The 115,343-nt window shown below is 59.6% G+C and carries 99 protein-coding genes, 1 tRNA gene and 3 pseudogenes (2 of these 103 running past the window's edge); 44 read left to right on the top strand and 59 right to left on the bottom strand.

The window, feature by feature from the left end:
* The 4 genes from pcaD to BLR16_RS03260 all read left to right on the top strand — a co-directional run.
* A protein-coding gene (gene pcaD, locus BLR16_RS03275; RefSeq protein WP_003364505.1) for a 3-oxoadipate enol-lactonase crosses the window boundary here: on the top strand, window positions 1-196 show its 3' portion. 596 nt of this gene lie to the left of the window's left edge; 196 of the gene's 792 nt are visible here — the last part of the coding sequence; its start codon lies off the left edge, out of view; it ends in the stop codon at window positions 194-196.
* An 80-nt stretch (window positions 197-276) separates the two neighbouring features.
* Entirely contained in the window at window positions 277-1,236 is a 960-nt protein-coding gene (locus BLR16_RS03270) for a LysR family transcriptional regulator (protein ID WP_003364502.1), read from the top strand.
* 74 nt (window positions 1,237-1,310) lie between these two features.
* Complete coding sequence (locus BLR16_RS03265; protein ID WP_003364501.1) at window positions 1,311-1,919, top strand: FMN-dependent NADH-azoreductase; 609 nt, start codon at window positions 1,311-1,313, stop codon at window positions 1,917-1,919.
* A gap of 548 nt (window positions 1,920-2,467) precedes the next feature.
* Window positions 2,468-3,508, top strand: coding sequence for an alpha/beta hydrolase family protein (locus BLR16_RS03260; protein ID WP_004413784.1), 1,041 nt, complete (start codon window positions 2,468-2,470; stop codon window positions 3,506-3,508).
* 9 nt (window positions 3,509-3,517) lie between these two features.
* Here the strand turns inward: BLR16_RS03260 and BLR16_RS03255 are convergent, their stop codons facing one another.
* From BLR16_RS03255 to glgA, 10 genes are all read right to left on the bottom strand, one after another.
* Window positions 3,518-4,171: a glycosyltransferase family 2 protein gene (locus tag BLR16_RS03255; protein ID WP_003364497.1), complete on the bottom strand. Its 654-nt coding sequence runs from the start codon at window positions 4,169-4,171 to the stop codon at window positions 3,518-3,520.
* Complete coding sequence (locus BLR16_RS03250) at window positions 4,140-4,766, bottom strand: class I SAM-dependent methyltransferase (protein ID WP_074806152.1); 627 nt, start codon at window positions 4,764-4,766, stop codon at window positions 4,140-4,142. The genes BLR16_RS03255 and BLR16_RS03250 overlap by 32 nt, the downstream gene beginning before the upstream one ends.
* Complete coding sequence (locus BLR16_RS03245) at window positions 4,763-5,536, bottom strand: PIG-L deacetylase family protein (RefSeq protein ID WP_003364494.1); 774 nt, start codon at window positions 5,534-5,536, stop codon at window positions 4,763-4,765. The genes BLR16_RS03250 and BLR16_RS03245 overlap by 4 nt, the downstream gene beginning before the upstream one ends.
* 13 nt (window positions 5,537-5,549) lie before the next feature.
* Entirely contained in the window at window positions 5,550-6,563 is a 1,014-nt protein-coding gene (locus tag BLR16_RS03240) for an acyl-CoA dehydrogenase family protein (protein ID WP_054081015.1), read from the bottom strand.
* Window positions 6,560-8,743, bottom strand: coding sequence for a glycogen debranching protein GlgX (gene glgX / locus BLR16_RS03235; protein ID WP_004413777.1), 2,184 nt, complete (start codon window positions 8,741-8,743; stop codon window positions 6,560-6,562). The genes BLR16_RS03240 and glgX overlap by 4 nt, the downstream gene beginning before the upstream one ends.
* A gap of 156 nt (window positions 8,744-8,899) precedes the next feature.
* Window positions 8,900-9,301 (bottom strand): DUF2934 domain-containing protein, encoded by a 402-nt coding sequence (locus BLR16_RS03230; protein WP_058417352.1) that lies wholly within the window; start codon window positions 9,299-9,301, stop codon window positions 8,900-8,902.
* Window positions 9,302-9,318: 17 nt separating this feature from the next.
* The gene (locus BLR16_RS03225) at window positions 9,319-12,102 is read right to left on the bottom strand and encodes a malto-oligosyltrehalose synthase (protein ID WP_092194091.1); all 2,784 of its coding nucleotides are present in this window, start codon (window positions 12,100-12,102) and stop codon (window positions 9,319-9,321) included.
* Entirely contained in the window at window positions 12,099-14,177 is a 2,079-nt protein-coding gene (gene malQ / locus BLR16_RS03220; protein ID WP_058417354.1) for a 4-alpha-glucanotransferase, read from the bottom strand. The genes BLR16_RS03225 and malQ overlap by 4 nt, the downstream gene beginning before the upstream one ends.
* Complete coding sequence (treZ, locus tag BLR16_RS03215) at window positions 14,167-15,981, bottom strand: malto-oligosyltrehalose trehalohydrolase (RefSeq protein ID WP_004413771.1); 1,815 nt, start codon at window positions 15,979-15,981, stop codon at window positions 14,167-14,169. The genes malQ and treZ overlap by 11 nt, the downstream gene beginning before the upstream one ends.
* Window positions 15,982-15,997: 16 nt before the next feature.
* Window positions 15,998-17,596: a glycogen synthase GlgA gene (gene glgA, locus BLR16_RS03210; RefSeq protein ID WP_004413769.1), complete on the bottom strand. Its 1,599-nt coding sequence runs from the start codon at window positions 17,594-17,596 to the stop codon at window positions 15,998-16,000.
* 616 nt (window positions 17,597-18,212) lie between these two features.
* Between glgA and BLR16_RS03205 the strand changes: the two genes are divergently transcribed.
* Window positions 18,213-18,704, top strand: coding sequence for a GNAT family N-acetyltransferase (locus BLR16_RS03205; protein WP_003364477.1), 492 nt, complete (start codon window positions 18,213-18,215; stop codon window positions 18,702-18,704).
* Between the two features lie 161 nt (window positions 18,705-18,865).
* Here the strand turns inward: BLR16_RS03205 and BLR16_RS03200 are convergent, their stop codons facing one another.
* Window positions 18,866-19,039, bottom strand: coding sequence for a DUF6026 family protein (locus BLR16_RS03200; RefSeq protein ID WP_074806158.1), 174 nt, complete (start codon window positions 19,037-19,039; stop codon window positions 18,866-18,868).
* Window positions 19,040-19,302: 263 nt separating this feature from the next.
* On the opposite strand from BLR16_RS03200, the gene gnd reads away from it, so the two are divergent.
* The 4 genes from gnd to BLR16_RS03180 are packed head-to-tail and all read left to right on the top strand — an operon-like array spanning window position 19,303 to window position 24,530.
* Window positions 19,303-20,328: a phosphogluconate dehydrogenase (NAD(+)-dependent, decarboxylating) gene (gene gnd / locus BLR16_RS03195; RefSeq protein ID WP_072366055.1), complete on the top strand. Its 1,026-nt coding sequence runs from the start codon at window positions 19,303-19,305 to the stop codon at window positions 20,326-20,328.
* Complete coding sequence (gene zwf, locus BLR16_RS03190; protein WP_004413763.1) at window positions 20,328-21,860, top strand: glucose-6-phosphate dehydrogenase; 1,533 nt, start codon at window positions 20,328-20,330, stop codon at window positions 21,858-21,860. Before gnd ends, zwf begins: the two co-directional genes overlap by 1 nt.
* A complete protein-coding gene (locus BLR16_RS03185; protein ID WP_054081012.1) occupies window positions 21,853-22,662 on the top strand; it encodes a Cof-type HAD-IIB family hydrolase in 810 nt (269 codons plus the stop codon). The genes zwf and BLR16_RS03185 overlap by 8 nt, the downstream gene beginning before the upstream one ends.
* Before the next feature lie 50 nt (window positions 22,663-22,712).
* Window positions 22,713-24,530 (top strand): glycoside hydrolase family 15 protein, encoded by a 1,818-nt coding sequence (locus BLR16_RS03180; RefSeq protein WP_044309394.1) that lies wholly within the window; start codon window positions 22,713-22,715, stop codon window positions 24,528-24,530.
* On the opposite strand, the gene alkB is transcribed toward BLR16_RS03180, so the two are convergent.
* The 3 genes from alkB to BLR16_RS03165 are packed head-to-tail and all read right to left on the bottom strand — an operon-like array spanning window position 24,531 to window position 25,744.
* Window positions 24,531-25,217 carry a DNA oxidative demethylase AlkB gene (alkB, locus tag BLR16_RS03175; protein WP_004413757.1) on the bottom strand — a complete coding sequence of 229 codons (687 nt, stop codon included), beginning with the start codon at window positions 25,215-25,217 and terminating at the stop codon, window positions 24,531-24,533.
* A 24-nt stretch (window positions 25,218-25,241) separates the two neighbouring features.
* Window positions 25,242-25,424, bottom strand: a complete 183-nt coding sequence (locus tag BLR16_RS03170; RefSeq protein ID WP_003364465.1) for a hypothetical protein — start codon at window positions 25,422-25,424, stop codon at window positions 25,242-25,244.
* Between the two features lie 14 nt (window positions 25,425-25,438).
* Window positions 25,439-25,744: a DUF1883 domain-containing protein gene (locus tag BLR16_RS03165; protein WP_003364463.1), complete on the bottom strand. Its 306-nt coding sequence runs from the start codon at window positions 25,742-25,744 to the stop codon at window positions 25,439-25,441.
* 167 nt (window positions 25,745-25,911) lie between these two features.
* Here BLR16_RS03165 and BLR16_RS03160 point away from each other — a divergent pair, with 167 nt between their 5' ends.
* A complete protein-coding gene (locus tag BLR16_RS03160; RefSeq protein ID WP_003411257.1) occupies window positions 25,912-26,265 on the top strand; it encodes a hypothetical protein in 354 nt (117 codons plus the stop codon).
* 55 nt (window positions 26,266-26,320) lie between these two features.
* Here the strand turns inward: BLR16_RS03160 and BLR16_RS03155 are convergent, their stop codons facing one another.
* Window positions 26,321-26,602: a hypothetical protein gene (locus BLR16_RS03155; RefSeq protein ID WP_042930286.1), complete on the bottom strand. Its 282-nt coding sequence runs from the start codon at window positions 26,600-26,602 to the stop codon at window positions 26,321-26,323.
* Window positions 26,603-26,976: 374 nt separating this feature from the next.
* On the opposite strand from BLR16_RS03155, the gene galU reads away from it, so the two are divergent.
* The 3 genes from galU to BLR16_RS03140 all read left to right on the top strand — a co-directional run bounded on the left by galU (window position 26,977) and on the right by BLR16_RS03140 (window position 30,644).
* Window positions 26,977-27,816, top strand: coding sequence for a UTP--glucose-1-phosphate uridylyltransferase GalU (gene galU, locus BLR16_RS03150; protein ID WP_003364457.1), 840 nt, complete (start codon window positions 26,977-26,979; stop codon window positions 27,814-27,816).
* A gap of 102 nt (window positions 27,817-27,918) precedes the next feature.
* The gene (gene gorA, locus BLR16_RS03145; protein WP_003364454.1) at window positions 27,919-29,277 is read left to right on the top strand and encodes a glutathione-disulfide reductase; all 1,359 of its coding nucleotides are present in this window, start codon (window positions 27,919-27,921) and stop codon (window positions 29,275-29,277) included.
* A 92-nt stretch (window positions 29,278-29,369) separates the two neighbouring features.
* On the top strand, window positions 29,370-30,644 hold the full coding sequence (locus BLR16_RS03140; protein ID WP_074806161.1) for a hybrid sensor histidine kinase/response regulator: 1,275 nt from the start codon (window positions 29,370-29,372) through the stop codon (window positions 30,642-30,644).
* 10 nt (window positions 30,645-30,654) lie between these two features.
* Here BLR16_RS03140 and BLR16_RS03135 read toward each other — a convergent pair whose 3' ends face one another.
* Window positions 30,655-31,665, bottom strand: a complete 1,011-nt coding sequence (locus tag BLR16_RS03135) for a DNA-binding protein (protein WP_054081008.1) — start codon at window positions 31,663-31,665, stop codon at window positions 30,655-30,657.
* Between the two features lie 177 nt (window positions 31,666-31,842).
* On the opposite strand from BLR16_RS03135, the gene BLR16_RS03130 reads away from it, so the two are divergent.
* The 3 genes from BLR16_RS03130 to ahpF all read left to right on the top strand — a co-directional run bounded on the left by BLR16_RS03130 (window position 31,843) and on the right by ahpF (window position 35,163).
* Window positions 31,843-32,802, top strand: coding sequence for a site-specific integrase (locus BLR16_RS03130; protein WP_058417359.1), 960 nt, complete (start codon window positions 31,843-31,845; stop codon window positions 32,800-32,802).
* A 110-nt stretch (window positions 32,803-32,912) separates the two neighbouring features.
* Window positions 32,913-33,476: an alkyl hydroperoxide reductase subunit C gene (gene ahpC / locus BLR16_RS03125; RefSeq protein ID WP_002553298.1), complete on the top strand. Its 564-nt coding sequence runs from the start codon at window positions 32,913-32,915 to the stop codon at window positions 33,474-33,476.
* Window positions 33,477-33,600: 124 nt separating this feature from the next.
* Window positions 33,601-35,163, top strand: coding sequence for an alkyl hydroperoxide reductase subunit F (ahpF, locus tag BLR16_RS03120; protein WP_004413744.1), 1,563 nt, complete (start codon window positions 33,601-33,603; stop codon window positions 35,161-35,163).
* A gap of 93 nt (window positions 35,164-35,256) precedes the next feature.
* Here ahpF and gloA read toward each other — a convergent pair whose 3' ends face one another.
* Window positions 35,257-35,778, bottom strand: a complete 522-nt coding sequence (gene gloA / locus BLR16_RS03115; RefSeq protein ID WP_003364444.1) for a lactoylglutathione lyase — start codon at window positions 35,776-35,778, stop codon at window positions 35,257-35,259.
* Between the two features lie 100 nt (window positions 35,779-35,878).
* Here gloA and BLR16_RS03110 point away from each other — a divergent pair, with 100 nt between their 5' ends.
* Entirely contained in the window at window positions 35,879-36,487 is a 609-nt protein-coding gene (locus BLR16_RS03110) for a DUF4946 domain-containing protein (RefSeq protein ID WP_161437854.1), read from the top strand.
* A 471-nt stretch (window positions 36,488-36,958) separates the two neighbouring features.
* Here the strand turns inward: BLR16_RS03110 and BLR16_RS03105 are convergent, their stop codons facing one another.
* From BLR16_RS03105 to mexE, 5 genes are all read right to left on the bottom strand, one after another.
* Window positions 36,959-37,321: a histone-like nucleoid-structuring protein, MvaT/MvaU family gene (locus tag BLR16_RS03105; RefSeq protein WP_003364441.1), complete on the bottom strand. Its 363-nt coding sequence runs from the start codon at window positions 37,319-37,321 to the stop codon at window positions 36,959-36,961.
* Window positions 37,322-37,806: 485 nt separating this feature from the next.
* Window positions 37,807-38,901, bottom strand: a complete 1,095-nt coding sequence (locus BLR16_RS03100; protein WP_024663677.1) for a HEAT repeat domain-containing protein — start codon at window positions 38,899-38,901, stop codon at window positions 37,807-37,809.
* Between the two features lie 142 nt (window positions 38,902-39,043).
* Window positions 39,044-40,441, bottom strand: coding sequence for an efflux transporter outer membrane subunit (locus tag BLR16_RS03095; protein ID WP_003364436.1), 1,398 nt, complete (start codon window positions 40,439-40,441; stop codon window positions 39,044-39,046).
* On the bottom strand, window positions 40,441-43,632 hold the full coding sequence (locus BLR16_RS03090; RefSeq protein WP_024663676.1) for an efflux RND transporter permease subunit: 3,192 nt from the start codon (window positions 43,630-43,632) through the stop codon (window positions 40,441-40,443). Before BLR16_RS03090 ends, BLR16_RS03095 begins: the two co-directional genes overlap by 1 nt.
* Before the next feature lie 12 nt (window positions 43,633-43,644).
* Entirely contained in the window at window positions 43,645-44,886 is a 1,242-nt protein-coding gene (mexE, locus tag BLR16_RS03085; protein WP_004413738.1) for a multidrug efflux RND transporter periplasmic adaptor subunit MexE, read from the bottom strand.
* Between the two features lie 317 nt (window positions 44,887-45,203).
* Between mexE and BLR16_RS29185 the strand changes: the two are divergent.
* Together BLR16_RS29185 and BLR16_RS29180 are read left to right on the top strand one after the other, a co-directional pair.
* Window positions 45,204-46,226, top strand: a pseudogene (locus tag BLR16_RS29185) (methyl-accepting chemotaxis protein); the annotation flags it as partial.
* A gap of 33 nt (window positions 46,227-46,259) precedes the next feature.
* A complete protein-coding gene (locus BLR16_RS29180; protein WP_241698199.1) occupies window positions 46,260-47,132 on the top strand; it encodes a methyl-accepting chemotaxis protein in 873 nt (290 codons plus the stop codon).
* Between the two features lie 67 nt (window positions 47,133-47,199).
* On the opposite strand, the gene BLR16_RS03070 is transcribed toward BLR16_RS29180, so the two are convergent.
* From BLR16_RS03070 to BLR16_RS03035, 8 genes are all read right to left on the bottom strand, one after another.
* Window positions 47,200-47,997, bottom strand: a complete 798-nt coding sequence (locus tag BLR16_RS03070) for an amino acid ABC transporter ATP-binding protein (RefSeq protein WP_004413734.1) — start codon at window positions 47,995-47,997, stop codon at window positions 47,200-47,202.
* The gene (gene ehuD / locus BLR16_RS03065) at window positions 47,990-48,640 is read right to left on the bottom strand and encodes an ectoine/hydroxyectoine ABC transporter permease subunit EhuD (RefSeq protein ID WP_004413732.1); all 651 of its coding nucleotides are present in this window, start codon (window positions 48,638-48,640) and stop codon (window positions 47,990-47,992) included. Before ehuD ends, BLR16_RS03070 begins: the two co-directional genes overlap by 8 nt.
* 3 nt (window positions 48,641-48,643) lie before the next feature.
* Complete coding sequence (ehuC, locus tag BLR16_RS03060) at window positions 48,644-49,321, bottom strand: ectoine/hydroxyectoine ABC transporter permease subunit EhuC (protein ID WP_003383635.1); 678 nt, start codon at window positions 49,319-49,321, stop codon at window positions 48,644-48,646.
* A gap of 57 nt (window positions 49,322-49,378) precedes the next feature.
* The gene (ehuB, locus tag BLR16_RS03055; RefSeq protein WP_074806165.1) at window positions 49,379-50,251 is read right to left on the bottom strand and encodes an ectoine/hydroxyectoine ABC transporter substrate-binding protein EhuB; all 873 of its coding nucleotides are present in this window, start codon (window positions 50,249-50,251) and stop codon (window positions 49,379-49,381) included.
* 243 nt (window positions 50,252-50,494) lie between these two features.
* Window positions 50,495-52,138, bottom strand: coding sequence for a dipeptide ABC transporter ATP-binding protein (locus BLR16_RS03050; protein ID WP_074806169.1), 1,644 nt, complete (start codon window positions 52,136-52,138; stop codon window positions 50,495-50,497).
* On the bottom strand, window positions 52,135-53,067 hold the full coding sequence (locus BLR16_RS03045; RefSeq protein WP_072366039.1) for an ABC transporter permease: 933 nt from the start codon (window positions 53,065-53,067) through the stop codon (window positions 52,135-52,137). The genes BLR16_RS03050 and BLR16_RS03045 overlap by 4 nt, the downstream gene beginning before the upstream one ends.
* A 4-nt stretch (window positions 53,068-53,071) precedes the next feature.
* The gene (locus BLR16_RS03040) at window positions 53,072-54,022 is read right to left on the bottom strand and encodes an ABC transporter permease (RefSeq protein ID WP_058417363.1); all 951 of its coding nucleotides are present in this window, start codon (window positions 54,020-54,022) and stop codon (window positions 53,072-53,074) included.
* Window positions 54,019-55,650 carry an ABC transporter substrate-binding protein gene (locus tag BLR16_RS03035; protein ID WP_058417364.1) on the bottom strand — a complete coding sequence of 544 codons (1,632 nt, stop codon included), beginning with the start codon at window positions 55,648-55,650 and terminating at the stop codon, window positions 54,019-54,021. Before BLR16_RS03035 ends, BLR16_RS03040 begins: the two co-directional genes overlap by 4 nt.
* Window positions 55,651-56,164: 514 nt before the next feature.
* Between BLR16_RS03035 and BLR16_RS03030 the strand changes: the two genes are divergently transcribed.
* Together BLR16_RS03030 and BLR16_RS03025 are read left to right on the top strand one after the other, a co-directional pair.
* Window positions 56,165-60,217: a CHASE domain-containing hybrid sensor histidine kinase/response regulator gene (locus tag BLR16_RS03030; protein WP_074806172.1), complete on the top strand. Its 4,053-nt coding sequence runs from the start codon at window positions 56,165-56,167 to the stop codon at window positions 60,215-60,217.
* A gap of 18 nt (window positions 60,218-60,235) precedes the next feature.
* A complete protein-coding gene (locus tag BLR16_RS03025; RefSeq protein ID WP_074806174.1) occupies window positions 60,236-61,198 on the top strand; it encodes a GGDEF domain-containing response regulator in 963 nt (320 codons plus the stop codon).
* A 9-nt stretch (window positions 61,199-61,207) separates the two neighbouring features.
* On the opposite strand, the gene BLR16_RS03020 is transcribed toward BLR16_RS03025, so the two are convergent.
* Window positions 61,208-62,092 (bottom strand): LysR family transcriptional regulator, encoded by an 885-nt coding sequence (locus tag BLR16_RS03020; protein ID WP_004413719.1) that lies wholly within the window; start codon window positions 62,090-62,092, stop codon window positions 61,208-61,210.
* 139 nt (window positions 62,093-62,231) lie between these two features.
* Here BLR16_RS03020 and BLR16_RS03015 point away from each other — a divergent pair, with 139 nt between their 5' ends.
* The 4 genes from BLR16_RS03015 (at window position 62,232) to BLR16_RS03000 (ending at window position 65,237) form a co-directional block, all read left to right on the top strand.
* Window positions 62,232-63,344: an NADH:flavin oxidoreductase gene (locus tag BLR16_RS03015; RefSeq protein ID WP_003364407.1), complete on the top strand. Its 1,113-nt coding sequence runs from the start codon at window positions 62,232-62,234 to the stop codon at window positions 63,342-63,344.
* A gap of 113 nt (window positions 63,345-63,457) precedes the next feature.
* Window positions 63,458-63,751 (top strand): metal-sensing transcriptional repressor, encoded by a 294-nt coding sequence (locus BLR16_RS03010; RefSeq protein ID WP_004413716.1) that lies wholly within the window; start codon window positions 63,458-63,460, stop codon window positions 63,749-63,751.
* A 7-nt stretch (window positions 63,752-63,758) separates the two neighbouring features.
* A complete protein-coding gene (locus tag BLR16_RS03005) occupies window positions 63,759-64,634 on the top strand; it encodes a nickel/cobalt efflux protein RcnA (protein ID WP_003364402.1) in 876 nt (291 codons plus the stop codon).
* Between the two features lie 177 nt (window positions 64,635-64,811).
* Window positions 64,812-65,237: a VOC family protein gene (locus BLR16_RS03000; protein WP_003364399.1), complete on the top strand. Its 426-nt coding sequence runs from the start codon at window positions 64,812-64,814 to the stop codon at window positions 65,235-65,237.
* A gap of 54 nt (window positions 65,238-65,291) precedes the next feature.
* Here BLR16_RS03000 and BLR16_RS02995 read toward each other — a convergent pair whose 3' ends face one another.
* Together BLR16_RS02995 and BLR16_RS02990 are read right to left on the bottom strand one after the other, a co-directional pair.
* Window positions 65,292-66,164, bottom strand: coding sequence for a LysR family transcriptional regulator (locus BLR16_RS02995; RefSeq protein WP_003364397.1), 873 nt, complete (start codon window positions 66,162-66,164; stop codon window positions 65,292-65,294).
* A gap of 98 nt (window positions 66,165-66,262) precedes the next feature.
* On the bottom strand, window positions 66,263-67,171 hold the full coding sequence (locus BLR16_RS02990) for a LysR family transcriptional regulator (RefSeq protein WP_003364395.1): 909 nt from the start codon (window positions 67,169-67,171) through the stop codon (window positions 66,263-66,265).
* A gap of 107 nt (window positions 67,172-67,278) precedes the next feature.
* On the opposite strand from BLR16_RS02990, the gene BLR16_RS02985 reads away from it, so the two are divergent.
* Window positions 67,279-68,097, top strand: a complete 819-nt coding sequence (locus BLR16_RS02985; protein ID WP_003364393.1) for a phytanoyl-CoA dioxygenase family protein — start codon at window positions 67,279-67,281, stop codon at window positions 68,095-68,097.
* An 87-nt stretch (window positions 68,098-68,184) separates the two neighbouring features.
* Entirely contained in the window at window positions 68,185-69,153 is a 969-nt protein-coding gene (locus BLR16_RS02980; protein WP_074806515.1) for an ABC transporter substrate-binding protein, read from the top strand.
* A 92-nt stretch (window positions 69,154-69,245) separates the two neighbouring features.
* Here the strand turns inward: BLR16_RS02980 and BLR16_RS02975 are convergent, their stop codons facing one another.
* Entirely contained in the window at window positions 69,246-71,099 is a 1,854-nt protein-coding gene (locus BLR16_RS02975) for an ABC transporter ATP-binding protein (protein WP_092194089.1), read from the bottom strand.
* A 79-nt stretch (window positions 71,100-71,178) separates the two neighbouring features.
* Window positions 71,179-71,805: a TetR/AcrR family transcriptional regulator gene (locus tag BLR16_RS02970; protein ID WP_004413707.1), complete on the bottom strand. Its 627-nt coding sequence runs from the start codon at window positions 71,803-71,805 to the stop codon at window positions 71,179-71,181.
* Between the two features lie 110 nt (window positions 71,806-71,915).
* On the opposite strand from BLR16_RS02970, the gene BLR16_RS02965 reads away from it, so the two are divergent.
* The gene (locus BLR16_RS02965) at window positions 71,916-73,121 is read left to right on the top strand and encodes an MFS transporter (protein ID WP_024663665.1); all 1,206 of its coding nucleotides are present in this window, start codon (window positions 71,916-71,918) and stop codon (window positions 73,119-73,121) included.
* Window positions 73,122-73,142: 21 nt separating this feature from the next.
* Here BLR16_RS02965 and BLR16_RS02960 read toward each other — a convergent pair whose 3' ends face one another.
* The 8 genes and pseudogenes from BLR16_RS02960 to BLR16_RS02925 form a co-directional block, all read right to left on the bottom strand.
* Window positions 73,143-74,069, bottom strand: coding sequence for a PfkB family carbohydrate kinase (locus BLR16_RS02960; protein ID WP_074806180.1), 927 nt, complete (start codon window positions 74,067-74,069; stop codon window positions 73,143-73,145).
* Window positions 74,059-75,528, bottom strand: coding sequence for a purine-cytosine permease family protein (locus BLR16_RS02955; RefSeq protein ID WP_004413701.1), 1,470 nt, complete (start codon window positions 75,526-75,528; stop codon window positions 74,059-74,061). The genes BLR16_RS02960 and BLR16_RS02955 overlap by 11 nt, the downstream gene beginning before the upstream one ends.
* A gap of 160 nt (window positions 75,529-75,688) precedes the next feature.
* Window positions 75,689-76,702 carry an ADP-ribosylglycohydrolase family protein gene (locus tag BLR16_RS02950; protein WP_074806183.1) on the bottom strand — a complete coding sequence of 338 codons (1,014 nt, stop codon included), beginning with the start codon at window positions 76,700-76,702 and terminating at the stop codon, window positions 75,689-75,691.
* On the bottom strand, window positions 76,699-77,418 hold the full coding sequence (locus BLR16_RS02945) for a GntR family transcriptional regulator (RefSeq protein WP_003364375.1): 720 nt from the start codon (window positions 77,416-77,418) through the stop codon (window positions 76,699-76,701). Before BLR16_RS02945 ends, BLR16_RS02950 begins: the two co-directional genes overlap by 4 nt.
* A gap of 188 nt (window positions 77,419-77,606) precedes the next feature.
* Entirely contained in the window at window positions 77,607-78,083 is a 477-nt protein-coding gene (locus BLR16_RS02940; protein ID WP_074806186.1) for a thioesterase family protein, read from the bottom strand.
* Between the two features lie 107 nt (window positions 78,084-78,190).
* A complete protein-coding gene (locus BLR16_RS02935; protein ID WP_074806189.1) occupies window positions 78,191-79,156 on the bottom strand; it encodes an L-carnitine dehydrogenase in 966 nt (321 codons plus the stop codon).
* Window positions 79,157-79,213: 57 nt separating this feature from the next.
* Window positions 79,214-80,101 (bottom strand): 3-dehydrocarnitine:acetyl-CoA trimethylamine transferase CdhC, encoded by an 888-nt coding sequence (locus BLR16_RS02930; protein WP_003435538.1) that lies wholly within the window; start codon window positions 80,099-80,101, stop codon window positions 79,214-79,216.
* 74 nt (window positions 80,102-80,175) lie between these two features.
* Window positions 80,176-81,120, bottom strand: a pseudogene (locus BLR16_RS02925) (choline ABC transporter substrate-binding protein).
* Window positions 81,121-81,313: 193 nt separating this feature from the next.
* Here BLR16_RS02925 and BLR16_RS02920 point away from each other — a divergent pair.
* Window positions 81,314-82,258 (top strand): GlxA family transcriptional regulator, encoded by a 945-nt coding sequence (locus BLR16_RS02920; RefSeq protein WP_024663660.1) that lies wholly within the window; start codon window positions 81,314-81,316, stop codon window positions 82,256-82,258.
* A 174-nt stretch (window positions 82,259-82,432) separates the two neighbouring features.
* On the opposite strand, the gene BLR16_RS02915 is transcribed toward BLR16_RS02920, so the two are convergent.
* Window positions 82,433-83,347: a LysR family transcriptional regulator gene (locus BLR16_RS02915; RefSeq protein WP_003347707.1), complete on the bottom strand. Its 915-nt coding sequence runs from the start codon at window positions 83,345-83,347 to the stop codon at window positions 82,433-82,435.
* A 310-nt stretch (window positions 83,348-83,657) separates the two neighbouring features.
* Between BLR16_RS02915 and BLR16_RS02910 the strand changes: the two genes are divergently transcribed.
* The 5 genes from BLR16_RS02910 to pgm all read left to right on the top strand — a co-directional run bounded on the left by BLR16_RS02910 (window position 83,658) and on the right by pgm (window position 92,512).
* Entirely contained in the window at window positions 83,658-84,680 is a 1,023-nt protein-coding gene (locus BLR16_RS02910) for a zinc-dependent alcohol dehydrogenase family protein (protein WP_074806192.1), read from the top strand.
* 588 nt (window positions 84,681-85,268) lie between these two features.
* Window positions 85,269-86,771: a hypothetical protein gene (locus BLR16_RS02905; protein WP_003435527.1), complete on the top strand. Its 1,503-nt coding sequence runs from the start codon at window positions 85,269-85,271 to the stop codon at window positions 86,769-86,771.
* Window positions 86,772-86,862: 91 nt separating this feature from the next.
* Window positions 86,863-88,269, top strand: a complete 1,407-nt coding sequence (locus BLR16_RS02900; RefSeq protein WP_054080991.1) for an aminotransferase-like domain-containing protein — start codon at window positions 86,863-86,865, stop codon at window positions 88,267-88,269.
* A 105-nt stretch (window positions 88,270-88,374) separates the two neighbouring features.
* A complete protein-coding gene (locus BLR16_RS02895; protein WP_092194087.1) occupies window positions 88,375-90,702 on the top strand; it encodes an ATP-dependent DNA helicase in 2,328 nt (775 codons plus the stop codon).
* 163 nt (window positions 90,703-90,865) lie between these two features.
* On the top strand, window positions 90,866-92,512 hold the full coding sequence (pgm, locus tag BLR16_RS02890) for a phosphoglucomutase (alpha-D-glucose-1,6-bisphosphate-dependent) (protein WP_024663649.1): 1,647 nt from the start codon (window positions 90,866-90,868) through the stop codon (window positions 92,510-92,512).
* Window positions 92,513-92,586: 74 nt separating this feature from the next.
* Here pgm and BLR16_RS02885 read toward each other — a convergent pair whose 3' ends face one another.
* Window positions 92,587-92,862, bottom strand: coding sequence for a peptidylprolyl isomerase (locus BLR16_RS02885; RefSeq protein WP_002553334.1), 276 nt, complete (start codon window positions 92,860-92,862; stop codon window positions 92,587-92,589).
* Between the two features lie 123 nt (window positions 92,863-92,985).
* Here BLR16_RS02885 and BLR16_RS02880 point away from each other — a divergent pair, with 123 nt between their 5' ends.
* On the top strand, window positions 92,986-94,155 hold the full coding sequence (locus BLR16_RS02880) for a PilT/PilU family type 4a pilus ATPase (RefSeq protein WP_074806199.1): 1,170 nt from the start codon (window positions 92,986-92,988) through the stop codon (window positions 94,153-94,155).
* Window positions 94,156-94,205: 50 nt separating this feature from the next.
* On the opposite strand, the gene BLR16_RS02875 is transcribed toward BLR16_RS02880, so the two are convergent.
* From BLR16_RS02875 to BLR16_RS02845, 8 genes are all read right to left on the bottom strand, one after another.
* Entirely contained in the window at window positions 94,206-95,783 is a 1,578-nt protein-coding gene (locus BLR16_RS02875; protein WP_003435513.1) for an ABC transporter ATP-binding protein, read from the bottom strand.
* A gap of 1 nt (window position 95,784) precedes the next feature.
* The gene (locus BLR16_RS02870) at window positions 95,785-96,807 is read right to left on the bottom strand and encodes an ABC transporter permease (RefSeq protein WP_003435512.1); all 1,023 of its coding nucleotides are present in this window, start codon (window positions 96,805-96,807) and stop codon (window positions 95,785-95,787) included.
* Window positions 96,807-97,871 (bottom strand): microcin C ABC transporter permease YejB, encoded by a 1,065-nt coding sequence (locus tag BLR16_RS02865; RefSeq protein ID WP_003364338.1) that lies wholly within the window; start codon window positions 97,869-97,871, stop codon window positions 96,807-96,809. Before BLR16_RS02865 ends, BLR16_RS02870 begins: the two co-directional genes overlap by 1 nt.
* Window positions 97,872-99,740 carry an extracellular solute-binding protein gene (locus BLR16_RS02860; RefSeq protein WP_003435511.1) on the bottom strand — a complete coding sequence of 623 codons (1,869 nt, stop codon included), beginning with the start codon at window positions 99,738-99,740 and terminating at the stop codon, window positions 97,872-97,874. It abuts the gene before it with no gap.
* A gap of 216 nt (window positions 99,741-99,956) precedes the next feature.
* Window positions 99,957-100,238, bottom strand: a complete 282-nt coding sequence (locus BLR16_RS02855; protein WP_002553340.1) for a peptidylprolyl isomerase — start codon at window positions 100,236-100,238, stop codon at window positions 99,957-99,959.
* A gap of 81 nt (window positions 100,239-100,319) precedes the next feature.
* Window positions 100,320-101,402: a 3-deoxy-7-phosphoheptulonate synthase gene (locus tag BLR16_RS02850; RefSeq protein WP_003435510.1), complete on the bottom strand. Its 1,083-nt coding sequence runs from the start codon at window positions 101,400-101,402 to the stop codon at window positions 100,320-100,322.
* A 572-nt stretch (window positions 101,403-101,974) separates the two neighbouring features.
* The gene (locus BLR16_RS27825) at window positions 101,975-102,172 is read right to left on the bottom strand and encodes a hypothetical protein (protein WP_129402407.1); all 198 of its coding nucleotides are present in this window, start codon (window positions 102,170-102,172) and stop codon (window positions 101,975-101,977) included.
* Window positions 102,150-102,383, bottom strand: a complete 234-nt coding sequence (locus BLR16_RS02845) for a DNA-binding protein (RefSeq protein WP_003435509.1) — start codon at window positions 102,381-102,383, stop codon at window positions 102,150-102,152. The genes BLR16_RS27825 and BLR16_RS02845 overlap by 23 nt, the downstream gene beginning before the upstream one ends.
* A gap of 129 nt (window positions 102,384-102,512) precedes the next feature.
* Between BLR16_RS02845 and BLR16_RS02840 the strand changes: the two genes are divergently transcribed.
* The 5 genes from BLR16_RS02840 to BLR16_RS02820 all read left to right on the top strand — a co-directional run bounded on the left by BLR16_RS02840 (window position 102,513) and on the right by BLR16_RS02820 (window position 106,202).
* The gene (locus tag BLR16_RS02840) at window positions 102,513-102,827 is read left to right on the top strand and encodes a helix-turn-helix domain-containing protein (RefSeq protein WP_003364326.1); all 315 of its coding nucleotides are present in this window, start codon (window positions 102,513-102,515) and stop codon (window positions 102,825-102,827) included.
* 169 nt (window positions 102,828-102,996) lie between these two features.
* Window positions 102,997-103,641 (top strand): response regulator transcription factor GacA, encoded by a 645-nt coding sequence (gene uvrY / locus BLR16_RS02835; protein ID WP_002553344.1) that lies wholly within the window; start codon window positions 102,997-102,999, stop codon window positions 103,639-103,641.
* Between the two features lie 2 nt (window positions 103,642-103,643).
* Complete coding sequence (gene uvrC, locus BLR16_RS02830) at window positions 103,644-105,467, top strand: excinuclease ABC subunit UvrC (protein WP_003393963.1); 1,824 nt, start codon at window positions 103,644-103,646, stop codon at window positions 105,465-105,467.
* Window positions 105,468-105,499: 32 nt separating this feature from the next.
* On the top strand, window positions 105,500-106,060 hold the full coding sequence (pgsA, locus tag BLR16_RS02825) for a CDP-diacylglycerol--glycerol-3-phosphate 3-phosphatidyltransferase (RefSeq protein WP_003400851.1): 561 nt from the start codon (window positions 105,500-105,502) through the stop codon (window positions 106,058-106,060).
* A 66-nt stretch (window positions 106,061-106,126) separates the two neighbouring features.
* Window positions 106,127-106,202: transfer RNA gene (locus BLR16_RS02820), tRNA-Gly, on the top strand.
* A gap of 92 nt (window positions 106,203-106,294) precedes the next feature.
* On the opposite strand, the gene BLR16_RS02815 is transcribed toward BLR16_RS02820, so the two are convergent.
* Complete coding sequence (locus tag BLR16_RS02815; protein WP_003364316.1) at window positions 106,295-106,753, bottom strand: thiol-disulfide oxidoreductase DCC family protein; 459 nt, start codon at window positions 106,751-106,753, stop codon at window positions 106,295-106,297.
* 142 nt (window positions 106,754-106,895) lie between these two features.
* On the opposite strand from BLR16_RS02815, the gene BLR16_RS28520 reads away from it, so the two are divergent.
* Window positions 106,896-107,144, top strand: a complete 249-nt coding sequence (locus BLR16_RS28520; RefSeq protein WP_003364314.1) for a hypothetical protein — start codon at window positions 106,896-106,898, stop codon at window positions 107,142-107,144.
* 88 nt (window positions 107,145-107,232) lie between these two features.
* Here BLR16_RS28520 and BLR16_RS02805 read toward each other — a convergent pair whose 3' ends face one another.
* From BLR16_RS02805 to xylA, 4 genes are all read right to left on the bottom strand, one after another.
* On the bottom strand, window positions 107,233-108,369 hold the full coding sequence (locus BLR16_RS02805; protein ID WP_003435507.1) for a sugar ABC transporter permease: 1,137 nt from the start codon (window positions 108,367-108,369) through the stop codon (window positions 107,233-107,235).
* Window positions 108,370-109,926: a D-xylose ABC transporter ATP-binding protein gene (gene xylG, locus BLR16_RS02800; RefSeq protein WP_003435506.1), complete on the bottom strand. Its 1,557-nt coding sequence runs from the start codon at window positions 109,924-109,926 to the stop codon at window positions 108,370-108,372.
* A gap of 102 nt (window positions 109,927-110,028) precedes the next feature.
* Entirely contained in the window at window positions 110,029-111,033 is a 1,005-nt protein-coding gene (xylF, locus tag BLR16_RS02795) for a D-xylose ABC transporter substrate-binding protein (protein WP_003364306.1), read from the bottom strand.
* Between the two features lie 133 nt (window positions 111,034-111,166).
* Window positions 111,167-112,483 (bottom strand): xylose isomerase, encoded by a 1,317-nt coding sequence (xylA, locus tag BLR16_RS02790; RefSeq protein ID WP_074806202.1) that lies wholly within the window; start codon window positions 112,481-112,483, stop codon window positions 111,167-111,169.
* Window positions 112,484-112,652: 169 nt separating this feature from the next.
* On the opposite strand from xylA, the gene BLR16_RS02785 reads away from it, so the two are divergent.
* Both BLR16_RS02785 and BLR16_RS02780 read left to right on the top strand, forming a co-directional pair.
* Window positions 112,653-113,840, top strand: a complete 1,188-nt coding sequence (locus BLR16_RS02785) for a XylR family transcriptional regulator (RefSeq protein ID WP_003364299.1) — start codon at window positions 112,653-112,655, stop codon at window positions 113,838-113,840.
* A gap of 177 nt (window positions 113,841-114,017) precedes the next feature.
* On the top strand, window positions 114,018-114,488 hold the full coding sequence (locus tag BLR16_RS02780; RefSeq protein ID WP_074806205.1) for a DUF3237 family protein: 471 nt from the start codon (window positions 114,018-114,020) through the stop codon (window positions 114,486-114,488).
* A 98-nt stretch (window positions 114,489-114,586) separates the two neighbouring features.
* Here the strand turns inward: BLR16_RS02780 and BLR16_RS02775 are convergent, their stop codons facing one another.
* Complete coding sequence (locus tag BLR16_RS02775) at window positions 114,587-115,015, bottom strand: VirK family protein (protein ID WP_074806208.1); 429 nt, start codon at window positions 115,013-115,015, stop codon at window positions 114,587-114,589.
* Between the two features lie 163 nt (window positions 115,016-115,178).
* Here BLR16_RS02775 and BLR16_RS29175 point away from each other — a divergent pair.
* Window positions 115,179-115,343 (top strand): annotated as a pseudogene (locus BLR16_RS29175) (MCP four helix bundle domain-containing protein); its annotated part runs 357 nt beyond the window's last position; the annotation flags it as partial.

The raw sequence follows: 115,343 nt of genomic DNA, 5'->3' as shown, positions 1-115,343 counted from the left end.
GATCGCTTCCATCGAGCTGCCGGTGCTGGTGGTCTGTGGCACGGAGGATGCTGTAACGACCCCGGCGGACGGGCGTTTCATGGTCGAACGGATTCAGGGCTCGCAGACCATCGAGCTGCACGCGGCCCACCTGTCCAGTGTCGAGGCGGGTGAGGCATTCACTGTGCCGGTACTGGCATTTCTGACTGCCGAATAGCCGGGCGCGGTCCTAAGTCCCGGTCTTGAGACACGGGGCACGGCGTTGCATACTCCCGGCTCTGAAAACGAGGTGGCCGGGTGTTTGATCTCAACGATCTGTTTTATTTCGTCCAGGTGGTCGAGTGCCTGGGCTTTGCGCCGGCAAGCCGCAAGCTGGGGATCCCCAAGTCCAAACTCAGCCGGCGCATTGCCGGGCTTGAGGAGCGCCTGGGTGTTCGGCTGATTCACCGCTCGACCCGCACCTTCGCGGTGACCGAAAGCGGGCGTGACTATTACGCGCATTGCGTGGCCATGCTGGTCGAGGCCGAGGCTGCCGAAGAGGCCATCCTGCGCTCCAAATCCGAACCGCAGGGCAGGGTGGTGATCAGTTGTCCTCCGGCGTTGGCAGCGATGGGCTTCAACGAGACCATCGCCCGCTTCGCGGCCGAGCACCCCAAGGTTCAGATCCAGGTCGAAAGTACCAACCGACGCGTCGACCCGCTGACCGAGAACATCGACATTGCGCTGCGTGTGCGTTTTCCACCACTGGAGGACGACGGCCTGGTGGTCAAGAAGCTCGGGCACAGCGCTCAGCGTCTGGTGGCACGCGCGGACCTGGCGGCCAGGCTGTCGGCAACGCCTTCTCTAGAGGCGCTGTCGACACTGCCCAGCCTCGATATGCCCTCTTCGAATCACGAGCATCGCTGGTTGCTGGAGACGCAGCCCGGCCACTATGCCGAAATTCGCCACACGCCGCGGCTCATCAGCTCGGACCTGGACATGATGCTGCAGGCCGCCTTGCAGGGAGTCGGCGTGGCACAGCTTCCCGAGCTGATTGTCAGGGAAGCTTTGCAGGACGGACGCCTGGTAGAGCTGTTCAGCGAGCATCGACCCAAGTGCGGCATCGTGCATGCTGTGTTCGCCTCGCGCCGTGGCCTGCTTCCCGCCGTCAGGGGCCTGCTGGATGCGTTCGAGACCTCGTTCAAAGAACTGAGCCTCAGTCCGGACTCACTCTATTGTTCTCTTAATAGAACGAACAGTCGCATTCAAGACCACTAATCATCTATTGCGATCAAGGATAGGATGCTCGCCACTTCATCGCTCAGTGGCGATTTTCTTAAGGGAGCTACGTTATGAAACTATTGCACCTCGACTCCAGCATCCTCGGCGATCACTCCGCTTCGCGTCAGCTGACCCATGAGGTTGTCCAGGCCTACCTGAATGCGCACGCCGACAGCCAGGTCACCTATCGCGATCTTGCCAGTGACGCGCTTGGGCATTTCTCTGCTGCCAGCCTCGCTGCGGCGGGCACGCCGGTAGAAGTCCGTGACGCCGCCCAGCAGCAGGAAGTGGCAGGCAACGAAGCCACTTTGCAGCAGTTTCTCGATTCGGACGTGCTGGTCATCGGCGCACCCATGTACAACTTCACCATTCCGACCCAGCTGAAAGCCTGGTTTGACCGGATTCTGATCGCGGGTCGCACGTTCCGTTATTCCGAAGCCGGCCCTGAAGGCCTGTGTGGCGGCAAGAAAGTCATTATCGTTTCCACCTCGGGCGGTCTGCACGCCGGACAACCCACTGGCACCGGTCACGAAGAGCTGCTCAAGACGCTGTTCGCCTTCATCGGCATCACCGACCTGCAATTCGTCCGCGCCCACGGCCTGGCGTATGGCGAAGAGCCGCGTGCCAGCGCCATGAGTGCTGCCCAGCACTACATTCAGAACGAGCTGTTCGCGGCCTGATCAAAAGCCGTCTTCACGAAACTCTACAACCTGCGCGGGGTTTTCCTGCCGGGTTGTGGAGTTTTTTTGTTTCTGATGCATGGCGATGGGCTGCGCTGAACGGCGCGTTAACGGGATACAACCTTGACAGCTTTCTTACAGGTAACGGGGTTCTTACGGGACTAGACTGGGTTTGTACGAAAAGTCGGCGAGCGAAGGTCAGGCAAGGCAAAAACAGGCGAGGAACGGCCGGGGTCGCGTTCAACTCTACGTGTTGTAAATGAGCATTCAGATTGGACTCGCATCCGAGCCTGTTTTTAACGCAGCATCACCGAGCGCAGCCACTTTACGTACAGAGCCTAGGGTTTTCGAGCATCGCCTTGTCAGGCTGGCGGGAGTATTCGCCCTCGAGAAAAAACAACGGGCAGTTTATGGCCCGGCTTGTGCACTATTTCTGTTTTCAACACTCATATCTGGGTGGGAACGGCGCGCTGGAGCATGATGCTCGACACAAGCGCTTGATGGATTGTCCGGGCGAAGTTCCGGATTTGCAAAGGTTGGGCCTTGCCATGGTACGTCTTTGTGCAGTGATGCTGGTTTTCCTGCTCGATAGCCTTGTTTCGGTGCACGCTCAGGCGGATGAAGCCTGGAGCGCGGGGTACCACCAGTTGAGTTTCCCTGATCCGCTGGATTCCCAGCCGGTGCAGGCCATCGCGTTTTACCCGTCCACCGCCGCCGAGCAAGTGAGTACCCTTCACGGCTATCGTGTCGAAGCCGGTGAAGAGGCGCCTATCGCAATGGGCCGCTTCCCCCTGTTGTTGCTGTCACACGGCAACACAGGCACTCCGCTTGCGCTGCATGACCTGGCCACTTCGCTGGCGCGCCAGGGGTTTGTGGTGGTTGCCGTGGTTCATCCTGGCGACAATGATCGCGATCACAGCCGTCTTGGCAGCCTGAGCAACCTGTACGGCCGCCCGCTGCAGATTTCCGAAGCGATCAGCACGGCCTTGCTTGACCCCTTGCTGGCCCCCTATCTCAATGCCCGGCAAGTGGGCGTGATCGGTTATTCGGCCGGTGGCGAAACCGCGCTGATTCTTGCTGGCGCGCAACCTGATCTGCAGCGTCTGCGTCAGTACTGCGCCGAGCGCCCGACAGACCGCGATGCGTGCAAGACGCAGGGCGAGCTTGTCGCAGACCGTGATGACCTTCACGCTCAGGCTGATCCACGGGTTGGCGCGCTGATGTTAATGGCCCCGCTGAGCCTGATGTTCGGCCGCCACACGCTGGGTGATGTGCACGTGCCGGTGCTGATGTACGCGGGGGATGACGATCAGTTGCTGGCGATCGACCGAAACGCAGAAGCACTGGCGCGCAAGCTGCCGCAGCCGCCCGACTACAAGTTGCTGGCCGGGGCAGGGCATTTTGTCTTCATGGCACCGTGCAGTGACGAGCAACGCGCGACTGCTCCGTTGCTGTGCAATGACCCTGATGGCGTGGACCGCGAGGATATCCATCGTAACCTGAGTGCCGAAGCGGTGCGTTTCTTCAGCGCCGCGCTCAATTCGGCCGACGATGACCGTTCAGGCATGCAGACAGCGCATCACCAGTAAGCACGCCCTTCAGGCGTTCAGCGAACTCAGAAAATCACCGAACCCGCCCCTGGCTTTCGAGTCGAGGCGGGTGCTGGTGGTGACCCTGGGGCGGCAGCTCCAGGCGATCCGTGCTCCGATCAATTCCAGTTGCCGGACCAGATGCACGTCTTCATGGCAGGTCAGGGCCGGAAATCCACCGGCGCTGATATAGGCAATCGAGCTGACACCCAGATTGGCACCATGAATGTGTCGGTGACCGTCACGGTGCTGGTAATGCTGCAGATAAGCAGCCTGCGCAGCAGCCGAGATGTCCTTGCTCCAGTCGCCGGGCGTCACCGTTCCGCACACTGCGTCGGCATCCAGCGCCAGCTGTTCGGCAAGCCAGTCACTGGCCACGGTACTGTCGCCATCGGTACACGCCAGCCAGCGTGCGCCTCGGTCGAGGAGAAACGCCGCGCCCTGTGCGCGTGCCTGCCCCACGTTGCGCGCCGAGACTTCAAGAATCATCACACCATGGGCTCGTGCGATCTCCGCCGAGCGGTCAGTGCAGCTGTCGAGCACCACCAGCACTTCCACGCATTCGCCCTTGAGGTCGGGGTGGGCAGCCGCCTGCTTTATCGTTTCGAGACACAAGTCGAGTAACTGCTCTTCATTGTGCACCGGGATCAGAATGCCGATCATCGGAGAATTCCTGTTCTGCTACGGAGGTTCCATCACGACTCCACAGGTCCAGCAGGAAATCCTGTTCGTGATGACTGAAAAGTCGGTGCATGGACAATCGTGCAGCAAGGACGTCGTGGACCGCCTGGGCGTTCAGCGGGCAGCCTTCGATATCGGGCCGCCAATGACAGGCGAGCAACTGGCCGTCCGGTGACAGGGCCGCCAGTGCGCGGTCGATCAGGCCGTGCAGGTCGTCGGCGTCCAGGTAATAACCCATCTCGCTGAAGACGATCAGGTCGAATTCGCCTTGCGGCCATTGCTGTGGCAAACGCGCCTGTAACACTCTGGCATGGGGCAAGTCGGCCAGACGCTTGCGTGCCAGGTCCACAGCCAGGTTAGAGGTGTCGCAGCACACCAGCGCGTCGCAGCGCCCGGCAAGATCGGCACTGAGTTCGCCATTGGCGCAGCCGGGTTCGAATATCGAGCGGTAGCGCTCGCGGGGCAGGGCGGCCAGGGTCAGTGCGCGCTTGCGCCGTTCGTACCAGCGTTGCTTGAATGCCCACGGGTCATCGTTGTTGAGAAACAGCTCATTGAAATAACTGTCCTCGACGCTCATGTGAACACCACTTCAAAGGGGCGCAGCAGTCTTTCCAACACTGCAGCCGGCAAAACCGGCGAAAGACCGATTGCCGGATCACCCTGCAGCTGGCTGGTGAACGCTTGGGCGGCGTTGCGTTTGTGGGCCAGGGTCACCGGATCGAGCAGCAGCTTGCGCGCTCTGTCCCATGGCAGACGTTCATCTTCGGGGTCGGCCCAGTGCCAGGCCCAGACCGGTACTTCGTAAAACTGTGCTCCGGTCGTCGCGCAGGCTTTTGCACTGGCTCTGCCGACCGCTTCATGGTCGCTGTGGCCATCTTCTGCCCAGGTGGCGAACACCACGTCCGCAGGGCCCAGATGCTGTTCGAGAAAGGCCACCAGCCGTTCCTCCGACTCGGCCACGGCGCCATCCTGAAAGCCGCAACGCAACCACTCGAGGCCCTCGGCAGGTATACCGAGGCGATTCAAGGCTTCGGCACTTTCCTCGGGCCGGGCTCTGGACAGACGATCGACAGGCCACAGCGTGGAGCCTGGATGGCTGGCTGTACCATCGGTGACCGAGATCAGTAACAGGCTGCGCTCCAGTTGTGCCAGTTGGCTCATCAGTCCGCCACAGGCCAGTACTTCATCATCCGGATGCGGGGCGATGATCACGGCTCGGCAATTGGTCGGCACCAGCAAGTCGGCAGTGATCGCTGGCAAGCCGTTCAGCCTGACCGAAGCATTCCAGGCAGCAAGGGATGTCCCCTGGCCGGACTCGTCATCACTCACTACGAACCCTTCGCTCATGCTCTATACGCTCTCATAGTGACCACGTCCGTGCAGCGGGCAACGCCTTGCCGACTGATTGGCCCAATGCTGCCAGGTCCTGTTCGGCGTGGCTCTGACGCAGGAAAACCGGCAGGTCGGTGATCAACCGGGCAAAGTGCGGATCTTTGCAATAAGGCCCGGCGCCGACGGCCCGGCCCACATGCTGGATGACCAGATCGGCAGCTTGTTCGACATAGGCGCGGCAACGTCTGGCAAGCATCTCTGCATCGTCGGCCGGCGCTTGATCCAGGTGCGCGGCAGCTGCGCGCAGCACCTCGATTGCGGCATGCAGCGCCACGTCCGCAGCGCCAAGGTGCGCGAGGGCGTGCGGCTCCTCGCGCTTGCCGACATGGGCCAGCAGGCGCTGCGCGATGGCGCGGGATGCGCCGTACCAGCAGGCCGCAATGCCGATGCCGCCCTGCCAGAAGCCAGCTCTGTCGAGATAGCCACCCGGCGCACCGATCGCTTGACCGACGGCATTGTCGAAAACCACATCGATGCTGCCGGTAGCACCCATGCCCACTGCGCGCCAGCCGTCGCCGGTCATGTGTACGCCGGGCTGGTCAAGGCGCACTGCAATCAGTTGCTGCCGATGCTCGGCGTCCCATGCCGTTATCAATGCATGGCTCAACGCCGAAGCGCCCGAGCACCATGCCTTGCGGCCGTGCAGGCGAAGTGCATCGCCAGCGCCGCTGATATTCACCCGTGCCTGTGGCGGCTCTGCCGCCCACATGCCCCAGGTGCTGAATTGTTCGGGGGGCGGGGCACCCAGTTCCGCCATGATCGCCAAGGCGTCCGTGTGCCCCTCGTACAACTTGCACAACCCCAGGTCGTGGCCTGCAACGCAGGCCAGCGCCCGCCAGCGCTCAAGTGTCTGACCGCGGGCAGGCAGGGGAAGCTGATCCAGACCTTCGTTGACCAATGCCTGCAAGCACTCGCCCAGCGCACGCGTATCGGCATAACCGTGCTTGCGCCAGTCGAGAAACTCACTCAAGGCATCGATCATTGCTGGTCTTCACGCTTCAGTTCGAACAGCAACAGCGAACGCGGCGTCACGGTGTATTCCGAACCGAACGCAAAGTGCTCCTTATTGCGTGCATCATCCTGATTGGTGTCGATCAGGCACTCGTAATGGGTACCTTCAGGCACTTCCGGCAGGGTGAAGTTGACACCGTCATGATGCGCGTTGACCACCAGCAACAGCGTCGCGTCGGCACCCGCGCGACGGATACCGGTTTCCTGTGCACGACCATCCATCAGCATGCCCAGGCACCGGCCATTGGCATCGTGCCACTGCTCGACGCTCATCTCGTTGCCATCCGGAGCGAGCCAAGTCACATCCTTGACGCCGATTTCCTCGTTGTAGTCGCCTACCAGAAAGCGGCTGCGACGCAGGATCGGGTAGGTCTGACGCAGCTTGATCACGCGGGTGACGAACTTGAGCAGCGCTTCGCCATCTTCGTCCAGATCCCAGTTGATCCAGCCAATCTCGCTGTCCTGGCAGTAGGCATTGTTGTTGCCGTGCTGGGTACGCGCGAATTCATCGCCCGCAACGATCATCGGCGTGCCTTGTGCCAGCAGCAGGGTGGCGAAGAAGTTGCGCATCTGACGCAGACGCAGGCTGTTGATTTCCGCATCTTCGGTCGGACCTTCGACGCCATGGTTCCAGGACAGGTTGTTGTTGCTGCCGTCCTGGTTGTTTTCGTCGTTGGCTTCGTTGTGCTTGTCGTTGTATGACACCAGGTCATGCAGCGTGAAACCATCGTGCGCGGTGATGAAGTTCACGGACGCCTGCGGACGACGGCCACGCTGATTGAACATGTTGCCGGAGGCGGTCATGCGCGCAGCGAAATCTGCCAGTTGGCCTTCGTCACCTTTCCAGAAGGCACGAACGGTGTCGCGGAACTTGTCGTTCCATTCCATCCAGCCTGGCGGGAAACCGCCCACCTGGTAACCGCCCGGACCGCAATCCCAAGGCTCGGCGACCAGTTTGACCTGACGCAGCACCGGGTCCTGACGACAGGCGACCAGGAAGCTGTGGCGCTCGTCGAAACCGTCGTGGTAGCGGCCCAGAATGGTCGCCAGGTCGAAGCGGAAACCGTCGACGTGCATTTCCGAAGCCCAGTAACGCAGGGAGTCGGTGACCATTTGCAATACGCAAGGGTGGCTCAGGTCGAGGGTGTTGCCGGTGCCCGAGTCGTTGATGTAATAGCGCTTGTCGTCAGGCATCAGCCGGTAGTACGAGGCGTTGTCGATACCGCGCATCGACAGGGTAGGACCCATCTCGTTGCCTTCTGCGGTGTGGTTGTAGACCACATCGAGGATGACCTCGAGGCCCGCGTGATGCAGGTGCGCAACCATCTCCTTGAACTCGGCAATCTTGCCGCTCGCCAGATAACGCGGGTCCGGGGCGAAAAACGCGATGCTGTTGTATCCCCAGTAGTTGGTCATGCCTTTCTGCAGCAAATGCTGATCGTTGACGAAGGCATGGATCGGCAGCAGCTCGACGGAGGTCACACCCAGCTTGCGAATGTGCTCGACGACCGGCGCTGATCCCAGACCGGCAAACGTGCCGCGCAGCTCTTCGGCCACCTCAGGGTGACGCATGGTGATGCCGCGTACGTGGGTTTCGTAGAAAATCGTCTTGTCCCAAGGCGTACCAACGCGCTGATCACGGCCCCAGGTGTAGGCCTCGTCGATCACTTTGCTTTTCGGTACGAAAGGGGCGCTGTCGCGTTCGTCGAAGCTCAGGTCGCCGTCAGGATGGCCGATGGTGTAACCGAACAGCGCTTCCGACCACTTCAGTTCGCCGACCAGTTGTTTGGCGTACGGGTCGATCAGCAGCTTGTTATGGTTGAAACGATGACCATTCTTCGGATCGTACGGACCGTACACGCGGTAACCGTAGATCAGGCCCGGGTGCGCGTCCGGCAGGTAGCCGTGGTAAATCTCGTCGGTGTATTCCGGAAGTTCGATGCGTTCCAGTTCGATTTCGCCGGTGGAGTCGAACAGGCACAGTTCTACCTTGGTGGCGTTGGCCGAGAACAGGGCGAAGTTGACGCCCAGGCCATCCCAGCTTGCACCGAGAGGAAAGGGAAGTCCTTCACGAATGCGAGACGGGGTACTGCCAGGGTTGTCTAGCGGGGCCGAATTATCTTCTGCCGGTGTAGTGGACTTCGTATTCATGATGACTTCCTGACGTCGAATGATTTTCTGAGCGGCCAAGACCGCTATCGAAGCCGCAGGCTCCGATACTGACGATAATCTAAGGGGGTGTAGCAGGCCTCATCTCTGGTCAGAGCGAGACCTGCAATAACTGACCGGTGCGCGGCCAGAAGAGTTTCAAGAATTCGACGGCTTGCGCGGCTTCTTCGGAGCAGGCTTGGCAGGAGCCTCTTTGGCAGGGGCGTCGGTTGCAGCGGCTGCAGCGGGCTTGGCCTTGGGTGCAGGTTTGGCGGCCGCCTTGGGAGCAGGCTTGGGCTTGGCTTCACCGGCAGGCTTTGACGCAGGCGCCGATTTCGCTGCGGGCTTGGCTGCGCCTTTAGCCGGGGCCTTGGCGCTGTCTACCTCAGGCAGCTTGGGCTTGGTCGATTTGCGTACGCTGGACTTGTTCGGCGCCAGCGCTTCGGCTTCGGCCAGCTTGCGCGCCATTTCCCAGTGACGCTCGTCGTGACCGGAGGGTTTGCCCTCCGATTCCCAGATTTGGTAAGCAAAGTCGCGAATTCTTTTTTCGTCGGCACTCATCTTGAGACTCCCAGCTATTACATAGTTTGAATAAGCAGATTGACGGAAAATCTTTCAAGCGCTGCACTGAGCGGTACTTCCCGATCACTCGTCACGACAACGTCAGAAAAGAGTCCCTTCCAGTCAGAACCGGAGTCGGCAAACGGCAATATGATCCGCGTGTCGCCCCAATTGGCAGCATTAATCAATGGAGTTTGCGCAGTACCCAATAGTTCACTGCATGTGCGTGGTACTACGATGATAGCGCGCACTCCTTGCGTCTCCCGGGCAAAGGCCATCACCTGCTCGGCGTGACTGCCCTTTATTTCCAGAGGTTGATAACTGCCCTCGCTGAACAATACCGGATGTTCGGCGCGCAGGCTCAAGACCTTCGCGATCAGAGCCTGCTTGATGCGTCCGTCCTTCCAGTCAGTCAGCAGCTCGGCAACGCTTGCGTCTTCGGCCAGGGCCTGTTTCCGTGCAGCGTAGTCAACCGGGCGACGGTTGTCCGGGTCCACCAGGCTGAAATCCCAGAACTCGGTGCCCTGATACAAATCGGGAACACCGGGTACGCTCAAGCGTAGCAAGGTTTGCGCCAGGCTGTTGAGCGCGCCTGCGGTGGCAATACGGTTGGCCGTCGCACTGAGGGATTGGCGCAACGCCAAGGCTTCCGGTGCCAGCAGCAAACGCTCCAGAAATTCGCGGCAAGCGGTTTCGTAGGGCTGATTCGGTGCACTCCAGCTACTTTGCAGCTTGGCTTCGCGCAGGGCTTTCTCTTGCCACTGGACCATGCGTTTCGCGTATTCCTGGTGAGCTTCTTCACCCTCCAGGCTCAGCGGCCAGCTGCCCAGCAAGGCCTGGTAAAGCATCAGCTCGTCGCCGGCACTGATGGTCGGCTCGTCACCCTTGAGCGGCATTGCCAGCTGTCTCCAGCGCTCAACCTGTTCGGCGTACCACGGGGCGCACTCACTCAGGACCGCAAGACGTGTACGCGTATCTTCACCGCGCTTGTGATCGTGTGTTGCAGTGGTCAGCAGGTTGTCCGGAAACTTCTCCAGACGCTGCAGGCAGACCTGATGGAAGTCATCTACCGGCGCACTGAAGTGCTGCGGATGAAAACCCACATCGTTGCGCGAGAGCAGCACGGCAGAGCGGTAGAACGACGTGTCTTCGACTGACTTGGCGGCAACCGGGGAGGTCAGTTGCTGGAAGCGTACGCAGGCATTCTTGTAAAGCTTGCGCAGCGGGCCGCGTGGCAGTTTTCGCCACGGTTCGCCACCGAGCCAGCGTGCCAGGTAATCCAGCACTGGCCAGTCGCCTTCGTTCAGCGTCGCACGCGCGCCTTCCATTGCCTGCTGGAAATACTTGTCGTCCTGCGCCGAACGGCCGCATACCGAGATGTAGGTACGATAAATCGGGAAATTGACGATCAGCGCGAGCAGGGCACGGCGAATTGCACCCAGGGTCAGGTCGCGACTCATCAGGTCGCTGCGAGCAACCTGCAACAACGATTGGGCAACGTTCTCGAAATCGCCCGCCAGTGTGCCGTGCAGGACCAGATCCCGGGCCACCAGCACTTCCTGATCGAAGTCGGCGGTACGCTCGGTCAGGCGGCTCCACAGCTCACCCAGAGGCTCTTCGCCCTTGGGGTCGTGTTGCAGCAATGACACCTGATTCATGAACTCGTAACCCGTCGTGCCGTCAACGCTCCAGTCTTCACGCAGCGGCTCGTCGGGGCCGAGAATTTTCTCGACGAAGATCGGCAGATGATCGATCTGTGCATGCTCGGGACGCAGCTTGAGCAAGCTCTTAACCCGGCGGTGCAGCTTGCGACCGTAGCCGCGCGGGTCCGCCAGACCATCGATGTGGTCGATACGCAGCCCGTCGACCAGGCCGTCGGCAATCAGCTGGAATATTTTTCCGTGGGTCGCCTCGAACACCTGTGGCCGCTCGACACGCAGGCCGCCCAGCTCGTTGATGTCGAAGAAACGCCGCCAGTTGATGTCATCGCCAGCGGTGCGCCAGCTGGCCAGACGGTAGTGCTGACGCTCCAGCAACCGGTGCAGGCGCTGGAAGCCTTCCGGCTTGCTCGAATCGAAATGCGCGAGAATCTGCTCAATACCCTTGAGTACCTGCGGGTCCTTGGCCAGTTCGGCCAACTCGGTCCTGGCCTGGCGCGCGCGCTCATAAGCTTGCGGGAACTGCGCCAGAGCGGTGAAACGCTGGGCCATTTCCTTGAGTTGCGGGTGATCCACGGCCTGCAACAATGAGTCGTAGGTCAGTGGGCAGATCGGAAAGTGATGCTGATAGTGCTCGATGTAAAACGAGCCATGCTCGGCATCGAAGCGCAGCGGAATTTCACCGGCCTGCAATACCGTGCCGTAATCACTGCTCAGGAATGGCAGCAACAGCTGGCCTTCCAGCAGCGGGTCCGGCGAATTCCATTGGATGTCGAAGAACTCTGCATACGGGCTGCGACGGCCCCATTCAAGCAGGTCCAGCCACCATGGGTTGTCGGCACCGCCGACCGCCATATGGTTGGACACGATGTCGAGAATCAGCCCCATGCCGTGCTCGCGAAGGGTCTCGACCAGGCGCAGCAGGGCAGGCTCGCCGCCCAGTTCCGGGTTGATGACCGTGGGATCAACGACATCGTAGCCGTGCATCGAGCCGGCACGGGCTTTGAGCAGCGGTGACGCGTAGACGTGGCTGATACCCAGGCTGGCGAAGTAGGGCACCAGTGGCACAGCGTCGTTGAGAGTAAAATCCTTGTGGAATTGCAGGCGCTGGGTGGCGCGCAAAGGCTGTAATGGACGGGTCATTGATCACGCTCCGTAGCCTGCAGCCGGGATCGGGAAAGCAATTCCAGTCGTCGAGCAGCATTCGGGTTATCAAGCAGAGAGGCCGCATCGCCGGGAAGACGTCTGCGCCAGTTGGGGTGGCTGTCAATGGTGCCGGGCAGGTTGGCCTGCTCTTCGACACCCAGGGCGTCTTCTATCGGCAGCAAGACCAATGGCGCACGTGTATGGCCAAGGTAGCTGATGCTCGCGTCGATGATCTGGGCCGGGTCTTCAGTACCGGAGGGCATACTGTCGATGTTCTGGCTCAAGGCACGCCGCAGGCTTTCATATTCCCGCGTGCGCTCTTCGCGCCACTGCGATTCATGCTGATCGTCAATGTGACCGAGGCGCGCGTTCCACTCGATATCCAGCTCGCTGAGCCAGCCTGCGAGGGTAGGCAGGTCGTGGGTACTGGTGGTCGCCAGCGCTTGATCCGACCAGTCGAGAATCGGCTTGAACTGACCGTTGTTTTGTTCGAACAGCAGTACGCGCATGCCAAGAATCGCCCTGGCACTGAGTTTTTCGCTCAGGCCTTCAGGCACCGTACCAAGGTCTTCACCCAGCACGATCGCCTTGTGCCGCCAGGATTCCAGGCTCAGCAGGCGAAGCATGTCGTCTAGCGGGAAATTAAGGTACGCGCCTTCGCTGGGAGGCGCCCCCTGCGGGATGACCCACAGGCGCTGCAAGCCCATGACATGGTCGATACGCAAGCCGCCGGCATGGGCGAAGTTGGCCCGCAGCATCTCGATGAACGCACGAAAACCGTTGCGCTTGAGGCCGTCCGGTGAAAACGCGGAAATCCCCCAGCTTTGGCCAGCACGGTTGAGAATGTCGGGTGGTGCGCCGACGGTCAGGGCTGACAGCAGCTCGTCCTGGCGGCTCCAGGCCTGGCTTCCGGCGCCATCGGCACCCACGGCCAGATCGGCAATCAGGCCGACGCGCATGCCGCTGCTGCGTGCTGCCACCTGCGCGCGCTCCAGACCACGGGCTATGAGCCATTGGGCGAACGCATGAAAGCTGATTTGCTCGCTATGGTTTTTGGCAAACTCTGCGACGGCTTCACCGCGAGGGTCTTTGAACTGTTCCGGCCATTCATGCCAGTTGTTACCGATGTTCAGTGTTTCGGATTCGGCACACAGCGCTTCGAAGCGGCAGTGATTTTCCAGCGCTTCACCACCGCTGTGGCGGAAGCTGTTGAAGTCTTCGTGCAGTGGGTGATCACCCGCACTGAAGCCCTCATAAAGCGCGTGAAGCGCTTTCCATTTGGCATTGGCCGCAGCTGGCCAGTCGATCAGCGTCTGTGTTTCAAGACGCTTCATCTCGTCGCCGACACGCGCGTCTTCGATTGCCTGACGCCACGCACTTTCACCGAGAATCGCACCCGGCGACGCATACAGGCTGTTGAGAAACAGCCTGCTGGAAGGTGAATAAGGGCTGTAACGGTGAGGGTCGTTGGCGAACATGGCGTGGATCGGGCTGATGCCCAACGCGTCGGCACCTCGTTCCCCGGCAGAGCGCAAGACCTTCTCCAGTGCCTCGGTGTCACCAAAACCGCCATCACCTTCACGGCGCAAGCTGTAGAGCTGAGCGGTCAGTCCCCAGCCGTGCGGCTTCGAGGTGTCGGTCGCCATTGCCATGCTGAAGCAGGTTTTCGGTGCGACCGCGATGGTCAGGTGCTGGCCGGCAATTTCCAGCTGTTGGTAGCCGGGCGGGGCAAGTGCCGGAAGCTCTGCACTGGAGGTCAGTCTGGCATCCAGTGAAGAGCCGTCTTCGAGGTGAAGCGTAAACGGCGTTTGTGGAGCAAACCATTGCGACAGGTCCAGGTTGCTTTCTACATCGACCGTCAGCAGCGGCGGGGCAGTGGTGCCGTGACTGGCCTTTTGCAGGCGCAGCAGGCTGGCATCGATAGCCTCGCCGTTTTCAGCCGGATAGCCCAGCGCCTCCAATACCTTGCGCAGCACATCAGGGCTGACGGTCTGCGGTCGAGCGTTGGCATCGACCCAGTGAACCGACAATCCTGCCTCGGTTGCAAGCCTCTCCAATTGCTCATTGTTCATCCTGTTCCTCCAGAACATCGCTTGCTTTCAGGCTGACAATGGCCGTGTAAGCATTGAGGATGCCGCGTGGGGAAAGTTCGGACGATTTTTCGGCACTGGAGAATATCTCGCGGGCACCCGTTTGCGGCGGTGCGTCGACCGCGTGCTCACTGAGATTGAGATCAATGCGCAGTTCGCTGCCATCACCCAGCGTCCAGCGCGCACTGACCGCCTTGTCACCAAGAATATCGGTCTTCAGGAAGCGTGCACCCTGCAGGCGCGGCATGATTTCCTTGTGCCGCAAGGCCAGCAACTGCGTGTAGAACTCCAGCCAGCTGCGATGATCAAGGCCTATGTCGGTGTCGAGATCGACCGCGGAAAACGCCGGGCGCGACGCTTCGAACGTCTTGATGTCATTGGGATCAGGGATGTGCTCGCGCTTTTCCGGGTCGGCAAACGCGGCGAAATCAGCGAACTCCTTGCGACGTCCTTCACGTACCGCATCGGCCAGTTCGCCGTGGTGGCTGGTGAAGAACAGAAACGGCTCGCTGGCCGCCCATTCATCGCCCATGAACATCAACGGGATCATCGGTGAAAGCAGCAACAGGGCGGTGGCGGCCTTCAATGCAGCAGGCGCGCAGAGCTGCGGGAGGCGTTCACCGAGTGCGCGGTTGCCGATCTGATCGTGGTTCTGCAGAAACAGCACAAAGGCCGACGGCGGCAGATGCGCGCTGGGCTCGCCTCGCGTGTGCCCATGACGCGTCGGTTCGCCTTGGTAGACAAACCCCTCGCTGAGCAGGCGCGCAAGCTTCTGCGTCGGCTCTTTGGCAAAGTCGGAATAGTAGGCGTCGGTTTCACCGGTCAACAGCACGTGGAGGGTGTTGTGACCGTCGTCGTCCCATTGTGCATCGAAGCCTTTTTCCAGAAGACTGGCCTGGTTGAACTCGTTCTCAAGGTTCAGCCACACGTGCCTGCCCGGTTCAATGCGCCCGCGAACCCGCTCAGCAAACTCCGGCAGGAAGGTCTTGTCGCGAATGGCGTGCACCGCGTCCATGCGCAGGCCGTCGAAGCGATACTCGAGCAGCCACATCAGGGCGTTATCGACGAAAAAGTCGCGCACCTGCGGGCGCCTGAAGTCGATCGCATCGCCCCATGGGGTGTGCAGGTCGCTGCGGAAAAACTCCTTGGCGTAACTGCCCAGGTAGTTGCCGTCCGGGCCGAAGTGGTTGTACACCACGTCCAGAATCACCATCAGGCCAAGACCGTGAGCGGTGTCGATCAGTTGCTTGAGCTGTTCAGGCGTGCCGTAGGAGGATTGCGGAGCATAATGAAGAACGCCGTCGTAGCCCCAGTTGCGATCACCGGGGAACTGCGCAAGCGGCATCAGTTCGATCGCAGTAACACCCAGTTTGGCGAGTCGCGGCAGGTGCTTTTCCACGCCAGCGTAGCCGCCCATGGCGCCCACGTGCAGTTCATAGATCACCGCTTCATGCCATGGACGTCCGTTCCATGCAGTGTTTTGCCATGAATAAGCGTCAGGGTCGACTACAAGGCTTTCAGAGTGAACGTCATCGAGCTGTGCGCGGGAGGCGGGGTCAGGAACGTCCAGTTCGTGGTCGATCCTGAAGCGGTAGCGAGTACCCGCCTTGCAGCGGGCCTCAAGGACGAACCAGCCGTCGGACTGAGGCAGCATGGCCAATGACTGGCCATCCTGCAGTTCGACATTTACGAAGGAGGCATCCGGTGCCCAGAGGGCAAACCGGGTGTGTTCAGGGTCCAACAAAACGGCGCCGTGGCGCCAGTTATCGTCTGTACGCAGGGGCATCCATTAAATCCTTAACCTAGTAGTTGCTGGAAATACTCACGTTTTTCTTCAACAGATCGCGATAGAGATCTGCGTAGGGCTCTACCGCCTGATGCCAGTTGAAGGGAGCCGCCATTGCACGGCAGCGCATGGCGTTGAGCAGTTCGGGATGAGCAAAGACCTGAAAAGTACGATCCAGGGCCTTGGTGTAGCTTTCGACTGTCGATTCGTTGAAGAGGAAACCAGTGACACCGTCTTCAATCGTATCGGCCAGGCCACCGGTATTGCGTGCGACAGGCAGAGAGCCGAAGCGTTGCGCATACATCTGGCTCAGCCCGCAAGGCTCATAGCGGGACGGCATCAGCAGGAAATCGCTGCCAGCGAACATGCGTCGCGCGTCGGTTTCGTTGAAGCCTATGCGCACGCCGATACGCCCGGGGAAGCGTGCCGCCAGTTCACGCATGGCCTCTTCTTCCTCGGGTTCACCGCGGCCGATGATTGCGATCTGCCCGCCATTGTTGACGATGTGTTCGGCGACGCCGATCGTCAGGTCCAGACCTTTCTGATACACAAGGCGTGATACCACTGCGTACAGCGGCCCGGTCGAGGCGTCCAGTTCGAACAACTCACGAACGTAGTCAGCGTTGATTTCCTTGCGCATCCATTCATTGGGCGCAAAGTGGCAGATCAGGTGTTCGTCGGTGGCCGCATCCCAACTTTCGTCGATACCGTTGGGGATACCGCTGAGCTGACCCTTGTTGGCCTTGCTTTGCAGGAAGCCTTCCAGGCCGCAACCAAACTCCGGAGTAGTGATTTCCCGAGCGTAGGTGGCGCTGACGGTCGTGATGTGGCTGGCAAAGGCCATTCCAGCCTTGATGAAAGACAGCTGGCCGTAAAACTCCATGCCTTCAGGGGTAATGGCGGAGTCCGGAATGCCCAGCTCACGGCTCGACGTCGTACTCACGGTCCCTTGATAGGCGAGGTTGTGAATAGTGAAGATGCTTGGCGTGGACTGCCCGCGCCAGCGCATGTAAGCAGGCGCCAGGCCGGCTGGCCAGTCGTGGGCATGAACCAGCTCGGGGCACCACTGGCTCTTGACTTCGCCAGCGGCGAACTCGGCAGCTGCCAGGCCCAGACGGGCGAAGCGAATATGGTTATCGGACCAGTCACGGCCGGTGCTGTCGGCATAAGGGGTGCCTTCGCGCTCGTAAAGCTCCGGGCAGATCAGCACGTAGATCACCAGGCCATCTTTCATGTCCATGCGACCCACCTTGCAAGGCGGCAGCGCTGCATGCCCGCCCAGCTGGCTGATGATATGGATCGGATTACCGCTGTTGATGACCTGCGGATAACCTGGAATCAGCACTCGCACGTCGTGCAGGTGGCGCATGGCTCGCGGCAGTGCGGCAGACACATCGCCCAGGCCACCGGTTTTCACCAGATCGGCCAGCTCGGAGGTCACGAACAACACTTTGCGTCTGTTGACTTGAGACATGGTCGGCTGAGGCTGAACAGTCGACGTTGGCATTTGCAGCACAGGAACGCTCTTGGTAGAGAACACCGGCAGATGAGTCAGCTCGCCGACAGGCTGGTTAAAACTCTCTCCCTTCTGGGTTTTCACAGCGGCGCTAATCATCAATTTTCCCCTTAAAACAGTCTTGGTGCATCACTTGATTTTTATTGGCCATTTCCTATGGCCGGGTACACATACGTGCACTACGCAAGATCGATACCCGTTTGGACCATGCATAGTGACAAAGCGGTGTGATGTCGCCATTACCGGATGTCAGCCAATAGCATAGATGCTCTAATCAGCTGACCCGGCCGTTTTGGAGAAGTTTCGACTTTTTTATTTGCGAATGTCTGGAACAGGCTTCGACGCCGCACGTGATGGCACGCTGCAGGTAGCAGCCGGGCGGTCGCTGCGCTTTTTTACCGCTGTTTTCGGCGTCCGTAGGGCTCATTACCGGTCGTCGGATCGTTGGACAATCCCGTCCAGGCGTTTGGTTTTCATCACTAAATCCCGATGCTGTCAGGCCGTAATGAGCAGCAACGGTGCGTAGCGCCTTTTCCGGGTGCGTGTGGCGGTCAATCTGCGGGCACGACGAGAAAATCCTTACATCTGCGCCGGAACATTTTGAAGCAGGGCAGGATAGAATCGGGCCGCAAGCCCCGGCCTTGACGTTGGCCTGAGGCGTTTACCCTATGACTGATTTCACTGAATCACTCTGATTGAATTGACGAGGATGGAAATGGAAGCCCCCGAGGTACTGGTACTGCAAGCGAGTTACACCAATCCTGTGCACGCGGATGCAATCGGGTTCGTATTGAATGAGTATTCAATGGATGCCTTGGGGACGGGGCGGCCTCTGTCGAACGACACCCGCCAGCAATTGGCAATCGAACTCGCGAAGCGTCCGTATGCGTTCAGTGTGCTGGCATTTATCTCGGGAGAGCCGGTGGGGCTGGTCAACTGCTTCGAGGGGTTTTCAACCTTTGCCTGTCGTCCGTTGGTCAATATTCATGACGTCGCGGTGATCTCGCAATATCGAGGCCTCGGTATCAGCCAGAAAATGCTGCTCAAGGTCGAGGAGATTGCACGCCAGCGTGGCTGCTGCAAGCTGACGCTGGAGGTACTGGAAGGCAACGAGATTGCGCAGGGGGCCTACAGAAAGCTTGGTTTTGACAACTATCAGTTGAGCCCTGAAATGGGGCGCGCGATGTTCTGGCAAAAAACGCTATAGAGAGCCGATTCGCCAGGGTTCTTTTCTTGATGGCGCTGGTGCAGACGTGCGCTAACCGGAGAGTGGAACTGGTTGCAGGGATCGACAGGAGGGCAGGTCAGGTGGGCAAGCCGAGTTATCGGGCTTGCCCTGAGGCGTTTTGAAGGATGATACAGTTACGGTCAGGCCTGAAGCATCTTGACGGGGGCGGATAACTGCGATTGCTGCAGCATCAAGCTCAAATGAGCCACTTTTTTCTGCAACTGCTCGCGCTCTTCTTTTAATGTGCGCAGTTCGTCACGACGGATAGTGACATACAGGGTTTGTGGTGCAAGTGCTGGTAGTACAGTGCCCATTGCTCACCTCGCAAATGGCGGATTCAACCTCAGAGAGGCCCGTGGCAATGACTTTCAATCCCTGACCGCCGCTGCTTACCCTCTCTATCGGCACCGATTTTGATTTCTTTTGCATGATTTTGGAACTTTTTTATTTTTAATTGTCGCGAATGTCTCTTAATCGCGACAAAATGCACCACAGGAGGGCGCTCGCGTCTTCATCTTCTCGCAAGGGAACCGACGTTCCGCCTCGCTTGACTAATCAGCATGCTCGTAACCTGTCGATGCGCTGGACGGCAAGCGAGGCACCTTTTTACGATTTAAGGAGCACCTTCATGCAACTTGGGATTATTGGACTGGGCCGCATGGGCGGCAACATTGCACGCCGTCTGATGCTGAATGGTCACACGACTGTGGTGTACGACCGTGATGAAGCATCGCGCAACGCCCTGGCCAATGACGGTTCGACTGCGGTCGCAGATCTGAAGGAACTGGTCAGCACGCTCGCCAAGCCCCGTGCTGTCTGGGTAATGCTCCCGGCAGGTGCGCCCACCGAAGACACCATTCAGACCCTCAGCGAGTTGCTTGACGCCGATGACGTGATCATCGACGGCGGTAATACTTTCTACAAGGACGATATCCGGCGCGCTCAGGAGCTCACTGAAAAGGGCCTGCATTACGTCGACGTCGGTACGTCAGGTGGCGTCTGGGGGCTTGAGCGTGGCTACTGCATGATGATCGGAGGCGAGGCCGCCGTTGTCGAGCGCCTCGATCCGCTGTTCGCGACACTGGCTCCGGGCCTTGGCTCGATCGAGCGCACTCGTGACCGCAAATCGACCGACGACCGCGCCGAACGTGGCTATATCCACTCCGGCCCTGCGGGTTCCGGGCATTTCGTGAAGATGATCCACAACGGCATCGAGTACGGAATGATGCAGGCCTTCGCCGAAGGCTTCGATCTTCTCAAACAGAAAAATTCCGAACACCTGCCGCCTGAACAGCGTTTCGACCTCAACACGGCCGACATTGCCGAAGTCTGGCGTCGTGGCAGTGTGGTGTCGTCCTGGCTGCTGGACCTGACTGCCGATGCCCTGGCTACCGACCCGCACCTGGATGCTTTCTCCGGTTCGGTTGCCGACAGCGGCGAAGGTCGCTGGACCATCGAGGCGGCCATCGAGCAGGCGGTTCCGGTTCCTGTACTGTCCAGCGCCCTGTTTGCGCGTTTCCGTTCTCGCCAGACAAGTTCGTACGCGGACAAGATGCTGTCCGCCATGCGCTTTGGATTCGGTGGCCACAAGGAACCCAAGTAATGGGCCTGTCGCGTGGCAGTGCCGAGCAAAAAACCGAGGTAGCCCCACCCACGACCCTGTTTCTGTTCGGTGCGCATGGAGACCTTGTCAAGCGCCTGTTGATGCCGGCGCTTTACAACCTGTCACGCGACGGTCTGGTGGATGAAGGGCTGCATATCGTCGGCGTCGATCACAATGCGATCAGCGATGCCGACTTTGCGAAAAAGCTCGAGAACTTTATTCGGGATGAAGCCGCCGGCAAGGTTGCTGGCGGTGGCAAGGATCCCCTCGACCCGGCGCTGTGGAGCAAGCTGGCCGAGCGCATCAGTTATGTGCAGGGTGACTTCCTCGACGATTCCACTTATCAGGACATCGCCAGCAAGATCGAGAGCACTGGCACCGCGAATGCGGTGTTCTATCTGGCCACTGCGCCGCGGTTTTTCAGTGAGGTTGCCCAGCGGCTGGGTTCGTCAGGTTTGCTGCAGGAAACCGAAAACGGGTTTCGTCGCGTCGTGATCGAAAAGCCCTTCGGCTCCGATCTGGCCAGTGCGGTTGAGCTCAATGGCTGCCTGCTCAAGGTCATGAGCGAGAAGCAGATTTACCGGATCGACCATTACCTGGGCAAGGAGACGGTGCAGAACATTCTGGTCAGCCGTTTCTCCAATGGCCTGTTCGAGTCGTTCTGGAACAATCACTACATCGACCATGTCCAGATCACGGCTGCGGAAACCGTAGGCGTCGAAACCCGCGGCAGCTTTTACGAACACACCGGTGCCTTGCGCGACATGGTGCCCAACCACCTGTTCCAGCTGCTGGCGATGGTTGCGATGGAGCCGCCTGCCGCTTTCGGTGCCGATGCCGTTCGCGGCGAGAAGGCCAAGGTGGTCGGTGCAATCCGGCCCTGGAGCCAGGAGGAAGCCCTGGCCAATTCGGTGCGTGGCCAGTATGCGAAGGGCGTGATGGGCGACAAGCAGGTCGTCGGTTATCGCCAGGAAGATCGCGTGGAGCCGGACAGCAACACCGAGACCTACGTTGCGCTCAAGGTCATGGTCGACAACTGGCGCTGGGTGGGCGTGCCTTTCTACCTGCGCACCGGAAAGCGCATGAGCGCTCGCAGCACTGAGATCGCCATCTGCTTCAAGCCTGCTCCGTACGCGCAGTTCCGCGATACCGAAGTCGACCGGCTCAAGCCCAACTACTTGCGGATCCAGATCCAGCCCAACGAAGGCATGTGGTTCGACCTGTTTGCCAAGCGTCCTGGCCCGGAACTGAAGATGGAAGATATCGCGCTGGGCTTCGCCTACAAGGATTTCTTCGAGATGCAGCCCTCCACCGGGTACGAAACCCTCATTTATGACTGCCTGACCGGTGATCAGACGCTCTTCCAGCGGGCCGACAACATCGAGAACGGCTGGCGTGCAGTGCAGCCGTTCCTCGACGCCTGGGCCGCGCAGCCGCAAGTGCAGCTTTACGAAGCTGGCAAGGATGGTCCGCAAGCGGGCGAAGAGTTGCTGAGTCGTGATGGTCGGGAATGGAGAGAATTGAATGTCTGAACTGCCCGTACAGTTCCTGTTGTCCGACATCGACGGCACGTTACTGCGCCGTGATCACAGCCTTAGCCAAGCCAATATCGACGCCATCAAGCGCCTGCGTGATGCGGGCGTTCACTTCACGCTGGCCAGCAGTCGCCCGCCCAGGGCCATGCGCCAGGTGATCGAAGCGCTGGGTGTGGATTTGCCCACCGTGGCATTCAATGGCGGCACCATCACTCATCCCGATGGCAGCCTGTTGGTGGCTCATCGCATTGACCCGCGCGCCGTTCGCATCTGTCTGGAGTTGTTTGCCGGGCAGAACGTTGCCATCTGGGTATTTGCCGATGATCAGTGGCTGCTGCTCGATCCCGACGCCGATTACGTCGATCATGAGCTCGATGCGCTGGGCTATGACTATGTTCAGGTCGAGAGTTTCGAGCCGTATCTGGATCGCGTCGACAAGATCGTCGCGGCCAGCGGTGATTTCGAGTTGCTCAAGACCCTTGAGGCGCAGCTCAATCCGCAGATCGAAGGACTCGCGCTGGCGGCCCGCTCGCAAAAATACTACCTGGATGTCACCGCGCTGGAGGCCAACAAGGGTTCCGCTCTGGTCGCGCTGGCGGACTATCTGGGCGTCGACCTGTCGCGTACGGCGGCCATAGGCGACGGCGGTAACGACGTGGCGATGTTCCACAAGGCAGGCTTGTCGATTGCCATGGGGCAGGGCGAGCAGACAGTCAAGGGACAGGCTGATCATGTTACTGATAGTAATGAGCAGGACGGAGTGGCCAACGCCATCGAGCGTTACATCCTGAACGCCTGATCAGCTGTTTACCCACGTTAACGAATCATCATCACGACGGGCATTTCTGGATGGCTGCACTGATCGAAGACTACGCATTGCTGGGCAACTGCGAGACGGCGGCGCTGGTCGCCCGTGATGGTTCGCTGGACTGGTTGTGTTTCCCCCGCTTCGACTCGACGGCCTGTTTTGCCGCTCTATTGGGGAGTGATGAACATGGCCGCTGGAAGATCGCGCCGACCGCCGAGGTTATCGCCGTCGAGCGCCGTTACCGCGACGGCACGCTGATTCTCGAAACCGTTTTCGAAACCCGTGACGGTCGCGCCATGCTGATCGATTTCATGCCCATGAAGACCTCCGGCCACGTGGTGCGCATGGTGGTCGGGCTGTCCGGTCGGGTCGAGTTCGCTGTAGACCTCGCCATCCGTTTCGATTACGGCAGCAGTGTGCCCTGGGTCGAGCGAAAGGATGCTCATACGCTGACGGCAGTGGCCGGACCGGAAATGCTGGTTTTGCGCAGTCCTGTGGCACTGCATCCTCAGGATCATCACACCGCCAGCCGTTTTCACGTCGATGAAGGCGAGCGCAAGGTCTTCACGCTGGCCTATCAGGCATCCTTTGCACCCTTGCTCGAGCAGATCGATGCCGACCAGGCTCTGGAAAGCACCGCTGCCTACTGGCGCGAGTTTTCTGATCGCTGCCCTGACGTCGGGCCGTGGACGGCTCAGGTAAAGCGCTCGCTGATTACGCTGAAAGCCATGACCTACGCGCCCACCGGCGGCATCGTTGCCGCCGTGACCACCTCACTGCCCGAACAGTTGGGTGGCGAGCGCAATTGGGATTACCGCTATTGCTGGCTGCGCGACGCCACCATGACCCTTCTGGCATTCATGAATCTGGGTTATTTCGAGGAAGCTCAGGCCTGGCGGGACTGGCTGTTGCGCTCGGTTGCCGGTAACCCGGAACAGATCCAGATCATGTACGGCGTAGGCGGCGAGCGGCGTTTGCAGGAGTATGAGCTGCCCTGGCTGGGTGGCTATGAGAACTCACTGCCGGTGCGCGTCGGCAATGGTGCGGCGACGCAGGTTCAGCTGGACGTCTACGGCGAAGTGGCCGACGCCATGATCCAGGCGCTGCGCGGCGGTATGGCGCAGCACCCGCGCAGCGTGGCGATTTCCAAGGTGGTCATGCCGTATCTGGAGAAAATCTGGCACCTGCCGGATGCGGGCATCTGGGAGATACGTTCCGAGCCGCGGCACTTCACGCACTCGAAAGTCATGGCCTGGGTGGCCTTTGACCGTAACGCCACGCAGATCGCCCAGGCTGCCGAGAGCGATGAGGATCGTGCGCTGGCAGTGCACTACCGGAAAGTGGCGGACGAAATCCATGCCGATGTCTGTCGCCACGGTTTCGATGCCGAGCTTGGCAGCTTCGTACAGACCTATGGCTCGACAGAAGTGGATGCCAGTCTGCTGCAGATTGTGCTGACCGGTTTTCTTGCGCCTGAAGACCCGCGAGTTATCGGTACTGTCGCGCAGATCGAGCGTACGCTGATGCAGGATGGTCTGCTGCTGCGCTATGACAACGAGCGCAGTGTCGATGGCGTTGCCGGTCGGGAAGGGACGTTTCTGGTCTGTTCGTTCTGGCTGGCCGATGCCTACGTCTTGCTGGGCCGGGCTGATGATGCCGCGCGGCTGTTCGAACGGTTGGTGGGTCTGTGCAATGACGTTGGTCTGCTGGCCGAACAGTACGATCCGAAGGGCGGGCGCATGCTGGGCAATTTCCCGCAGGCGTTCAGCCACATCGGCATCATCAATACAGCACTTAACCTGCACCGGGCGGTATGCCCGGCGCTGGCCCGGACGTCCGGCGTGCTCGAAGAGGCCTGATCAGCTGTCGCGGCCGGCCTTGCGAAAGGTCAGGTTGATCCGTTGCTCACCCAATTGCGGATGTTCTGCCTGCTTGATGGGCAGAATGCCGTGAAAGCGCAATCTGTCCTCGCCGCCCCAGACCACCACGTCGCCATGAAACAGGGAAATGCGTTGAGTCTTGTCGCTGCGCAGCAGGCCGCCGAACTGAAAGATGGCCGGTATGCCCAGTGATACCGACACCACTGGCCAGCGATGGTCGTGTTCGTTTCGGTCCTGATGCAGGGACATCCTGGCGCCCGGGATATAGCGGTTGATCAGACAGGCGTCAGGCACGAACCCGGCATAGCCGGCTGCGAGTGCGGCGTCCTGCGCCAGGTGCATGAAGGCGTCCGGCATCGCCGGCCAGGCCTGTCCTGTTTGCGGGTCGGTTGCCGTGTATCGATAACCATGACGGTCGGTTATCCAGCCCAGTTGTCCGCAACTGCTCAGCGCTGCAGACATGCTCAGACCGCTGGGGGTCTGCATGTGCCGGAACGGCGAAAGGCCCAGCGTTTCCTCAAGGGCGGCCAACAGTTGCGGCATGTCGGTCAGCGCAAAGCCTCTGAACAGCCACGACCCAGGCCCGATCCGCTCATCGCTGCGAGGCTGGGCCGTCTGGTCTGCGAACAGGTCCAGCGTGGCGGGAGTGTCACCTTTGCGTTGCATGGTCGGATCGAGCTCCGGTGAGTATCAGAGAGCCTTGCTGACCTTGACGTCGGTAATAAGGTCGTCGCTCTCGCCGTGCATTTTCTTCAAGGCGGCTTCGGCTTCCTCGGTGGACGCCGATTGCAATTGGGCGAATTCGAAGCGGCGTTCGCCATTGAGCTTATAGCTGACAGCGAATTTGGTCGTACGCGGGGCTGGATTGTTCACGGTGACTCCTTGCATCATCCCAGGCGAGAGGTCGAGCGCCGGACGATCTTGATCTTGTGAGTGAAAGGCAGTTTGCGTCCGGCGTTGGTGTCTGCCTTGCGGCCTGCAGTATCGATGGTGATGTTCCAGAAACCGGTGCTTGGCGCGGCGATCTTGGCCGGAAATCTGTCGAACGCGCCGCCATGATAGGTGTGCCGACCACCATTTTTAAAGCTGCGAAAATTCGCATCGTTCATCAGGCGAATATTGCAGGTCTGAGAGCACTCGATGACGACAAGGTCGTCCTCGTTGAGATGCTCACGCTGGTGTACGAATTTCATGACGGGCTCCGAAATGGGGGTTTTTCTGAAAAATCAAAACGATAGCATGCGACGCCCGCAATTTGACGTCGGTGAGCATTAATTTGCCGTGTTTCCGGGAAAAAATGCCTCAGCCGGGATTTAATTGCGCTGGGGCTTGTCGTAGGACCTTTATTTGGAGGCTTTGTATGAAACTGGCTGCTGTAGTAGTCCTGGCCCTGGCAATGACTGGCTGTGCCACAGTGAACGACATTGAGCATACACCCCCCACCATGAACGTGATGTCGGGCAAAAATCCTCAGGAATACGCCGATTGCTTCGCTGGCAAGATCAGCAGCAGTCGCAAGCCGCCTCTGATCGAGCCTCGGCATGACGGCCTGCGGGTCATCGTCGCGCAGAAACTCAGCAAGTCACCCGCGGCAGTAGTGGATATCGAAAGCCGCTCGGGCGGTAGTACGATCAAGGTCTACGAACGACTTTCCAACGTGCCCATTCGTTTCAGGGATGTGCAGAACGCTGCCGAAGCGTGCATTTCAGGCTGATCAGTCAGGCCGGGTCAGCTGGCCCTGTCCGCGGTGGACAGGGCGGCAGACCTGATTACTTGCAGACCACCAGCACGCTGCGGCTTTTGTAGTTGCCAACGTCCACGCCCAGCGTCTTGTCGCTTTCGGCAGGTTGCGGGGTGCCATCTGTGCCGACAATTTCATAACCTGTGCCTGCACAGGACGCATCCGCCTTTTCGTAGCAGCTTGCCCAGGACATCGCCTCGCCGGAGCAGTCGATGCTCAAGCCCTGTTTGCCGTTTTTCAGGTAGGTATTGGAGGCGGTTGCGCAGCCGGTGAGGCCCAGCACAGCAATAATGCACAAAATTCTGATCATGTTTTTCGCTTCGAGATAAGGCCAGGGAATTAACAAATGCGAGCGTTGGACTGATAACGGGTGCCATCGTTCCGCCATGTTTTGCATCATAAACTGCCTGCCTCCCACTTGTCGTCGCTTGCCGTTGGCGAAGCCGGGCGTAAAGTCCGCAGTCGTCGAGAAACGGTGTTGAGGTCCGGCCGTGCAGGCCTTGAGGGCAGTTTGACGGTGCCTTGAGCTGATTTTATGTAAAGGCAATATCCAGAAAGTGCGGAACTATCTGTACGAGTATTCCTCTATCATGGCATCGGACGGCCAAAGGCGGGGCATTGTAAGGTGCCTGCCTCATCATTAGACTGCGCCGTTAACACCAACAGCCCTTACCAAGGACTTTTATGATCAAGAAATGCTTGTTCCCAGCAGCCGGTTACGGTACTCGCTTCCTGCCAGCGACCAAGGCCATGCCCAAGGAAATGCTGCCGGTGGTCAACAAGCCACTGATCCAATACGGTGTTGAGGAAGCCCTCGCTGCAGGCCTGACCGAAATTTCCATCGTGACCGGTCGTGGCAAGCGCGCTCTTGAAGACCACTTCGACATCAGCTATGAGCTTGAGCACCAGATCAAGGGCACTGACAAGGAAAAGTACCTCGTTGGTATTCGCAAGCTGATCGACGAGTGTAGCTTCTCGTACACCCGTCAGACCGAAATGAAAGGTTTGGGCCATGCCATCCTGAGCGGTCGCCCACTGATCGGCAACGAAGCTTTCGCCGTGGTTCTCGCGGACGACCTGTGCGTCAACCCTGAGGGTGACGGCGTGCTGGCGCAGATGGTCAAACTGCACAAGCATTATGGCTGCTCGATCATCGCCATTCAGGAAGTCGATCCGCAGGAAACCAACAAGTACGGCGTGATCGCGGGTGAAGAGATCAAGCCGGGCCTGTTCCGCGTGACCAACATGGTTGAAAAGCCTAAGCCTGAAGATGCGCCGTCCAACCTGGCGATCATCGGCCGCTACATCCTGACTCCGGACATTTTCGAGAAAATCGAACAGACCGAGCCGGGCAAGGGTGGTGAGATTCAGATCACCGACGCCTTGATGAAGCAGGCTGCCGAAGGCAACGTACTCGCTTACAAGTTCAAGGGTGAGCGTTTTGACTGCGGTGGTGCGGAAGGCTACATCCAGGCGACCAACTTCTGCTTCGAGCATTTCTACAAAACCGGCAAAGCGCATTGATTTCTGATTGATGACGCCCGGGACAAAGCCACCTTCGGGTGGCTTTGTCATTTCTGACTGGCCGCCAAGCGGCTATGCTGTGCCTCTGCCAAGGAGATATCGATGGCCTTTGATTTTGATCTGTTTGTAATTGGCGCCGGCTCGGGCGGCGTCAGGGCGGCGCGTTTCGCTGCCGGTTTCGGCGCAAAGGTCGCTGTGGCCGAGAGCCGCTATCTGGGCGGAACCTGCGTCAACGTAGGATGCGTACCCAAAAAGCTATTGGTGTACGGGGCGCATTTTTCCGAGGATTTCGACCATGCAAAGGGCTTCGGCTGGTCGCTGGGTGAGGCCCAGTTCGATTGGGCCACGCTGATCGCCAACAAGGATCGTGAGATCAATCGCCTTAATGGCATCTATCGCAAGTTGCTGGTCGACAGCGGCGTGACGCTGCTTGAAGGGCATGCGAAATTGACCGGCCCGCAGCAGGTCGAAATCAACGGTCAGACCTACAGTGCCGAGCGCATTCTGATTGCCACCGGCGGCTGGCCCCAGGTGCCTGACGTACCAGGGCGCGAGCACGCGATCACCTCCAACGAGGCGTTCTATCTCAAAACGCTACCCAAGCGGGTGGTCGTTGTGGGTGGCGGCTACATCGCGGTGGAGTTCGCCTCGATTTTCAACGGGCTCGGCGCCGACACCACGCTGGTCTATCGCCGCGAGTTGTTCTTGCGTGGCTTTGATGGCGGTGTTCGCACCCATCTTCACGAAGAGTTGCTCAAGCGCCACATGACGATTCGCTTTAACAGCGATATCGAGCGTATCGACAAGCAGGCCGACGGCAGTCTGCTGTTGTCCATGAAAGGTGGCGGCACGCTCGAGACCGATTGCGTGTTCTACGCAACAGGGCGCCGCCCAATGCTCGACAACCTCGGTCTGGACAGTGTCGACGTCAAGCTGGACGAGCACGGCTATATCAAGGTCGATGACAATTACCAGAGCAGCGAGCCTTCTATCCTGGCCATCGGCGATGTCATCGGGGGTGTGCAGCTGACGCCGGTCGCTCTGGCTGAAGGCATGGCGGTCGCGCGCCGACTGTTCAAGCCCGAGCAGTATCGCCCGGTAGACTACAATCACATCCCGACGGCGGTTTTCAGTCTGCCGAACATCGGTACGGTCGGTCTGACCGAAGAGGATGCAATCAAGGCCGGTCACGATGTGCAGATTTTCGAGAGTCGTTTCAGGCCGATGAAGCTGACCCTGACCGATGATCAGGAGCGCACATTGATGAAGCTGGTCGTCGATGCCAAAACCGATCGTGTGCTGGGCTGCCATATGGTCGGGCCGGATGCTGGCGAAATCGTCCAGAGCCTGGCCATTGCCATCAAGGCTGGCGCGACCAAGCAGGTATTCGACGATACTATCGGGGTACACCCGACCGCGGCAGAAGAGTTCGTTACCATGCGGACGCCTGTCAAACGTTAAGTCACGCAACGCCCGGAGTTCAGGAAGAACTCCGGGGTAAGAGTTTCGAGAGGATGGATCCCGACGTGAATAGAGAACAGCCACCGGCCAGAATGCCATTGCATTCTGCCGAGCAGGACCGCGAAGTCGCGCAGCACATTGATGCCTTGCGTGAAAGCGAGCGTCAGTTCAGGGCATTGGCTGACAACATGAGTCAACTGGCCTGGACTGCCAGCCCCCGCGGGCAAATCCATTGGTACAACGAGCGTTGGCATGCGTACACCGGCGCTTCGCTCGAGGCCATGACTGCCCTGGGGTGGCGCTCGGTTCTGCACCCCGAACATCGCGAGCGCGTGATGGCGCGTCTGCAATACTGCTTTTCCACTGGCTCGATCTGGGAAGATACATTTCCGATACGTGGCAAGGGCGGCGCTTTCAACTGGTTCCTTTCGCGTGCGCTGCCGCTGCGCGACGCAAGGGGGCACATTACCCACTGGCTGGGTACTCACACCGACATCACCGCTCAGGTCAATGCAGAAGAGGCGTTGCGCGAACTCAACGAAAGTCTGGAGTTGCGCGTCGCCGAGCGCACGCGTGAGCTGGAAGCTGCAAATGAGCTGTTGCAGGCTGAAATTGCCGAGCGGGCGATGGCTGAAGAGGTCTTGCGCCATGCGCAGAAGATGGATGCTATCGGTCAGTTGACTGGTGGTATCGCCCATGACTTCAACAATGTACTTTCCGGCGTGATTGGCGCACTGGACATGATCAGGCTGCGTGTGGCTGCCGGGCGTGTCAGTGAGGTCGATCGCTACCTGGATGCCGCAGCGAGTTCTGCAAACCGTGCTGCTGCACTGACCCGCAGGCTGCTGACATTTGCCCGTCGGCAGTCGCTTAACGTCACCGTGGTGGATGTCAATTGCATGGGCCGCTCCATGGAAGAGTTGTTGCGGGGGACGGTCGGCGCTCATGCGCACCTGGAGATCGAGCTGGAGGAGGGGCTGAGCGCGGTGCGCACCGATGAGCATCAGTTGGAAAATGCCTTGTTGAATCTGGTCATCAACGCGCGCGATGCCGTACCTGTCGGAGGGAGGTTGTGCGTGCGCAGCCGCGCGTTAACGCTGGAGACGCAAAAAGACGGTCTGCTGCCTGGCGACTACGTACAGCTTAGTGTTGAAGATAACGGCTGTGGCATTGCTCGGGATGTTATCGATCAGGTGTTCGATCCGTTTTTCACCACCAAACCGGTAGGCCAGGGAACCGGCCTGGGTTTGTCGATGGTCTACGGCTTTACCCGGCAAGCCGGCGGACACGTGCATATAGAAAGCGCCGAAGGTCAGGGCACCCGGGTTGATTTGCATCTGCCATGCGGCGAGATAGCGCTGGCCTGAAGCTTGCTGATCAGGCTTTGTCTGATGGTTTCTTTCTGGTGGCTTTGGGTTTGTCCGGCTGATCGAGCCTTGTCTGCAGGTTCTCCAGTGCCGCTTCCTTCTTGGTCAGCAGCAGTTCCAACATGCGGCTCTGTTGCTGCGCATCGGTCATGCCTTGTTTAAGTGCGGTGTTTTCGTCCTGCGCGCTGCGTAACCTTTCTTCCAGCAGCGCGCATTGGGTGCGGGTGTGGTGCTGTTGTTCGGCGAAGGCGGCATTCTGCGTGTTGGCCTGCTTCAGCTGGTCGGTCTGGCTGTGCAGTTCGCGCAGGGTGTTGCGATTTTCAGCCAGCAACCTTTCGTTATCTCGATTGAGCTGTGTAATGTTTTCCTGGTGCATGGCAAGGCCTTGCTGTGCCTGTCGCAGTTCCATTTGCAGCTGCTGAACCTGGGTTTCGTGGCGTCGCTGCTCCTGCTCGCGTTGCTCCCTGATCGAGTTGCGATAGTGCTCCAGTGTCTCGCGGGCGTGCTGGTGTTTTTCTTCAAGCGAATGGATCTGCCCGTCCTTGTCGCGCAGGCGTGCCTCCAGGTCCTGATTGGCCTGAAGCAACCGGGCGTGTTCTGTCTGCACATCCTGCAGTGTGCCTTGCGTGTGGAGCAGGGCGGCGGCCTGCTGTTCCAGAGCCTGTTCACGCTGCTGTGCGTGTTTTTCCAGCTGGCTGATCTGCTCTTGAGTGCCCGCAAGTTGCCGCTGCAGGGTGTCGCGCTCGGCCTGATATTCATCGCGCGCCTGATCAATACGCTCTTGCGCCTGTTCCTGAAGCCTTTGGGCGAGATGCGCGACCAGATCGCTCAATTCCTCATTGATATCCGGCGCTGGGGCTTGCGTGGATTCAAGCTCCTTCAGATAGCGGTGGATAGTGGTTTTCGAGCCGGTATTGCCCATTTCGATACGTACCGCGTCGATGCTGGGGTTTTCGCCTCGGGACAGCAGGGACGCTCTCGCTTTCTGCACTAACGCCTTGTTTACACCGCCACGGGCCATGCTGTCTCCTACGATTTCATACTGTGGTATGTACTCTGTAATTACATACTATATGTTTTGAAATAATTAGCCATTTTTTGAATTAATTAACACGGGATATTGGCGTATTATCCCGTGTCAGGCGTCTTCAGCTCCCTTTACGGCGCCCTTACCGGTACACCCGAGCAGGTTTGAGCCATGAATGACGTTGATCGCTACATCGAGGCGGCGACCCGCGACAACACGCGCCGCAGCTATCGGGCTGCCATCGAGCATTTCGAGGTGACATGGGGCGGGTTTCTGCCGGCGACCAGCGAAAGCGTGGCGCGTTACCTGGCCAGCCATGCCGGGACGCTGTCGGTGAACACCTTGAAGCTGCGTTTGTCAGCGCTGGCTCAGTGGCACGTCAGCCAGGGTTTTGTCGATCCGACCAAGGCACCGATGGTGCGCAAGGTCATCAAGGGCATTCGTGCGCTGCACCCCGCACAGGAAAAGCAGGCCGAGCCCTTGCAGTTGCAGGATCTGGAAAAAGTCATCGCCTGGCTGGAGATCGAAATACGCGAAGCAAGCGCACAACACGATCAGCCACGGCTGTTGCGCGGCCGACGCGATTCGGCGCTGATCCTGCTGGGGTTCTGGCGCGGGTTTCGTAGTGACGAGCTATGCCGCCTGCAAGTACAGGACGTCAAGGCCATCGCCAACTCGGGAATCAGCCTGTATTTGCCGCGGAGCAAAGGCGATCGAGAAAATCTGGGCCGCACCTATCAGACCCCGGCCTTGCAGCGGCTTTGCCCGGTTCAGGCCTATATAGAGTGGATCAACTGTACCGCGCTGGTACGCGGTCCGGTCTTTCGGGCAGTGGACCGCTGGGGTAACCTTAAAGAGGAGGAGTTGCACGCCAACAGCATCATCCCGTTGCTGCGTCAGGCGCTCCAGCGTGCAGGCATCGCCGCCGAGCGCTACACCAGCCACTCGTTGCGTCGCGGTTTTGCAAGCTGGGCGCACAGCAACGGCTGGGACCTCAAGTCACTGATGTCCTATGTAGGCTGGAGGGACATCAAGTCGGCGATGCGCTACATTGATGCCGCTCCGTTCCTGAGCCCATCGGAGGCGGGGAGCGGTCCGAAGGTTTCTTCTATCGATAAGCTGCCTTCATAGTGAAAAGCAATCAGTGACATCAGGTTTGCCAATGAGCGATTGTCATCGATCATGCGTAAGCTTCACTCCATCGAATTCACAACCCATCCAACCCATCAGGAGATATACCGATGCCTATCATCAACAGCCAAGTAAAACCGTTCAAGGCTACCGCGTTCAAGAACGGCGCTTTCGTTGACGTCTCGGACGCTGACTTCAAAGGCAAGTGGTCTGTCGTATTCTTCTACCCGGCCGACTTCACCTTCGTATGCCCGACCGAGCTGGAAGACCTGGCTGACAACTACGAAGAGTTCAAGAAGCTGGGCGTTGAAATCTACAGCGTTTCGACCGACACCCACTTCGCCCACGCTGCATGGCACAACACTTCGCCAGCAATCGGCAAGATCCAGTACACCATGATCGGTGACCCGACCCTGACCATCTCCCGCAACTTCGACGTGCTGATCGAAGAAGCCGGTCTGGCGGATCGCGGTACTTTCGTGATCAACCCTGAAGGTCAGATCAAAATCGTCGAACTGAACGACGGTGGCGTTGGTCGTGACGCTTCCGAGCTGCTGCGCAAGATCAAGGCTGCTCAGTACGTTGCCGCTCACCCGGGCGAAGTCTGCCCAGCCAAGTGGAAAGAAGGCGAAGCTACTCTGGCTCCGTCCCTGGACCTGGTTGGCAAGATCTGAGTCGCATGAATCGGCTGGGGGCGTTGAGCTCTTGAGCAAGTAAACCGCATCGCCCCAAAAAACGCCCGGGCGGTAATCGCCTGGGCGTTGTTATTTCTACCCTTTGTAAACAGGAAGCCGCCACATGTTGGACGCCAATCTTAAAGCCCAGTTGAAATCCTATCTGGAGCGGGTTACTCGCCCCATCGAGATCGTCGCGTCCCTTGATGACGGCGCGAAGTCTCAGGAAATGCTTGCACTGCTCAATGATGTGATCAGTGTTTCCAAGGACGTCACCCTGAATGACAGCGGCACCGACGCACGTACGCCGTCGTTCTCGCTGAGCAGCCCTGGCCACGATATCAGCCTGCGTTTTGCCGGTATCCCCATGGGTCACGAATTCACCTCGCTGGTCCTGGCGCTGCTGCAAGTCGGCGGCTATCCACCCAAGGTCAGTGCGGAAACCATCGAACAGGTTCGCGCACTTCAGGGCGAATTCCATTTCGAAACCTATTTCTCGCAGTCCTGCCAGAACTGCCCGGACGTCGTCCAGGCCCTGAACCTGATGGCAGTGCTGAACCCTGGTATCAAGCACGTCGCTATCGACGGTGCACTGTTCCAGGAAGAAGTCACCGATCGCAAGATCATGTCGGTGCCCAGCATCTATCTGAACGGTGAGTTGTTCGGTCAGGGCCGCATGGGCCTGGAAGAGATTCTGGCCAAGATCGACACCGGCGCCGGTGCGCGTCAGGCGGAAAAACTCAACGCCAAGCAGGCTTTCGATGTGCTGGTCGTCGGCGGCGGCCCGGCTGGCTCGGCCGCGGCAGTCTACGCTGCGCGTAAAGGCATCCGCACCGGTGTTGCTGCCGAGCGTTTCGGCGGTCAGGTGCTCGACACCATGGCCATCGAGAACTTTATTTCGGTACAACATACCGAGGGGCCGAAGCTGGCCGTGGCGCTCGAAGAGCACGTCAAGCAGTACGAAGTCGACATCATGAACCTGCAGCGTGCCGACAAGCTGATTCCTGGCGCAGCCGGCGAGTTGCACGAAGTGAAGTTTGCCAGCGGTGCCAGCCTCAAGGCCAAGACGCTGATCCTTGCCACTGGTGCACGCTGGAGGGAGATGAACGTGCCGGGTGAACAGCAGTACCGTAACAAGGGTGTGGCTTATTGCCCGCACTGTGACGGTCCTTTGTTCAAAGGCAAGCGCGTCGCTGTCATCGGTGGCGGTAACTCGGGTGTCGAGGCTGCAATCGACCTCGCAGGTATCGTGTCTCACGTGACTCTACTGGAGTTCGACGTGCAATTGCGTGCCGACGCGGTGCTGCAGCGCAAATTGCACAGTCTGCCGAACGTGACCGTGATCACCAGTGCGCAAACCACTGAAGTGACAGGTGATGAGCAGAAGGTCAACGGCCTGCGCTACAAGAACCGCACCACAGGCGAAGAGATCAACGTACCGCTCGAAGGTATCTTCGTGCAGATCGGCCTGCTGCCCAACAGTGAGTGGCTCAAAGGTGCCATCGAGTTGTCGCCGCGCGGTGAGATCGTGGTCGATCCTCGCGGTGAAACCTCGGTGCCAGGCATCTTCGCTGCTGGTGACGTGACGGTTGCACCGTACAAGCAGATCATCATCGCCCTGGGCGAAGGTGCCAAGGCCTCGCTGAGCGCCTTCGACCACCTGATCCGTACCTCCGCCCCTGCCTGATCGGAGAGCGGTAAACGAAAAGCCCCGTGAGCGATCACGGGGCTTTTTGCTTTCTACGCGGATCGCCCCTTGCCGAAGCGATCACCGGCAGTCTCAGAGCGGCGTTGGCTGGATGATCTCTACCCAGTAGCCGTCCGGGTCCTTGATAAAGGCCAGGCTGTTCATGCGGCCATCGGACAAGCGCTTCTGAAAGTCGACGCCCAGGCTTTCAAAACGCTCGCAGGCGACTTTCACATCCGGCACCGACACGCAGATATGGCCAAAGCCGCGCGGGTCGCTGTTGCCGTTATGGTAAGACGCTGTGGCATCGCTTTCGGTACCGTGGTTATGGGTCAGCTCCAGAATGCCGGGGATCGACTTCATCCATTCGTTGCGGGCGGCGTCGTCTTCCGGGATCTGTGCCTTGTCGACCAGCGCCAGGAAGTACAGGCTGAATTCGGCTTCCGGGAAGTCACGCTTCTCGACCAGGCTGAAGCCCAGTACGCGGGTATAGAAATCAAGCGATTTGGTAATGTCCTTGACGCGCAGCATGGTGTGATTGAACACAAACTGCCGGGTGGCCGCTTCAGGATCGGCTGTGACGCCCGGTAGTGTGTTGAGTTCGTGCAAGCTCATTAATGTGTCTCCAACAGAATGTACAAATAATGCCAAATGATACGGGGCAGGGCGCGCAGTGCCAAACCCGGCTCGGATAACGTCGCGTCGGCCTTGCTCGATGCCGACAACAGGCTCAGAATTTCGGGTCATCCGTTCTGGCGACCCGATCATGATCCTTTCGCACTACCGACGCTCCGTGCCAAGCCTTTGCCTGTTCCTGCTGTTGGGCACTGCACAGGTGCATGCCGCCGATGCAATGATCGTCTGGCCCGCAGGCTGGGAGGTCGAGTCGATACCGACCGAGTCGGGCGAGCCCGTTCAACCTTCCGTGCAAGTCAGACAGCGCGCGGTGAAAAACGATCAAAGTGGAAATCCGCTGATGGTCATGGAACTCACCCAGACGCGCCTGACGCCAGGGCATGAAGTCAATGTCCAGGGCGTTCTGCTGGAAATGCGCAAGTCGATTCAGGTCAATTTTGCCCGGAGCGGACTGCAGAGCGCTTGCACGCATGTCCGTGAAAGTCGACTCAGCGTCGTGCCCGCACTCGAAACCACCTGCACCATTACTCAGAATGGTGTGCACGTGCTGACCCAGACACTGGTCGCGGCCGCCAGCAAGGAGCTAGCCTGGTCGTTGTCCTATGCGGGATCGGCAGACGGCTATGCGAACAACAAGGATGAGGCACTGCGTATTCGCGAGAGTCTGCGCCTGGACGATACGCAGTGACCTCTGCCTTTTCGCAGGCAAAAAGAAGCCCGCCGAGGCGGGCATGGGGCGCTATTCCTTTAGCGGTCTTCATCATCCGAGAGTGCATGTGAAAAAAGTGTGAAGCTCCGCTGTGCTGCGAATGGGGTGCTCTTCGACGCGCCGAATCATTGAGAAACAAATAAGGATGTATCTCATTACACCGCCAAACTGAATAATTACTCTACACACTTCAGGAACTGTTCAGGTTTGTAACTGTGTGCTGAATCGCATAATCCAGATTTATTGGCGTCATTATTCTCGCGGTATTTTCCCGGTGCCCTGAAGTATATGTACCGGGCAGTTCACTCAATCATGTATATGAATTCCCGGTGTCCAACGAAAGGAACTGTGTGTGCGTCCGGGGAAAAAGCTGCAGTGCGCAGGTGATCATATGCAGCGGCGCAGACAAAAAAGCCCTGCACGTGCAGGGCTTCAAGTGACAACTTGCAATCAGGCACGAAGCCATGAATCAACAGTGTCTACACCGTATTGCTCTTTCCACGCCTTGAGGCCGCGATGGTTGCCGCCCTTGGTTTCAATCAGCTCACCCGTGTGCGGATTCTGGTAAACCTTGACCACACGTGCGCGGCGACGCTTTGGACCTGCGGGTGCGACCAGTGAGGTAGCGCTTGCAGGGTCAAGGATTGCAATGATGTCACGCAGGCTTTTGCCGTAGGTGCCCATCAGGTCCTGGAGCTTTTGCTCGAATTCGATCTCCTTTTTCAATCCGGCGTCATTCTTCAACGATTCCAGCTGTGCAAGCTGTTCCTGAAGGGCTTTCTCTGCTGCTCGAAACTCGGCAAGTCTGGACAATTAATATACTCCAACAATGTAATGGCTGTTGTCAGCCCTATAAAGCGATGAGACAAAACTGATGACCGATTCGCTCACTCGAGGGTGCCCGATACCTGCGGTTTCTATGCTGAAACTTGGCCTTCGCGGCTTGTCATTGCGCAGATAGAGGGTATTTATAACTCAGTCGCCCGCAAATGATGCACTTTTTTTTTCAGTTAGAAAATAGCCTTTTTCAAATTCGTTAAATGAAGCGGGGAGACGATGTTGGATATAGGGGATGATGTCCGTGTTGTACGCGGAGGGGCAGTGTAAGTTATTTCCGATATTAGCCACGGATGGAAAACGTGTCATGAGAGAGTGGGTAGCTTAAAAAGAGAAATATCCGACAGGCAATAGGACTATCGGATGAGGAAATGGCAGAGCAGTGCGAACGCCGCGGACTGAAAGGCGTGTAGACCATGCAAAGATAGCCTTTGGCCTGTCTCGGCGTTGCGTTTCTGACCCTACAGTCCCTGTTGCAGCACAGGGTCATCCGGGTTCTGCTGTTCGAGCTCGGCCAGCAGAATCTGCACGTTCTGCAGCTGACCGTTCTCTTTCCAGTACTGGATCAGCAGCACTCTGGCCTTGCGATTGGCGGGCTGGTTTTGAACGATCTGAGTCAACTGCCGCTGTGCCGCTTCAAGCTCGTTCAACGAGTGCAGGGCAACCGCCAGGTCATAGCGATAGTCGTTGTTATCGGGCGCCAGTTCCGTGGCCTTGGCCAGGCTGAGCACGGCGAATTCAGCCTGGCCGTGGTTCAGCAGCCACATGCCGAGGGCATGCTGGAGCAGGGACGAGCCAGGGTTATGCTCGAGCAGTTGCGCGAAAAGGCTGCGCGCCTGCTCGGCCTGGCCCTTGCGGTCCAGTAATTCGATATGCGCCAGCGCTGCTTCGATATTGCCCGGGTCCAGCGCGGTGGCGCGCTGTAGCGCCGCGAGCGCGGGTTCCAGGTCGCCGGTCTGCAGATACAGCCTGGCCAGTTGCAGCTGGTTTTGTGCGCTTTGCGGCTGGCTCTTGAGTGACTCCTGAAACGCCTCGGCACTTTGCTGCAGAACGGCAAAGTACAGGCCCAGCTCATCAGGTGAGAGGCCAAGCAGGGCGCTGGTGGCGCGAAACCTGACGGATTGTTCGGCGTCATCCAGCAGGGGGCCGAGCAACAGACTGCGCTGACTGTTGGAGACCAGCCTGACACTGACATCGATGGCCGCTTCGCGCACTTGCGCGGACGGGTTACTCAAGGCCGCATCAAGCAACTTGAGGGCCTGGGGGCTGGGATAGTCGCTCAGTTCGGCGAGCAGGCTGATGCGTTGCGTGTCAGACAGGTCAGTCCGTCCCAGTTGTTGATACAGCACGCGCGCGGCACCCGGTTTACCGTCGTGTGCCTGTTCCAGCGCCTGGGCATAGGTATGACTCAACCTGGCCGGCGCGGTCTGGACGGGCGTGCGCCACCACCAGAAAACCAGCGAAAGCATCAGCAGCGCTGCAGCCGCTGCGCCGATCAGCCAGCGACGTCGAGAAGTGGGTTGAGGCGATAACCCCATGGTAGAAAGTCTGGGCATATCGATTTCCAATGCTTGACGGGTTGCAGCTTCGGGGAGTGGCTGGCAGCTGTCAAACGGCAATCATGATGCAGCCGGATTTCAGGCAAAAAAAGCCCCGCGGCCTGATCGGGCGCGGGGTTTTTTTACCGGTTTTTCAGGTTCAGGCCTGAGGTTGCCAGCCGCCACCCAGTGCCTTGTAAATGGCCACGATGCCACGGTACAGCTCGATTTCTGCCTGCGCCTGAGCATCCTCGGCTGCCAGACGTTCGCGCTCGGCATCCAGCAGGACCAGGAAGTCCGCCGTGCCTTCTCGATATTGCACCGAGGCCAGCCTGGCCGCCGAGCGACTCGCATCGCTCTGGCGCATCAGCGAGACCAGCCGCTGCTGGCGTTTGTCGTAATCGCTGAACGCGTTCTCCGACTCCTCCAGAGCAAGCAGTACCTGCTGCTCGTAGTTGGCCAGTGCGCCCTCGGCGTCGGCGTCGGCACTGCGAATCTGCGCCCGGACACTGCCCAGATCGAAGGCCGCCCAGGTGATGCTCGGCCCCAGCGACCAGGCTCTGGCCGCTGACGAACCGATCTGCGAGCCGCGCCCAGCGGTAAAGCCCAGAAAACCGCTCAGACTGACCCTCGGGAACAGGTCGGCAGTCGCGACGCCGATACGTGCGGTCGAGGCAGCGAGTTGTCGCTCGGCTGCACGGATGTCCGGCCGATTGCGCAGCACTTGCGTCGGGTCGCCGATCGGCAAGGCCTTGGCGATGGCAGGCAGCTTGCTCGGGCTCAAGTCGACGCTGAGGTTTTCCGGGCGCTCGCCCAGTAACGTGGCGATACGATTGCGTTGGCGAGCCTGCTCGGCCTGCAACTGTGGAACGGTGGCCTCGACGGCAGCCAGTCGTGCCTCTGCACGTACCACATCCAGCTCGTTGCCCACGCCCGCATCACGCAATTGCGTAGTCACGTCCTGAGAACTCTGCTGGTTTTTCAGGTTGTCGCGGGCAATGGCTTCACGCAGCTGTGCGCCGCGCAGTTGACCGTAGGCGTCGACCACCTCGGCAATCAGCGTGACCTGAAGCTGATAGAGGTTGGCCTCTGCAGCATCCTGATCGGCATCGCTGGCTTCCAGTTGGCGCTGAATACGCCCGAACAGGTCCACTTCCCACGCCATGTCCAGGCCCAGGTCGTAGCGCTCGCTGTTGACCCGGCGCTCGGTGATGCCGGGTTGCTGACCCTTGCCGATGTCACTGCTGGCGCGACTGGTCACCACGGGCATCACATCGTTGGCGACGTCATCGCGTATGGCCCGCGCCGACTTGAGGCGGGCGAAGGCGACGCGCAGATCGCGGTTGCCGTCCAGTGACCTGGCCACCAGTTTATTGAGGGTCGGATCCTCGAACTGCTGCCACCACACCCTGTCCACTTTGCTGCGGTCATAGTTGCCCTGGGCGGCGGACGCCAGTTTGGCTGGCGCCGTGACCGGTGCCTGGTAGTCCGGGCCCACGGCGCAGGCCGCCAGCGCCATGACCAGCAGGCTCGGGATGAAGACTTTGTAGGCGCTCATCAATGCATCTCCGCAGGCAGGTTTTGCTGGCTGTTTGCTCTGGCGGCCTTGCGGGCCTCCTGGCGTTCGACGTAATTACGGATAAGCACGTAGAACACCGGCGTCAGCAGCAGGCCGAAGAAAGTGACCCCCAGCATCCCGGAGAACACCGCGACACCCATGGCATGGCGCATCTCGGCACCCGCGCCGCTGGACAGCACCAGCGGCACGACCCCCATGATGAAGGCGAACGAGGTCATCAGGATCGGACGCAGACGCAGGCGGCATGCTTCCAGTACCGCATCCAGCGGGCTCATCCCTTCGGCCTGTTTGTCCTTGGCGAACTCGACGATCAGAATCGCGTTCTTGCACGCCAGGCCTACCAGTACGATCAGGCCGATCTGCGTGAAGATATTGTTGTCGCTGCCGGCGATCATCACCCCGGCAATCGCCGAGAGCAGGGTCATCGGTACGATCAGGATCACCGCCAGCGGCAGGCTCCAGCTTTCGTATTGAGCCGCCAGTACCAGAAACGCCAGCAACACACAGAGCGGGAACACGAACAGCGCGGTATTGCCCGAAAGGATCTGCTGATAGGTCAGGTCGGTCCATTCGTAGATCATGCCGGTGGGCAGTTCCTCGCGAAGCAGTTTCTCGACCGCCGCCTGAGCCTGGCCAGAGCTGTAGCCTGGTGCTGCTGCACCGTTGATTTCAGCAGTGATGAAGCCGTTGTAGTGCATGACGCGGTCGGGGCCGGCGGTGTCGCTGACCTTGACGAAGGTCGCCAGCGGGATCATCTCGCCCAGGTTATTGCGCACCTTGAGCTGGCCGATCTGGTCGGCATCCTGGCGGAACTGCTGCTCAGCCTGGACATTGACCTGATAAGTGCGGCCGAACCGGTTGAAGTCGTTGGCATACAACGACCCCAGATACACCTGCAGGGTGTCGAAAATATCGCTGACTGCCACGCCGTGGGTCTTGGCCTTCTCGCGGTCAATCGCGGCATCGACTTGCGGTACGTTCACCGTGTAGCTGGTAAACAGCCCGGCCAGTTCCGGCACGCTGCGGCTTTTGGCGATGATGTTCTGGGTTTCCTTGTACAGCTCGTCATAGCCCAGGTTGCCACGGTCCTCGATCTGCAGACGGAAGCCGCCGATGGTGCCCAGGCCTTGTACCGGTGGTGGCGGGAAGATCGCCATGTAGGCTTCCTGAATCGAGGCGAACTGACCGTTCAGCGCGCCGGCAATCGCGTTGGCCGAGAGGCTCGGGTCCTTGCGCTCGTCGAACGGCTTGAGGGTCACGAACACCACGCCGTTATTCGGGCTGTTGGTGAAGCCGTTGATCGACAGACCCGGGAAGGCAATGGCGTCCTGCACGCCAGGCTGCTTGAGGGCCAGCTCCGACATGCGTTTGATGACATCCTCGGTGCGGTCCAGGCTCGCGGCGTCCGGCAACTGGGCAAATGCGACCAGGTATTGCTTGTCCTGGCTCGGGACGAAACCGGTCGGTGTGCTGGCAAAGCCCATCCAGGTCAAAACCATCAGGCCCGCGTAAACCAGCAAGGCAATGCCGCTGCTGCGAATGACCCTGGCAACGGTGCCGACATAGCCGTGGCTGGCTTTCTCGAAAAAGCGGTTGAACGGGCGGAACAGCCAGCTGCCGAGCATTCTGTCGAGGAAGCGCGAGAAGCGATCCTTGGGCGCGTCATGACCTTTGAGCAATACCGCCGCCAGTGCAGGCGACAGAGTCAGCGAGTTGAAGGCGGAAATGACCGTCGAAATGGCGATGGTCAGCGCGAACTGCTTATAGAACTGACCGCTGAGTCCGGAGATGAATGCCGCAGGCACGAACACGGCGCACAGCACCAGCGCCGTCGCGATGATCGGCCCTGTTACTTCAGCCATGGCCTTGTGCGTGGCAGCGACCGGTTCCAGGCCCAGCTCGATGTTCCGTTCGACGTTCTCCACTACCACGATGGCATCGTCGACCACGATACCGATCGCCAGTACCAAACCGAACAAGGACAGCGCGTTCAGCGAGAAACCGAACATGTGCATGACCGCAAAGGTGCCGATCAGCGAGACCGGTACGGCCACCAGCGGAATGATCGATGCGCGCCAGGTCTGCAGGAACAGGATCACCACCAGCACGACCAGTATCAGTGCTTCGAACAGCGTGTGAATCACCGCCTCGATGGAACCGCGGACGAAGATCGTCGGGTCATAGACGATGCTGTAGTCCATGCCTTCCGGGAAGCTTTGCTTGAGCTCGGCCATTCGTGCCCGTACATCGTTGGAGATGTCGATGGCGTTGGAGCCGGGACGCTGGAAGATCGGGATCGCTACCGCAGGCTGATTATTCAGCAACGAGCGCAGCGCATACTGGCTGGAGCCCAGTTCGATGCGTGCAATGTCCTTGAGGCGAGTGATTTCGCCATCGGCACCGGCGCGCACGACCACGTTTTCGAACTCCTCCTCACTGACCAGGCGGCCCTGGGTGTTGATCGACATCTGAAAGCTGGTGGCATTCGGCGAGGGCGGGGAGCCCAGCTGACCAGCGGCTACCTGACGGTTCTGTTCGCGAATCGCATTGACCACATCAGTGGCGGTCAGGTTGCGTGAGGCGGTCTTGTTCGGGTCGAGCCAGACCCGCAGCGAATAATCGCCCATGCCGAACAGCTGCACATCACCGACGCCGCCCAGTCGCGCCAGCTCATCCTTGATGTTGAGCACGGCGTAGTTGGACAGGTACAGCATGTCGTAGCGTTTGTCCGGCGAGGTCAGGTGCACAACCATGGTCAGGTCGGGGGAGGCCTTGTCCACGGTGATGCCGATGCGTGTCACTTCTTCAGGCAGCTTCGGCTCGCTGCGGGTCACGCGGTTCTGCACCTGCACCTGCGCATTGTCCAGGTCAGTACCCAGTGCAAAGGTGATGGTGAGGGTCAGTTTGCCATCGGCAGTGGCCTGCGAAGACATATAGAGCATGCCTTCGACACCGGTAATTGCCTGTTCCAGTGGCGAGGCTACGGTTTCGCCGATCACCTTGGGGTTGGCGCCGGGGAAGTTGGCGCGTACCACCACGGTTGGCGGCACGACTTCCGGGTATTCACTGATCGGCAGCTGGAACAGCGAGATGGCACCGGCGATCAGGATCAGCAGCGACAACACTGCGGCGAAGATCGGCCGTGAAATAAAGAATTTGGAGAAGTTCATCGGACGAGTCCCTTAGCCGCGCGGCGCGGCAGCGCTGGCGATTTTGACGGCCGCTTTGGGCGCCACTTGTGGCAGGTTGCTGGCTTCAAGGGCCTGGCGTTGTTTGAGCAGTGCGGCGAGGGTGTCGGCGCTGGCCATCGGAGTGACTTCAGGGTCTACAGGCTGGCCGGGACGTACGCGCTGCAAGCCTTTGACGACGATGGTGTCATCCTTGCCCAGGCCGTTACGCACAATGCGCAAGCCTTCGATTTTCGGTCCCAGCTCGACAGCCCGGTAGGCAGGCTTGTTGTCCTTGTCCATGACCAGCACAAACTTCTTGCCCAGGTCGGTGCCCACTGCTTCGTCATTGATCAGCACGGCCGAGTAAGTGCCGCTGCCCACCAGTTTCAGGCGCGCATACAGGCCGGGAGTGAACGCACCGTCGGCGTTATCGAACACGGCGCGGCCACGAATGGTGCCGGTCCTCGGGTTGACCTGATTGTCGACAAAGTTCATCTGGCCCAGATGCGGGTTGCCGGGTTCGTTGGACAGCCCCAGATACACCGGCGTGCTCTGACCGCGCTGGCCTTTGCGGGCCAGTTCGGTGTACTTGAGGAACACACGCTCGTCTGCGTCGAAGTAGGCGTAGACCTTGTCGGTGGAAACCACGCTGGTCAGGGCGGTGACATCGGCGGTGACAATGTTGCCGGCGGTGATTTCGGCACGACTTACGCGGCCTGAAATCGGTGCGGTGACACGGGTGAAACTGAGGTTCAGTCTAGCCAGGTCCAGTTGCGCCTGAATGGCCGCGACACCGGCCTTGGCTTCCTGCGCCGAGGTGGTACGCGATTCGGCCAGCTCGGCGGAAATCGCATTGTTGCTGCGCAGACGCTCTCCACGCTGGGCTTCGCTGTCACTGCGCGAAGCGACTGCGCGGGCCTGTTGCAACTGGGCTTCGAGACGGCGGACTTCCGACTGGAAGGGGCGAGGGTCGATCTGGAACAGCAGGTCGCCTTTCTTGACCAGCGAGCCGTCGGTGAAGGCTACCTGATCGATCTGACCGGAGACTCTTGGGCGAACTTCGACCGTTTCAGGTGCTTCGAGACGACCGGTAAATTCATCCCACTCGTTGACTGGCTGTTCCAGTACCTTGGCCACACTGACTTTGGCTGCGCCAGGCGCACTGGTGGCTTCCGGCGCACGGCCGCAGGCACTGATGACGATCAAGGCGAGGGCGGTGAGAGGGTAGCGCAGATGGCTGATTGTCTGGTGCATGGGAAGTTCCGCCAATAGTGAAGAATGGGGCGGATTCTGTTGCGCACGGGGTGTTATTAACGAATCGAATAAACCGAAGGTTACTATCACTGGCAATGATGAGTACCCATAGGTCTTCGAAAAGCTGCAGCCGGGTGACCCGCAGGGTGGATAGCGGCCAGGCATTCGGGGCTGAGAATGCTCCCCTTATGGTGAGCCAAAAAAGCTCATGCCATATTGCTATCTCTTCGATCAATCTTTGCAATCGCCGCGGCTATCAAGTTGTCCAGCGAACAGTCGATCCTTGGTTATTGCGATAAATCCCGAGGAAAAGTTTGATGAAGTCGACATGGCTGGACAATTTGAAGGTCAGCAAAAAGCTGAGTGTAGGCTTCGGTCTGATACTGCTGGGTGTGCTGACGGTCACCGCGATCGGTTACCTCAGCACCAACCTGCTGATCGAGCGGCTGGGCAAGGCAGCCAGGGTTTCTGAGGTGAAGGCCGATGCGCTGAGCCTCAGGATCGCTGCGCAGGCCTATACCGCCAAGCCTGACGCGAGTAATTCGCAGGGCTACACGGCCGCCCTGGACAATCTGGGCAAGACCATCGAGGAAGGCCTGAAGATTCTGACCGTTCCGGCCAACGCCGATATCCTCAGAGGTATTCGCGATCAGGCGGGTGGCTTGAGACAAACGTTCAGTCAATTGGTCGATAACAATCGGCAAATTGATCAGGCCATGCAGCCGCTGATCACCATTTCCGAACAAGTGAGCGGAAGCTTTGAGACACTCCTGCAAAAGACCTTGGACGACGTTTCCCGCTCGCTGGATCAAAGCGGTATCGACCAGGTAAAGATTGCTGGCGACCTGCGCAATGGCATGACCAATTTTCGCTTGGTGTTTCGCCGTTATATCAGTATCCCGACTGCTGAAAACAGGCAGATCACCTTCGATGCTGCCGACTCACTGATCGCTCAGGTGAGCAGTGCGCGCAACCAATTGCCGAACAAGGCCGGCCCGGCGGTGGATGAGGCGCTCGCGGCGCTGCAACAGTACAAGTCGTTGATGGTCTCCATCTCGCAACTGATGCAACAGAACGATCAGATTCGCGACAGCCTTCGCCAGCAGTCAATGGACGTCGTCACCAGTACCGAAAAGCTGATGGCGGGCCAGGTAGTCAGTGCCAATAAAGAAAAAGACAGCGCCGTAACCCAGTTGCTCACGGTGGCGGTGATCGTATTGCTGCTGGGCATCTTCGCGGCGATTCTGATTACCCGTCAGATTACCCGTCCGCTCGATTCCACGGTGATCGCTGCGCGTCGAATTGCCGACGGCGATTTGACCAATGACCTCAGCACCACTCGCCAGGATGAGCTGGGCCTGCTGCAAAACACCATGCAACACATGACCGTATCTCTGCGTACCCTGATTGGCGGTATCAGCAATGGTGTGACACAGATCGCCACGGCGGCCGAGGAGCTTTCAGCCGTCAGCGAACAGACCAGCGCGGGCGTTACTCAGCAGAAACTGGAAGTCGACCAGGTGGCGACCGCCATGAACCAAATGGCGTCCACCGTTCAGGAAGTGGCGCAGAACACTGAAGATGCATCGCAGGCCGCCAGACAGGCCAGTGACCGCGCAACCCACGGCAGCAGTGTGGTGCAAAACGCCACGCGTGAAATCAGCCAGCTTGCCGGTGAAGTGGGGCAACTGGGCGAGGCCATGCAGCGCCTGATTCAGGACAGTGACAAGATCGGCGGTGTCATTGATGTGATCAAGGCGGTCGCGGAACAAACCAACCTGTTGGCCCTCAACGCGGCGATCGAAGCCGCACGTGCGGGTGAGCAGGGGCGCGGCTTTGCCGTGGTGGCCGATGAGGTGCGCTCGCTGGCTCAGCGTACACAGTCATCCACGACTGAAATCGAGGCGCTGATAAAGTCCTTGCAGGATGGCACCGGCGCGGCATCGGATCTGATGAATGCCAGCCGTCAACGTACCGAAGGCACCGTGGCGCTGGCGCGGCAGGCCGAAGAATCGTTGCTTGAAATCACTCATTCGATTGTGACCATCGAACAGATGAGCCAACAGATTTCTGCTGCCGCTGAAGAGCAGAGCGCCGTCACCGACGAAATCAATCGCAGTGTCATCAGCGTACGGGACATCGCCGACCAGTCGGCTACGGCCACCGAACAAAGCGCAGCGTCTACCGTGGAGCTGGCGCGCTTGGGCAGCAACCTGCAGGACATGGTTGCGCGTTTCCGGATCTGATTGTCGCCACTTTCAAAAAGTCGCGAGGCCCAAAAGTCTCATCCTGTAAAAAGAGCGGCGCTGGCAATCAGCGCTGCTCCACCCTCTGCAGAAACCTTCGAGTCCGCTCGTTTTGCGGATTCAGCAGAATTTCGCTCGGGGTGCCGTCCGCCACGATGCGCCCGCCCTCCATGAACAGCACCCGGTCAGCGATGTCCTGAGCGAATTTCATCTCGTGGGTCACCAGTAACATGGTCATCTGAAACTCGTGGGCAATCGAGCGAATTACCGCCAGTACCTCGCCGACCAGCTCAGGGTCGAGCGCTGACGTGACTTCATCGAACAACATGACCTGCGGACGCATGGCCAGTGCTCTGGCAATCGCTACACGTTGTTGCTGACCACCGGAGAGCTGGCTCGGATAGGCATCGGCCTTGTGAGCGAGCCCGACCAGCCCGAGGTATTGATGCGCGCGTTCAAGGGCCTCTTCGCGAGGCAGCCTGAGTACCCGTAGCGGTGCTTCGGTGACATTTTCCTGCACGGTGAGGTGTGGGAACAGATTGAACTGCTGGAACACCATGCCTACCCGATGTTCCACCGGAGCCTTGCGTGCGCCAGGCCAGTGCCATCCGGATGTGCGCGCGGGCACTGCTTCGCCTGCGACTTCTATGCTGCCTTGCTGATAGTTTTCCAGCCCCTTGATGAGGCGCAATACCGTTGATTTACCCGAGCCACTGGGGCCGATCAAGGCGACTTTCTGACCTTGAGGAATGCTCAGGTCCAGATGGTCGATGATCCGGTTGCGGCCGAAGTCCTTGACCACGTGTTTCAGCTGTATCTGCGCAGTGGTGACGGGTGGGGTTGCGGTGTGTGCGAGATCAGACATGGCTGCGCCTTTCCAGGTATTTGAACAGCAACGAGGTCGGCACACTGATCGCCAGAAACATCAGCGCCATCACTGTGTACGGTTCGTTGTAACGATAGGTCATGCCGGCGACCTGCTTGGCAGCCTGAAACAGTTCAGGGATGGTGATCACCGCCAGAAGCGGCGTTTCCTTGAACATGCCGATCAGGTAATTGCCGAGCACCGGCAGCATGGGTTTCAACGCCTGCGGCAGGATGATGCGCCGCCAGGTGTCGCCACGATTGAAATCAAGGGCGCGTGCGGCTTCCCACTGTCCGGCCGGGATGTCGTCAATGGCACCGCGATACGCTTCGGCGATATAGGCCGCGTAATAGCAGCCAAGACCTATCACACCGGTGGTGATCGCCGGGAAGGTGATGCCCGCCAGCGGCAGCGCGAAGAACAGCACATACAACTGGACCATCAACGGCGTATTACGGAAAAAGCTCAGGTAGCCTTTGCTCAGGCGATGCACGATGGTTATCTGCGAGCGCAGTGTCAGGGCCAGGATCAGACCGAGCAAAACCGCGAGCAGGAACCCCAGCACCACGACCTGCACGGTCACCAGCAAGCCCTGAAACAGCTCCGGCAGAATCGACCAGACGAATGCGATATCAAACTCCATCGTTCATCCCCTGGCCGTGCGCCACGCGGTGGCGTGCTGCTCATAACGCTTGACCAGCCAGCTCAATGGCCAGGCCATCACGAAATAGCACACCAGCACGATGCTCCAGATCAGCGTTTGCTGGCCCAGCGTGGTGATCAATTGACTGCCGGTAAAGGTCAGGTCGGTGAGGGTGATGAGTGAGACCAGTGACGTGGTTTTCAGCAGCTCGACCAATTGATTACCCATCGGCGGGATCATGAACGGCAGGGCCTGCGGCAGAATGATTCGCCGAAACGCGCTTATCGGCCCGAAGTCCAGCGCACGCACAGCGTCACGTTGACCCTGGCTGACGTTGATCAATGCCGAACGAATGATTTCCGCGCCATACGCCGAAAACGTCAGGCCCAGCCCCAGCACGCCGGTGGTCATGGGGGACAGGCGGATGCCGAACAGCGGCAGAATGAAGAACAGGTAAAACAGCAGCACCAATGCCGAGATGCCACGCAGCACCTCGACATACACCGTGGCGAACCAGCGTAACGCCCGGAATGGCGACAGGCGCATCAGGGCGATTACAAACGAGAGCACCAGTACCAGCAGTTCGGCAAGCACGGTGATCTGCAGGGTGATCCAGGCGCCGTGGGCCAGTTGTCTGGCAATGAAACCTGCGGTTTCCAGTGTTGCAGCATCAACAGGCATGGCCGTACTCGTGTGGGTCAGGGCCGTTTACTGCGCGCCCTTGCGGGGCGGGGCAGATCATGGGTTGCAGCGTTGGGCTGCGGTGATGGCCGGGTCAGCCAGTTCGTTTTCGGTATAGCCGTACTTCTGCAGGATTTTCAGCAGCTCGCCCGACGCCCGGAGTTTGGCCAGTTGTTCGTTGAAGGCCTGTTCGAAGGCCGGATCGTTTTTTGGCAGGCCGTAGGCGTGGTAATTCCAGCCCGGTTTGCCACTGGCGTCCGGAATCTGCTCGAAAGGCAAGGCGCGCTCGATGTCCGGACTGTTGGCTTTCTTGATCAGACTGATGACTTCGGCGTCCGGGAAATACACCACGTCCACGCGACCCGCCTGCAAGGCGGCCAATGCCTCGGTGTCCTTGTCGAACAACACCACGTTGCCGTTGGCGATACCGCTGTCTTTGGCTTCCTGAACCTGATTGCTGCCAGGTTGAGTGGCCAGGCGCACCTTGGCGTTGCTGGCGACGTCCTTGAGGCTGTGCAGGTTCAGCGGGTTGCCGGTTTTGACAATGAACGCACCGCCGGATCGCGTCACCGGGTTGGAGAACGCGATGACCTTGCAGCGATTCGGATTGATGAACAGGCCTGCACCGATCAAGTCGAAACGACCTGCTGCCAGACCCGGCACCAGCGAACCGAAGTCAGTGATAGGCGTCTCGATCTGCTTGATGCCCAGCGGTTCGAGAATCGCCCGCAGTATCTCGACGTTGGCCCCGGTGGCTTTGCCATCGGTGCCGATGTAGGCATAGGGCTGTTCATTGGCGATGCCAGCGGTCAGGCCGTCAGTGCGGCCTTTTTCCAGCAGTCCGGCCAGGGCAGGGAATGAAACGACGGCATTCAGCAGCAGCGCTAAACCCATCAGGGCTGGGAACGACAGGGGGTTGATGCCTTTCATTGCGGGTGCTCGAAGTAGGGGGATGGGGGCTTGTTGCTGATGCGGCCTGAACATGCGAGTCAGGTGCGCAAGGTAGCCTGGTCTTGCCTGCATCCTGCTTCGGCAACGTTTGGTGCATAAGGCGAAACTCTATAGCTATTAAAAAGATAATTTAAATATCGATAAGGAATATGCATATACGCGGTCGCCGAGGCCATGGGTTTCAGACGTCGTGCGACCCATTGATGCAAGCCCAGGTATTTGTCAGTGCGTCCCTGTTTGTAACTCCAGACGCCGGCCAGGTATCGCGGCAATCAACTCCTGGGTGTAAGCCGCTTCAGGCCTGGCAAAAACATCCTCGGCCAGACCCTGCTCGACGGTCTTGCCATGCTTGAGCACCAGTACCTGATGGGCAACGCTGGCGACCACTGCAAGGTCGTGGGACACCAGCACGTAGGCGATGCGCGATTCGGCTTGCAGCTCGACCAGCAAGTCGAGAATCTGCGCCTGCACCGACACGTCCAGTGCCGAAACCGGCTCATCGAGCAGCAGCAGATCGGGCTGCAGGGCCAGCGCTCTGGCAATGGCAATCCGCTGACGCTGGCCACCGGAAAGCTCGCGGGGCAGGCGGTCCAGATAGGCCACGGGCAACTGCACTCGCTCTATCAACCGGCGTGCGGCCTGCTCCAGTTCGCGGCCTTTGAGCAGGCCGAACGAGACCAGGGGTTCGACGATGCTTTCGAATAACGTGAAGCGTGGGTCAAGGGCCGCGAACGGGTTTTGCTGTACTAACTGGATACGCCGCCGCAGCGGTCTGAATTCGCGCCAGCCCAGGTCGGTGACATCCTGGCCGTCCAGCTGCACTCGTCCGTGGGTGGGTTTTTCCAGACCCAGTGCGATGCGCAACACAGTACTTTTACCAGAGCCGGACTCGCCGACGATGGCCAGGGTCTGGCCGGGATACACCTTGAAGTTGACGTCTTGCAGCGCCTGGAAGTCGGCGTCTTCGCCTTTCACGTAGGGCAGGCGATAGGTTTTTCCGATGTTGCTCAGGGTCAGCAGAGGTGTGTCGCTGCTCGCGACCGGTCGCACTGTTGCCGGGCTCTTGCGCTGGCCGAAAGCCGGTGCTGCGGCGATCAGTGCGCGGGTATAGGCATGGCGAGGCGCGATGAGTATCTGTTGCGGAGGGCCTTGTTCGACCAGTTCGCCCTTGTTCATCACCAGCACTCGATCGGCCCGGTCGGCCGCCACGCCCAGATCGTGGGTGATGATCACCAGGGAAATACCACGCTCGGCCACCAGACGTTGCAGATGATCAAGGATCTTGCGTTGTACCGTCACGTCCAGCGCGCTGGTGGGCTCGTCGGCGATGATCAGGCGAGGATTGCCAGCCAGGGCGATGGCGATCAGCACGCGTTGGCGCATGCCTCCGGACAGTTCGTGCGGATACTGGCGGGCGCGCAATACCGGCCTGTCCAGACCGACCTGCTGCAGCAACTCCAGCACATCGGCATTCACTGCCGGGTAACGCCGGCCGTGGGCCTGAATCAGTGCTTCGGCGATTTGTCGGCCGATGCGCAGGGTAGGGTTGAGGCCGACCATCGGGTCCTGGGGCACCAGGCCGATGGTGCTGCCGCGAATTCGCCGTTTCTCGCGTTCGCCGGCATGGCCAAGATCGTGTCCATCGACGTGCAGATCGCCGCTGGTGATGGCGGCATTGTCCGGTAACAGGCCGAGTATGGCGTTGGCCATCGTCGACTTGCCGGAGCCGGATTCGCCGACAATCGCTACGGTTTCACCCCGGGCGACCTGAAAGGATACGTTGCGCACGGCCTGGTTGATCTGGCCGTCGAAACGGTAAGCGACACTCAGATGACGAATGTCGATCAGTTGAGCGGTATCGGTCATCGTTGAGTCTCTTCCAGAGTGCGGGCGATGTGGTTGAAGCTGAACACTACGCCAACCACGAACAGGCCCGGCAGCAGCGACACCCAGGGTGCGGTTATCAGGAAGTGACGACCGTTGGCGATCAACGTGCCCCATTCGGCAGCCGGTGGTTCGGCACCAAAGCCGAGGAAACTCAGCCCGGCAGTCGCCAGAATCGCTGCACCGAAATCCAGTGTGGCGAGCACCGCTACCGGGCCCCAGGCGTTCGGCAGGATGTGGCGCAGCAGGGTTCGCGTCCAGCTTGCACCGCCCAGCCGCGCGGCCTCGACGTAAGGCAGGGTCTTGACGCGCAATACTTCGGCGCGGGTGGTGCGCGCGAAGCCGGGGATGATCCCCACGCCTACTGCTATGGCTACCGGAAGGGTGCCGAACCCGATGGCGGTGACAATCGCCAGCGCCAGTAGCAAGCCGGGCAGGGCCAGCAATACATCGATCAGACGCATGATCACTGCATCGATGCGCCCGCCTGCGAAACCGGAAATCACCCCCAGGCTCAGGCCACCGGCCATGGCGATGCCCACCGCCAGCAATGCGGCCTGTACCGAAAGGCTCGAACCGTGTACCACGCGGGTGTAGAGATCACGACCCAGTTCGTCGGTACCGAACCAGTGCGCTGCATTTGGCGCGGTGAGCTTGTCGCTGGGCGAGGTGGCGTAAGGTGCGTAGCTGCTCAGCAGGTTGGGTGCCAGCGCCGCCAGCAACGCAAAGGCGACCATTGCCACAGCGAGCAGAAACCCCGGGCGGCGCAGCAGGGGCCTGGCGGCCTCCACGGCGCGACTCAGGCTGCTGCGTCGCTGCCACTGCGCGGCAGGTGCGTTGTTGCCGGGAAGGTTTTGACTGGGATCAACAAGGCGGGTCAGGCGCGCAAGGCGGTTGTCGAAGATAGTCATGGCGTCAGGAGACCTTTGGCGTGTGGGCGATGCGCGGATCCAGCGCGGGGTACATCAGGTCAACGATCAGATTGACCACGACGAACGCAGCTGCAGAGACCGCAACGATGGCCAGTACCACCGGGATGTCCTGGCGCAAAACGGCTTCCTGGGCAAGTCGACCGACCCCGGAGCGGGCGAAAATGGTTTCCACCAGCACTGCGCCGGACACTGTGTTGCCGACCTGTAGGCCGATCAGTGTGAGCAGCGGCAGGGCAGCATTCTTGAACGCATGGCGGGCCTGAACCTGCGCGCGGTTCAGGCCCTTGGCATAAGCGGTGATGATGTAGGGCTCTTTCCAGACGCCCTGAAAGCCACGTTGCAGGACCTGGGCGTACACCGCGGCGCTGGGGATCGCCAGCGTGACGGCGGGCAATATAAGGCTGGAGAATCCCTGATTGCCGGTCGCCGGGAACCAGCCAAGAGTGAACGCGAACAGTTGAATGAACAGCAGGCCCATCCAGAAGACCGGCACCGAGAAGCCCAGCGACGGCAGGCGTGACAAGGCGACTTTCAAGGGCTGCCAGCGTACGTAGGCGGTGAGATACGCCAGACCTGTCCCGCCGATCAGTGACAGAACAATGGCCAGCCCCGCAAGGCTCAGGGTTTGTGGCAGACGCTCGATCAGTAATTCCGAAACCGGGCGGTTGAGCGTCAGCGAATTGCCGAAGTCGCCATGTAACGCTCCCCACAGCAAATCGACGTATTGCTCGAAGATGCCGCGGTCCAGTCCGTAATAGAGCTTGGCCTTGGCGAGGTCCTGCGCGGACAGGGAGTCGATTTCGACACCCGAGGCGCTGAGCATGATCGACAGGCTGTCGCCGGGCAGCAGGTAAAGAATGAAATAGGTGACGCTGTAGGCACCCCAAAGTACCAGTAGCGCTTGCGCGATCCGACTGAGGATATAGCGACTCATGGCGTTGCCAACTCGATGTCGTTGAACAGCGCAAAGCCTTCCGCCGTCCAGTGGAAATTGCGTACGTTTTTCGCCGTGGCGGCTTGCCAGACGCGCTCGTAAACCGGGATCGCCGAGCCCTCGTCGACCAGCAGGTCCTGCAACTCGCCATAAGCCCTGGCGCGCTGTTCGCTTTGCGTGGCGGTCAGTCCTGCGTCGAACAGCTCAAGGGCCTTGGGCAGCGTTTCCGGCGCGTAAAGGTTGGTCGCCAGCGTCGAGCTGTTGGCACTGCGCGGGTCGATGATGGTCTGCAGAATGATCGGGTCGGCGCGGGTCATGTAGGTGGACGTCAGGTCATAATTGCCTGCCGCATTGGCCGCAGCCCACTCGGCGGTGGTCACCACGTTAAGCTTGAGCTCGATACCCACCTTGCGCAGTTGATCCTGAATCAGCACATCACCAGCGGTTTCGGCGGGTGACAGGTTGTAGGCCAGCTTCAGGCGCTTGCCTTCCTTATAACGATAGCCGTCGGCGTTTTTCTGCCAGCCCGCAGCGTCGAGCAGGCGCTCTGCACCTTGAGGGTCGTAGGTCAGTTTGTCGGCCTGGCTTTTATAAAACGGCGTGGTGACGTCGTAGATGCCGGAGACCACCGGGAATTGCGGGTTGTAAACGGTGGCTGCGTAGGTCTTGCGGTCGATTGCCTTTTGCAGGGCCAGGCGCACGTTGCGGTCGGCAAGAATGCGATTGCCACGCGTGTTGGGGTACAGGTTCAGCGCAGGTCCTGGCAGCGAACGGCTCTGAATGGTCGCGCCCCTGGACTTGAACAGGTTGAGGTCCACCTCGGAGAACGGATTGCGCGGCCAGAGGATGTCCACCTGCCCCTGAACGAACTGGCCGTTACGGACGCTTTCTTCCGGCACGTAGCTGACCTCGACCGCATCCAGATGCGCCTCGCCCTTGTTCTGCGCATTGGCCGATGGCCAGGCATAGCCCTTGCGTTTGATCAGGCGCAAACCGCTTTCAGGCGTGTAGCGCTCCAGCACGAATGGCCCGGTGCCAATGATCGCGCCCAACGAACGCTCCTTGACGCTGAGTGCGTAGGACTCTGGAGCAAGAATGGCGAGATTGGTGGTGGAGGTGGCTTGCAGGAAGCCCGCGTTAGGTTGGGCCAGCACCAGTTTGATGGTGAAGTCGTCCAGTACCTCGGCGTGGTCGTAGCCTTTGAGGTAAGTGGCGCCGAAGGTGGCTGGCAGTTGTGCGGCGAACGACTTGTCCGCGTCGTAGGCCGTCTTCACCGCTTGAGCGTCGAAACGTGTGCCGTTGCTGAAGGTCACGTCCTTGCGCAAGTGAAAGGTATATTCCAGCGCGTTGTCACTGACTTCCCAGCGTTCTGCCAGCCAGGGAATGATCTTGCCGGTCTGCGGGTCCTGATCGGTCAGGGACTCGGCTATATTGCGCAGCACCACCCGATGCTCCAGCCAGTACACCTGAAAGGGGTCAAGGCTGACCAGCGTGGTGTTGTCTCTGAAGAACGCCACTTTGAGGGTTTTGGCTGCCTGGCCGTCCGGGCCGGAGGGTGAGCAGCCGAGCAGGGTAATGGCTGTGAAGGCGGCGAGCAGCAGGCGCGGGAGGAACGTGCGCCCAGTCATCGCACTGCGCTCCGGGGGGCGAGTCCAGTCGAAAAAGTCGAAGGCGGTGTACGGCGCATGGGAGGTCCTCTTCAAGTCGAGCACAGTGCTTCAGCACTGATTTCTTAAGACCGTATTCTTATGGTCATGCGCTGTAAAAGTCTTTTTTCTTCTAAGCTAATATAGGTTTTTGTGATTAATTTATTTTTTATTATGCTTATTTAGTATCTTTTAAGGCTTTATGTTCTTGGCAAACAGCGCTTTGTCAAAAACGAGACTTTTGGTCGTCGTCACTGAGTCCGATCAAAATCGTCCCTTTCATCGGCCAGACCGACGCCCGAAGTTGCAGGTGGCTGCTGGCAAATGCCCTGCGACCACTTGCACGCGATAAACCATGCAGCGATGGCGATGGCAACGTCACTGGCGCTTGGTCGAAGACAATCTACGCTTGAGGTCGCAGAGACACGCCAGGGCAGGCGGACGGTGTCCTCTGGTCACCTCACAGTATTCAGGATTGAAAACGAGTGTCTGATTGATGAAGAAAAGCTCTCTCACGTGGCTCGTTGGCTGGATGGCTGTGGTTCTGCTGGCCGGGCTCAGCGTCAGCTTTATTGCCAGCCATGAACAGCGCAGATCGATCGATACGCGTATAGAACAGGCGCTCAACGAGGCCGGAGAGGGCATCGGCGATAACTTGCAGGCACGACTCAGGGTGTACGAGTACCGTCTTCGAGGCCTGCGCGGTGCCGTTCATATGCTGGACCTCGAGCATATCAACAGCAGCCAGATGAGCCGCTACAGCAAAGGGCGCAATATCGAGAAGGAATACCCTGGCGCGCGCGGGTTCGGCTTCATCCGTCGTGTCGCGGCCAGCGATGAGGCCGAATTCGTGAGGCGTGTCAGGGCAGATGGCAGGCCGGACTTCAGTCTTGGTCGGCTGGGTGCCCAGCAGGGAGACCGTTTCATCATTCAATTCATCGACCCGCTGGCCCGCAACGTCCAGGCACTGGGGCTGGACATCGCCTCCGAGGAGCATCGTCGCGATGCAGCCCTTCAGGCCATGCGCAGTGGCGCTGCCACCCTGTCGGCGCCCATTACCCTGCTGCAGGACAATGATGACCACTTGCGTGCTTTCCTATTCCTGTTACCGGTTTACAGCACCCCTGAAACCCCGACCGATATCGCCCTGCGCGAAACATCCCTGATCGGCTGGACCTATGCGCCGTTGGCCATGCGTGAGGTGATGAGCAATCTGGACCCTCTCAACCACAGAGTGCACTTGAAGCTTTATGACGTCAGCGAAGGCCAGCATCTGATCTACCAGACTCCGGAAAGCGGTCATGAGCAGGAGGTCTTGCAGACCTATGCTTTCGAACGAGACATCTATGGGCGCGTGTGGCGCATGGAGGTAGGCGCTCACCCTGCATTTGCCGAGGCACTCGATCCGGTTCCGGCGGGCAGGGTGTTCATCATCGGCACACTGGTCAGCCTGATGTTGACGGTGCTGGTTGGCACTCTACTGTTGTCCCGTCAGCGCAAACAGCAGGTGGTTGCCGGTCAGGCCAGGCTGGCCACTATCGTCGAAAACTCCAGCGACGCGATCATCGGTGAAGCCCTGAACGGTCGGATCATCACCTGGAACCGGGCTGCCGAGCAGATGTTCGGCTATGACGAGCACGAAGTGCTGGGCTGTCCATTGGCGCCACTGCTGGTTCCGCCAGATCTGGTTCATGAAGACGAACAGTTGTTGGAAAGGGTGGCCCGGGGTGAGCGAGGCCCGACGCTGGAAACCCGGCGTCTGCACAAGAACGGTCAATTGATCGATGTGACCATTACCTGCAGCTTCATCCGCGAGACGGACGGCACCCTACTCGGCGCGGCGAAAATGATGCACGACATCACCGACCGCAAGCGCGTCGAACGCTACCTCATGGAGTTCAACGCACAGCTTGAGCAACAGGTCAGCGAGCGCACTGCAGAGCTGTCCAGAGTGGCGGGTTTGCTGCAGGGGGTGCTGGACGCCTCTTCGGAGGTTTCGATCATCGCTACCGATATGCAGGGGCAGATCTTTGTGTTCAATCGGGGCGCCGAATTGCTGCTGGGCTACAGCAATGCGGAAATGGTCAGCGGCAACGGTCCAGGCGTGTTTCATCTTCCTGAAGAAGTGGCCGCACGCTCCGCTGAGCTGAGTCGTGAATACGGCACCCCGATCGAAGGCATTGACGTCTTTTGCTACAAAGCATCCCTCGAAGGTTCGGAAACCCGACAATGGACCTACGTACGCAAGGATGGCACGACGGTCCCTGTGCTGATGATCATCACCCCGATCCGTACCGCCGACGGAGAACTCATCGGTCATCTGGGTATCGCTCAGGACATCACCGAACGGCTGCACCATAGCGCCGAATTGCACGCGGCCAAGTCCAGCGCCGAAGCTGCCAATGCGGCCAAAAGTCTGTTCCTGGCCAACATGAGCCATGAAATTCGCACGCCCATGAACGCCGTGATCGGCATCTCCCACCTGCTGCACAACACCGCCTTGAACGACCAGCAACGCCAGTTGCTGACCAAGCTGCAGATTGCCGGCCGGACCTTGTTGGGGATCATCAACGATATCCTCGACATCGCCAAGATCGAGGCGGGAGAGATGCGGCTGGAACATAACCCCTTCAGCCCTCGACAACTGCTCGACGAACTGGGCGAGCTGTTCACGCCCCAGGCGCAGGAGAAAGGCCTGCGTTTTTCTGTCAGCGTCGTGGCATCGCTGCCTGGCCAGTTGATAGGAGACGCATTGCGGGTCAACCAGATCCTCATGAATCTGGTCGGCAATGCGCTCAAGTTCACCACAGTCGGCGGAGTCGATGTGACAGTGAGTCGTGAAGACGATCACGCCGATACTTGCTGGTTGCGCTTCTCTGTGCAGGACACGGGCTGTGGCATACCGGCCAATGCACTCGGCCAGCTGTTTGCGCCGTTCACACAGGCGGATGCGTCTACCACGCGGCGTTTTGGCGGCACCGGACTGGGTTTGTCGGTGGTGCGCGGGCTGGCCGAGCAGATGGGCGGCCGGATAGGGGTGGAGAGCGAACTCGGCACCGGCAGCGAGTTCTGGGTGGAGTTGCCGTTTCAGAGCAGCCAGAGCGATCTGGAGCCGTCCGGCCCGGGAAGCAGTCTGGAGGTCATGCTGCTCAGCGACGACGTACAGTCGTCCACGGCGCTGCAACGCTTATGTCGCGGCCTGGGCTGGCGAGTGGCAAGCCTGACCGACGAACAGGCGCTGCACGTGGCCTTGCAAGAGCGTAATCACGTCAACGCGCCATTGCCGGATGTGTTGTTGGTGGACTGGCAGCAGCCGCAGGTTGAGCAGGTGCAACAACTGATCGAGGCGACGCCGCTTCCGGTCATTCTGGTGAGCCCGTCCGGGATCCGGGAAGAACTGCTCCCTCTGGTCGACAAGGTATTGCTCAAGCCGCTGGACAGCTCGGCCTTGTTCAACGCGGTCAATGCCTGTATCGCCAAGTACCAGGGCAGCACCGAAAGGGTCATTCAGGCCACGCGAATGGATACCTCCATGACGCTCTGGCTGAGTGGATTGCACCTGCTGCTGGTGGACGACAGCGAGATCAATCTGGAGGTCGCCAGCCTGTTGTTGCAGCAACAGGGCGCTGTGGTTCAGACCTGCAGCAATGGTCTGCTGGCCCTTGAACGACTGCGTCAGACGCCAGATGTATTCGATGCCGTGCTGATGGATGTGCAGATGCCGGAAATGGATGGTTATGAGGCCACGCGGCGCTTGCGCAATGAACTGGGCCTGACACGATTGCCCGTGCTGGCGTTGACCGCAGGCGCCCTGGCAGAGGAGCGGCGACAGGCCGAGCTCGCGGGTATGGATGACTTCCTCACCAAGCCTCTGGACCCCGCCGCCCTGATCCGGGCGGTACGTCGTGCCGTCGAGCGTGTTCGAGGCGCTCCGCTGGCGGTCGGCACCTTGCTGCAGGAAGCCCCGACAGGCTCTGCATGGCCGGTGATCGAAGGTATCGACACCCAGGAGGTCGCCGCTCGGCTAGGCAATGATGTGCCCTTGTTTCTCTCGTCCCTGCGGCGCTTTTTCAATGAATTTGCCGCGTTCGGCGAGAGCGAGAGCCTTCTGGCACGGGCGCGACAGAGCCCCGATCAAACGATGGCTGACCTGCACAAGCTGCGCGGTGCTGCGCTGCTGCTCGGCGCTAGGCAATTAGGGCTGCATGCCGGGCAGGCGGAAGCCCTGCTGCGCCACGGTACGGACCCTGAGCCGGCTCTGCGGGGTGTGAGCGCCGCTTTCCGTGCTTTGCAAGACCGCACGCCGGTGCTTGAGGAAAGGACACCGGCCCCGCGTATCGATGCGGATCCCGATGCCTCCCGACAGGCGTTATCGACCTTGCGTGAATTGCTTGAAAACCGTGATATCGCCGCGCTGGACCAGTTTCCGCTGGCTGCTGTCGCGCTTCAGGAGCTGGCCGGACAGGCACTGGTCGAACAGCTCTGGCAAACCATTGAAGGACTCGAGTTCGAACAGGCACTGCACCTGCTCGAACGTGCCGACTTATAAAAAGGAGCTTCGTCCATCATGCAACCTGTACCTAGCCTGCTGATTGTCGATGATGATATTTCCGCCATTCGTGTGCTGAGCAAAGTTCTCAATGGCCTGGGACAGATTCGTTTTGCCACGGGTGGCGCCCAGGCCCTGAAGATGGTCCGGGACATGCGTCCGGACCTTATCCTTCTCGACGCCGAGATGCCTGGAATGCGCGGGTTTGAGGTCTGCGAGACGCTAAAGGCCGATCAACTGCTGGAAGACGTCCCGGTCATCTTCATCACCAGCCATACCGAAACCCGCATCGAGGAAGCCGGACTGGCGCTGGGTGCGGTGGATTTCATCGGCAAACCCATTCAGCCGTTGATCGTCACGGCGCGCGTAAAGACCCACCTGCGCCTGAAAATGGCGATGGACCAGCTCAACCTGCTGGCCCAGACCGATGGGCTGACGGGGCTGGCCAACCGGCGTTTTCTCGACGAGAGCATCGAGCGTGAATGGCTGCGCGTGCGGCGCAATCAGGGGGCATTTTCGCTGCTGTTGCTCGATATCGATTTCTTCAAGCGCTACAACGATCACTATGGCCATTTGCAAGGCGATGAGTGCCTGATTGCCATTGCCCATGCCGTGAAACATTGCGTGCACAGGTCTACCGATCTGGTGGCCCGTTATGGGGGCGAGGAGTTCGCCGTGCTATTGCCGGATACCGGCGCAGAGGGTGCCTGCCGGCTGGCGGAGGAAATCGTGGAGCACATTCATGGCCTTGCCAGGCTCCATGAAACCAGCGACCTGGGCCGGGTGACAGTGTCGGTGGGGGTGGCAAGTCTGGAGGCTGGCGCGCTGCCCATCCCGCGCCCGGGCGTGGCGGCCGGTACTGCGCCTGACCCGATTGCAGCAGCATTGCTGGCGGAAGCCGACCGGGCCTTGTACCGGGCCAAGCATGAAGGACGAAACTGCAGCCGGTTTGAGCCGATACAGGTTGCACCATGGCACTGACACCTTGCTTCAAACCGTATTTTTCTTGAGCTCTGCTTCAAGGCGGTCGACGAACAGGCGTACCCGGTGAGGTACGCGCTGGCGGGTCGGCAATACGGCCGTCACCGACAGTTGCTCGGGGATGACGTCTTCGAAGTGTATCTGCAGAAGGCTGCCTGCACGGATTTCCTGCTGAACGTCCCAATAGGTCAGCATGGCCAGCCCCAGGCCCTGTTTGCACGCCGTGCGCACCGCTTCGACGCTGTTGGCCGAGAACGTACCCTGAGCGCGAATGGCCACCGGCTCGCCCTCTCTGATGAACGTCCAGTAAGGCATCGCATGCAAGGTTATGCATGGGTGTTGGCGGAGCTCGTCGAGTACCGATGGCTGGCCGCGCCGCATCAGGTAGTCGGGGCTTGCACACACGACCCGTGGGTTGGGCGCCAGCGATCTGGCCACCAGCGCAGAGTCACGTATCGTGGCGATCCGAATGGCGACATCGATGCCTAACCCGGCGATGTCCACGATGCTGTCCGACAGTGTCAGGTCGACACTCAGTGCCGGGTTCTCCTGCATCAATACCGGCAGCAGCGGCATGATGACAGTCTGACCAAACACGCTGGGTGCTGTCACCCGCAACACGCCACTGGCCTTACCGGTATCGCCTTTCAGCGTGGCGCGGGCGGTTTCGCTGGTGTGCAGCATGGTTTTGGCGTGGGGCAGAAACACTTCGCCCTCCGGCGTCAGCGATACCGAGCGGGTTGTGCGGTGAACCAGCCTGACGCCCAGGTCGTTTTCCAGCGCAGCCAGACGCCTGGAGATTGCCATCGGCGACAACCCGAGTCGACGCGCCGCTTCCGACAGGCTCCTGCTGGAAGCAATGGCGGCGAACACCTCTATGTCAGATATTTGCACGGATTCTATCCATTTTCGTTAAAGCGCCTTATCTGCACGGCCGGGTTCCAATGGGCTGCGCCACCCCTTACCGTTGCTGCAGGTTCTGTCAATGACAGCGGGCAATTGGTAGCCGGTCTGCACAGTGAGGATTTGAAGTATGAACGAGACAAACAAACACGTTACAGCTCCGTTCGATATCGGTCATCTGAAACTGAAGAACAGGTTTGCGGTGGCGCCCATGACACGCGTGAGCGCGGACGAGCAGGGCAGTGCAACGCAGGCCATGACGCGCTATTACGAGCGATTCGCCAAGGGTGGTTTCGGCCTGATCGTCACCGAGGGTAACTACACCGATCGCCGTTTTTCCCAAGGCTACCGCTTCCAGCCCGGGCTCACCGATGACGAGCAGGCTCAGGCCTGGCGTGCTACGACCGATGCTGTGCACCGGCATGGCAGTGTCATGATTGCGCAACTCATGCACGCCGGCGCGCTCAGCCAGGCCAATCGCTTCGTCAGCGAGTCTGCGGGTCCTTCGGCCATTCGTCCCAAGGGCGAACAGATGGCGTTCTATTACGGCGCGGGCAGCTACCGGATCCCGCAAGCGATGAGTGACAAGGACATTGCCGAGGCCATTGACGGGTTCGCCCACGCGGCGCAACTGGCGATTGGCACTGCAGGCTTTGACGGTGTCGAGATACATGGGGCGAACGGCTACCTGCTCGATCAGTTTCTGACCGACTACAGCAATCAGCGCACCGATCAATGGGGCGGTGAGGTCGGACAGCGTCTGCGACTGACGCTCGAGGTCATCGCCGCAGTGAAAAAAGTCGCCGGGCAGGCACCGGTGGGCGTGCGTCTTTCACAAGGCAAGGTCAACGACTTTCAGCACAAATGGGCGGGGGACGAGAGCGATGCCGAAATCATTTTCGATGCGCTGGCCGATGCCGGCGTCGATTACATCCATGTGACCGAACATGAAGCATGGCAGCCGGCCTTTGCCCAGGGTGAAGCCAGCCTGGTCGAACTGGCCCGTCGCTACGCGCCGGGTGTTGCGCTGATCGCCAATGGCGGCCTGCACGATCCGCAAAAAGCCGACCAGGTGCTTCGCCAAGGTGCGGACATCATCGCAGTGGGCAAGGGTGCGCTGGCCAATCCGGACCTGCCAGAGTTGTTGCGTCAGGGCGCGCCACTCCGCGACTTCGATCCAGCCATTCTCGGGCCGATTGCCAATATCAAGGACAGCGAGCTGGCATTCAACGGGATGAATTGAACAGGTTTTCATAGGTGGGCTCGCTTCCGGTTCCAATCCTGCATTACCTTTGACTCTATCCTCCCTGGGGGGATAGAGTGCCGGTCTGAATTGTCCAGGCCAGAGCTCAAGCCATGAGTGAACACGACCACCCCCACGGCCATACGCACCAGTCCCACATAGCTGTTATCAAGCGCCTGAAACGGGCCGACGGCCATTTGCGCAGCATCATCACCATGATCGAAGACGGGCGCGAGTGCGTGGACATCGCCCAGCAGCTGCACGCGGTCGAGAAAGCGGTGTGCCAGGCCAAGCGAACGTTGATTCAGGATCATATCGATCACTGCCTTGAAGACACGCTCGGTTCACTCGCCAAGGGCGAGCGGGCACCGCTGGAAGCCTTCAAGCAAATCACCAAATACCTCTAGGTCTCACATGCCCAACTTCGTCGAGCTGTTACAGCAAGGGGGGTCGCACGCCTGGCTGTATTTCCCCAGTGCCATTTTGCTGGGCGCGTTGCACGGGCTGGAGCCTGGGCATTCAAAAACCATGATGGCGGCGTTCATTGTGGCCATTCGTGGCTCTGTGAAACAGGCCGTGATGCTCGGCGTCGCCGCTACCGTTTCGCACACCGCCGTTGTCTGGCTGGTGGCAATCGGCGGGATGTATCTGGGCCAGGGGCTGGATGCTGAAACCACGGAACCTTACTTCCAGCTCGGGTCATCTGCCGTGATCATCGCCATTGCATTGTGGATGCTATGGCGCACCTGGCGTGGCGAGCAGTTGTATAAGGTCGAAAGTGCCAGGCTCAGTCACGGGCATACAGGCCATGGCCATGAGCACGGCGTGGACTCCCATGAGCACGAGCATGGTCACAATCACAGCCATGACCACAGTGATCTGGACGGCTTGAACCTGAGCGCCGAAGGCTATCAGGACGCCCATGAAAAGGCCCATGCCGACGACATTCGCAAGCGCTTCATCCATCGCGAGGTCAGCAATGGCCAGATCCTGATGTTCGGCTTGACCGGGGGGCTTATCCCTTGCCCAGCAGCCATCACCGTGTTGCTGCTGTGCCTGCAGGTGAAGCAGGTCACCTTGGGCGCGATGATGGTGATCTGTTTCAGCCTGGGTCTCGCCGTCACGCTGGTCACCGTTGGCGCTGCCGCCGCCATCGGTGCGCGAAAAGCCTCGAATCGTTTCCCCTGGCTCAGTGCAGCTGCTCGACGCGCACCTTACCTGTCCAGCGTCCTGATTATCTGTGTCGGGATGTATGTAGGGATCAACGGCTGGATCAGCCTGCATTCGTGAGCTGGCCTGGTGCTTGAGCGTGGCCGCTATCACAAAAATAATTTGTGAATCTTTAAAATATATATTGATTTTTATTGGTATCGCCCGGCCTTAGCATGAGTGGAACTTGAATAAGTCGCCGGACAGCGAGCACGCTGTCAGGCTCACACGCCACCAAGAGCTGCAATCGGAGTCCTGATGAGTCTTTCTCCTTTCCACCTTGCAATCCCGGTTTATGACCTGGCCGCGACACGTGCCTTCTACGGTGAAGTGTTCGGTCTTTCCGAAGGGCGCTCCAGCGATCAGTGGGTCGACTTCGATTTCTACGGGCACCAGTTGGTGATTCATGAACACCCGAAAACCGCCTCTCAAGAGAGCGTGCACAGCAACCCGGTAGACGGTCACGACGTGCCGGTTCCGCACTTCGGCATCATTCTGGAATGGGCTCAGTGGGAAGCTCTGGCCGAGCGCTTGAAATCCTTCGGCACCGAGTTCGTCATCGAACCCTACATTCGATTCAAGGGGCAGGTGGGTGAGCAGGCCACCATGTTCCTGTTCGATCCCTGCGGTAATGCGCTTGAGTTCAAGGCGTTCAAGGACATGAGTCAGCTGTTCGCAAAATAGTAAAAAGCCTGGCGCACACTATGTTGCGCCAGGCCTGCTAGAGCGGGAGCAGCGCTAACGAGTCAGAGCGTGTTCGTTGATCAGTTGGACCAGCGCGGTTACCGGTTCGGTCAGGCTGCGGCGAGCGCGATGTACCAGCCCGATATCGCGATGGAACGTATGCTCTTTCAAGTCGATAGAGCGCACACCGGCGTGCCATCTCTGCAGGGTTGCCGTTTCCGGAACCAATGCGACGCCGACGCCGTTGGCGACCAGTTTCATAATCGCATCCAGTTCATCGAGCTCGCAGACTTCGCGCAGCGAGACATGGGTCTGGCGCAGGAACCTATCGACCTGTCGGCCACCAAATGACGATCGATCGTAACGAATGAATGGATGAGCCGAAATCAGTTCGGCCCAGTCATCCCCCTGCATGTCAGCTGGCACGATAAGGCGATAGGGTTCACGGACCAGCGTTGTCCAGCGCAAGTCGCTTTGCAGTGAGAAGGGCGGGCGGATGATCGCTGCCATGTCGATCTCGCCAGCGTCCACCTGATTGACCAGGTCCATGGACAGGCCGGGAATGACGCGCGTCCTGCACGCGGAGAATTGCTGATGAAACCGAGCCAGCGCTTCCGGTAGAAAGGAGCGTTGTACAGAGGCAATTGCGCCGATGGTCACCAGCACGCTCGCGGGTAGCCCTACTGTCGTAGTGCCGAGGCTGCTGAACTGGCGCACCAGATCCTGACCTTGTAACAACACCTGCTGCCCCATGCGGTTGAGCTGGGCTGAACGTCCTTTTCGGTCGAACAGCTCGACGCCCAGTTCAGCTTCAAGGCGCTGCATCTGCGCACTGACAGCGGCCTGGGTGAGCCCGATCTTGCTGCCCGCCGCAGCGAACGTGCCTTCTCTTGCCACGGCGATAAACGTTTTCAGTTCTTTGATCATGGGCAAAGAATAATTGTATTTTTGCTAAAAATGCATTTGTTTATTTTGTTGTTGGCGGGTTGTCGCCGCTTCAGCGTCATAGGCGCCCGGGCGCTGCCTCAGACAAAAGGTACTCTTTCCTGGAACCAGGCAACGGCCTGATTTTTGAATGCTTCGGCGGGAGGCGTTAACGGGTAGCGCTGATCGTAGGCCAGTACGATGCGCTGGGTGGGCAGCGTTTCGCGTATCGGGCGACACACCAAGGGCTGACCGTCGTAGCTGCGGTCGCCGAAGGGCCTGGTATAGGTCAGGGAAACACCGAATCCGTTGGCGACGAGGCTGCGCTGAAACTCGAAGCTGTGGGTGCGCTGGAGGCTTTGAGGCGACAGTCCATGCATGTTGAACAGGTCCAGCACGTGCTGCCAGCTGTGGACCTGATCAGTAACTACCAGATTGCCTTCACTGAGTGCTTGCAGACTGACATCGGGCTCGTTTGCCAATGGGTGATCAGCCGCCAGCAGGGCATGGGCAGTCAATTGACGCAACTCGATACACGCCATGTTTGCCGGCAGCCCCAGGTCGTAGGTCAGCGCCAGCTCCAGAGTACCTTCGGCGAGGCGCTTGCCCAGATAGTCGAAGCCGCCTTCGCGCATGTCGACCCTCACTCGCGGATGTTCCTGTTGCAGGCGCCTGAGGATCTGCGGCAGGCAATAGGGTGCCAGGTCCTCGTAACAACCCAGTACCAGCTCTCCGGAAAAGTCGTTGTTGTCGCTGCCGATGTCTGAAAACGTCCGGGCTTCGGCCAGAACCCGCCTGGCCTGGGCCATCACTGTGCGCCCGAAAGGCGTAAGCGATACGCCCAGTCCGCGTTGACGAACAAACAGCGGCTGACCAAAAAGCTGCTCGAGGTCGGTAATCGCCGTTGAAATTGACGGTTGGGAAACATGCAGCTCTTCGGCCGCCAACGTGAGATTGCCGTGTTTGGCGGCAGCGAGCGCATAACGGAGTTGTCGCAGACTGAACTTCATAAGAATTTCTTGGGTGATAAATCAATACATATTATTTTATCTTCGCTGTGTGTCATGAAATATTTGCCCTTGCCCACATTTATTCTTCTCCGAGGGAGTTTCAGGTCATGACACAACATTCGTTTGCCCTCACGACAGAAGACATTGAGGCCTTTCAGCGCGATGGCGCAATTTGCCTGCGCGGCGTTTTCCGCGACTGGATCGGCACCATTGCCGACGGAATCGAGCGCAACCTCGCCGAGCCGGGTGCTTACGCCAGCCGTTACGTCGAGAAGGATGACAAACCGGGCGGCTTTTTCGACGACTATTGCAACTGGCAGCGGATTCCAGAGTTTCGCGCCATGGTCGAGGATTCACCGGCAGCGTCTGTCGCGGCTGCCGTGATGCGCTCCAGATCGGCACAGTTTTTTCATGATCATGTTCTGGTCAAGGAACCCGGCGCGCAGAAGGCCACGCCATGGCACCAGGACATCCCTTACTATTTTGTCGAAGGTAGCCAGAACGTGAGTTTCTGGATCCCCGTGGACCCGGTGCGCGAGTCGACGCTGCGGCTGCTTGCCGGCTCACACCGTTGGGAGAAGGGCATAAAACCGGTGCACTGGGCCGATCAAAGCGATTTCTACAAAGATGCTGGCGGGTACCGCGACGCGCCGGATCCAGATACTGATACCGAGCAAGGCCTGCAGGTACTGGAATGGGAGATGCAGCCGGGCGACGCGGTGCTGTTCGATTTCCGTACCGTGCATGGTGCTAGAGGCAATGCGTCGGCTCAGCGCCGTCGTGTCTTGTCGCTGCGCTGGCTTGGCGACGATATACGTTACTTCGAGCGTCCAGGACGGACCTCTCCACCGTATCCAGGGCATGCGATGCAGACCGGTCAGAGACTGCGCGAAGATTGGTTCCCGACGATACATCAAGGAGCTTGAGTTTCATGTAGATGAAACAGGTTCGCCACTGATGTGACGAGCATTTGCACTGCCATAACCCTGTTCACTGTGTTGGAGCGTGCGATTGTGAAGATCAGAAAAAACCTTACCGCCACACTGATTGCTCTCGGGCTGTTTGCCGGCAGTGCTGCAAGCCAGGCCGCCGGTTGGTGCGAGTCGGGTAAACCGGTCAAATTTGCCGGGCTCAATTGGGAAAGCGGCATGTTGCTCACCGACATGCTGCAGATATTGCTCAAGAACGGCTATGGCTGTGCGATCGATACATTGCCAGGCAACTCCATCACCATGGAAAGCGCCTTGAGCAATAACGATATTCAGGTACTGGCGGAGGAGTGGATCGGGCGAAGCGAGGTCTGGAACAAGGCGGCGGACAGTGGGAAGGTAGTCGGTGTGGGGGCACCGATTATCGGGGCCACCGAAGGTTGGTATGTGCCACGTTATCTGGTCGAAGGCGATGCCAAACGCAACCTCAAGCCCAAGGCTCCCGATCTGAAGAAGATCGCCGACCTGACCCAGTACGTGGCGCTCTTCAAGGACCCGGAAGAACCGGACAAAGGCCGTTTCTACAATTGCCCGGCGGGTTGGACCTGCGAGTTGGAAAACAGCGAGATGCTTAAGAGCTATGGCCTGGAAGCCAGTTATACCAACTTCCGCCCGGGTACAGGCCCGGCGTTGGATGCTGCCGTTTTGTCGAGCTACAAGCGGGGCGAGCCCATTCTTTTCTACTACTGGTCGCCGACGCCGTTAATGGGACAAGTCGATCTGTTGAAGCTGGAAGAAAAGCCGGGCGTCGATAAGAAAATCAGCATTCAGGTAGGGCTTTCCAATGTCTTTCACGAGCAGGCACCGGAATTGGTAGCCGTTCTGGAAAAGGTCAATCTGCCGATCGACCTGTTAAACCAGAACCTGGCCCGCATGAGCAAGGAGCGTATCGATTCACCCAAGCTGGCGAAGATATTCTTCAAGGAGCACCCGGAAATCTGGCACACCTGGGTCAGTGACGCTGCTGCCAAAAAGATCGAAGCAACGCTTTAAGGCAAGAAAGGGCATGGATGCCCTTTCTCTTATCGCCGCTGGAGTGCTTGCGTACGCCACCAGCGACCTGGCCGGGCTATTGGTCAGTCTGCCTAATCGATGATATCGGCCACACCCTGATCCTCCCCGAGAAACCCGCCGCTCTGGTGCTGCCACAGCCGCGCATAGGTACCGTTTCTGCCCAGCAGTTCGGCGTGAGTGCCTTGTTCGATGATGCGGCCGTCGTCCATGACAATCAGCCGGTCCATGGCGGCAATCGTGGACAGACGGTGGGCGATGGCGAGCACCGTCTTGCCCTGCATCATTTCATCGAGGCTTTCCTGGATTGCCACTTCGACTTCCGAGTCCAGCGCACTGGTGGCTTCGTCGAGCAGCAGGATCGGGGCGTTCTTGAGCATCACCCGGGCGATGGCGACGCGTTGGCGCTGGCCGCCCGACAGCTTGATACCGCGCTCACCCACCAGCGTGTCGTAGCCACTGTGGCCTTGCTTGTCGCTCAGCTGGCTGATGAACCCGTCGGCTTGCGCACTCGCCGCAGCGCTACGGATTTGCTCATCGGTCGCATCGGGACGTCCGTAGGCGATATTGTCGCGAATGGAGCGGTGCAGCAGCGAGGTGTCCTGCGTGACCATGCCGATGGCGCTGCGCAAGCTGTCCTGAGTAACGTGCGCAATGTCTTGCCCATCAATACTGATCGAGCCCTTGTCCACGTCATAAAAGCGCAGCAGCAGGTTGATGAGCGTGGACTTCCCGGCGCCGGAGCGACCCACCAGGCCGATTTTTTCACCTGGACGAATGCTCAGGCTCAGGGCATCCAGTACCTGGCGTTCGCCGTTGTAATTGAAGCTCACGTTATCGAAGGTGACCGCGCCGCCTCGGGTGACCAGAGCCTTCGCGTCCGGCGCATCCTGAACCTTGGGACCGCGAGTCAAGGTTTGCATGCCGTCCTGGACGGTGCCGATGTTCTCGAATAACGAGGTCATCTGCCACATGATCCAGTGCGACATGCCGTTGATGCGCAACGCCATGGCGGTGATCGCCGCAACCGCACCGGTGCCGACCTGGCCCTGGTGCCACAGCCACAGGGCGTAACCGCCAGCACCCATGATCAGTGCGACCACCAGGGCCTGATTGACGATTTCGAACTGACTGACCAGACGCATCTGGCGCAAGCCGGTGAGCTTGAAGTCCTCCATCGCCGCGCGCGCGAAATGCGCTTCACGCTTGGAATGGGAGAACAGCTTTACTGTGGTGATGTTGGTGTAGGCGTCCGAGACACGTCCGGTCATCGATGAGCGCGCGTTGGCCTGCTCCTGCCCGACCTTGCCCAGGCGTGGTACGAAGTAGCGCATGGCCAGACCGAACAGCATCAGCCAGACAAGGAAAGGCAGCATCAGCTTCAAATCGAAGGCGCCGGCCAGGGCAATGATCGCGATGAAATAGACGCCGATACCGGGGACGATTTCGATGATGGTGAACAGCACCTCGCGCACCGACAGCGCTGTCTGCATCACCTTGGTGGTGACGCGGCCGGAGAACTCATCGGAGAAGAAAGACAGGCTTTGCCGCAACATCAATCGGTGGAAGTCCCAACGCAGCCGCAGGGGCAGGTTGATCGCCAATACCTGGTGCTGCACCATCGTGCGCAATGCCACCAGCACGATGCTGCTCAGCAATACCAGGCCAATACCCCACAGCACGCTGCTTTCCTGCGCGGCCGTATCGCCGCCAGCCTGCCACGTGGACAACAGATCCACGACCTGCCCGAGGAAGGAAAACAGCCAGGCTTCGTAAATCGACACACCGGCACACAGCAGCGCAAACGCAAGGATGTAACCGCGTGCCCCTCGCGTGCAGGCCCAGAGAAACCGTGCCAGGCCGTCAGGTGGTGGTGGCACTTCGTCAGGCGGGAAGGGGTCAAGCCATTTTTCAAACGCGCGAAGCATGGTGTTCTCCAAAAAAAACAGTGCAAAGAGTCTGGCGTCCTCGACGCCTCCCGAACCTCTTCCATATTGAGCTTCAGGGTCAATGATTGTCGGCAACACTGCCCAGGCTGTCCCACAGTCTCATCACCTGGGTCACTGCGGCGTCCAGTGTGGCATGTGGGACACCGTCGCGCGCCAGTGTAGACAAGCCCAGAAGAAAACTGTCAAACACGGCCGCGAGCGTTTCCGGTATTACCGTTGCGGGCAATTCACCTGCCGCAACGGCGCGCTGGATGCAGGCCACGATACCTGTGCGGTTCAGATCCCTGGCCCGAGCAAGGGGTTCGGAAATGGCCTTGCTCTCGTCCGAGCAGGCGCTCATCAGCCCCAACGCCACCAGACACCCTTTAGGATGCCCAGGCTCACACTGCATTTTCGCTGAGTGACGAAGGGTGATTTCAATCGCGTCTCTGGGCGGCAGGGTCGTATCGAACAGGCTGTCGGTGACTCGGCCGTAGGTGTCGAGGTAGCGCTCCATCACTTCATTGAACAGGGCGTTTTTAGAGCCAAACGCTGCGTAAAAGCTCGGCGCCGTGATGCCGCCACCTATGTTTGCCTTGAGCTGGCTTAGGGAAGTTGCGTCGTAGCCGTGCTCCCAAAACAGGTGTAGCGCCTGGGTGATCGCCAAGTCACGGTCAAATGTACGCGGACGCCCCAGCTGTGCCATGTCGAGTCTCCTATGGAATTACTTAAATACTAATCGATACATAAGTCATTGACCACCTGACTCCATCTGCCTATATTTGTACCGATCAGTATATTAGTGAGGGTTTTTCAATGATTACAGATGAGAAGCAGGGCGAAACACTCCCGTTGGGGGCGTTGCTGGCGCTGGCAATGACGGGTTTCATCTGCATTGTCACCGAGACTTTGCCGGCAGGTTTGTTGCCGCAGATCGCCGACGGGTTGGAGGTGTCCGCATCGTTTGCCGGGCAGATGGTGACTGTTTATGCGTTGGGCTCATTGCTGGCCGCCATTCCGCTGACGATCGCGACGCAAAGCTGGCGGCGCAGGACGGTCTTGCTGGTGACGATTGCCGGCTTTCTGGTTTTCAACAGCGTCACTGCGTTGTCGTCCAGTTACGGACTGACGCTGATCGCAAGGTTTTTCGCAGGCGTCTCGGCGGGGCTGGCCTGGAGCCTTATCGCCGGGTACGCGCGGCGCATGGTGGTCCCGCAACTGCAAGGCCGTGCACTGGCCGTGGCGATGGTCGGTACGCCCGTTGCCTTGTCGCTGGGCGTGCCTCTGGGAACCTGGCTTGGCGGGTTCATGGGTTGGCGCATGGCGTTTGGCTTGATGTCCGGGATGACCGTGCTGCTGATCATCTGGGTGCTGGTCAAAGTGCCGGACTATTCCGGCAAGTCCTCCGCACAGCGCATGGCGTTACGTCAGGTCTTTTTCACGCCCGGCGTACGCTCGGTGCTGGGCGTTGTGTTCACCTGGATGCTGGCTCACAACCTGCTTTATACCTACGTCGCTCCCTTCGTTTCCGCGGCGGGGCTGGCGAATGATGTGGACCTGGTATTGCTGGCATTCGGGGTCGCCGCACTGGCCGGCATCTGGGTCACGGGACGGCTGGTTGATCGACATTTGCGCAAGACAGTACTTGCCAGCCTGGCAACATTCGCAGCGGTGTCAGTGTTCTTCGGCGTGTTTTCCGGCTCTGCACCGGCTATTTACGTCGGTGCTTTTATCTGGGGACTGACCTTCGGTGGCGCCGCCACACTGCTGCAAACCGCGCTCGCCGATTCGGCAGGTGAGGGCGCAGATGTCGCGCTTTCGATGAATGTCGTGGTCTGGAACAGCGCCATCGCAGGCGGAGGGCTACTGGGTGGCGTGTTGCTTGGCCAATGGGGAGCAGGTTCCTTTCCTTGGGTCTTGCTGATGCTGTTGTTGCTAAGTCTGGTGATCGCACTGCGCGCAGGTGCTCATGGTTTTGCACGGGGCAGCCGGCTGGACCGGGAGTGTGGTCTGGCTGGTTGAGCACAGCGAGCTCAAGCCAGCCTAAAAATCGGCCCCCACCAGCGCATCTACCTCCTCACGGCCAGGCGCCGTCGCCGGCCCCCGGCGTGTGACCGCAATCGCTGCTGCCGCATTGGCGCGCAGCGCCGCGCGGTCGACACTGCTGCCTCTGGCCAACTCGGCCAGCAGCACACCCGCGTGGGCGTCGCCGGCTCCATTGGTGTCGATTGCCGTGACGGCAAAGCCGGGTATGTGTCGCGTCTGTCCGGCATGGTGGACCCAGCAACCTGCGGGGCCGTCACGAATCACTATGAGCGCATCTTCGCGCAGAATGGACGCCAGGTGGTGGAGCGCGTCGGCGGGCGTCCGGGTTTGCGTGAAGCGCAGGGCTTCTTCGCAGTTGCTGGACCATACGCTGATAAGAGGAAGTACGGCGCGCATCTCGACGCCATGAAGCGCATCAACCAATGGGCCTGGGTCGAATACCACTGTAGTGCCGCCGGGCAATCCGTCCAGCCAGGCGAGCAGGGCCGTGACCTTGTTTTTGTGTGCCAGGCTGTAGCCGCTGACAACTACGTAATCTTCGGCGCTGACCTGCACGCCCTGCAGGTCATCGGCAGACAAACCACCTTCAGCGCCCACATAGGAGATGAACGACCGCTCGGCCGAGGCTTCTACCAGGGCAACGGCCAGGCCGGTATCCTCTCCGGGAACAGGCATCGTAGCAATCTCCACACCTTCGTCGCGCATGGCCTGGCGAGCAAGGTCGCCGAAGCGGCCCTGGCCATGGCGACCCAGATAAACCGTAGGCAAGCCATTGCGGCAGGCAGCGGCCATCACATTGAAGCCGCCTCCGGCCTCGAACGTGGCGCTGCTGGCCAGTACATCTCCGCCCGACGGCGGCAGGTGGTCGATGGCCATGACCAGGTCAACCACGACCTGGCCGGTGTAGAGCAATTTAGCGGGCATGGGCAGCCTCTTCGGTAACGACACGGCGATCACGCGCCCCGCCGAGCAGCGCATACAGGCCACCGGCGACAATGAAGGTCACGATCCAGCCCAGGCCGTTATGACCCAGCCAGGAATCGGCGAGAAAACCTTTGAATAGCACATGCTCCGGGGTGGTAGCCACGGTGGTGAAGCTGAAGCCGAGCACGATAGCCAATGCCCACGAGCCCAGCGCGCGCCATTCGACACCGCCGCGATACCAGTAGGCGCTCTTTGGGGTCTGGTCCAGCAGGTCGTGTGGGGAGTAGATGTGGCGATGCAGCAGGTCGACGACAAAGATGCCGACCCACGCGGTAATGGGCACCGCCAACATCGAGATGAACGTAATGAAAGGGCCGTAGAAACTGTCGGCGATCAGCATGAAATAGATCGAGCCGGCAAAGATCGCGATGATATCGACGATGACTGCGTGTACTCGCTTGACCTTCAGGCCGAGGGTCAAGGTGGTCAGGCCGGCCGAGTAGACCGACAGGTTATTGGACAACAGCAGACCGCCGAACGCAGTGATCAGATAGGGCACGGCCATCCAGGTGGGCAACATTTCGCGAATGGCGATGATCGGGTCGGTGGCTGACGCCAGATGATCGTTGCCCACCGACAGCAAGCCGCCGAGGGTGATCAGCAAAACCAGAGGGATCCCTGCGCCAAATGCCGCCGAGGCCACCAGTCGAGTGGCCTTCACGCTGGCGTGCTGATAGCGCGACATGTCGGCGCCCGCGTTGGCCCAGCCGATACCCGTGCCGGCGGCCATGGTGCCGACGCCAATGATCATGGCACTCAGTGGCGCTGCCGGCGCGTCGAAGACCAGGCTCCAGTCGATGTGGGTGAGTAGAAAGCCACCGACCACCAGGTTCAGCGCGCCAAACAGGTAAGTCGCCCATTTCTGGATGACCAGCAGAGTGGCATGGCCCAGGCCCGAGACGGTAAGGGTCAGCAGCACGAACAAGGCGATGAACAGCAGGGTCAGGCCAGGCGAGTTTTTCGCCTCCACGGGGGTGCCGAAAAGTATCGCGAACAGTGACAGCAGGACAAACGCGGCGGTGGTGGTGTTGACCGTTTCCCAGCCCAGGCGCGACATCAGTGAAACCAGCGTGGGCCCGATATTGCCTCGCACCCCGAAAATGGCCCGGGACAGCGTCAGGCTCGGTGCCCGCCCGCGGCGCCCGGCAATGGAGATAACGCCGACCACGGCGAACGAGCCGGCGGCACCGAGAATGGCGACGATGATTGCCTGCCAGATGGCCAGCCCCTGAAACGCTACCAGGGTGGCACCCAGCGGCAAGCCCAGGATGCTGATGTTGGCGGCGAACCAGACCCAGAACAGTTGCAGCGGGTGGCCGTTGCACTCGTTTTCAGGAACCGGCTCGATACCGCGGGTTTCCAGCTGACCCGCACCTTGAGAGGCGGACGATGTCGTCATTTGCGTTGCTCCTATTGCCTTTATTGTGGTTGTGGCAGTACGTCAGCAGGTGCAATCCAGTGCAAATTGGCTATTCCGAAATCGGGTCAGCCAGATCGCCACTCCGAAGGCTGAGGGCGAGGGTGATCTCGTTCACAGTGAGCGAGCACAACCCGGTCTATCAACCGGTGCGCAGGACCAGCAGTTGTTCGACCAAGGGCGCGAGATCGAGCGCGTTGACCGCATCAATTTGCTCGATCAGCGCCGCCGGCCAGGCTTGCATGCCATTGCAGGCACCCAGCATGGCGCCAAGAATGGCGGCAATCGTGTCGGTGTCACCGCCCAGGCTGGCCGCCATGCACACTGCATCGAACGGACTGAGCTGGCTGCTCGCCACGCGGTGGGCGAGGGTGAAGGCAGCGACCACTGATTCCTGTGAGGCGACCGAGGTACCAATCACATCGTGCACCCGGTCGGCCAACTGTTCGTCTGTGCAGTCAGCGCACAGTGCCTTGGCCCATTGAATGCGCGCGGCGATACGCCCACCCGCAACCCAATGACCATGGCGTTCGGCACTCAGGGCTACCTCAGTACCTATCTCCAGAGCTTCGGCCAGGGGCGTGCCATTGATCCCGGCGGACACCACGGCCGCGACGGCTGCCGCGCTGGAGATGCCCAGCGTGGTGTTATGGGTCACCTGACAGGCTTGCACCACCAGCGCCATGAAGGCCTCGCGGTTGCTCACGTCGGCTGCGATGCCCGCCGGTGTAATACGCATTGCCGCGCCATTGGTGGTGCCAAAGCGGCCAGCTTCTTCGGGGCTGTGGCCGTCAATGATCATTTCAATCGCGCGCTTGGTCGAAGGCCCCAGCAGGTCGTAGGAGCCCTTGGCTTTCATCGCGGCTTCCCACTCGATCAGGCTGTGGGCCAGGGCTGTCGGGTCGATGCTGCCGCAGCCGGCCACCAGCAACTGTGCCACCAGGATCGCCTGCTCGGTGTCATCGGTGATGGCGCCCGCAGGCATGTTCGGTGCGATCGGCTGGTCGGCATCGGCACCGATCAGCGTATTGATACGGCCATAGCGTTGCAGGATCAACGCGCGCGGCAGCGACTGCGTCGGCATGCCCAAAGCGTCGCCCAAGGCCAGGCCATAAAAGGCACCCAGGCCTCGGTCTTGCAGAAATGTTGCGCTCATGTGGACGATCCGAAGGCGAGGTGAAGGCGAAAATGCACGGGGTCCAACAGGCTCTCTACGTGCTCCATAAAACGTTCACGGCGGTCAAAGGTCGTGCGCACGGCCTTGAGAAACACCGTGCCGGGCTCGCGTGCAAGCAGCACGGCATCATCACGGTTCAGAGGCCCTGCACCGATCCACTGATCGCCCTTGTCGCCGATGAAGCCGTGGGCGGCCATGGTCACTGTCAGTGACTGTTCCAGCAGACCGTTTTGCGGCAGGTTTTCCAAACCATCGACCGCCGGGATCAAGGCGCGCTCCAGGGAAACGATACTGCCATCAGCGGCGATACGCCGGCGATCCAGGGCCACCAGGCTGGAAGTGCCGAGGCGCACCTCCATGTCGGGCCGTTGCACCGCCACCAGACGCAGGATCTCCGTACGCACGCCAGCACCTGTGTCGGCCAGGGCCTGAGCCCAGCCGGCACGCTGGTCCAGGCTGAAGCCGTCGTAGGTGACGATCGAGCCCACGCCGGTCTGGGTGGCAATGAAGTTACGCCGCTTGAGCTCGGACAACGCCTCGCGCAGCGTGCCGCGGCTGACGTTGAATTCCTGGGCCAGAAGATTTTCCCCGGGAAGCAGGGCGCCGGAGCTCATCTGGCCGCTTTCGATACGGCGGATCAGCTCATTGATCACCTGGGTTTTCTTGTCGAATCGAACCTGTCTAGTCATGTACATTTTATAGTTGCATGTTGGATCAGAATGCAAGCTGTTTTTGTGCGAATTGATATGCGAGGCACCAATGTTTAACGGGTTACGCGAATGATGCTCGCAGTTCGACAAGTCACCTCGCGGTCACACGCTCTCCAGTGCCATTCAAGGCAGTCCGATGCGGGCCAAAACTTTGGCAGTAGGGGGCTTTTCGATTATTTTCCTGTGTGCAACCCGATCACTCGGCCGAGGAGTTTGGGCCTCGGCAGATCGGACTGCCCGGCGCTTATAGCTTCAAGTCTTTCCTTTGTTGCCTCGGTAAACATCGTTGCATGCGGGCCGCTCAGGTCGACGTGCAACAGCATTTGCTCATTGCCGGCCAGCTCCATGTCATCACCTGCCAAATGCAGGCTGTGATAGAGATGCACGCGCTTGGCGTCGTGGGCGATCAGTTGGGTATGCACCTCGACCTCGGCGCCGAGTTTCACTTCGTGCAGGTAGTTGAGGTGCAGTTCCAGGGTGAACAGCGAGTGGCCGCTGGCTTCGCGGTTATCGCTATCCAGTCCCAGGGCGTCCATCAGCCCGTCAGTGGCGTAGCTGAAGATCAGCAGGTAGAACGCGTCACGAAGGTGGCCGTTGTAGTCGACCCAGTCGGGTTGGACTCGGGTGGTGTAGGTGGTCAGTGCAGGCATGTCGGAGGATTCCGGGTCAGTTCTGATCAAATGAGGTAACTGGCGTGCTTTGCAGGGTGATGGAAGACTCACAGCCACTCACTGGAGGCAAGCCAGCTACCGTAGGTTCATTCCGCGAAGCTCATGCCATGCCTGGCCTTGGTAGTCTTTACCGCCTCCAGCACGGCGAGCAAGCAATCGTCACGGTAGCGCTCCAATGCCGAAATACTGTGTTTACCCAACTGGTCAGTGGTGCCGTCGACCACATCGTCGATCAGTTTGTCGGTCAGTTCCGGTGCCGGCAGGTAGGTCCACGGCAACTGCAGTGCCGGGCCGAACTGCGTCATGAAGTGGCGCATGCCTGCATCGCCACCCGCCAATGTGTAGGTGAGAAAGGTGCCCATGAACGACCAGCGCAGTCCGGCGCCGAAGCGAACCGCATCATCGATTTCACCGGTGGTTGCCACGCCGTCATTGACCAGGTGCAGCGCCTCGCGCCATAGCGCTTCGAGCAAGCGGTCAGCGATAAAGCCGGGGACTTCCTTGCGCACATGCAGCGGGCGCATACCGAGTGATTCATAGACCTTGATTGCCGCCTGTATGGCCGCCGGAGCAGTATTTTTGCCGCCCACCACTTCCACTAACGGCAGCAGGTACACCGGATTGAACGGGTGACCGACTACGCAGCGTTCCGGGTGCGCGGAGCCTTCGTAGAAGTCACTTGGCAACAGGCCGGACGTACTTGAACCAATTAACACATTCGGCCTGGCCGCCGCGCTGATTCTGCGGTGCAGATCCAGTTTCAGTTCCAGGCGTTCCGGGGCGCTTTCCTGAATGAAGTCGGCGTCGCTGACACATTCCTCGATGGTGGCCACGAAGCGCAGGCGGTTCTGGGATGCACCGGGTACCAGACCCTGTTGTTCCAGCGCACCCCAGCAATTGGCGACACGGTTACGCAACGCTGCTTCGGCGCCGGGCGCGGGGTCCCAGGCGACCACATCCAGTCCATGGGCGAGGGCGCGGGATACCCAGCCACTGCCGATGACGCCGCTGCCAAGAGCGGCGAAGGTTTTGATTTCAGTGATAAAGCTCATGGCGACGATCCTGAAGAGTGCGGTGATTCAATCACAGGGTTTTATGTCCTGAAGGCATTAGCCGCGCTTGGCAAGGCCCATCCTGATGCGGCCTTCTGCCGGGGTCATGACTCGTGCGCCCAGGCGGCTGAGAATTTCACTGGCGCGTTCCACCAATTGACCGTTGGTGGCGAGCACGCCCTTGTCCAGCCACAGGTTGTCCTCCAGACCGACCCGGACGTTGCCGCCCAGCAACACCGCTTGCGCGGCCATCGGCATCTGCATGCGGCCAATACCAAAGCCCGCCCACACCGCATCGGCGGGCAGATTATCGACCATGGCTTTCATGGTGGTGGTGTCGGCGGGTGCGCCCCATGGAATACCCAGGCACAGCTGGAACAGCGGGTTGTCGAGCAGACCTTCCTTGATCATCTGTTTGGCGAACCACAGGTGGCCGGTGTCGAAGATTTCCAGCTCGGCCTTTACGCCCAGCGCCTGGATACGTCTGGCGCCGGCGCGCAGTTGCGACGGGGTGGACACGTAAATAGTGTCGCCGTCGCCAAAGTTCAGGGTGCCGCAGTCGAGGGTGCAGATTTCCGGCAGCAGTTCCTCGACATGAGCCAGACGTGTCATTGGGCCGACCAGGTCGGTATTGGCACCAAACTCCATCGGGCGTTCACCGCCGCCAATCTCCAGATCGCCACCCATGCCAGCGGTGAGGTTGACGATGATGTCGATGTCGGCCTCCCGAATGCGCTCCATCACTTCGCGGTACAGCGCCACGTCGCGGCTGAATTTGCCGGTGTGCGGGTCGCGCACATGACAGTGCACCACGGTGGCACCGGCTTTGGCGGCCTCAACCGCGGCGGCCGCGATTTGCTTGGGCGTGACCGGTACGTGAGGGCTTCGGGCGGTCGTGTCGCCAGCACCGGTGAGTGCGCAGGTGATGATGACGTCGTGGTTCATGGGGTGGCTCCTTACAGGCGTGAGGATGCCGTTCGCGACGATGGATGATCGCGAAGCGGCCGTTCAAAATCAGGTTATTGGCTGCTCAATTGGAGATTTGCCGCAGCCGGTTTGCCGTCGAAGGTGGTGACGCCCTCCAGCCAGCGCGCCTGGTCTTGAGGATGGTCTTTGAGCCACTGTCTGGCGGACTCGAGAGCATCCTTGTGATCCAGTAGCGGCTGCATCATCCGGCTCTCGTCGGCGGCGGTGAACGTCAGGTTAGTCAGCAATCTATGCACGTTGGGGCACTGTTCGGCATAAGTCGGCGAAGTGACCGTCCACACCGTAGCCATGCCCTCGTTCGGGCCCAGGGCGTCGTCGCTGCCATTGAGGTAAGTCATCGCCACGTTGACGTTCATCGGGTGCGGCGTCCAGCCGAAAAACACCACGGCTTCCTTGCGGCGTACGGCACGGTCCACGGCGGCGAGCATGCCGGCTTCGCTGGACTCCACCAACTGGAATTTGCCCAGGCCGAACTGGTTTTTGGCGATCATCGCCTTGATCTGGGTATTGGCGCCTGAACCAGGCTCGATGCCGTAGATTTTGCCGCCCAGTTCCTTCTCGAACCTGGCGATGTCGGCAAAGGTCTTCAGGCCCTTGTCCGCCAGGTAAGTCGGCACGGCGAGGGTGGCGCGAGCGTCTTCCAGGCTCGGTTTGTCGAGCACTTTGACCTTCCGTGCCTCGACAAACGGCGTGATGGTCTGGGTCATCAACGGGTTCCAGTAGCCCAGAAAAAGGTCCAGGCGCTGGTCGCGGATGCCGGCGAAAATGATCTGCTGGGAAGCGCTGGTCTGTTTGGTCTTCTAACCGAGGCCGTCGAGCAACACTTGGGTCATGGCGCTGGTTGCGATCACGTCAGTCCAGTTCACCACACCCATGCGCACGTTCTGGCATGAAGCGGCATCAGCCGCCATTACATTGCTGCTCAAGAGCGCGCTGGCGCTGAGTGCAAGCACGCTGCAACTAATCAGTCGGTTCATGGTGGGGCCCTCGGCAGATCGTTATTGTGGGGTGTCGGCGTCTTTGTGCACCGTGGAAACAAATTACCCTGCCTGGAGGGCGGCCAAGCGCACTGCAGCGACCCGCTTTTGCACTGCGGCGACCTGCCCCTTGAATGTGCCCATGAACGGGAGTATCAACGTGCCACGCTGCAGGTCCGAGGAGAGCGTTACCATGGCCCAGGATTTCTATTTTTTGCTGATGCCGGGGTTCTCGGCCATCGGCTTTATCTCCGCGCTGGAGCCCTTGCGGGTGGCCAACCGCTTTGGTGGCGAGCTGTACCGCTGGCACGTCCTCAGCGCCGACGGCGGCGCGGTACAGGCGAGCAACGGCATGTCGGTCAACGCCGACGCGGCGCTTGAATCGCTGAAAAAAGGCGCGACCCTGCTGGTGGTGGCAGGCTTTGAACCGCTGCAGTTCGCCACGCCGGCCCTGCAGCAATGGCTGCGTCGCCTTGATCATGAAGGCGTGACCCTGGGCGCCATCGACACTGGCGCCTGCGTGCTCGCTGAAACCGGCTTGCTCGATGGCCATCGCCTGACCCTGCATTGGGAAGCCATCGAAGCGTTCAAGGAGTCCTATCCACAGCTCACCGTGACCCAGGAACTGTTCGAGATCGACCGCCGCCGCATCACCTGCGCAGGGGGCACAGCGTCCATCGACCTGATGCTCGACCTGATCGCCCAGGCGCACGGCCCCGAGTTGGCGATTCAGGTATCCGAACAATTCGTACTGGGCCGCATCCGCACGCGCAAGGACCACCAACGCATGCAGATCGCTACGCGCTATGGCATCGCCAACAAGAAGTTGGTGCACGTGATCGGAGAGATGGAACAGCAAACCGAACGCCCCCTCAGCACGCTGGCCCTTGCCGAAGCGATCAACGTCACCCGGCGCCAGCTGGAACGCTTGTTTCGCCTGCACTTGAACGACACGCCGAGCAACTTCTATCTGGGCCTGCGCCTGGAGAAAGCCCGGCAACTGCTGCGGCAAAGCGGTCTGAGTGTGCTGGAAGTGAGCATCGCCTGCGGGTTCGAATCGCCGTCGTATTTCACTCGCAGTTATCGAGCACGTTTTACGAAATGCCCTAGGGAGGATCGGCGGCGGGAGGGGATTTGAGTCTTGTTTTCAGGGGGCGAGGTTGGGCTTTGCGTAGGCGGGTTTTGGTGTTGGCTATAGCTGTACTCTTCGGCTGGTGTTGGTAGCAGTGGAAGTAGGAGCGCCAATTTGAGTGATTATGTTCGTGCGTTTAGCGGGGGCTGTAGATGTCTAGGCGATAGGGTGTTAATTCGTTTAGAGGCTATCCGGATCCCCAAAAAACATCTGAATCCGCGACCTCAACCAACGCTCCCCCGGATCATTATCCTGCGCGCCGCGCCAGGCCATGTGCAGTTCGAACGTTCGGGTTTCAATCGGCAGGTCCTCAGAGCGCACGCCTCCTGCTGCGGTCAGCACTTGCGCCGCATAGTCGGGCACGGTGGCGATGATGTCGGTGCCGGTCAGCAGTGTCGCCAGGCCGTTGAACTGGGGCACGGCGAGGACGACGTGGCGTTTGCGGTCGAGTTTCTCGAGGTGTTCGTCGATGAAGCCGCTCAGGTCGCCGGCGAAGGAGACCAGTGCGTGGGGGCGGGCGCAGAAGTCGTCGAGGCTCAACGGGCCGGGTATCGAGTCGGCGCGCAGCAGTTGCGGCTTGCTCCTGCGCAAGACCTTGCGCTTGGCGTTGGCGGGCAGGTCCTGGGTGTAGCTGACGCCGACGGAAATCTCCCCGGAGGCGAGCAGGGGCGGCATGAGGATGTAATTGACTCGTCTGACCACCAGCACAATGCCCGGCGCTTCGGAGCGCAGACGCTTGAGCAGGGTGGGCAGCAGCGCGAACTCGACGTCATCGGACAGGCCGATGCGGAACACCGAGGTGCTGGTCGCCGGGTCGAACTCTGAGGCACGGCTGACCGCTGTCGAGATGGAGTCGAGTGCCGGGGAGAGCAGGGCGAAGATTTCCGTCGCTCGGGCGGTGGGCTCCATGCTGCGCCCGGTGCGCACGAACAGTGGATCATCGAACAGGCCGCGTAGCCGCGACAGCGCAGCGCTGATTGCCGGCTGGCCGAGAAACAGCTTTTCCGCCGCACGTGTGACGCTGCGCTCATGCATCAGGGTCTCGAAAACGATGAGCAAATTGAGGTCGACGCGACGCAGGTCGTTGCGATTCATGCGGAATATCTCGGGCCATTTGTCGGTTGAGGACGTGAGCAGGGTGCGATAGTACGAGCAAATGCGGGTCGGGCGCAGCGAAAATTACTGTGAGGGTTACTGAATGTCCACACGGCTTGCAATGTTTCGTCGACATGCGAACAATGGCGGCCACTACGCGCATCGACGCCCAGACGCTGTCTGGCTGCGCCGTGCAGCGCACAGGACACAATCGATGACAGGCATGTCGACTATTAATAGCCACCGATGGTGTTGCCGGCAATGCCCGGATAAAGTTTGTGGCATCAAGGTTCACCAGGCGAGGTTCTAAATGTCCCGCACGATCCGTTTTCACCAGTTTGGCCCGGCCGAGGTGCTCAAAGTCGAAGAGCATCCTGTCGCGTCGCCTGTCACCGGCGAGGTGCAGGTGCGTGTTCAGGCCATCGGTGTCAGCTGGTACGACGTTCTTTGGCGGCAAAATCTCGCATCTACCCATGCCCGGCTGCCTGCCGGTCTGGGTTATGAGATGGCTGGCGTGATTACCGCGCTGGGCGACGGTGTAGATGATCTGCAAGTAGGCGACAAGGTTGCCAGTTTTCCTGCGGCCGATGCCAACCAGCACCCGGTCTACGGCGAATCCATCGTCATGCCGCGCCGTGCATTGACCCGCTACCCGGAGGCGTTGACGCCGGTCCAGGCCAGCGTGCATTACACGCCGTATCTGGTGGCGTACTTTGCATACGTTGATCTGGCGCGTATCAAGTCCGGTCAAACCGTACTGGTCACCGACGCCAGCCACTGCTCCGGCCCTGCATTCGTGCAGTTGGGCAAGGCACTGGGGGCTCGGGTTATCGCCGCGACCAAGACCGAGGATGCTCGTGAGTACCTGCTGTCACTGGGCGCTGAAAAAGTGGTGGTCACCGAAGAACAGGACTTGTTGATGGCGATCAACAAGTACACCGACAACCGTGGTGTCGATGCCGTCTTCGATGGCCTTGGCGGTCCGCAGATGTCGATCATGGGCGATGTGCTGGCGCCGCGTGGCAGTCTGGTGCTGTATGGCCTGCAAGGCGGTAATCAGACGCCGTTTCCGGCCTGTGCCGCTTTCCAGAAGAACATCCAGTTCTACGTGCATTGCCTGGGCAATTTCACCGGCAAGCCCGAGCTGGGCATTACCCAGGATGAGGCCGCACTGCAACGCGCCTTGCAGCAGATCAATCAGATGACCGCCGACAAGGTATTGGCGCCGTTGCAGACGCGCAGCTTTCCGTTCGAGCAGGTGGTGCAGGCGCACCGTTACATGGATGTCTGCCCGATTGGCGGGCGTGCGGTGCTGGAAGTCGAGGGGGTCTGATTCATCACCTCCTGTCAGCGCTCGTTATTGAAAAGCCTTCCGAACGGAAGGCTTTTTGCATTCCGCATCGAAAAAGAACACCACGAATTAAACACTTCTGAATAATGCCCTGTCAGTTTTTCTGGAAGTGGGGTAGCCGTGAATGAATATTAAAAAGAGCATCGCAGCGGCAGGGCTGTCTCGACTGTTTATTTAAGTGTATTGGCGCTGACAGTCACGGCGACTTATAAATGTCCTTTCCCACGGGCTAGAATGAAACAGTAACTGGATCGATGCCCCAAGGGCATCGGTAAAGCCTGAACAGCCTGCCTGAAGGGTTTGCAGGCTATGACTTCCAAGCGTTTCGCGTGTCTCATGAGTTCGATAGTACAATTAAACGATTTGTTTAAGTTGTTGAGGGTGTTCTGCTGACTGCACTGTTTTTTAAAGCAAACTGTCTATTGTAATTGTTTTAAAGATACTGATAATGCGTCGGTAATTACCACTCAGGGAATGAGTCATGCTCGACTATAAATTGAGTTGTCAGCTTGATGTTCAATATTCTGTCTGCACTGTGTCATGCCTTGAGCGACAGACAGGTGACGCACGATGAGTTCTATTCACGAACAGGCAATGAATTATGTCTACCAGCAAGTGCTGCAACGCTTGTTGGGGTACTTCTCGCGCGCAGAGCGCACCGCGCTGCAGCTGTTGATCCAGCGCCTGATTGTTGCGGCTGGCGGCATCGAGCAGATTGCCGGCTTCAAGGTGCTGGTGGCTTTCGGTGGTGGCAAGGACAGTGCCTACACGCTGGCCTTTCTGCGCGCTGCGCAGTTGAGTATTGCCTGCCGTTCGCCCGGCACATTCAACCTGCGGGTTGCCAATCGGCGTCACGCGGGCATGACCCCTGCGGTGATGGATAACATCAACCGCACCTATTCAGCGTTGTTTCTGTACGACGACCCGCGTGTCGAGATGCTGATGATCGACAGTCAGTACACACAGGCCTTCGAGCCGGATCTGCCTTTTTCCAGCGCGGGGCGTGAGCAGAATCGTCTGGACATGCTGCTGGGTGGGCACCTGTCCGCTGGCGACGCCCGCACCACGTTTTGCAATACCTGTTACCTCGGGCTTGCGGAGTTTCTAGGACGCGCCCTGAGCTGGGGCAATGGCGTCGATGCGGTCGTCAGCGGCGACTCGCGCAGAGAGCAGCGTCAGTATGCGACCTGGATCATGCGACTGGCCCAGCGTACCGGGCAGTATTCGGGCAGTTGGGGCAAGCAGACGCTGGCCAGCGTGCTCAAGGTCATCGATACGATTGGCGAGGCTTACTATCACGAGCTGTACGGGGAGGGCGATGACAGCCCGCCGGCAAGTCGAGCCATGACGCTGCCTGAAAAAAGCAGCTCGCCGGCGTTCATTACCATTGCCGATCTGGTCAGTTGCAAGGCGGACGAACACTGGAACCTGCTGACCGAGTTTCTCGATTTCCGCTTCGATGATCTGTCGTTCAGCTTCAGTGAGTCCGATTGCGCCAACCCTTTGTTGATGGCCCACATGCGTGGCCTGACCGCGCAATACCTGCAAGCGCGTACTTATGCCGACGGGATCGCCGAATACCTTGAACTGGCGACGTCACTGATGCGCAGAAAGCAGATGCCGCCACGATTGATCGACCAGACGCTCAGCGCTTATGCCGGTCGGGCGCGCATCGAGGCGCGCCGCGAGCTGGCATCGGGCTTCGCTCAGGAGGGCTTCGGCCTGAACGAGACTCAACTGGTGTGCATGCTGTTTTCGCCGTTCGTCGATCATGGCCATGGCCTGGAGTCCTTTCTGCGCAGTTGCCACCCAGGGATGCTGGTAGCGCTGCCGGATCTGCACAAGGCGCTGTCGGGTTCGACAGCGCCGGATCAGGTCATGCAGTGGCTGGTGGATATCAGCGGTCTGAGCCTCAAGTCATTGCACAACCTTTACGGCAAGCAGCGGGTGAACTTCGACGACCCGCAGTCAATCATCGCCAGAATCCGTGCAGCCGATCCTGACAAGCGCCGGATCATGACCGTCGACCCGGCGACGGGGCAGGCAGTGGCCGAGATGCTCTCGGGACGCTGATCCGGTTGCCAGGCATGGCTGCTACCGGCAAACGGCGGCGGTCATATAGCAATGTTCTGAAGCCTGTTCTGGTTGAACGGTGGATACCTGCATGAAAAACAACACGGATTTCGCCTATCAGGCGGTCTACCGCTACCTGGTGCGTCTGGTTGACCAGCAGCAGGGCGAGCTGGCACTGAAAATGCCGTCATTGCGACAGCTGGCCCAGCGACTGAACGTATCAATATCGACGGTGCAAAGCGCCTACTCGCTGCTGGAAAAGGAAGGGCGCGTTTATTCGCTGCCAAAATCAGGCTATTACTCGGTACCGCGCAGCTTGAGTGCGCAGGGCCTGGTGATACCGGACGCAGACGGCGATCTTTTGCAGGCCTTGTATGACAACGCCCGTCGCCCCGGCATGGCGTTGCTGGGCTGCGATGAACCGGCGCTTTTGCACGCTCAGGACAATCCGCTGCCGGCAATGGAGCGCGAGCTGGGCAGGCATTACCCGCGTCAGCGGGACCCGGTTTTTCAGCCATGCGGTGAGCCAGAACTTCGCACGGCAATTGCCGCCCGTTATACCTACGATGCAGTGCATTGCTGGCACGCTGAGAATGTCTATATCGCTGCTGACTTTCATGGCGTATTCAAGGCGGTGCTCGGCACGCTGGGCCTGCGCGGCGGCACGGTACTGGTGGAATCGCCCTGTGCCTGGGCGTTGTTGCGCTTGCTGCAATCCTTCGACATCCGGGTAATCGAACTGCCGCTGGACGAGACCGGCTGCCTTGATGCTGTCCGGCTCGACGGCCTGTTGCGCGGCCATGACATCGGGCTTGCCGTGTTGCCCTCGTTGCTGAACCCGGTGCGAGGCAGCATGCGTGCGCAGAACAACAGCCAGACTGTCGCCGAAGTGCTCAACCGTCATCAAGTCTGGGTGCTGGAAAACGACAGTCACGCCGGGTTGCAATTTGCCGCCGGGCAGTCTCCGCTGCGGCACTGGATCGACCCTCAGCGGTTGGTGGTCATGGGCGGATTCGAGAAAAGTCTCGGGCCTGAGGCGCCCTATGCTTACTTGCTGTGCAAGAGCCTGGATGCGCGTTGGCAGCAGTATTTCTGCCTGCGAGCATTCGAGCTGCCGCCGCTTCGGCAAAGGGCCATCGCCAGGTTATGCAGCAGCGGACGTCTGGACAGGCAACTGATGGTGTTGCGCGAGACGCTGACCGAACGCATGCAGTCGATGACCCAGCAACTGGATGAACGGACTGGCGGGATGCTGCGTTATCAGTTGCCCGAGGGCGGCTGCGGCATATGGGCCGAGAGTGCATACCCCGTGGACCTGCGCCAGGTCTTCGTTGCGCTGCTGGCCCGGTCGATTGTCGTCAGCCCCGGTGAACTGTTCACTTTGCAGAACCGCTACTCGCAACATCTGTGGATCAGTTATGCCACTGACTGGACTCGTGAACCTGCCAGGCTGCTGGGCGCGTTGGCAGAGGCATTGACTCACGCTCGTCTGCCATAGACCTCGACATGGCAGGCCGTCGATCCATTTGTGTTTGCCAGACGTGGTTCAAGGTTGTTAACTGGACGCCTGTCCAGTATTCACAACCAACGGCTCCCCAGCGCAGTGACCCCGAACGCCCCCGTAAACCCTGATCCCGAGCCTGTCCTCGCCAGCGACCTGCCTGCGCGTTATGTCGTGGCCGTGCGCGCGTTGTGTGAGTTCACCGCCAAGGTGGGCGACCTCGACCTGCGATTCACGCCGTCACCCACGGCGCAGGAAGGCATTGCCGGGCATCGCACGGTTGCCACGCGGCGCGGCGCCGATTACCAGGCCGAGTTGTCGTTGAGTGGCGATTATCGCGAGCTGACGGTAAGGGGCAGGGCGGACGGCTATGACGTCAGTCGCAATCAGCTGGAAGAAGTGAAGACCTATCGCGGTGAACTCGACGCGATGCCGGCCAACCACCGTCAGTTGCACTGGGCGCAGGTGAAGGTCTACGGCTGGCTGCTTTGCCAGCGCCTGCAGCTTGAAAACGTGACGCTGGCCCTGGTGTATTTCAACATTGTCAGCGAGCAGGAAACCCTGATTCGCGAGCCGTTCAGCGCGGCTACGCTGCAAGCGTTTTTCGAACGACAGTGCTCGATTTTCCTCGGCTGGGCGCAGCAGGAGCTGGCGCATACGCAGGCGCTGCACACGACACTGGGCAGCCTGAAATTCCCCCACGCGTCTTTCCGCACCGGGCAGCGGGTGCTGGCCGAGTCGGTGTACAAGGCCGTCAGTACTGGCTGTTGCCTGATGGCTCAGGCGCCGACCGGTATTGGCAAGACGGTGGGCACGCTGTTCCCGTTGCTTAAGGCCGCGCCCGGCCAGAAGCTCGACAAGATTTTCTTTCTCACCGCCAAGACGCCAGGGCGTCGACTGGCGCTGGATGCGCTGGAAGTCATTAATCACAGCGCGCCGGAGCTGAAGCTGCGGGTCCTTGAGCTGGTGGCGCGCGACAAGGCCTGTGAGCATCCGGACAAAGCCTGCAACGGTGATTCCTGTCCGCTGGCCAGAGGCTTTTATGATCGTCTGCCAGCCGCTCGCTCGGCGGCGCTGACCTCGCCGTGGTTGAATCAGGCGGGCGTACGCGATGTCGCCTTGCAGCATCAGGTCTGCCCGTATTATCTGAGCCAGGAACTGGCGCGTTGGGCTGACGTGGTCATCGCAGACTACAACTATTACTTTGACCTGAGCGCACTGCTGTTCGGCCTCGGTCAGCTCAATCAGTGGCGCGTTGCGGTGCTGGTCGATGAGGCCCACAACATGGTCGAACGGGCACGCCAGATGTACAGCGCCAGTCTTGACCAGAGCCAGCTGAAAGCCTTGATTCAGACAGCGCCGGAACCGGTGAAAAAAGCCTTGCAGCGTCTGGATCGACAATGGAATGCGCTGCACAAGGCACAGCCCGGCGCCTATCAGGCTTATTCGGCAGCACCGGAAAAATTCATCGGCAGCCTGAACCAGTGCATCTCGACCATCGGTGATCATTTCAACGAGCACCCGCAGGCAGTGGATGGCACGTTGCAGGGGTTCTACCTGGAAGCCATCGGCTTTGCGCGCATCGCCGAGCTGTTCGATGAGCATTTCATTTTCGACATCACCCGGCGCGAGGCGGGCGGCAAGCGCATTCTGTCGCGCCTCAGCCTGCGCAACGTCGTCCCCGCGCGTTTCATCCGCCCGCGCCTGACCGCGGCGCGCAGCACGGTACTGTTTTCCGCAACGCTCAACCCGCGCCACTATTACGCGGACCTGCTGGGGTTGCCGGTCAACACGGTATGGATCGATGTGGAGTCGCCGTTTCATCACGATCAGCTCGACGTGCGGATCGTCAGTCGCATTTCCACCCGTTTCACCCATCGTCAGGCTTCGCTGGCGCCGATTGTCGAACTGATGGCCGAGCAGTTCGACGCGCGGCCGGGCAATTACCTGGCGTTCTTCAGCAGTTTCGATTACCTGCAACAGGTCGCCGAGCTGATGGCGCGCACTCACCCGCACATCAGCCTTTGGCAGCAGGCACGGGGGATGGGCGAGAGTGAGCGCCACGCATTTCTCGACCGGTTCACCCTGAGCAGTCAGGGCATCGGTTTTGCCGTGCTGGGCGGCGCGTTCGGTGAAGGCATCGACTTGCCGGGCGCACGCCTGATCGGCGCGTTCATCGCCACCTTGGGCCTGCCTCAGCTCAATCCGGTCAACGAACAGTTCAAGCAGCGCATGGCGGCGCTGTTCGGCGCCGGTTACGACTACACCTACCTTTATCCCGGCGTGCAGAAGGTGGTGCAGGCTGCGGGGCGGGTTATCCGCAGCCAGAGTGACAGCGGTGTGGTCATGCTCATCGATGACCGTTTTGCCGAGCACAAGGTGAAGCAGTTGTTTCCAGCGTGGTGGCGGCCCGAAACGTCAATGGCCTGAGGTCGGTTGCCGTTTTGGCGATTGAGCTGAAACAGAAGCAGATACCGGGGATCGATACTCAAGCAGCGCTGTCGAACTGCCAGTAAACTGCGGCATTGATCACCTTGGCAGCCGCAGCAAGTCTTTATTTTTTCTCCGTATTTCATTTCTTCGTGGAGGTTGTATGAGTCTCAGTCCTTTCGCCGGCAAGCTGGCACCTGCGCAGTTACTGGTCGATATTCCGAGACTGGTCACGGCTTACTACACCGGCCAGCCCGATGCATCGGTGCCCACTCAACGTGTTGCGTTCGGCACTTCCGGGCACCGTGGCACATCGTTTGACCTGGGTTTCAACGAATGGCACGTGCTGGCTATCAGTCAGGCGATCTGTCTGTACCGCAAGGCCAACGGCATCGACGGCCCGTTGTTTCTGGGTGCCGATACCCACGCGCTGTCGACCCCGGCCGCGGCCACCGCGCTTGAAGTGCTGGCCGCCAATGGCGTGCAGGTGATGATTTCGCAAGGTGACGAATACACCCCGACGCCTGCGGTGTCCCACGCGATCATCTGCTACAACCGCGGCCGTACTTCAGGGCTGGCGGACGGCATTGTCATTACGCCTTCGCACAACCCGCCGCAAAGCGGTGGCTTCAAGTACAACCCGCCCAATGGCGGCCCGGCCGACAGTGATGTCACCAAGTGGATCGAGAACAAGGCCAACGAACTGCTGGCCGAGAAAGTCACTGGCGTTTCACGCATCAGCCATGAAAAAGCGCTGCGTGCCGATACCACGCACCGCCATGATTACGTCAACACCTACGTGGCCGACCTTAAGAACGTGATCGACATGGACGCCATCCGCAATTCGGGTCTGCGTCTTGGTGTCGACCCGCTGGGCGGGGCCGGGGTGAGCTACTGGTCGGCGATTGGCGAGCATTACGGCCTGAATCTGGATGTGGTCAATAAATTTGTCGACCCTACGTTCCGCTTCATGACCGTCGACTGGGATGGCCAGATTCGCATGGACCCGTCCTCCAGCCACGCCATGCAAAGCCTGATCGGTCTCAAGGACCGCTATCAGGTTGCATTTGCCTGCGATCCGGATCACGACCGTCATGGCATCGTGACCCCGTCTGGCGGACTGATGACGCCCAACAGTTACCTCGCCGTGTCCATCGACTACCTGTTTCAGAACCGTTCTGAGTGGCGTGCCGATGCAGCGGTCGGCAAGACCGTGGTCAGCAGCGGCATGATCGATCGTGTGGCCAAACGCCTGGGCCGTCGCCTGTATGAAGTGCCTGTCGGCTTCAAGTATTTCGCACAAGGCCTGTTTGAAGGCTCGTTAGGCTTTGGCGGCGAAGAAAGCGCTGGTGCCTCGTTCCTGCGTCGCGACGGTACGGTCTGGACCACCGACAAGGACGGTCTGATTCCGGCCTTGCTGGCTGCGGAAATGACCGCGCGTACCGGTCGCGATCCAAGCCAGATCTACAAGACCATGACCGAAGAGCTGGGCGAGCCGTTTTCGACCCGCGTCGATGCCAAGGCCAACCCGCAACAGAAGGCACTGCTGAGCAAACTGTCGCCGGAGCAGGTGACTTCCACTGAACTGGCGGGCGAGCCTATTCAGCAGGTGCTCAGCAACGCGCCGGGCAACGATCAGGCGTTCGGTGGTGTGAAGGTCATGACCGAAAATGGCTGGTTTGCCGCGCGCCCTTCAGGGACTGAGGACATCTACAAGATCTATGCCGAGAGTTTTGTCAGCGAAGATCACCTCAAGCGTCTGGTGGCAGAAGCTCAAGTGCTGGTAGATGGCGCCATTTCGCCGAACTGATTGCCACACTGGTCAATGCCTGAAAAACCTCGAACCTCACTCGGTTCGGGGTTTTTCAGCTTTTGGCGTGTGCTTCAGTCGCGATAGAACACCTGCACCAGGTGATAGCCGAATTTGCTCTTGATCGGCCCATGCACGACGCGTAGCGGCTTTTTGAAGATCACCTGATCGATCGCACCGACCATTTGCCCAGGCCTGACTTCACCCAGATCGCCGCCACGTTTGCCGGACGGGCAGCTAGAATGCTTTTTAGCCAGCACGTCAAACGCCTCACCCTTGGCAATGCGCAGCTTGAGCTGTTCGGCCTCTTCAGCGGTCTTCACCAGAATATGGCGGGCTTGGGCTTTCATGTCGCAATATCACCTGCTGCAAAAGGCTGCCATTATGCCTGCTCTTGCTGAGCGACGCCCGCGCGTCACGCGTGCCGTCCTGACGGCCGTGGTCTTTTTACTTCATTTTGTACGGTATTGATTATGGATTTCCCGGCGCTGTTGAAGATTCTGGCCAGTCAGGACGGATCGGACCTTTACCTTTCCACCGGAGCGCCACCGTGCGCCAAGTTCAATGGTGTGCTCAAGCCACTGGGCAGCGAAACCTTCAAGCCGGGAGAGGTGGCGGTGATTGCCCAGGGGCTGATGGACGAGGAGCAGAAGCTCGAGTTTCAGCGCGAACTGGAGATGAACCTCGCCGTTTCGATGGCCGGCATCGGCCGGTTCCGGATCAATATCTTCATGCAGCGTAACGAAGTGTCCATCGTCGCGCGGAATATCAAGCTGGACATCCCGCGTTTCGAAGACCTGTTTCTGCCGCCCGTACTGCTCGACGTGATCATGGAAAAGCGCGGTCTGGTGCTGTTTGTCGGGGCCACCGGTTCGGGCAAGTCGACCTCGTTGGCGGCGCTGATCGACTACCGCAACCGCAACGCCAGCGGCCATATCATCACCATCGAAGACCCGGTCGAGTTTATCCATCGCCACAAGAAGTCGATCGTCAACCAGCGCGAAGTCGGGGTCGATACCCGCAGCTTCCATGCGGCACTGAAGAACACGCTGCGCCAGGCGCCGGATGTGATTCTGATCGGCGAGATTCGCGATCGCGAGACCATGGAGCACGCGCTGGCGTTTGCCGACACCGGCCACCTGGCGATCTCGACACTGCACGCCAACAACGCCAATCAGGCGCTGGACCGGATCATCAATTTCTTCCCGGAAGAGCGTCGCGCGCAGTTGCTGCATGACCTGGGCAACAACCTCAAGGCGTTCGTCTCGCAGCGACTGGTCAGAACCCCGGATGGCAAGCGTCGTGCGGCGGTGGAAGTGATGATGGGCACGCCGACCATTCGCGACCTGATCCAGCGCAATGAACTGACCGAGCTCAAGGGCATCATGGAGAAGTCCGGCAGCCTCGGTATGCAGACGTTCGACTCGGCGCTATTCAATCTGGCCGTCGAAGGTGCGATCAGTGAAGAAGAGGCCCTCAAGAACGCCGACTCACAAAACAACGTGCGCCTGCGCCTCAAGCTGCACAGTGAAGGCGGCGTCGGAACACTGACCACAGCGCCGCTGGCTCCGACCGGCAGCAGCACGGCAAGCACCGCCGAGTGGGGGTTGGTCGATGATGACGAGCCGGGTCCGCAAGCGTAAATCGGAGACGCTCCTAAACCTTCCGGGCAGAAGCTTCGTTGTGGGTCAGATCATTCAGGATGCGCGGCCGCCAGCAATTCTTGTGTGTACGGGTGCTGCGGCGCATCGAAAACGTCATGGCTGGCGCCGCGCTCGACGACTTTGCCATCCTTGACCACGATCACGTCGTGGGCAAGGGCTTTGACTACCGCCAGGTCATGGCTGATGAACAGGTACGTCAGGCCGTGCTTTTCCTGAAGTTCGCGCAACAGCGCAACGACCTGTTTCTGCACGGTCCGGTCCAGCGCCGAGGTCGGCTCATCGAGCAGAATCAATGCGGGTTTCAGCACCAGCGCTCGGGCAATGGCGATACGCTGACGCTGGCCACCGGAAAACTCATGGGGGTAGCGATGCCGGCTCTGCGGGTCGATGCCGACTTCTTCCAGTGCCCGAATGACCTCGGCATCGCATTTCGCCGGGTCGTACTGGCTGTGTACCTCCAGTCCTTCACTGATGATCTGCGCCACTGACATGCGTGGGCTGAGGCTGCCGTAAGGGTCCTGAAAGACCACTTGCATCTCTTTACGCCACGGTCGCATCTGTTTCTGACTCAGGCCGTCCAGCGCCTGCCCGCGAAAGCGGATACTGCCGCGCGACTCTAGCAGACGCAGGATCGCCTGACCAAGAGTCGACTTGCCAGAGCCTGACTCACCAACGATACCGAGGGTTTTGCCGCGCTCAATACTCAGGCTGATGTCATCCACCGCCTTGAGGTATTCCTTGTGCCGCCGCAGGATGCCGCCGGTCAGGGAAAACCAGACCTTCAGGTTGTCGACTTGCAGCACCGTTTCCCGGGTGTCGCGTCGCAGCGGCTCGCCGGCAGGTTCGGCGTCCAGCAGCAGGCGGCTGTAAGGGTGCTGAGGTGATTTGAACAGCGACTTGCAATCGGACTGCTCGACGATTTCACCGGCGCGCATCACGCAGACGCGCTGCGCGACGCTGTGCACCAGGTTCAAGTCATGGCTGATCAACAACAGCGACATGTTCAGGCGCTGTTGCAGCTCCTTGAGCAGCACGAGGATCTTGCGTTGCACCGTGACGTCCAGCGCAGTGGTCGGTTCGTCGGCAATCAGCAGCTCCGGCTCGCAGGCCAGCGCCATGGCTATCATCACCCGCTGGCGCTGGCCTCCAGAGAGTTCGTGCGGGTAGGCTTTCAGGCGTTTTTCCGGCTGTTGAATGCCTACCAGCTCCAGCAGCTCGACAATGCGTTTCTGCGCTTCACGACCGCTGATGCCGCGATGCAGCAGTAACGTTTCGCCGATCTGTCGGGCCACGCTGTGCAGCGGATTCAGCGAGGTCATCGGTTCCTGGAAAATCATCGCAATCCGGTTGCCGCGCAGCTCGCGCAGGGTGCGGTCGTCGGCCCCCACCAACTGTTGACCCCGGTAGGTGATGCTGCCCGTGGTCAGGGTGCCGCTGCGGGGCAGTAATTGCAGGATCGAGTGAGCGGTGACGGACTTGCCGGAGCCGGATTCTCCCACCAGCGCCAGACACTCGCCGCGGCGCACATCCAGGCTCAGGTTACTGACCACTTTCTGCCCGTTGAAGGCGACGCTCAGGTCGCGGATTTCGATCAGGTTTTCCGACATGTCAGGACCTCGGGTCGAAGGCATCACGCAGCGCCTCGCCTATGAATACCAGCAGCGTCAGGATCAACGCGAGGGAGAAGAACGCTGTCAGCCCCAGCCAGGGCGCTTGCAGGTTCTGCTTGCCCTGGGCGATCAGTTCACCCAGCGACGCGCTGCCGGCAGGCATGCCGAAGCCCAGAAAATCCAGCGCAGTGAGGGTCGAGATGGCACCGGTAAGAATGAACGGCAGGTAGCTCAACGTCGCATTCATCGCGTTGGGCAGGATGTGGCGCATGATCACTTTTCGATCCCCCAGACCGAGCGCCCGAGCGGCCTTGACGTACTCGAGGTTGCGCCCGCGCAGAAACTCGGCGCGCACCACATCGACCAGGGTCAGCCAGGAAAACAGCGCCATGATGCCCAGCAGCCACCAGAAATCGGGCTCGACGAAACCTGACAGGATGATCAGCAGGTACAGCACCGGCAGGCCTGACCAGACCTCCAGCAGACGCTGGCCGAACAAGTCGACCCAGCCGCCGTAGTAGCCCTGCAACGCCCCGGCGCTGATCCCGATCAGCGCGCTGATGAAGGTCAGCACTAGCGCAAACAGGATCGACACCCGGGCGCCGAAAATCACCCGCGCCATGACGTCGCGCGCCTGGTCATCGGTGCCGAGCCAGTTTTCTGCAGACGGCGGGCTGGGTGCCGGGGTTTTCAGGTCATAGTTGGGCGTGTCGTCACTGAACGGGATGGGCGGGAACAGCATCCAGCCGTCCCCTTTGCTGATCAGTGTGCGTACGTAGTCGCTGCGGTAATCGGGCTGGAAGGGCAGCTCGCCGCCGAATTGCTGCTCGGTATAACGCTTGAATACCGGGAAATAGAGCGAGTGCTGATAGCTGACCAGCAGAGGCTTGTCATTGGCGATCAGTTCGCCACCCAGTGTCAGGGCAAACAGACCGCAGAACAGCCACAGCGACCACCAGCCGCGGCGATTGCTGCGAAAACGTTCCAGGCGACGACGGGCCAGCGGCGAAAGGCTGCGCATCATGCATTCCTCGCGCTGAAGTCGATTCTGGGGTCGACCAGCGTGTAGCAGATATCGCCGATCAGCTTTATCAGCAGGCCGAACACGGTGAAGATGAACAACGAACCGAACACCACCGGGTAGTCCCGCGACACAGCGGCTTCATAGCTCATGCGGCCCAGGCCATCCAGCGAGAAGATCACCTCGATCAGCAGCGAACCGGCAAAGAACACGCTGATGAACGCCTGCGGAATGCCCGACACCACCAGCAACATGGCATTGCGAAACACATGACCATACAGCACCCGTCGCTCGCTCATGCCCTTGGCGCGGGCCGTGGTCACGTACTGACGGGTGATTTCGTTGAGAAAGGAATGCTTGGTCAGCAGGGTCAGCGTGGCAAAGCCGCCAATGACCAGCGCCGAGACCGGCAGCGCCAAGTGCCAGAAATAGTCAGCGATCTTGCCGATCGTGGTCAGTTGCTCGAAGTTGTCCGAAACCAGTCCGCGCACCGGAAACCAGTTCAGCGACGTGCCGCCACAGAACACCACCACCAGCAGCATGGCGAACAGGAAGGCTGGCATGGCGTAACCGATGATGATGGCGGTGCTGCTCCAGATATCGAACTGGCTGCCGTGTTTCACCGCTTTGCGAATCCCCAGCGGGATTGATACCAGGTACGTCAGCAATGTCGCCCAGAGCCCCAGTGATATCGACACCGGCATTTTCTGCAGAATGAGGTCGGTCACCGTTGCGCCGCGAAAGAAGCTGCTGCCGAAATCCAGTCGTGCATAGTTCTTCAGCATCAGCCAGAGACGTTCGTGCAGCGGTTTGTCGAAACCGTATTGACGTTCGATCTGCTTGATCAGCGCCGGGTCCAGCCCGCGGGACGCTTTGGAATGACCCGCCCCGGCAGACTCGCTGGCACCCGCGCCCACGGTTGCACCGCCGATCCCTTGCAGGCGAGCAATGGCTTGCTCCACAGGCCCGCCCGGTGCGGCCTGCACGATAAAAAAGTTGACCAGCAAAATGCACAGCAGGGTAGGGATGATCAGCAGCAGGCGCCGCAGGATATAACCGAGCATTCACTGCATCTCCGAAACGATGGCCGAGGCGCCGCGTTTTTCAGCGAATTGCTCATTGGTCAGCGGTGTCGGGCTGATTTCCCACCATGTTTCGATGGCCTCATTGTTGCTGGCCTGAATTTTGGGGATGCCGAAACGGTTCCACCAGACGGTTGAAGAGCCGGGCGGATAGTAGTTGGGAATCCAGTAGTAGTTCCACTGCAGTACGCGGTCCAGGCAATGGGCGTAGTCGGTCATGGTCTGCTTGTTGTCGGCCTTGAGCAGGCCGGCAATCAGCGTGTCGACAGCAGGGTCTTGCAGCACCATGTAATTGCTCGAACCCGGGTCCATCGCCACCTTGGAGCCAAAACTGCTGTACAGCTCGGCACCGGGCGATGTCGAGACCGGGTAGCCGGTGACAATCATGTCGTAATCGCGGGCCATGACGCGGTTGAGGTATTGCGCGGCATCGATGCGGCGAATGTCGAAGTGGATACCGATCTGCGCCAGGGTGCGTTTGTAGGGCAGCAGCATTCGCTCGAAACCTGTTTGTGCATTGAGAAAGGTAAAGCTGAACGGTTCGCCCCGGGCATTCACCAGCTCATCGCCCTTGGGCGTCCAGCCAGCTTCTTTCATGAGGGCCAGCGCTTGCAGTTGCTTGTCGCGAATGAAGCCTGTGCCATCGGTTTTGGGCGTCTCGAACACGCTGTCGAACACCTGCTCGGGGACTTCGCCGCGCAGTGGCTCAAGGATTTTCAGTTCGGCAGGCGTGGGCAGTTCGCTGGCGGCCAGCTCCGAGTTGGAGAAGAAGCTGTTCTGGCGAATGTACATGTTGCGCATCATCTGCCGGTTGGTCCATTCGAAGTCCCAGAGCAGCGACAGCGCCCGGCGCACGCGACGGTCCTGGAACATGGGGCGGCTCAGGTTGAAGACGAAACCCTGCGAGCTTTGCACCGCGCCCCTGGCCAGTTGGGCTTTCTGCAGGCGCCCGTCGCTGAGGGCGGGGCCGTCATAGCGAATTGAATAGCCGGTCGCCGAAAACTCGCGGTTGTAATCATAGGCGCCGCCTTTGAGTACCGTACGTGCGACATCGATGTCGCCGAAGTACTCGATGCTGAACCTGTCGAAGTTATACAGGCCTTTGCTGACTGGCAGGTCCTTGCCCCACCAGTCCGGATCGCGCTCGAAGGTGACAGTGCGGCCCGGGTCCACATGGCTGATCCGATAGGGCCCGCTGCCAGGCGGAATTTCAAAGCCGGCACCGCTGGCGAAGTCACGGGATTTCCACCAGTGCTCGGGGAATACCGGCAGCGAAGCCAGATCAAGGGGCAGGGTGCGGTTATCGCTGTTTTTGAAGTCGAAGCGGATTTGCGAAGGCGATTCGACCTCCAGGCCCTGGACCGCTTCAAACTGGGTCCGGTATTGCAGGTTACCCTGCGTCATCAGCAACTCGTAGGTGTACTTCACGTCACTGGCGGTAATCGGCGTGCCGTCCGCGAAACGTGCCTTCGGGTTCAGGTAAAAGCGCAGGGAGAGGCCATCCGCGCCACGCTCCATTTTCTCGGCGACAAGCCCGTAGACGGTGTAGGGCTCGTCCATCGAGCGCGTAGCCAGTGGGGAGTAAAGCATGCCATTGATCTGCGAAACGCCCATCCCCTTGTCGGTGAAGGGCATCAGGTGGTCGAACTGGCCGATTTCGATGGCCGAGCGTCGCATGCTGCCGCCTTTGGGCGCGTCCGGGTTCACGTAATCGAAGTGCTTGAAGTCGGCTGGATAGCGTGGCGCTTCGCCGTAAACGGTCAGGGCGTGTTGCGGGGCTGCGGACAGCGATTGGGTTGCGCCAATGAAGGTCAGCGTCAAGGCGAGCAACGATGAAAAAACAAAACGCATGACTCGAATCCTGACTGACGTTCGCAAGCGAATGTCAGGGTTAAAGGCGACTGGCTGTACAGCGGTGACAACAATCATGACAGAGCTCATGGCCCTGCATCGCGCTATCTTCTACAGACAAATGGCCGCTTCGCCAAGCCACTGCGCTGTTGAAAACGACCACATACAAAAACGGCCCATCCGAAGATGAGCCGTCTGGCATGCGGCGCGACAGGATCAGTCCTGACGGCTGGTCACTTCCAGCAGGTGGTAGCCGAACTGAGTCTTTACCGGACCCTGAACGGTGTTCACCGGAGCACTGAATACGACAGTGTCGAATTCCTTGACCATCTGGCCTGGACCGAACGAACCCAGGTCACCGCCCTGGCGGCTCGATGGGCAGCTGGAGTTGGCCTTGGCGATTTCAGCGAAATCAGCGCCGCCTTCGATCTGAGCCTTGAGTTCGTTGCATTTTTCTTCGCTCGAAACAAGGATGTGGCGGGCAGTGGCTTTAGCCATGGGGAATAATCTCCTGTGAAAAAAAAGAAACAGCCTACCGGATTCAGTGCGGTATTTCCCGACAAAGTTCCTTCGCTCTGTTTATCTGTAACGCAGACGGTCAACCGCGCGACGCAACAGCTGTTCGGTGCCTTCCCAGCCAAGGCAGCCATCGGTGACCGAAACGCCGTACTGCAGCGTCCCGCCCAATGCCTGGCAGCCGTCGAACAGGTGGCTCTCGATCATCATGCCGATCAGCGAGGTATTGCCCGACAAGCGCTGTTCAAGCACGTCTTCGAATACGGCTGGCTGACGCAGCGGGTCCTTGCCACTGTTGGCATGGCTGCAATCGACCATGATCCGCGACGCGACATTATTCCTGCTCAGGCTCGCCTGCAACTTGGCCACACTCTGGCGATCGTAATTGGGGCCGCCGTGACCGCCGCGCAGCACAATGTGCGTGTCCGGATTGCCTTGCGTCTCGATAATGGCCGGGTGGCCATGACGGTCCATGCCAAAGTGACGATGCGGATGCGCCGCCGAACGCATCGCGTCGCTGGCCACCGTTACGCCGCCGTCAGTACCGTTCTTGAAACCGACCGCCATGGGCAGGCCGCTGGCCATTTCGCGATGGATCTGCGATTCGGTGGTGCGAGCGCCAATCGCGACCCAACTGAGCAGATCGTCGAAGTAGCCTGCCGCCATGGGCTGCAGTATCTCGGTGGCGATCGGCAGGCCCAGGCCCAGCATATCCCGCATCAAATGCCGCGACAGCGTCAGGCCCTCGGCCATGTCGTCACTGCCATCGAGGCGCGGATCGTAAGCCAGGCCTTTCCAGCCCACCGTCGTGCGCGGTTTTTCGACGTAGGCGCGCATTACCAGCAGCATCTGGTCACTGACTTGCGCGGCAAGGTCGGCCAGTCGCTCAGCGTATTCAAGGGCGGATCGAGGGTCGTGGATCGAGCAGGGGCCGACGATGACCAGCAGCCGCGAGTCTTGACCTTCAAGGATGGCGCGTACGGCGCGGCGGTGGGCTGCAACCTGTTCGGTGAGCGCTGCGTCGAGGGGCAGGCGCATCTTCAATTCCAGGGTCCCTGGCAGGCGTTTCGAGGCGGGGCTGTTGTCTGCCAGTTTTACGGCGTGGCTGGACAGGTCGGACGGGGTTACGGCAACGGACGAATTCATGTTCTGGCTTCCTGGGCTGGCGGGACGCTCCCGCTCAGACCTACTGGGGTGTTCGACAAAGGGCTTCTAGAACCGGGGGTATGTGATTGCCACCTGGCAGAGACCGAACGGAGGCGGCAGGCTGTCCCGAACGGAGGTGGCTAAATCGCCAGGCAAAATCGATGTCGTTGCGGTAATAAGTGGCGTAGTTCATGTCGTGTCCTCGATGCAATGCAGATTGATGGTTTACGGCTGTTCTTGAACAGACCGTTGAAATACGTGGCCCTGAAAAAACAAAACCCCCGGTCGGGAAGCCGACCGGGGGTTAGAGAATTCTCTGGTTGGCGTCCCCTTAACGTGGGCGCCGGATGGGTATCAGGCGCGCCAGTGGCTAAACCAATACCCATAATAAGAGTCAACGGATGCGCTCACCGAGGCAGTCTGCACAGCCACAGCACGTGCACGGCAAGCAATGCCGGTAACAGCGTCGAGTAGCGGTGAAGTGGATTGCAGCATGGTGGGTCTCCGTTAATTGAGCGCAAGCTTACTTCAGGAAACCAGGCGCCTTCAATTGGAAAATTCAATCAACGGGATTATCGTTTTTCGCGAATGCAGGCAGGTGGAACCCCGGTAGCCACAGCGAACCGCTCAACGGTTGATGGCATGCCGTATTCGGCGCGGGCTATTTTGCCCGCAACCCTGTATACCTGAATGCAGGCAACGGCTTTGGCGTTTTGTCCGGGATGCGTTGTCACCAGCCAATAACGGCTATTCTTCACGTGCTTCTTCATGCCGGGCTTCCGTGTTCGGGATCGTCCCGATCTTCATGCCCAGCAGTACAGCTACCTTATGCGCTTCACCGCGCCTTCCTTTCTTGCGTCCTGCCAGTACCTGGTAAGTGGTCGCCGGATCAATGCTGTTTTCACGAGCGAACTCCTGAACAGATTTGCCCTGTTGATCCAGCCAGGCCTTGGCTTGTGCGGCGGTGCGAATTCCGGGCATAGTTCAAAACCGTTCAAATCTATTCAATTCCGCGAGATTCTAACACTCGTTCGGATGGCTTCAACAGGATAATAGGTTCAAATGAGTGGAATCGGTTACCGACTGAGAAAGGAAAGAGAACGTCTGAGCATGTCTCAGCGTACCTTCGGTGAAATAGGAGGCGTCGAGGCTAATGCCCAGGGAAAGTATGAAAATGGTGATCGTGCACCGAAGGCCGATTACCTGGCGGCGGTTGCAGCCAAAGGTGTTGACGTGCTTTACGTGTTGACGGGGACGCGAACGCCGGTGCCGATCGACAATCTCAGCCTTATCGAGGAAAAAATCCTGGGCAATTACCGAGTGCTGGGCAAGGAAGATCAGGATGCTATCCGGCGCCTGACAACCACTATCGCCGAGCTCTCGGGGCCATTATCGGGGGCTGCGAAGCTTCCGTCGGTCAAGTGATAAAAGCCCGGGGCGGGCGCCGCTCTGCTGTCGTATCGAGATTTTTGCAGCACTGCCTGAGGTGCTTGCCATCATATTGATGTGAGACGGTGTTCGCAGTGCTAGGTCTGACTCGTTGTTTTTGTTATGGTGATTGGCATTCGTTATGACCGTTGCGCGAGGTGTCTGCTTGATTAAGGTGCTAGTTGTCGATGACCATGATCTTGTCCGGACAGGCATCACACGCATGCTCGCCGACATTGATGGTCTGCAAGTTGTCGGGCAGGCCGATTCCGGCGAGGAATCCCTGAAGAAAGCGCGCGAGCTCAAGCCTGACGTCGTATTGATGGACGTCAAGATGCCGGGCATCGGTGGGCTGGAAGCGACGCGCAAGATGCTGCGCAGCCACCCTGATATCAAGGTCGTCGCTGTTACCGTCTGTGAAGAAGATCCTTTCCCGACCCGTTTGCTGCAGGCTGGCGCTGCCGGTTACATGACCAAGGGCGCCGGGCTTGCCGAAATGGTCCAGGCCATTCGCCTGGTGTTTGCCGGTCAGCGTTACATCAGCCCGCAGATTGCCCAGCAACTGGCATTGAAGTCGTTTCAACCGCAGGTCAACAATTCGCCGTTCGATCTGCTGTCCGAGCGCGAGATCCAGATTGCCCTGATGATCGTCGGCTGCCAGAAAGTCCAGACCATCTCGGACAAGCTGTGCCTTTCACCGAAAACCGTTAATACCTACCGATACCGTATCTTTGAAAAGCTCTCGATCAGCAGTGATGTTGAACTGGCTTTGCTCGCTGTACGTCACGGCATGGTTGATGCCAGCGCCTGAACATGACCCAGACTTTCGATCCAAGTGCATTTCTCGCGACCTGTAGCGGTCGTCCCGGCGTCTACCGTATGTTCGACGCCGAAGCCACACTGCTTTACGTCGGCAAGGCCAAGAACCTCAAGAAGCGTCTTGCCAGCTATTTTCGCAAGACCGGACACGCGCCCAAGACCGGAGCGCTGGTGTCGCGCATCGCCCAGATCGAGACCACCATCACGGGCAACGAAACTGAAGCGCTGTTGCTGGAGCAGACCCTCATCAAGGAGTGGCGGCCCCCGTACAACATTCTCTTGCGTGACGATAAGTCCTATCCCTATGTGTTTCTGTCCGATAATGCCTTTCCGCGACTGAGCATTCATCGTGGTACCAAGAAAGCCAAGGGCCGTTATTTCGGGCCTTACCCGAGTGCCGGCGCGATTCGCGAGAGCCTTAGCCTGCTGCAGAAGACCTTTCAGGTGCGGCAGTGCGAGGACAGCTACTTCAAGAACCGCACGCGTCCTTGCCTGCAATATCAGATCAAACGTTGCAAAGGGCCGTGTGTCGGGCTGGTCGAGCCTGAGGTGTATGCCGAGGACGTACGTCACTCGGTGATGTTTCTCGAAGGGCGCAGCAATGCCCTGAGTGACGAACTGAACGCCTCCATGGAAAAAGCCGCGATGGCGCTCGATTTCGAACGCGCAGCCGAGTTGCGCGATCAGGTCGCCTTGCTGCGCCGCGTCCAGGATCAGCAAAGCATGGACGGCGGTACCGGCGATGTCGATGTGGTCGCCGCGTTCGTCAACCCTGGCGGCGCCTGCGTGCACCTGATCAGCGTGCGGGGCGGGCGGGTGCTGGGCAGCAAGAACTTCTTCCCGCAGGTCGGCATAGAAGAGGAGGTCGGCGAAGTGATGTCGGCATTCCTGGCTCAGTATTTCCTCGGCGGCATCGACCGTGAACTGCCCGGCGAAGTCATCGTCAATGTCATCAACGACGATTTCCCTGCGTTCGTCGACGCCGTCGAAGAACTGCGCGGCGTCGAGATGGTTATCAGTCATCGCGTGCGCGGCACCCGGGCGCGCTGGCAGCAAATGGCGGTCACCAATGCCGAGCAGGCACTGACCGCGCGGCTGGCCAACCGTCAGCATGTTGCGTCGCGGTTCGAAGCGCTGGCCAAGGTGCTGGGTCTCGAAGACCCACCGATGCGTCTGGAATGCTACGACATCAGCCACTCCAGTGGTGAGGCGACCGTAGCATCCTGCGTGGTGTTTGGCCCCGAAGGCCCGATCAAGTCCGATTACCGGCGTTTCAATATCGAAGGCGTGACGGCAGGCGACGACTATGCTGCCATGCACCAGGCGTTGACCCGACGTTATAGCCGCATCAAGGCCGGGGAGGGCAAGTTGCCGGACGTGCTGCTGGTGGACGGTGGCAAGGGTCAGATGTCCATGGCGCGTGACGTGCTAAATGAATTACAGGTTCCTGACCTCATCCTGCTCGGTGTGGCCAAGGGCACCACGCGCAAGGCAGGTTTCGAGACGCTGTACCTGAACGACTCAGCGCATGAATTCACGTTGCCCGGCGACTCTCCGGCCCTGCACCTTATTCAGCAGATTCGCGACGAGGCGCACCGTTTCGCGATCACCGGCCACCGTGCGCGCCGGGGCAAGACCCGGCGTACATCGACCCTCGAGGGCGTCGCGGGTGTCGGGCCGACCCGGCGTCGTGATCTGCTCAAACATTTCGGTGGATTGCAGGAATTGTCCCGTGCCAGCATCGATGAAATAGCAAAAGCACCCGGAATCAGCAAAAAGCTGGCAGAGTCGATTTATGCAAACCTGCACAGCGAGTAGAATGCTCGTTCACCTCGTAGCCAGTTGTGCCGATGAATATCCCTAATCTGATCACCGTACTACGCGTTTTACTGATTCCGATCTTCATTTTGTTGTTCTACATGCCTTACCACTGGAGCTACATGGCGGCCAGTGCAGTCTTTGCGTTCGCTGCGGCGACCGACTGGCTCGACGGGTATCTGGCCCGCCGTCTTGAACAGAGCACGCCCTTTGGCGCCTTTCTCGATCCAGTAGCAGACAAACTGATGGTGGCCGTGGCATTGGTGCTGCTGGTTCAGGCGCATGCCAATCTTTGGCTGACGCTGCCCGCAGCGGTGATCATCGGCCGTGAAATCGTAATCTCTGCGCTCCGCGAATGGATGGCGGAAATCGGCGCGCGTGCGCAGGTTGCCGTTTCCAACATGGGCAAGTGGAAGACAGCGGCGCAGATGCTCGCGCTGGTCATTCTGCTCGGCAACCCGCCGGCCATCACCCTGTGGGTGATTCTCGGCTATGCGCTGCTGCTCATTGCTGCGGGGCTGACACTCTGGTCCATGGTGCAATACCTGAGAGCCGCGTGGCCGCACCTCAGGACGACTGCAGAAAAAAAATAAGTTTTTGAATCAAAGGCTTGACGCCGCTATCTGAAACGCTAGAATAGCGCCCGTCATCAAGACAATGCGGGAATAGCTCAGTTGGTAGAGCACGACCTTGCCAAGGTCGGGGTCGCGAGTTCGAGTCTCGTTTCCCGCTCCAAATATTGATTCACTGAATCCTCGAGGTTCACTGAGTCAGCAAAAAAAGACGCTTAGGCGTCTTTTTTCGTTTTTGCGGTAGGCAGTCCTTGTTTACCTTTCCGTACTGGAAGTCCGCTTGTCCGAAGCAGGTTTTGCGTCCGGGATCGCACAGCTGTTGCTACTGCAACGGCGGCTGCCGTCAGGGTGGGGCAGCCAGGCAAGGTAAGGGCGCGAGCGGCAGAAAAGCCGATAGCCCAGGTTGAACAGCGGCCTCATGAATCGCCATGACAGCGGCGCGACCCACGCACCCAGGCCGGCCGCTCGCCAACTCCAGAGTGTCGCGTCCAGACCCTTGACCCACGTGCCATCGCTGAATCTGGCGTGCAGTAACGACTCCATGTCTTCAAGTGTGAATCCCAGAGAAGTGGCGTCAAAGGCGTCATCACGGATATCCACGAACAAGAGCCGCTCAGGCTTTGCATGGGCGCGCAATGTTCTGACTTCTCGGGCACAGAGCGGGCAGTCACCATCAAAGTAAAGCGTCAGCGGCCAGTCAACTTTCTTGTACATCGCTAGTAGTCTTGTATAGGTTTTTTACACCTTATGCTCAAAAGGCCGTGCTGACAATGGGCGGTGACTGTCGTCCTGGTCTCCAAGGCTCCGACAGTCGCGGATCCAGACACGTGTCATAGCGGCAGTAGCGGCCCAGCGCTTGGGCACACTCGGCCAGCTCGGGCCGGTGCAGCCAGATGGCCAAGGGACCTCGTACACCTTTGCGAGGGCCATTGGCCATGCCATCGAACGACCGGGCATTCGCTCCACGGTTTCGTTGACCACGCTCAAGGATCGTAGAAGCAGCCGCCTGGCGTTGAGTTGGGAGAAAATCCTGTTGGAGACTCTGGAGGAACTGGTGACGGTAGGCGCGTGGAAGGACGCCACGCTGTGGCTGGGGCGGGATTGAAGAGGAGTGCTTCAAAGAGATTCAACAGCAGTGAAGCCAAGGCTAATGATACTTCTCAGGCAGCCCGGCCTCACAGCCGGGCTTCCCATCAGCGCCGCCCGGCGCGGGTACTCACGTCTACCCACACCGCCAGCACCAGAATGCCGCCCTTGACGATCATCTGCCAGTAACTGTCGACGTCGAGCATCGACATGCCGTTGTCGAGACTGGTGATCACCAATGCGCCGAGCAGCGCACCGTAAACAGTGCCTGAACCGCCACGCATGGACGTGCCGCCGATGAAGCATGCGGCGATGGCGTCGAGTTCGCCCATGTTGCCGGCCGAGGGTGAGCCGGCGGCCAGGCGTGCGGTGTTGACCAGCCCTGCAAACGCGCACATCACGCCCATGATGCCGAAGATCCACAGCTTCACGGCCTGTACGTTGATGCCGGACAGGCGCGTGGCTTCCATGTTGCTGCCAACGGCGTAGACCCGGCGTCCGAAGACCGTCTGGCTGGTGACGTAGCTGAACACGCCGAGCAGGATCAGCAACAGCAACACCGGAACGGGGATTCCGTCGTAGCTGTTGAGCACATAGACAAAGCCGCCCAGCACGGCGCCGATCAGCAATACACGCAACACATCACGAATCAGCGAATGTGCCGCCAGCCCGTGCAGCGCTCTGTTGCGCCGCTGTTTCCAGGTCAGGAACAGCGTCAATGCCAGCAACAGAATACCGAGCCCTGTGCCGACCGCATGCGGCAGATAGCCCTGGCCGATATAGACCAGCGACGGCGACACCGGGGCGATGGTCGTGCCGCCGGTGATCCCCAGCAGGACGCCACGAAACGCAAGCATGCCACCCAGCCCGACAATGAACGAGGGGATCCGCAGGTAGGCAGTCATGTAGCCATTGGCGAGGCCGATCATCAGGCCGCACAAGGCCACCACGCTCAGGTTCGCCAGCAGCGGAACGTGGTAAACCACATCCAGAATCGCCGCCAGGCCACCGAGCAGGCCAAGCAATGAGCCCACCGACAGGTCAATCTCACCGCTGATGATCACCAGCACCATGCCGCAGGCCAGAATCCCGGTAATGGACATCTGTCGCAGCAGGTTGGACAAGTTGCGCGGGGTGAGGAAGCCGCCCTCGGTCTGCCAGCTGAAGAACAGCCAGATAACGGCAATGGCAATCACCAGCGCGAGCATTTTGTAGCGGGTAAAGAACTGTTTGACCTGGTTCATCTACGCAGTCTTCCGGGCGTTATTGTGAGGGGCATCGGAGTGGCTGAGTGCAGCGGCGAGCACCTGCTCCTGAGTCAGTTCATGGTTGATGAAGTCGCCGCGTAACTGGCCTTCGCCAATCACCAGTACACGGTCGGACACGCCCAGCACTTCGGCCAGTTCCGAAGACACCATGATGATCGATACACCCTCGGCTGCCAGCGCACCCATCAGCTTGTAAATCTCGTACTTGGCACCGACATCGACGCCGCGGGTGGGCTCGTCGAGAATCAGAACGCGCGGGCGGGTCAGCAGCATCTTCGCCAGCACGGCTTTCTGCTGATTGCCGCCTGACAGGCTGGTGATCGGCAAAAACGGGCTGGCCGTCTTGAGATGCATGCGCGAGATTTCCCGGTCGATACTGCCCAGCTCGGCTTCAGCGTCGATGCGGGTCATGTTCGAGTAGCTGTCGAGGACCGCGAGGGTGATGTTCTGACCGACACCCAGGTCCGGAATGATGCCCTGGCGCTTGCGGTCTTCGGGCACCATGCACAGGCCGGCGCGGATCGATTTGAGCGGCGTGCGCGTGTCGATCATCTGGCCATCGAGCCACACTTCACCGCTGTATCGACCCGGATAGGCGCCAAACAGGGCGGATACCAGTTCGGTGCGGCCCGCGCCCACCAGCCCGGCGATGCCGAGGATCTCCCCGCGCCTGAGGCTAAACGACACGTCGTCAACCCGCTTGCGCCTGGGGTTATCGACGTCATGGCAGGTGATATGCCGCGCTTCGAAAATCACCTCGCCGACATCATGCGGCTCGGTGGGATAGAGGTTGCTCATTTCGCGTCCGACCATCTGGGTGATGATCTTCGGAATGTCCATGTCCGCCATTGCGGTGGTTGCGATATGTTTGCCGTCGCGGATGACTGAAATGGTGTCGCATACGGCGGCCACTTCATCGAGTTTGTGCGAGATGTACACGCACGCGACCCCCTTGGCCTTCAGGTCACGAATGATGTCCAGCAGCACCTCGATTTCGGAACGGGTCAGGGCCGAGGAAGGCTCGTCGAGAATCAGCAGGCGCGCCTTCTTGTTCAGCGCCTTGGCGATTTCCACCAGTTGCTGGTAGCCGCCGCCATACTGGGAAACCGGCAGCGCCACGTTCATGTCAGGCACTTTGAGCTCACGCATCAGCGACTCGGCGCGGTGGATCATGGCCGGATAATTCATGCGCCCGCCGGGAAGCGTCAGCTCGTGACCCATGAAGATGTTTTCGGCCACCGACAGGTCCGGGACCAGCGTCAGCTCCTGATGGATGATGACGATCCCGGCCGCTTCCGTTTCGCTGATCGATTGTGCCTTGAGCGGTTGGCCGTCCCACAGGATCTCGCCCTCCCAGGTGCCGTGGGGATAGACCGCCGACAGGACTTTCATCAATGTCGACTTGCCCGCGCCGTTCTCGCCGCACAGGCCGACGCATTCGCCGGGCTTCACTGTTATATCAATGCCGTTGAGCGCTTTTACACCGCCGAAGGATTTGACGATGCCGTTCATTTGCAACAGGTAGTCAGACATGGCGCAGGGCTCTACGAAGGTGTGATGGCTTGGCCTGAGCGGCGACCCTGCCTAACTGCAGGGTCGTGCTCTGGCTTTCAGCGACGTATCAACGATCGAGGCTCATTGCCCGTCAATCTGCGCCTTGGTGTAGAACCCGTCTTTCTCCAGCAGGTCGATGTTGTCCTTGGTCAGCAAGGTCGGGGTCAGCAGCATGGTGTCGACTTTCTTCATGCCATTGTCCGACTGCGAGTCAAACTTCGGTTTCTCATCGTTGCGCACCAGTTGCACGGAGAGCTTGGCGGCTTCCGTGGCAATCAGTTTCAGCGGCTTGTAGACGGTCATGGTCTGCGTGCCATCGATGACCCGCTTGACCGCCGCGAGGTCCGCATCCTGGCCCGAGATAGGGACTTTGCCGGCCAGTTTCTGTGCGGCGAGGGCCTGAATCGCGCCGCCGGCAGTCGCGTCGTTGGAGGCGACGATGCCGTCAATCTTGTTGTTATTGCGGGTCAGGGCATTTTCAACAATGCTCAGGGCTTCGGTCGGGTTCCACTCCTTTACCCACTGCTGGCCGACGATCTTGATGTCACCTCTGTCGATAGCCGGTTGCAGCGCTTTCATCTGGCCTTCACGCAGTATCTTGGCGTTGTTGTCGGTGGGCGCGCCGCCGAGCAGGAAGTAATTGCCCTTGGGCGCTGCTTTCAGCACGCCGTTGGCCTGCATCTCGCCGACCTTTTCGTTATCGAAGGAGATGTACGCATCGATATCGGCATTTAGGATCAGCCGGTCATACGACACCACCTTGATCCCGGCCTTTTTGGCTTCGGCAACGGCGTTGGTGAGCACGGTGGCGTTGAACGGCACGATGACGATCACATCGACGCCGCGAGAGATGAGGTTTTCTATCTGCGAGATCTGTTTCTGTTCATTGGCATCCGCCGATTGCACGAAGACCTTGGCGTCCAGCTTTTCCGCCGCAGCAACGAAGTAATCACGGTCGCGTGACCAGCGTTCCAGGCGCAGGTCATCAATGGAAAAACCTATTTTCGGGTGCGCAGAGTCGGCCATGACCGGCAGGGACAGCAAGGCCAGCGCGCTGGCGAGCAGCGTACGTTTGAGGGTGTTCATAGGGTGCGTCCTTTTATTGTTGTTTGAGACACTTCTTGACTGAGGGTGATACCGATAGAACTGTAGAGCTTTGCCGGACGTCGCGTATGAAGATTTGTCGCCTGAATGTCACGGCGACGTCCAGCTACGCCGGTCAGGTGTAGATAAAGCGATTGACCACACCTTCGAGCAGTTCCTGGCGGCCACTGACGGCCTGCGGGTTCAACTCGTTGGCGAAGGCGTGTTCGGCGAGCGATGCAAGGCTGAACTCGCCCGCCAGTACCGATTGTCCGAAAGGCTGCTGCCAGCCGGCGTAGCGCTGATCCTTGAAGTGCTGGAGTTTATCGTTCTGCACCATGGCGGCGGCACGCTCCAGCGCCAGGGCAAGGACATCCATCGCGGCGACGTGGCCGTGGAACAGATCGATATCGTCGAGGCTCTGGCGACGCACCTTGGAGTCGAAATTGAAACCGCCATTGGTGAAGCCGCCAGCCTTGAGGATCTCGTAGGTGGCGAGGGTCATCTCTTCGACGCTGTTGGGAAACTGGTCCGTGTCCCACCCGTTCTGTGGGTCGCCACGGTTGGCGTCGATGCTGCCGAAGATCCCCAGCGAGATCGCCGTGGCGATTTCGTGGTGGAAGCTGTGCCCGGCCAGCGTGGCGTGGTTGGCCTCGATATTGACCTTGATCTCGTTTTCCAGGCCGTACTGCTGTAGAAAGCCGAACACTGTGGCGCTGTCGTAATCGTACTGATGTTTGGTCGGCTCCTGTGGCTTGGGCTCGATCAGCAAGTCACCCTTGAAACCGATCTTGTGCTTGTGTTCAACGACCATGCGCATGAAACGTCCGAGTTGTTCGCGTTCACGCTTGAGGTCGGTATTGAGCAGGGTTTCGTAGCCTTCACGACCGCCCCACAATACGTAGTTGGACCCTTTGAGACGCTGGGTGGCATTCATCGCGCTGAACACCTGGGTCGCGGCGTAGGCAAACACTTCAGGGTCCGGGTTGCTGGCAGCGCCTGCGGCGAAACGCGGGTTGCTGAAGCAGTTGGCCGTGCCCCACAGCAGTTTTATGCCGCTCTGTTCCTGATGGCGCTCCAGGTGATCGACCATGTGCGCGAAGTTGTGGCGATATTCCTTCAGTGAGGCGCCTTCCGGTGCCACATCGGTGTCGTGGAAGCTGTAGTAATCGATGCCGAGCTTGGAGAAAAACTCGAACGCCGCTTCGGCCTTGCCGATGGCCAGTTCCATCGGGTCACCGGAACCTTGCCATGGGCGCTTGAAGGTGCCGACACCGAACATGTCGGCACCCGGCCATACGAAGGTGTGCCAATAACAGGCCGCCATGCGCAAATGCTCGCGCATGGGTTTGCCGAGGACCAGCCTGTCGGCGTCATAGTGGCGAAAGGCGAGGGGCGAGTCGCTGTCAGGGCCTTCATAGCGAACCCTGTCGACGTCGGGGAAGTACGGCATGAGCGTTTTCCTTATTGTTCTTGGCGGTGTCTGGATACTAGCAACGGCCCAGCGTGCGCTGATTATGAAAATCGCCAACGCACAGTGCGATTTTGAGTGTTGAGATTCGCCGGTCAGCGGCCTAGTCTGTGGCCAACGGCGTCGTGCTTATCGAATCGGCATAAAAACAATGAAAACCGTACCTCCCGTTCACCGTATTGCGCTGTTATTCAACGGCAGCAAGATTTATGACCGCGGTATCATCAGCGGCATCGGCAACTACCTCAGCAGCACCCGGGTGTCCTGGGACCTGTTTCTGGAGGAGGATTTCCTCTGTCGCCTGAAAGGCATCGAGCGCTGGCAGGGCGACGGGATCATTGCCGATTTTGATGACCCGCTGATCGGCGAGGCACTGGCCGGGATCAAACTGCCGGTGGTGGCAGTCGGTGGGTCCTATCAGGACGAACGCGCCTACCCGAAGGGCATTCCTTATGTGGCGACTGACAATCACGCCTTGATCAAGGCGGCCTATGAGCACCTGATCGAGGCCGGGCTGACACGCTTTGCCTGCTTCAGCCTGCCTGAAGCGCAAGCCAATCGTTGGGCCCAGGAGCGCGAGCAGGCCTTTCGCCGCTTGCTGCAACGCGACGGCCTGCACGCCGAGGTCTATCGTGGTCTGGGCACCAGCGCGCCGCTCTGGGACAGCGCCGTAGAACAGCAGATCGCCTGGCTGCAAAGCCTGCCCAAGCCGATCGGCATCATCGCCGTGACCGATGCGCGCGCTCGTCAGCTATTGCAGGCCTGCCTGACCGCCGGAATCGCCGTTCCCGAACAGGTGGCACTGATCGGCATCGACAATGATCCTTTGACCAGAACCCTCACTCGCGTGCCTCTGAGCTCGGTCGTTCAAGGCACCGACACCATGGGTCGCACCGCTGCACGTCTGCTGCACCAGATGTTGCACGGCATGCCGTCCTCGGGCACACACATTCTGATACCGCCGGATACTGTCAACGTGCAGGCGTCGAGTCTGCATCAGCCTTTGGGTGACCCCTATGTCATGCAAGCGCTGCTGTTTATCCGGCAGTACGCGTGCCAAGGCATCAAGACTGCACAGGTAGCCGCCTATGTGGGCGTTTCGCGTTCGTCACTGGAGTCACACTTTCGCCGGGTAAGGGGCTGCAGCGTGCATGACGAGATTCTGCGTTTCAAACTGGCTGCCGCTGCAAACGGACTGGAAAACACCGGGCTGGCCATTGCCGAGATCGCCCGCGATTGCGGTTTTCGGTCTGCGCAATACCTGCACACTGTGTTTCGTCGCGAGTTCGGCTGCACGCCGCGAGAGTACCAGCAGGGTGGAGGTGCTGCGGCGTCATGAACGCTGGAGGCCTGGGCGGTGAGCGACAAGCTTTGAATGCATTCCTTCCTATACCCCTCATAAAAGTACCAATCGGTTCGCTTAAGTTGACAGTTTCCAGGCGTCCGGGCTAAAACATACACCTTGGTACAGTTATGAACGAATCATCAGTCTTCACAGCACGATGGGACGTAGGGGATAGAGACGATGCAGTTGCATGAAATATTGACCATTCACCTGCGTATCGATAAGCCGCAATTGCTTTGCGACCCTTCGAAGATGCAGCGCAGCAGCTGTGAAATACAGGGTGGAGAGTTTCGTGGCAAGCGATTGCAGGGGCAGGTACTTCCTGGAGGCAGCCTTTATCTGGTGCCCCAGGGCGACGACCTTGCGCGTGTCAGCCTGTACTACACCTTGTTCACTGATCAAGGAGTGAATATAGAGGTAGTAGGCGAGGGGCTCCTGGCAGGGCATGAAACGGACCGGGCGCCTTTGACCGAATCGAGTTTTACGTGCAGCAAGCAGTTCAGCGTGCCTGCCGGTGCGCATGATCACTTGCAGCGGAATCTGTACGTCGGCAGGGTGAGCATCAAGCCGGGGGATGACAGCCTGCGTGTCAGCATTTTTCAGGTCAACGACCGGCAAGCAGACATTGAAAAAAACAGCTGACGTGAAGACGCGCAGCGAGCTTTAATTCTGACGGCGTGGGGCTGGTCTCTCCCTCACGCCGACCTCTTCCTGTTTATGCAGTCATGCGTTGAGCCAGCTCATCCGGCAAAAAAGCTTAGTCCCTTGCCGACCGCACACTCATAACTCACCGGAGTGCCCACCTGCTGATAACCAGGAACATTCAGTGTCGTCATGCTGAATGTGGCTGTGCCGTTCGAGCGTATCTGATAGCGAATGAATTGCTCGACGGGCTTGTTATCGCGATCGAGGCTGAAGTGAGTGTCCGAAAACGCCAGGGTGCCGTCGGGTGTGATGCGATAGGCATCGATGCGTTTGCCGCCTTTGGTTTTGGACGGCTCGGCGCCTGCGATCGAGGATTTGCATTGTCCCAGGTCGATCACCACGGCGACCGATTCTCCAGTGTTCAACGCCTGGGTGATGGCGGAGTAGGTGGGTAGCGCATCGCCTGCGTGAGCGAGGCCTGGCAGTGAAAGAGCAAACAGTGCGGCGGCGTAGCAAGGTTTCATGGCAGCTCCAGGAAGTCAGTCTGAAGGGTGAAAAGACCCGTCCATCTCGCGATTATCGAGCGTCGCGAAACCTACCATAAGCTTCGATTCGGGTGGGCCTTGATAATAGTGGCACCTCTCTGTTCGGAGCATCTTCATCCTTTTTCCTGTTCTGCCGATAGGAATGACGATACTCATTTATTTACCGGTCACGGGAAGGGGATTGAAGATGCTGAGACAGCTGAAAATAGCCGCGCGGACCTCCGCCTGCTTTGCTGTGATGGTGGTGCTGGTGTTCGGGCTTGGTATTTTCAGCATTCGGCAATTGCACGGTATTCGTGAGCAATCG

The sequence above is a fragment of the Pseudomonas sp. BS3767 genome (assembly GCF_900099665.1).
Taxonomy (GTDB): domain Bacteria; phylum Pseudomonadota; class Gammaproteobacteria; order Pseudomonadales; family Pseudomonadaceae; genus Aquipseudomonas; species Aquipseudomonas cerasi.
This window is presented reverse-complemented; position numbering and strand designations above follow the sequence as displayed.

Bases quoted from the DNA above. Each gene is read 5' to 3' on its own strand.
- xylA (WP_074806202.1), bottom strand. From the start codon at position 112,483: ATGCCGTACTTCCCCGACGTCGACAGGGTTCGCTATGAAGGCCCTGAC.
- malQ (WP_058417354.1), bottom strand. From the start codon at position 14,177: ATGAACAATGAGCAATTGGAGAGGCTTGCAACCGAGGCAGGATTGTCG.
- gloA (WP_003364444.1), bottom strand. From the start codon at position 35,778: ATGAGCTTGCACGAACTCAACACACTACCGGGCGTCACAGCCGATCCT.
- BLR16_RS02805 (WP_003435507.1), bottom strand. From the start codon at position 108,369: ATGAACCAGGTCAAACAGTTCTTTACCCGCTACAAAATGCTCGCGCTG.
- BLR16_RS02935 (WP_074806189.1), bottom strand. From the start codon at position 79,156: ATGAGCTTTATCACTGAAATCAAAACCTTCGCCGCTCTTGGCAGCGGC.
- BLR16_RS02930 (WP_003435538.1), bottom strand. From the start codon at position 80,101: ATGAACCACGACGTCATCATCACCTGCGCACTCACCGGTGCTGGCGAC.
- ahpF (WP_004413744.1), top strand. From the start codon at position 33,601: ATGTTGGACGCCAATCTTAAAGCCCAGTTGAAATCCTATCTGGAGCGG.
- BLR16_RS03070 (WP_004413734.1), bottom strand. From the start codon at position 47,997: ATGTCTGATCTCGCACACACCGCAACCCCACCCGTCACCACTGCGCAG.
- gorA (WP_003364454.1), top strand. From the start codon at position 27,919: ATGGCCTTTGATTTTGATCTGTTTGTAATTGGCGCCGGCTCGGGCGGC.
- BLR16_RS02990 (WP_003364395.1), bottom strand. From the start codon at position 67,171: ATGAAGTTCAGTCTGCGACAACTCCGTTATGCGCTCGCTGCCGCCAAA.
- BLR16_RS03015 (WP_003364407.1), top strand. From the start codon at position 62,232: ATGAACGAGACAAACAAACACGTTACAGCTCCGTTCGATATCGGTCAT.
- gnd (WP_072366055.1), top strand. From the start codon at position 19,303: ATGCGCTGGACGGCAAGCGAGGCACCTTTTTACGATTTAAGGAGCACC.
- ehuC (WP_003383635.1), bottom strand. From the start codon at position 49,321: ATGCCTGTTGATGCTGCAACACTGGAAACCGCAGGTTTCATTGCCAGA.
- mexE (WP_004413738.1), bottom strand. From the start codon at position 44,886: ATGCACCAGACAATCAGCCATCTGCGCTACCCTCTCACCGCCCTCGCC.
- BLR16_RS03030 (WP_074806172.1), top strand. From the start codon at position 56,165: ATGAAGAAAAGCTCTCTCACGTGGCTCGTTGGCTGGATGGCTGTGGTT.
- xylG (WP_003435506.1), bottom strand. From the start codon at position 109,926: ATGTCTGACTACCTGTTGCAAATGAACGGCATCGTCAAATCCTTCGGC.
- BLR16_RS03225 (WP_092194091.1), bottom strand. From the start codon at position 12,102: ATGACCCGTCCATTACAGCCTTTGCGCGCCACCCAGCGCCTGCAATTC.
- BLR16_RS03245 (WP_003364494.1), bottom strand. From the start codon at position 5,536: ATGAGCGAAGGGTTCGTAGTGAGTGATGACGAGTCCGGCCAGGGGACA.
- BLR16_RS03240 (WP_054081015.1), bottom strand. From the start codon at position 6,563: ATGATCGATGCCTTGAGTGAGTTTCTCGACTGGCGCAAGCACGGTTAT.
- BLR16_RS03260 (WP_004413784.1), top strand. From the start codon at position 2,468: ATGGTACGTCTTTGTGCAGTGATGCTGGTTTTCCTGCTCGATAGCCTT.
- BLR16_RS27825 (WP_129402407.1), bottom strand. From the start codon at position 102,172: ATGAAGAAGCACGTGAAGAATAGCCGTTATTGGCTGGTGACAACGCAT.
- zwf (WP_004413763.1), top strand. From the start codon at position 20,328: ATGGGCCTGTCGCGTGGCAGTGCCGAGCAAAAAACCGAGGTAGCCCCA.
- BLR16_RS03180 (WP_044309394.1), top strand. From the start codon at position 22,713: ATGGCTGCACTGATCGAAGACTACGCATTGCTGGGCAACTGCGAGACG.
- BLR16_RS03160 (WP_003411257.1), top strand. From the start codon at position 25,912: ATGAAACTGGCTGCTGTAGTAGTCCTGGCCCTGGCAATGACTGGCTGT.
- BLR16_RS03110 (WP_161437854.1), top strand. From the start codon at position 35,879: ATGCCGACAACAGGCTCAGAATTTCGGGTCATCCGTTCTGGCGACCCG.
- BLR16_RS02945 (WP_003364375.1), bottom strand. From the start codon at position 77,418: ATGTACATGACTAGACAGGTTCGATTCGACAAGAAAACCCAGGTGATC.
- alkB (WP_004413757.1), bottom strand. From the start codon at position 25,217: ATGCAACGCAAAGGTGACACTCCCGCCACGCTGGACCTGTTCGCAGAC.
- BLR16_RS02855 (WP_002553340.1), bottom strand. From the start codon at position 100,238: ATGGCTAAAGCCACTGCCCGCCACATCCTTGTTTCGAGCGAAGAAAAA.
- BLR16_RS03265 (WP_003364501.1), top strand. From the start codon at position 1,311: ATGAAACTATTGCACCTCGACTCCAGCATCCTCGGCGATCACTCCGCT.
- BLR16_RS02870 (WP_003435512.1), bottom strand. From the start codon at position 96,807: ATGCGCAGCCTTTCGCCGCTGGCCCGTCGTCGCCTGGAACGTTTTCGC.
- BLR16_RS03250 (WP_074806152.1), bottom strand. From the start codon at position 4,766: ATGAGCGTCGAGGACAGTTATTTCAATGAGCTGTTTCTCAACAACGAT.
- glgA (WP_004413769.1), bottom strand. From the start codon at position 17,596: ATGATTAGCGCCGCTGTGAAAACCCAGAAGGGAGAGAGTTTTAACCAG.
- BLR16_RS02915 (WP_003347707.1), bottom strand. From the start codon at position 83,347: ATGAATCGCAACGACCTGCGTCGCGTCGACCTCAATTTGCTCATCGTT.
- BLR16_RS03165 (WP_003364463.1), bottom strand. From the start codon at position 25,744: ATGAAATTCGTACACCAGCGTGAGCATCTCAACGAGGACGACCTTGTC.
- BLR16_RS03100 (WP_024663677.1), bottom strand. From the start codon at position 38,901: ATGCCCAGACTTTCTACCATGGGGTTATCGCCTCAACCCACTTCTCGA.
- BLR16_RS02865 (WP_003364338.1), bottom strand. From the start codon at position 97,871: ATGCTCGGTTATATCCTGCGGCGCCTGCTGCTGATCATCCCTACCCTG.
- pgm (WP_024663649.1), top strand. From the start codon at position 90,866: ATGAGTCTCAGTCCTTTCGCCGGCAAGCTGGCACCTGCGCAGTTACTG.
- BLR16_RS29180 (WP_241698199.1), top strand. From the start codon at position 46,260: ATGCAACACATGACCGTATCTCTGCGTACCCTGATTGGCGGTATCAGC.
- BLR16_RS03090 (WP_024663676.1), bottom strand. From the start codon at position 43,632: ATGAACTTCTCCAAATTCTTTATTTCACGGCCGATCTTCGCCGCAGTG.
- BLR16_RS02920 (WP_024663660.1), top strand. From the start codon at position 81,314: ATGGCCCAGGATTTCTATTTTTTGCTGATGCCGGGGTTCTCGGCCATC.
- BLR16_RS03230 (WP_058417352.1), bottom strand. From the start codon at position 9,301: ATGAGTGCCGACGAAAAAAGAATTCGCGACTTTGCTTACCAAATCTGG.
- pgsA (WP_003400851.1), top strand. From the start codon at position 105,500: ATGAATATCCCTAATCTGATCACCGTACTACGCGTTTTACTGATTCCG.
- glgX (WP_004413777.1), bottom strand. From the start codon at position 8,743: ATGAATACGAAGTCCACTACACCGGCAGAAGATAATTCGGCCCCGCTA.
- BLR16_RS02785 (WP_003364299.1), top strand. From the start codon at position 112,653: ATGAAAACCGTACCTCCCGTTCACCGTATTGCGCTGTTATTCAACGGC.
- treZ (WP_004413771.1), bottom strand. From the start codon at position 15,981: ATGCCCCTGCGTACAGACGATAACTGGCGCCACGGCGCCGTTTTGTTG.
- BLR16_RS02860 (WP_003435511.1), bottom strand. From the start codon at position 99,740: ATGCGTTTTGTTTTTTCATCGTTGCTCGCCTTGACGCTGACCTTCATT.
- BLR16_RS03050 (WP_074806169.1), bottom strand. From the start codon at position 52,138: ATGACCGATACCGCTCAACTGATCGACATTCGTCATCTGAGTGTCGCT.
- BLR16_RS03095 (WP_003364436.1), bottom strand. From the start codon at position 40,441: ATGAGCGCCTACAAAGTCTTCATCCCGAGCCTGCTGGTCATGGCGCTG.
- BLR16_RS02910 (WP_074806192.1), top strand. From the start codon at position 83,658: ATGTCCCGCACGATCCGTTTTCACCAGTTTGGCCCGGCCGAGGTGCTC.
- ehuD (WP_004413732.1), bottom strand. From the start codon at position 48,640: ATGGAGTTTGATATCGCATTCGTCTGGTCGATTCTGCCGGAGCTGTTT.
- BLR16_RS03185 (WP_054081012.1), top strand. From the start codon at position 21,853: ATGTCTGAACTGCCCGTACAGTTCCTGTTGTCCGACATCGACGGCACG.
- BLR16_RS02965 (WP_024663665.1), top strand. From the start codon at position 71,916: ATGATTACAGATGAGAAGCAGGGCGAAACACTCCCGTTGGGGGCGTTG.
- BLR16_RS02845 (WP_003435509.1), bottom strand. From the start codon at position 102,383: ATGCCCGGAATTCGCACCGCCGCACAAGCCAAGGCCTGGCTGGATCAA.
- BLR16_RS02900 (WP_054080991.1), top strand. From the start codon at position 86,863: ATGAAAAACAACACGGATTTCGCCTATCAGGCGGTCTACCGCTACCTG.
- BLR16_RS02985 (WP_003364393.1), top strand. From the start codon at position 67,279: ATGACACAACATTCGTTTGCCCTCACGACAGAAGACATTGAGGCCTTT.
- BLR16_RS03140 (WP_074806161.1), top strand. From the start codon at position 29,370: ATGCCATTGCATTCTGCCGAGCAGGACCGCGAAGTCGCGCAGCACATT.
- BLR16_RS02970 (WP_004413707.1), bottom strand. From the start codon at position 71,805: ATGGCACAGCTGGGGCGTCCGCGTACATTTGACCGTGACTTGGCGATC.
- BLR16_RS03040 (WP_058417363.1), bottom strand. From the start codon at position 54,022: ATGAGTCGCTATATCCTCAGTCGGATCGCGCAAGCGCTACTGGTACTT.
- BLR16_RS03025 (WP_074806174.1), top strand. From the start codon at position 60,236: ATGCAACCTGTACCTAGCCTGCTGATTGTCGATGATGATATTTCCGCC.
- BLR16_RS02905 (WP_003435527.1), top strand. From the start codon at position 85,269: ATGAGTTCTATTCACGAACAGGCAATGAATTATGTCTACCAGCAAGTG.
- BLR16_RS03205 (WP_003364477.1), top strand. From the start codon at position 18,213: ATGGAAGCCCCCGAGGTACTGGTACTGCAAGCGAGTTACACCAATCCT.
- BLR16_RS02850 (WP_003435510.1), bottom strand. From the start codon at position 101,402: ATGAATTCGTCCGTTGCCGTAACCCCGTCCGACCTGTCCAGCCACGCC.
- ahpC (WP_002553298.1), top strand. From the start codon at position 32,913: ATGCCTATCATCAACAGCCAAGTAAAACCGTTCAAGGCTACCGCGTTC.
- BLR16_RS03155 (WP_042930286.1), bottom strand. From the start codon at position 26,602: ATGATCAGAATTTTGTGCATTATTGCTGTGCTGGGCCTCACCGGCTGC.
- uvrC (WP_003393963.1), top strand. From the start codon at position 103,644: ATGACCCAGACTTTCGATCCAAGTGCATTTCTCGCGACCTGTAGCGGT.
- BLR16_RS03045 (WP_072366039.1), bottom strand. From the start codon at position 53,067: ATGACTATCTTCGACAACCGCCTTGCGCGCCTGACCCGCCTTGTTGAT.
- BLR16_RS02960 (WP_074806180.1), bottom strand. From the start codon at position 74,069: ATGCCCGCTAAATTGCTCTACACCGGCCAGGTCGTGGTTGACCTGGTC.
- galU (WP_003364457.1), top strand. From the start codon at position 26,977: ATGATCAAGAAATGCTTGTTCCCAGCAGCCGGTTACGGTACTCGCTTC.
- BLR16_RS03035 (WP_058417364.1), bottom strand. From the start codon at position 55,650: ATGACTGGGCGCACGTTCCTCCCGCGCCTGCTGCTCGCCGCCTTCACA.
- BLR16_RS02875 (WP_003435513.1), bottom strand. From the start codon at position 95,783: ATGTCGGAAAACCTGATCGAAATCCGCGACCTGAGCGTCGCCTTCAAC.
- BLR16_RS02815 (WP_003364316.1), bottom strand. From the start codon at position 106,753: ATGTACAAGAAAGTTGACTGGCCGCTGACGCTTTACTTTGATGGTGAC.
- BLR16_RS03010 (WP_004413716.1), top strand. From the start codon at position 63,458: ATGAGTGAACACGACCACCCCCACGGCCATACGCACCAGTCCCACATA.
- BLR16_RS03000 (WP_003364399.1), top strand. From the start codon at position 64,812: ATGAGTCTTTCTCCTTTCCACCTTGCAATCCCGGTTTATGACCTGGCC.
- BLR16_RS02940 (WP_074806186.1), bottom strand. From the start codon at position 78,083: ATGCCTGCACTGACCACCTACACCACCCGAGTCCAACCCGACTGGGTC.
- BLR16_RS02880 (WP_074806199.1), top strand. From the start codon at position 92,986: ATGGATTTCCCGGCGCTGTTGAAGATTCTGGCCAGTCAGGACGGATCG.
- BLR16_RS02840 (WP_003364326.1), top strand. From the start codon at position 102,513: ATGTCTCAGCGTACCTTCGGTGAAATAGGAGGCGTCGAGGCTAATGCC.
- BLR16_RS02885 (WP_002553334.1), bottom strand. From the start codon at position 92,862: ATGAAAGCCCAAGCCCGCCATATTCTGGTGAAGACCGCTGAAGAGGCC.
- BLR16_RS03255 (WP_003364497.1), bottom strand. From the start codon at position 4,171: ATGATCGGCATTCTGATCCCGGTGCACAATGAAGAGCAGTTACTCGAC.
- ehuB (WP_074806165.1), bottom strand. From the start codon at position 50,251: ATGAAAGGCATCAACCCCCTGTCGTTCCCAGCCCTGATGGGTTTAGCG.
- BLR16_RS02950 (WP_074806183.1), bottom strand. From the start codon at position 76,702: ATGAGCGCAACATTTCTGCAAGACCGAGGCCTGGGTGCCTTTTATGGC.
- BLR16_RS03005 (WP_003364402.1), top strand. From the start codon at position 63,759: ATGCCCAACTTCGTCGAGCTGTTACAGCAAGGGGGGTCGCACGCCTGG.
- xylF (WP_003364306.1), bottom strand. From the start codon at position 111,033: ATGAACACCCTCAAACGTACGCTGCTCGCCAGCGCGCTGGCCTTGCTG.
- BLR16_RS03200 (WP_074806158.1), bottom strand. From the start codon at position 19,039: ATGGGCACTGTACTACCAGCACTTGCACCACAAACCCTGTATGTCACT.
- BLR16_RS02955 (WP_004413701.1), bottom strand. From the start codon at position 75,528: ATGACGACATCGTCCGCCTCTCAAGGTGCGGGTCAGCTGGAAACCCGC.
- BLR16_RS03130 (WP_058417359.1), top strand. From the start codon at position 31,843: ATGAATGACGTTGATCGCTACATCGAGGCGGCGACCCGCGACAACACG.
- BLR16_RS02995 (WP_003364397.1), bottom strand. From the start codon at position 66,164: ATGATCAAAGAACTGAAAACGTTTATCGCCGTGGCAAGAGAAGGCACG.
- BLR16_RS02975 (WP_092194089.1), bottom strand. From the start codon at position 71,099: ATGCTTCGCGCGTTTGAAAAATGGCTTGACCCCTTCCCGCCTGACGAA.
- BLR16_RS03135 (WP_054081008.1), bottom strand. From the start codon at position 31,665: ATGGCCCGTGGCGGTGTAAACAAGGCGTTAGTGCAGAAAGCGAGAGCG.
- BLR16_RS02775 (WP_074806208.1), bottom strand. From the start codon at position 115,015: ATGAAACCTTGCTACGCCGCCGCACTGTTTGCTCTTTCACTGCCAGGC.